General features: G+C 69.8%; 105 protein-coding genes and 3 pseudogenes (1 of these 108 running past the window's edge). 59 read left to right on the top strand and 49 right to left on the bottom strand.

Features of this window, described 5'->3' with window-relative positions:
- A protein-coding gene (locus ACFWYW_RS42850; protein ID WP_379611435.1) for an NADP-dependent oxidoreductase crosses the window boundary here: on the top strand, window positions 1-738 show its 3' portion. Its footprint begins 258 nt before the window's first position; only the last 738 of its 996 coding nucleotides appear in the window; the start codon falls outside the window, past its left edge; the stop codon is at window positions 736-738.
- On the opposite strand, the gene ACFWYW_RS42845 is transcribed toward ACFWYW_RS42850, so the two are convergent.
- A complete protein-coding gene (locus ACFWYW_RS42845) occupies window positions 728-1354 on the bottom strand; it encodes a GNAT family N-acetyltransferase (RefSeq protein ID WP_379611251.1) in 627 nt (208 codons plus the stop codon). The genes ACFWYW_RS42850 and ACFWYW_RS42845 overlap by 11 nt on opposite strands.
- 120 nt (window positions 1355-1474) lie before the next feature.
- On the opposite strand from ACFWYW_RS42845, the gene ACFWYW_RS42840 reads away from it, so the two are divergent.
- On the top strand, window positions 1475-2380 hold the full coding sequence (locus ACFWYW_RS42840; RefSeq protein ID WP_379611250.1) for a glycerophosphodiester phosphodiesterase family protein: 906 nt from the start codon (window positions 1475-1477) through the stop codon (window positions 2378-2380).
- Window positions 2381-2388: 8 nt separating this feature from the next.
- Here the strand turns inward: ACFWYW_RS42840 and ACFWYW_RS42835 are convergent, their stop codons facing one another.
- Window positions 2389-3540, bottom strand: coding sequence for a hypothetical protein (locus ACFWYW_RS42835; RefSeq protein ID WP_379611249.1), 1152 nt, complete (start codon window positions 3538-3540; stop codon window positions 2389-2391).
- 16 nt (window positions 3541-3556) lie between these two features.
- On the bottom strand, window positions 3557-4663 hold the full coding sequence (locus tag ACFWYW_RS42830; protein WP_379611248.1) for a magnesium and cobalt transport protein CorA: 1107 nt from the start codon (window positions 4661-4663) through the stop codon (window positions 3557-3559).
- Between the two features lie 350 nt (window positions 4664-5013).
- On the opposite strand from ACFWYW_RS42830, the gene purD reads away from it, so the two are divergent.
- The 4 genes from purD (at window position 5014) to ACFWYW_RS42810 (ending at window position 9906) form a co-directional block, all read left to right on the top strand.
- A complete protein-coding gene (gene purD, locus ACFWYW_RS42825; RefSeq protein WP_379611247.1) occupies window positions 5014-6234 on the top strand; it encodes a phosphoribosylamine--glycine ligase in 1221 nt (406 codons plus the stop codon).
- Complete coding sequence (locus ACFWYW_RS42820; protein WP_379611246.1) at window positions 6231-7067, top strand: phosphoribosylaminoimidazolesuccinocarboxamide synthase; 837 nt, start codon at window positions 6231-6233, stop codon at window positions 7065-7067. The genes purD and ACFWYW_RS42820 overlap by 4 nt, the downstream gene beginning before the upstream one ends.
- A gap of 79 nt (window positions 7068-7146) precedes the next feature.
- A complete protein-coding gene (murA, locus tag ACFWYW_RS42815; protein ID WP_379611245.1) occupies window positions 7147-8415 on the top strand; it encodes a UDP-N-acetylglucosamine 1-carboxyvinyltransferase in 1269 nt (422 codons plus the stop codon).
- 201 nt (window positions 8416-8616) lie between these two features.
- Window positions 8617-9906: a transcriptional regulator gene (locus ACFWYW_RS42810; RefSeq protein WP_184958865.1), complete on the top strand. Its 1290-nt coding sequence runs from the start codon at window positions 8617-8619 to the stop codon at window positions 9904-9906.
- A 795-nt stretch (window positions 9907-10701) separates the two neighbouring features.
- Here ACFWYW_RS42810 and ACFWYW_RS42805 read toward each other — a convergent pair.
- On the bottom strand, window positions 10702-11160 hold the full coding sequence (locus ACFWYW_RS42805; protein WP_379611243.1) for a rhodanese-like domain-containing protein: 459 nt from the start codon (window positions 11158-11160) through the stop codon (window positions 10702-10704).
- Between the two features lie 138 nt (window positions 11161-11298).
- Here ACFWYW_RS42805 and ACFWYW_RS42800 point away from each other — a divergent pair, with 138 nt between their 5' ends.
- Window positions 11299-12318: an EamA family transporter gene (locus tag ACFWYW_RS42800; RefSeq protein WP_379611242.1), complete on the top strand. Its 1020-nt coding sequence runs from the start codon at window positions 11299-11301 to the stop codon at window positions 12316-12318.
- A 12-nt stretch (window positions 12319-12330) separates the two neighbouring features.
- Here the strand turns inward: ACFWYW_RS42800 and ACFWYW_RS42795 are convergent.
- Window positions 12331-13482 (bottom strand): annotated as a pseudogene (locus ACFWYW_RS42795) (aspartate aminotransferase family protein); the annotation flags it as partial.
- A gap of 114 nt (window positions 13483-13596) precedes the next feature.
- On the opposite strand from ACFWYW_RS42795, the gene ACFWYW_RS42790 reads away from it, so the two are divergent.
- The 7 genes from ACFWYW_RS42790 to ACFWYW_RS42760 all read left to right on the top strand — a co-directional run bounded on the left by ACFWYW_RS42790 (window position 13597) and on the right by ACFWYW_RS42760 (window position 19421).
- Window positions 13597-14439, top strand: a complete 843-nt coding sequence (locus tag ACFWYW_RS42790) for a fumarylacetoacetate hydrolase family protein (protein ID WP_379631455.1) — start codon at window positions 13597-13599, stop codon at window positions 14437-14439.
- Between the two features lie 9 nt (window positions 14440-14448).
- Window positions 14449-15531 carry a helix-turn-helix transcriptional regulator gene (locus tag ACFWYW_RS42785; RefSeq protein WP_379611240.1) on the top strand — a complete coding sequence of 361 codons (1083 nt, stop codon included), beginning with the start codon at window positions 14449-14451 and terminating at the stop codon, window positions 15529-15531.
- A gap of 15 nt (window positions 15532-15546) precedes the next feature.
- Entirely contained in the window at window positions 15547-16470 is a 924-nt protein-coding gene (locus ACFWYW_RS42780) for a BadF/BadG/BcrA/BcrD ATPase family protein (protein WP_379611239.1), read from the top strand.
- Window positions 16467-17759 carry a hypothetical protein gene (locus ACFWYW_RS42775; protein ID WP_379611238.1) on the top strand — a complete coding sequence of 431 codons (1293 nt, stop codon included), beginning with the start codon at window positions 16467-16469 and terminating at the stop codon, window positions 17757-17759. Before ACFWYW_RS42780 ends, ACFWYW_RS42775 begins: the two co-directional genes overlap by 4 nt.
- Window positions 17756-18496, top strand: coding sequence for a sugar isomerase domain-containing protein (locus tag ACFWYW_RS42770; RefSeq protein WP_379611237.1), 741 nt, complete (start codon window positions 17756-17758; stop codon window positions 18494-18496). Before ACFWYW_RS42775 ends, ACFWYW_RS42770 begins: the two co-directional genes overlap by 4 nt.
- Window positions 18497-18786: 290 nt before the next feature.
- Entirely contained in the window at window positions 18787-19116 is a 330-nt protein-coding gene (locus tag ACFWYW_RS42765; protein WP_379611236.1) for a type II toxin-antitoxin system RelE/ParE family toxin, read from the top strand.
- A gap of 5 nt (window positions 19117-19121) precedes the next feature.
- Complete coding sequence (locus tag ACFWYW_RS42760) at window positions 19122-19421, top strand: helix-turn-helix domain-containing protein (protein ID WP_379611235.1); 300 nt, start codon at window positions 19122-19124, stop codon at window positions 19419-19421.
- 384 nt (window positions 19422-19805) lie between these two features.
- On the opposite strand, the gene ACFWYW_RS42755 is transcribed toward ACFWYW_RS42760, so the two are convergent.
- Genes ACFWYW_RS42755 through ACFWYW_RS42730 form a run of 6 tightly spaced genes read right to left on the bottom strand, consistent with a single transcriptional unit; the run spans window position 19806 to window position 26464 of the window.
- Entirely contained in the window at window positions 19806-21113 is a 1308-nt protein-coding gene (locus ACFWYW_RS42755) for a GTP cyclohydrolase IIa (RefSeq protein ID WP_379611234.1), read from the bottom strand.
- Between the two features lie 14 nt (window positions 21114-21127).
- The gene (locus ACFWYW_RS42750; protein WP_379611233.1) at window positions 21128-21934 is read right to left on the bottom strand and encodes an amidohydrolase family protein; all 807 of its coding nucleotides are present in this window, start codon (window positions 21932-21934) and stop codon (window positions 21128-21130) included.
- Window positions 21931-22665 (bottom strand): amidohydrolase family protein, encoded by a 735-nt coding sequence (locus ACFWYW_RS42745; RefSeq protein ID WP_379611231.1) that lies wholly within the window; start codon window positions 22663-22665, stop codon window positions 21931-21933. Before ACFWYW_RS42745 ends, ACFWYW_RS42750 begins: the two co-directional genes overlap by 4 nt.
- Window positions 22649-24214, bottom strand: a complete 1566-nt coding sequence (locus ACFWYW_RS42740; protein ID WP_379611230.1) for a heparinase II/III family protein — start codon at window positions 24212-24214, stop codon at window positions 22649-22651. The genes ACFWYW_RS42745 and ACFWYW_RS42740 overlap by 17 nt, the downstream gene beginning before the upstream one ends.
- A complete protein-coding gene (locus tag ACFWYW_RS42735; RefSeq protein WP_379611229.1) occupies window positions 24211-25203 on the bottom strand; it encodes a Gfo/Idh/MocA family protein in 993 nt (330 codons plus the stop codon). The genes ACFWYW_RS42740 and ACFWYW_RS42735 overlap by 4 nt, the downstream gene beginning before the upstream one ends.
- Window positions 25187-26464, bottom strand: a complete 1278-nt coding sequence (locus ACFWYW_RS42730; protein WP_379611228.1) for an ABC transporter substrate-binding protein — start codon at window positions 26462-26464, stop codon at window positions 25187-25189. Before ACFWYW_RS42730 ends, ACFWYW_RS42735 begins: the two co-directional genes overlap by 17 nt.
- Window positions 26465-26583: 119 nt before the next feature.
- On the opposite strand from ACFWYW_RS42730, the gene ACFWYW_RS42725 reads away from it, so the two are divergent.
- From ACFWYW_RS42725 to ACFWYW_RS42690, 8 genes are all read left to right on the top strand, one after another.
- The gene (locus ACFWYW_RS42725) at window positions 26584-27447 is read left to right on the top strand and encodes a carbohydrate ABC transporter permease (protein ID WP_379611226.1); all 864 of its coding nucleotides are present in this window, start codon (window positions 26584-26586) and stop codon (window positions 27445-27447) included.
- Window positions 27444-28259 carry a carbohydrate ABC transporter permease gene (locus ACFWYW_RS42720; RefSeq protein ID WP_379611225.1) on the top strand — a complete coding sequence of 272 codons (816 nt, stop codon included), beginning with the start codon at window positions 27444-27446 and terminating at the stop codon, window positions 28257-28259. The genes ACFWYW_RS42725 and ACFWYW_RS42720 overlap by 4 nt, the downstream gene beginning before the upstream one ends.
- Window positions 28260-28482: 223 nt before the next feature.
- Window positions 28483-29763 carry a hypothetical protein gene (locus ACFWYW_RS42715; protein ID WP_379611224.1) on the top strand — a complete coding sequence of 427 codons (1281 nt, stop codon included), beginning with the start codon at window positions 28483-28485 and terminating at the stop codon, window positions 29761-29763.
- Entirely contained in the window at window positions 29763-31313 is a 1551-nt protein-coding gene (locus tag ACFWYW_RS42710) for a hypothetical protein (RefSeq protein ID WP_379611223.1), read from the top strand. Before ACFWYW_RS42715 ends, ACFWYW_RS42710 begins: the two co-directional genes overlap by 1 nt.
- The gene (locus tag ACFWYW_RS42705) at window positions 31313-32797 is read left to right on the top strand and encodes a hypothetical protein (RefSeq protein ID WP_379611222.1); all 1485 of its coding nucleotides are present in this window, start codon (window positions 31313-31315) and stop codon (window positions 32795-32797) included. The genes ACFWYW_RS42710 and ACFWYW_RS42705 overlap by 1 nt, the downstream gene beginning before the upstream one ends.
- Window positions 32798-33105: 308 nt before the next feature.
- On the top strand, window positions 33106-33366 hold the full coding sequence (locus ACFWYW_RS42700; protein WP_379611221.1) for a hypothetical protein: 261 nt from the start codon (window positions 33106-33108) through the stop codon (window positions 33364-33366).
- A complete protein-coding gene (locus ACFWYW_RS42695) occupies window positions 33363-33671 on the top strand; it encodes a type II toxin-antitoxin system PemK/MazF family toxin (RefSeq protein ID WP_379611220.1) in 309 nt (102 codons plus the stop codon). The genes ACFWYW_RS42700 and ACFWYW_RS42695 overlap by 4 nt, the downstream gene beginning before the upstream one ends.
- A 330-nt stretch (window positions 33672-34001) precedes the next feature.
- Window positions 34002-34280 (top strand): hypothetical protein, encoded by a 279-nt coding sequence (locus ACFWYW_RS42690; protein WP_379611218.1) that lies wholly within the window; start codon window positions 34002-34004, stop codon window positions 34278-34280.
- 65 nt (window positions 34281-34345) lie between these two features.
- Here the strand turns inward: ACFWYW_RS42690 and ACFWYW_RS42685 are convergent, their stop codons facing one another.
- A complete protein-coding gene (locus ACFWYW_RS42685; RefSeq protein WP_379611217.1) occupies window positions 34346-34948 on the bottom strand; it encodes a TetR/AcrR family transcriptional regulator in 603 nt (200 codons plus the stop codon).
- 91 nt (window positions 34949-35039) lie between these two features.
- Here ACFWYW_RS42685 and ACFWYW_RS42680 point away from each other — a divergent pair, with 91 nt between their 5' ends.
- The 3 genes from ACFWYW_RS42680 to ACFWYW_RS42670 all read left to right on the top strand — a co-directional run bounded on the left by ACFWYW_RS42680 (window position 35040) and on the right by ACFWYW_RS42670 (window position 37526).
- The gene (locus ACFWYW_RS42680; RefSeq protein WP_379611216.1) at window positions 35040-36005 is read left to right on the top strand and encodes a ketopantoate reductase family protein; all 966 of its coding nucleotides are present in this window, start codon (window positions 35040-35042) and stop codon (window positions 36003-36005) included.
- 92 nt (window positions 36006-36097) lie between these two features.
- Window positions 36098-37303 carry a cytochrome P450 gene (locus ACFWYW_RS42675; RefSeq protein ID WP_379611215.1) on the top strand — a complete coding sequence of 402 codons (1206 nt, stop codon included), beginning with the start codon at window positions 36098-36100 and terminating at the stop codon, window positions 37301-37303.
- 28 nt (window positions 37304-37331) lie between these two features.
- Window positions 37332-37526: a ferredoxin gene (locus ACFWYW_RS42670; protein ID WP_379611214.1), complete on the top strand. Its 195-nt coding sequence runs from the start codon at window positions 37332-37334 to the stop codon at window positions 37524-37526.
- 685 nt (window positions 37527-38211) lie between these two features.
- On the opposite strand, the gene hisC is transcribed toward ACFWYW_RS42670, so the two are convergent.
- The gene (gene hisC / locus ACFWYW_RS42665; protein ID WP_379611213.1) at window positions 38212-39267 is read right to left on the bottom strand and encodes a histidinol-phosphate transaminase; all 1056 of its coding nucleotides are present in this window, start codon (window positions 39265-39267) and stop codon (window positions 38212-38214) included.
- A gap of 101 nt (window positions 39268-39368) precedes the next feature.
- On the opposite strand from hisC, the gene ACFWYW_RS42660 reads away from it, so the two are divergent.
- The 3 genes from ACFWYW_RS42660 to ACFWYW_RS42650 are packed head-to-tail and all read left to right on the top strand — an operon-like array spanning window position 39369 to window position 44342.
- Window positions 39369-40055 (top strand): TetR/AcrR family transcriptional regulator, encoded by a 687-nt coding sequence (locus tag ACFWYW_RS42660; protein WP_379611212.1) that lies wholly within the window; start codon window positions 39369-39371, stop codon window positions 40053-40055.
- Between the two features lies 1 nt (window position 40056).
- Window positions 40057-42594: an ABC transporter ATP-binding protein/permease gene (locus tag ACFWYW_RS42655; RefSeq protein ID WP_379611211.1), complete on the top strand. Its 2538-nt coding sequence runs from the start codon at window positions 40057-40059 to the stop codon at window positions 42592-42594.
- Complete coding sequence (locus ACFWYW_RS42650) at window positions 42591-44342, top strand: ABC transporter ATP-binding protein (RefSeq protein ID WP_379611210.1); 1752 nt, start codon at window positions 42591-42593, stop codon at window positions 44340-44342. The genes ACFWYW_RS42655 and ACFWYW_RS42650 overlap by 4 nt, the downstream gene beginning before the upstream one ends.
- Here ACFWYW_RS42650 and ACFWYW_RS42645 read toward each other — a convergent pair.
- Both ACFWYW_RS42645 and ACFWYW_RS42640 read right to left on the bottom strand, forming a co-directional pair.
- Window positions 44329-45048, bottom strand: a complete 720-nt coding sequence (locus tag ACFWYW_RS42645; RefSeq protein ID WP_379611209.1) for a phosphotransferase family protein — start codon at window positions 45046-45048, stop codon at window positions 44329-44331. The two genes, ACFWYW_RS42650 and ACFWYW_RS42645, sit on opposite strands and share 14 nt — an antisense overlap.
- Before the next feature lie 32 nt (window positions 45049-45080).
- Complete coding sequence (locus ACFWYW_RS42640) at window positions 45081-45368, bottom strand: hypothetical protein (RefSeq protein WP_379611208.1); 288 nt, start codon at window positions 45366-45368, stop codon at window positions 45081-45083.
- Between the two features lie 182 nt (window positions 45369-45550).
- Between ACFWYW_RS42640 and ACFWYW_RS42635 the strand changes: the two genes are divergently transcribed.
- Window positions 45551-45883, top strand: coding sequence for a hypothetical protein (locus ACFWYW_RS42635; protein ID WP_379611207.1), 333 nt, complete (start codon window positions 45551-45553; stop codon window positions 45881-45883).
- A 158-nt stretch (window positions 45884-46041) separates the two neighbouring features.
- Here the strand turns inward: ACFWYW_RS42635 and ACFWYW_RS42630 are convergent, their stop codons facing one another.
- Window positions 46042-46488, bottom strand: a complete 447-nt coding sequence (locus tag ACFWYW_RS42630; RefSeq protein ID WP_379611432.1) for an RloB family protein — start codon at window positions 46486-46488, stop codon at window positions 46042-46044.
- A 174-nt stretch (window positions 46489-46662) separates the two neighbouring features.
- The gene (locus ACFWYW_RS42625; RefSeq protein ID WP_379611206.1) at window positions 46663-47940 is read right to left on the bottom strand and encodes an ATP/GTP-binding protein; all 1278 of its coding nucleotides are present in this window, start codon (window positions 47938-47940) and stop codon (window positions 46663-46665) included.
- Between the two features lie 557 nt (window positions 47941-48497).
- On the opposite strand from ACFWYW_RS42625, the gene ACFWYW_RS42620 reads away from it, so the two are divergent.
- Together ACFWYW_RS42620 and ACFWYW_RS42615 are read left to right on the top strand one after the other, a co-directional pair.
- Complete coding sequence (locus ACFWYW_RS42620; RefSeq protein WP_379611205.1) at window positions 48498-48851, top strand: hypothetical protein; 354 nt, start codon at window positions 48498-48500, stop codon at window positions 48849-48851.
- 533 nt (window positions 48852-49384) lie between these two features.
- Window positions 49385-49858: a hypothetical protein gene (locus tag ACFWYW_RS42615; protein ID WP_379611204.1), complete on the top strand. Its 474-nt coding sequence runs from the start codon at window positions 49385-49387 to the stop codon at window positions 49856-49858.
- Between the two features lie 570 nt (window positions 49859-50428).
- Here the strand turns inward: ACFWYW_RS42615 and ACFWYW_RS42610 are convergent.
- The 5 genes from ACFWYW_RS42610 to ACFWYW_RS42590 all read right to left on the bottom strand — a co-directional run bounded on the left by ACFWYW_RS42610 (window position 50429) and on the right by ACFWYW_RS42590 (window position 57091).
- Complete coding sequence (locus ACFWYW_RS42610) at window positions 50429-51085, bottom strand: NUDIX domain-containing protein (protein ID WP_379611203.1); 657 nt, start codon at window positions 51083-51085, stop codon at window positions 50429-50431.
- A gap of 10 nt (window positions 51086-51095) precedes the next feature.
- Entirely contained in the window at window positions 51096-52892 is a 1797-nt protein-coding gene (locus tag ACFWYW_RS42605; RefSeq protein WP_379611202.1) for a DUF4434 domain-containing protein, read from the bottom strand.
- A 49-nt stretch (window positions 52893-52941) separates the two neighbouring features.
- Window positions 52942-54030 (bottom strand): glycosyltransferase, encoded by a 1089-nt coding sequence (locus ACFWYW_RS42600; RefSeq protein WP_379611201.1) that lies wholly within the window; start codon window positions 54028-54030, stop codon window positions 52942-52944.
- Between the two features lie 18 nt (window positions 54031-54048).
- On the bottom strand, window positions 54049-55311 hold the full coding sequence (locus tag ACFWYW_RS42595) for a nucleotide sugar dehydrogenase (RefSeq protein ID WP_379611199.1): 1263 nt from the start codon (window positions 55309-55311) through the stop codon (window positions 54049-54051).
- 115 nt (window positions 55312-55426) lie between these two features.
- Window positions 55427-57091: a glycosyltransferase family 4 protein gene (locus tag ACFWYW_RS42590; RefSeq protein ID WP_379611198.1), complete on the bottom strand. Its 1665-nt coding sequence runs from the start codon at window positions 57089-57091 to the stop codon at window positions 55427-55429.
- 57 nt (window positions 57092-57148) lie between these two features.
- Here ACFWYW_RS42590 and wecB point away from each other — a divergent pair, with 57 nt between their 5' ends.
- A complete protein-coding gene (gene wecB / locus ACFWYW_RS42585) occupies window positions 57149-58279 on the top strand; it encodes a non-hydrolyzing UDP-N-acetylglucosamine 2-epimerase (RefSeq protein WP_379611196.1) in 1131 nt (376 codons plus the stop codon).
- A 74-nt stretch (window positions 58280-58353) separates the two neighbouring features.
- Entirely contained in the window at window positions 58354-60393 is a 2040-nt protein-coding gene (locus ACFWYW_RS42580) for a glycosyltransferase (protein WP_379611195.1), read from the top strand.
- On the opposite strand, the gene ACFWYW_RS42575 is transcribed toward ACFWYW_RS42580, so the two are convergent.
- Genes ACFWYW_RS42575 through ACFWYW_RS42555 form a run of 5 tightly spaced genes read right to left on the bottom strand, consistent with a single transcriptional unit; the run spans window position 60386 to window position 64955 of the window.
- The gene (locus tag ACFWYW_RS42575) at window positions 60386-61009 is read right to left on the bottom strand and encodes a phosphatase PAP2 family protein (RefSeq protein WP_379611194.1); all 624 of its coding nucleotides are present in this window, start codon (window positions 61007-61009) and stop codon (window positions 60386-60388) included. The genes ACFWYW_RS42580 and ACFWYW_RS42575 overlap by 8 nt on opposite strands.
- Entirely contained in the window at window positions 61002-61709 is a 708-nt protein-coding gene (locus ACFWYW_RS42570) for a phosphatase PAP2 family protein (protein ID WP_379611193.1), read from the bottom strand. The genes ACFWYW_RS42575 and ACFWYW_RS42570 overlap by 8 nt, the downstream gene beginning before the upstream one ends.
- The gene (locus ACFWYW_RS42565) at window positions 61709-63265 is read right to left on the bottom strand and encodes a phospholipase D family protein (protein WP_379611192.1); all 1557 of its coding nucleotides are present in this window, start codon (window positions 63263-63265) and stop codon (window positions 61709-61711) included. Before ACFWYW_RS42565 ends, ACFWYW_RS42570 begins: the two co-directional genes overlap by 1 nt.
- Window positions 63262-64059, bottom strand: coding sequence for a DUF1206 domain-containing protein (locus tag ACFWYW_RS42560; RefSeq protein ID WP_379611191.1), 798 nt, complete (start codon window positions 64057-64059; stop codon window positions 63262-63264). The genes ACFWYW_RS42565 and ACFWYW_RS42560 overlap by 4 nt, the downstream gene beginning before the upstream one ends.
- A gap of 50 nt (window positions 64060-64109) precedes the next feature.
- Entirely contained in the window at window positions 64110-64955 is an 846-nt protein-coding gene (locus ACFWYW_RS42555) for a helix-turn-helix transcriptional regulator (protein WP_379611190.1), read from the bottom strand.
- 102 nt (window positions 64956-65057) lie between these two features.
- On the opposite strand from ACFWYW_RS42555, the gene ACFWYW_RS42550 reads away from it, so the two are divergent.
- Entirely contained in the window at window positions 65058-65798 is a 741-nt protein-coding gene (locus ACFWYW_RS42550) for an SDR family oxidoreductase (protein WP_379611189.1), read from the top strand.
- A 68-nt stretch (window positions 65799-65866) separates the two neighbouring features.
- Entirely contained in the window at window positions 65867-66295 is a 429-nt protein-coding gene (locus ACFWYW_RS42545; protein ID WP_379611188.1) for a MarR family winged helix-turn-helix transcriptional regulator, read from the top strand.
- A gap of 13 nt (window positions 66296-66308) precedes the next feature.
- Here the strand turns inward: ACFWYW_RS42545 and ACFWYW_RS42540 are convergent, their stop codons facing one another.
- Complete coding sequence (locus ACFWYW_RS42540; RefSeq protein WP_379611187.1) at window positions 66309-67169, bottom strand: LysR family transcriptional regulator; 861 nt, start codon at window positions 67167-67169, stop codon at window positions 66309-66311.
- Between the two features lie 96 nt (window positions 67170-67265).
- On the opposite strand from ACFWYW_RS42540, the gene ACFWYW_RS42535 reads away from it, so the two are divergent.
- Window positions 67266-68204 (top strand): zinc-binding alcohol dehydrogenase family protein, encoded by a 939-nt coding sequence (locus tag ACFWYW_RS42535; protein ID WP_379611186.1) that lies wholly within the window; start codon window positions 67266-67268, stop codon window positions 68202-68204.
- On the opposite strand, the gene ACFWYW_RS42530 is transcribed toward ACFWYW_RS42535, so the two are convergent.
- The 3 genes from ACFWYW_RS42530 to ACFWYW_RS42520 all read right to left on the bottom strand — a co-directional run bounded on the left by ACFWYW_RS42530 (window position 68194) and on the right by ACFWYW_RS42520 (window position 70618).
- Window positions 68194-68811, bottom strand: coding sequence for a hypothetical protein (locus ACFWYW_RS42530; protein WP_379611185.1), 618 nt, complete (start codon window positions 68809-68811; stop codon window positions 68194-68196). The two genes, ACFWYW_RS42535 and ACFWYW_RS42530, sit on opposite strands and share 11 nt — an antisense overlap.
- A 121-nt stretch (window positions 68812-68932) precedes the next feature.
- Window positions 68933-70408 (bottom strand): SPFH domain-containing protein, encoded by a 1476-nt coding sequence (locus ACFWYW_RS42525; RefSeq protein ID WP_379611184.1) that lies wholly within the window; start codon window positions 70406-70408, stop codon window positions 68933-68935.
- 9 nt (window positions 70409-70417) lie between these two features.
- Window positions 70418-70618, bottom strand: a complete 201-nt coding sequence (locus tag ACFWYW_RS42520; RefSeq protein WP_379611183.1) for a hypothetical protein — start codon at window positions 70616-70618, stop codon at window positions 70418-70420.
- 133 nt (window positions 70619-70751) lie between these two features.
- Between ACFWYW_RS42520 and ACFWYW_RS42515 the strand changes: the two genes are divergently transcribed.
- Both ACFWYW_RS42515 and ACFWYW_RS42510 read left to right on the top strand, forming a co-directional pair.
- Window positions 70752-72719: an NAD(P)-binding protein gene (locus ACFWYW_RS42515; RefSeq protein WP_379611182.1), complete on the top strand. Its 1968-nt coding sequence runs from the start codon at window positions 70752-70754 to the stop codon at window positions 72717-72719.
- Window positions 72716-73546, top strand: coding sequence for a PrsW family intramembrane metalloprotease (locus ACFWYW_RS42510; protein ID WP_379611181.1), 831 nt, complete (start codon window positions 72716-72718; stop codon window positions 73544-73546). The genes ACFWYW_RS42515 and ACFWYW_RS42510 overlap by 4 nt, the downstream gene beginning before the upstream one ends.
- Here ACFWYW_RS42510 and ACFWYW_RS42505 read toward each other — a convergent pair.
- Window positions 73527-74294, bottom strand: coding sequence for an SDR family NAD(P)-dependent oxidoreductase (locus ACFWYW_RS42505; protein ID WP_379611180.1), 768 nt, complete (start codon window positions 74292-74294; stop codon window positions 73527-73529). The genes ACFWYW_RS42510 and ACFWYW_RS42505 overlap by 20 nt on opposite strands.
- Window positions 74295-74447: 153 nt before the next feature.
- Here ACFWYW_RS42505 and ACFWYW_RS42500 point away from each other — a divergent pair, with 153 nt between their 5' ends.
- Genes ACFWYW_RS42500 through ACFWYW_RS42485 form a run of 4 tightly spaced genes read left to right on the top strand, consistent with a single transcriptional unit; the run spans window position 74448 to window position 77863 of the window.
- Window positions 74448-76553 carry a nitrate- and nitrite sensing domain-containing protein gene (locus ACFWYW_RS42500; RefSeq protein WP_379631592.1) on the top strand — a complete coding sequence of 702 codons (2106 nt, stop codon included), beginning with the start codon at window positions 74448-74450 and terminating at the stop codon, window positions 76551-76553.
- Window positions 76550-76957, top strand: a complete 408-nt coding sequence (locus ACFWYW_RS42495) for a roadblock/LC7 domain-containing protein (protein ID WP_379611178.1) — start codon at window positions 76550-76552, stop codon at window positions 76955-76957. The genes ACFWYW_RS42500 and ACFWYW_RS42495 overlap by 4 nt, the downstream gene beginning before the upstream one ends.
- Window positions 76954-77310, top strand: coding sequence for a DUF742 domain-containing protein (locus tag ACFWYW_RS42490; RefSeq protein ID WP_379611177.1), 357 nt, complete (start codon window positions 76954-76956; stop codon window positions 77308-77310). The genes ACFWYW_RS42495 and ACFWYW_RS42490 overlap by 4 nt, the downstream gene beginning before the upstream one ends.
- Window positions 77291-77863: an ATP/GTP-binding protein gene (locus ACFWYW_RS42485; protein WP_379611176.1), complete on the top strand. Its 573-nt coding sequence runs from the start codon at window positions 77291-77293 to the stop codon at window positions 77861-77863. The genes ACFWYW_RS42490 and ACFWYW_RS42485 overlap by 20 nt, the downstream gene beginning before the upstream one ends.
- Here ACFWYW_RS42485 and ACFWYW_RS42480 read toward each other — a convergent pair.
- From ACFWYW_RS42480 to ACFWYW_RS42455, 6 genes are all read right to left on the bottom strand, one after another.
- Window positions 77860-78828 carry a DUF4331 family protein gene (locus ACFWYW_RS42480; protein WP_379611175.1) on the bottom strand — a complete coding sequence of 323 codons (969 nt, stop codon included), beginning with the start codon at window positions 78826-78828 and terminating at the stop codon, window positions 77860-77862. The genes ACFWYW_RS42485 and ACFWYW_RS42480 overlap by 4 nt on opposite strands.
- Before the next feature lie 44 nt (window positions 78829-78872).
- Window positions 78873-79250 carry a DUF742 domain-containing protein gene (locus ACFWYW_RS42475; protein WP_379611174.1) on the bottom strand — a complete coding sequence of 126 codons (378 nt, stop codon included), beginning with the start codon at window positions 79248-79250 and terminating at the stop codon, window positions 78873-78875.
- Window positions 79247-81376, bottom strand: coding sequence for a nitrate- and nitrite sensing domain-containing protein (locus ACFWYW_RS42470; RefSeq protein WP_379611173.1), 2130 nt, complete (start codon window positions 81374-81376; stop codon window positions 79247-79249). Before ACFWYW_RS42470 ends, ACFWYW_RS42475 begins: the two co-directional genes overlap by 4 nt.
- A gap of 63 nt (window positions 81377-81439) precedes the next feature.
- Window positions 81440-82096 carry a DUF998 domain-containing protein gene (locus ACFWYW_RS42465; RefSeq protein ID WP_379611172.1) on the bottom strand — a complete coding sequence of 219 codons (657 nt, stop codon included), beginning with the start codon at window positions 82094-82096 and terminating at the stop codon, window positions 81440-81442.
- 87 nt (window positions 82097-82183) lie between these two features.
- Window positions 82184-82432 (bottom strand): hypothetical protein, encoded by a 249-nt coding sequence (locus ACFWYW_RS42460; protein WP_379611171.1) that lies wholly within the window; start codon window positions 82430-82432, stop codon window positions 82184-82186.
- Between the two features lie 101 nt (window positions 82433-82533).
- Entirely contained in the window at window positions 82534-83043 is a 510-nt protein-coding gene (locus ACFWYW_RS42455; RefSeq protein WP_379611170.1) for a VOC family protein, read from the bottom strand.
- 77 nt (window positions 83044-83120) lie between these two features.
- On the opposite strand from ACFWYW_RS42455, the gene ACFWYW_RS42450 reads away from it, so the two are divergent.
- The 3 genes from ACFWYW_RS42450 (at window position 83121) to ACFWYW_RS42440 (ending at window position 85173) form a co-directional block, all read left to right on the top strand.
- Window positions 83121-83579 carry a MarR family winged helix-turn-helix transcriptional regulator gene (locus tag ACFWYW_RS42450; protein WP_379611169.1) on the top strand — a complete coding sequence of 153 codons (459 nt, stop codon included), beginning with the start codon at window positions 83121-83123 and terminating at the stop codon, window positions 83577-83579.
- Window positions 83580-83621: 42 nt separating this feature from the next.
- Window positions 83622-83810, top strand: a complete 189-nt coding sequence (locus ACFWYW_RS42445; RefSeq protein WP_379611168.1) for a hypothetical protein — start codon at window positions 83622-83624, stop codon at window positions 83808-83810.
- Between the two features lie 136 nt (window positions 83811-83946).
- Complete coding sequence (locus ACFWYW_RS42440; RefSeq protein WP_379611167.1) at window positions 83947-85173, top strand: FxsB family cyclophane-forming radical SAM/SPASM peptide maturase; 1227 nt, start codon at window positions 83947-83949, stop codon at window positions 85171-85173.
- On the opposite strand, the gene fxsT is transcribed toward ACFWYW_RS42440, so the two are convergent.
- Window positions 85170-87674: an FxSxx-COOH system tetratricopeptide repeat protein gene (fxsT, locus tag ACFWYW_RS42435; RefSeq protein WP_379641260.1), complete on the bottom strand. Its 2505-nt coding sequence runs from the start codon at window positions 87672-87674 to the stop codon at window positions 85170-85172. The two genes, ACFWYW_RS42440 and fxsT, sit on opposite strands and share 4 nt — an antisense overlap.
- A 289-nt stretch (window positions 87675-87963) precedes the next feature.
- Here fxsT and ACFWYW_RS42430 point away from each other — a divergent pair, with 289 nt between their 5' ends.
- Window positions 87964-88140 carry a hypothetical protein gene (locus ACFWYW_RS42430; protein WP_184958929.1) on the top strand — a complete coding sequence of 59 codons (177 nt, stop codon included), beginning with the start codon at window positions 87964-87966 and terminating at the stop codon, window positions 88138-88140.
- Between the two features lie 220 nt (window positions 88141-88360).
- Window positions 88361-90346 (top strand): ATP-binding protein, encoded by a 1986-nt coding sequence (locus ACFWYW_RS42425; RefSeq protein ID WP_379611165.1) that lies wholly within the window; start codon window positions 88361-88363, stop codon window positions 90344-90346.
- On the opposite strand, the gene ACFWYW_RS42420 is transcribed toward ACFWYW_RS42425, so the two are convergent.
- The 6 genes from ACFWYW_RS42420 to ACFWYW_RS42395 form a co-directional block, all read right to left on the bottom strand.
- A complete protein-coding gene (locus ACFWYW_RS42420) occupies window positions 90307-92124 on the bottom strand; it encodes an MFS transporter (RefSeq protein ID WP_379611164.1) in 1818 nt (605 codons plus the stop codon). The two genes, ACFWYW_RS42425 and ACFWYW_RS42420, sit on opposite strands and share 40 nt — an antisense overlap.
- A gap of 184 nt (window positions 92125-92308) precedes the next feature.
- Window positions 92309-94378, bottom strand: coding sequence for an NAD-dependent DNA ligase LigA (ligA, locus tag ACFWYW_RS42415; RefSeq protein WP_379611163.1), 2070 nt, complete (start codon window positions 94376-94378; stop codon window positions 92309-92311).
- Window positions 94379-94425: 47 nt separating this feature from the next.
- The gene (locus tag ACFWYW_RS42410) at window positions 94426-96363 is read right to left on the bottom strand and encodes a GTP-binding protein (RefSeq protein WP_379611431.1); all 1938 of its coding nucleotides are present in this window, start codon (window positions 96361-96363) and stop codon (window positions 94426-94428) included.
- A gap of 158 nt (window positions 96364-96521) precedes the next feature.
- Window positions 96522-97352 carry a CDP-alcohol phosphatidyltransferase family protein gene (locus ACFWYW_RS42405; RefSeq protein WP_379611162.1) on the bottom strand — a complete coding sequence of 277 codons (831 nt, stop codon included), beginning with the start codon at window positions 97350-97352 and terminating at the stop codon, window positions 96522-96524.
- Window positions 97336-98412, bottom strand: a complete 1077-nt coding sequence (locus ACFWYW_RS42400) for a CU044_5270 family protein (RefSeq protein ID WP_379611161.1) — start codon at window positions 98410-98412, stop codon at window positions 97336-97338. Before ACFWYW_RS42400 ends, ACFWYW_RS42405 begins: the two co-directional genes overlap by 17 nt.
- Window positions 98405-98977 carry an RNA polymerase sigma factor gene (locus tag ACFWYW_RS42395; protein ID WP_379611160.1) on the bottom strand — a complete coding sequence of 191 codons (573 nt, stop codon included), beginning with the start codon at window positions 98975-98977 and terminating at the stop codon, window positions 98405-98407. Before ACFWYW_RS42395 ends, ACFWYW_RS42400 begins: the two co-directional genes overlap by 8 nt.
- 190 nt (window positions 98978-99167) lie before the next feature.
- Here ACFWYW_RS42395 and ACFWYW_RS42390 point away from each other — a divergent pair, with 190 nt between their 5' ends.
- Window positions 99168-100289 (top strand): serine hydrolase domain-containing protein, encoded by a 1122-nt coding sequence (locus ACFWYW_RS42390; protein WP_379611159.1) that lies wholly within the window; start codon window positions 99168-99170, stop codon window positions 100287-100289.
- Between the two features lie 22 nt (window positions 100290-100311).
- Here ACFWYW_RS42390 and ACFWYW_RS42385 read toward each other — a convergent pair whose 3' ends face one another.
- Window positions 100312-102288 (bottom strand): SUMF1/EgtB/PvdO family nonheme iron enzyme, encoded by a 1977-nt coding sequence (locus ACFWYW_RS42385; protein ID WP_379611158.1) that lies wholly within the window; start codon window positions 102286-102288, stop codon window positions 100312-100314.
- Window positions 102289-102708: 420 nt separating this feature from the next.
- Between ACFWYW_RS42385 and ACFWYW_RS42380 the strand changes: the two genes are divergently transcribed.
- Window positions 102709-103680 carry a hypothetical protein gene (locus ACFWYW_RS42380; RefSeq protein WP_379611157.1) on the top strand — a complete coding sequence of 324 codons (972 nt, stop codon included), beginning with the start codon at window positions 102709-102711 and terminating at the stop codon, window positions 103678-103680.
- Window positions 103681-103828: 148 nt separating this feature from the next.
- On the opposite strand, the gene ACFWYW_RS42375 is transcribed toward ACFWYW_RS42380, so the two are convergent.
- Both ACFWYW_RS42375 and ACFWYW_RS42370 read right to left on the bottom strand, forming a co-directional pair.
- Window positions 103829-104557 (bottom strand): hypothetical protein, encoded by a 729-nt coding sequence (locus ACFWYW_RS42375; protein ID WP_379611156.1) that lies wholly within the window; start codon window positions 104555-104557, stop codon window positions 103829-103831.
- A 124-nt stretch (window positions 104558-104681) separates the two neighbouring features.
- A complete protein-coding gene (locus ACFWYW_RS42370; protein ID WP_379611155.1) occupies window positions 104682-105536 on the bottom strand; it encodes a hypothetical protein in 855 nt (284 codons plus the stop codon).
- Between the two features lie 349 nt (window positions 105537-105885).
- Between ACFWYW_RS42370 and ACFWYW_RS42365 the strand changes: the two genes are divergently transcribed.
- From ACFWYW_RS42365 to ACFWYW_RS42355, 3 genes are all read left to right on the top strand, one after another.
- Window positions 105886-106329, top strand: coding sequence for a CBS domain-containing protein (locus ACFWYW_RS42365; protein WP_379611153.1), 444 nt, complete (start codon window positions 105886-105888; stop codon window positions 106327-106329).
- Window positions 106326-107615 carry an ArsB/NhaD family transporter gene (locus ACFWYW_RS42360; RefSeq protein ID WP_379631661.1) on the top strand — a complete coding sequence of 430 codons (1290 nt, stop codon included), beginning with the start codon at window positions 106326-106328 and terminating at the stop codon, window positions 107613-107615. Before ACFWYW_RS42365 ends, ACFWYW_RS42360 begins: the two co-directional genes overlap by 4 nt.
- Before the next feature lie 127 nt (window positions 107616-107742).
- The gene (locus ACFWYW_RS42355) at window positions 107743-108642 is read left to right on the top strand and encodes an alpha/beta fold hydrolase (RefSeq protein ID WP_379611151.1); all 900 of its coding nucleotides are present in this window, start codon (window positions 107743-107745) and stop codon (window positions 108640-108642) included.
- A 10-nt stretch (window positions 108643-108652) separates the two neighbouring features.
- On the opposite strand, the gene ACFWYW_RS42350 is transcribed toward ACFWYW_RS42355, so the two are convergent.
- Complete coding sequence (locus ACFWYW_RS42350; RefSeq protein ID WP_379611150.1) at window positions 108653-108823, bottom strand: hypothetical protein; 171 nt, start codon at window positions 108821-108823, stop codon at window positions 108653-108655.
- 134 nt (window positions 108824-108957) lie between these two features.
- On the opposite strand from ACFWYW_RS42350, the gene ACFWYW_RS42345 reads away from it, so the two are divergent.
- The 7 genes and pseudogenes from ACFWYW_RS42345 to ACFWYW_RS42315 form a co-directional block, all read left to right on the top strand.
- Entirely contained in the window at window positions 108958-109287 is a 330-nt protein-coding gene (locus tag ACFWYW_RS42345) for a CocE/NonD family hydrolase (RefSeq protein ID WP_379611149.1), read from the top strand.
- 48 nt (window positions 109288-109335) lie between these two features.
- A complete protein-coding gene (locus ACFWYW_RS42340) occupies window positions 109336-110265 on the top strand; it encodes an NAD-dependent epimerase/dehydratase family protein (protein WP_379611148.1) in 930 nt (309 codons plus the stop codon).
- Window positions 110266-110282: 17 nt separating this feature from the next.
- Window positions 110283-111428: an FAD-dependent monooxygenase gene (locus tag ACFWYW_RS42335; RefSeq protein WP_379611145.1), complete on the top strand. Its 1146-nt coding sequence runs from the start codon at window positions 110283-110285 to the stop codon at window positions 111426-111428.
- A gap of 151 nt (window positions 111429-111579) precedes the next feature.
- Window positions 111580-112233 carry a DUF998 domain-containing protein gene (locus tag ACFWYW_RS42330; RefSeq protein WP_379611144.1) on the top strand — a complete coding sequence of 218 codons (654 nt, stop codon included), beginning with the start codon at window positions 111580-111582 and terminating at the stop codon, window positions 112231-112233.
- Window positions 112234-112303: 70 nt separating this feature from the next.
- Window positions 112304-112453 (top strand): annotated as a pseudogene (locus ACFWYW_RS42325) (ATP-binding cassette domain-containing protein); the annotation flags it as partial.
- Window positions 112454-112541: 88 nt separating this feature from the next.
- Window positions 112542-112745: a hypothetical protein gene (locus tag ACFWYW_RS42320; RefSeq protein WP_379611438.1), complete on the top strand. Its 204-nt coding sequence runs from the start codon at window positions 112542-112544 to the stop codon at window positions 112743-112745.
- Window positions 112738-112859, top strand: a pseudogene (locus ACFWYW_RS42315) (ABC transporter ATP-binding protein); the annotation flags it as partial. The gene ACFWYW_RS42320 and the pseudogene ACFWYW_RS42315, both read left to right, overlap by 8 nt.

The following is a 112859-nucleotide window of genomic DNA, read 5'->3' as shown; positions in this document are numbered from 1 at the left end:
GGCGCCACCGTGGTGCACTTCCTGGGCTGGCGCGAATACGCCGTGGTCGACGCCGCGCAGGCGACGGTCGTGGACCCGTACCTGGCCCCCGAGGAGGCCTATCTGGGCGTGCTGGGCACCACGGGCCTGACCGCCTACGTCTCGCTCACCGAGGTCGCCCCGGTACGGCCCGGCGACACCGTCTTCATCTCCTCGGCCGCCGGGGCCGTGGGCAGCGTCGCCGGCCAGCTCGCCCGCAAGCTGGGCGCGGCCAGGGTGATCGGCTCGGCGGGCGGGCCGTTCAAGGCCAAGCGGCTGGTGACCGACTTCGGGTACGACGTCGGGATCGACTACCGGGCCGGCTCGGTGGCCGGGCAACTGGCGCAGGCCGCGCCGGACGGCATCGACGTCTACCTCGACAACGTCGGCGGCGACCACCTCGTGGCCGCGATCGACGCGCTCAAGGTCGGCGGCCGGATCGCGATGGTCGGCGCCATCAGCGGCTACAACGCGACCGAGCCGGTGCCGGGCCCGGCGAACCTGTTCAGCCTGGCGCACAAGAGCGCGACGCTGCGCGGCATGCTGGTCAGCCACTACCTCGACCGCTTCCCCGAGTGGATCGGCAAGGCTGCGGGCTGGCTGGCCGACGGCTCGCTGCGTACCGAGTCGACGGTGGCCGAGGGCATCGAGCGGGCTCCGCAGGCGTTCCTGGACGTGCTGGGCGGCGGGAACGTCGGCAAGATGCTGGTCAGGCTGTGACCACGGCGGCGGTGACCACGGTGTGAAGACGCCAGCCGAGTGTGGAGTAGAGGGCCCTGCCGTCGGCGGTGGCCAGCAGGACGCCCGTCGTGGCGCCCCGCTCGGCCCCCGCGGACGACAGGGCCTTCATCACGACGCTGCCGAGCCCGCGGCGGCGGTGGCCGGCCGCGGTCTCCACCTGGTCGACGACGCCGGTGGCGCCGGTGAGCGCGAGCTGACCGCGGGCGGCGACCTCGCCGTCGCCGGTCAGCAGCCGGGCGGTGACGACCTGGCCGCGCTGGACGACGGCGAGCGTGTAGCCGCCGGGCGCGGCCACCTCGGTACGGCGCAGCCGCGCCGTCATCATGAACTCCGGCACCTGGACCGACCAGGCCGGGGTGAGCGAGGGCGCGACCTGTTCGGCGGGCGCGCACACCTTGAGCCACGTGCCGGGTGCGTCGAGTGTTCCCGCCAGGTGGCGCAGAACCGCTGGTGAGGCTTTCGGGAGGATGTGGCGTACGACGTGTCCCGGCAGGCCGACGTCGACGCGGAGACCCCAGAGCTCCTCGACCGGCTGCTTGGTGGCGCGTGAGACGGCCCAGCCCCGTGCCCAGGCCCGTACGATGTCTACGCTCATGACAGACCAGCTTAGGTTGATATATCCGCTTTTCTGGCTCGGAAGTTCCTGGTGCGAGCAATCTCACCGGCGCGGCGTGGCACCGCCTGACCGGCACGGGCGGAGGGTATGGTCCCCGGTGTGCGCGTCGAGATTCATGGACACAGGGGAGCCAGGGGACTCTGGCCCGAGAACACCCTGCCGGGGCTGAGCCGCACGATGGAGCTCGGGGTCCATGCCCTGGAGCTGGACGTGGCGCTCACCTCCGACCGGCGGCTGGTGCTCACCCACGATCTCACCGTCTCCGCCGTGACCAGCGCCGACACCCGGCCGCTGACGGCCGGCGACCCCGACTTCCCGTACGTGGGCAAGCCCATCAACGGCCTGAACCTGGCCCAGCTGCGCATGCTCGACGTCGGCGTACGGCTGCCGCGCCACCCCGACGACCCCTTCGCCCTGACCCAGGTGGCCGTCCCCGACACCAGGATGCCCACGCTCGGCGCGGTCCTCGGCCTGGTCAACGCCTACGAGGCCGACGGCGTCCGGCTGCACGTCGAGCTGAAGTCGGACCCGACGCGCCCCGAGCTGACCCCCGACCCCGAGTTGTTCACGGACCTGGTCCTGGACGAGCTCGACCGGCACGGCCGCCTGGACAACGCGGCGATCCTGAGCTTCGACTGGCGCATCATCGCCCACGCCGCGAAGAAGGCGCGGGACACCAGGCGCTTCGCGCTGATCGAGCTCGACACGCTCCACTGGCACGGCTGCCTGGGCGACGACCTCCCCGCCGCGGCCTCAGCGGCCGGCGCGACGACGCTCTCGCCCGAGCACGTGATGGTGGACGAGGCGCTGATGGCCCAGTGCGCCGGCGCCGGGCTCGACGTGGCGGTCTGGACCGTCAACGACCCCGCCCTGGCCGCGCGCATGCTCGACCTGGGGGTGGCCGGCGTGGTGACCGACTACCCCGACAGGATGCGTACGTTGTGGGCCGAGCGTGGCCTGGACCTGCCGGAGCCGGTCAGCCCGCTCAAGCCCGTCGCCGTCTGACCGGCTCCTCACCGGCCGATGGCCAGGTAGACCGCACGTACCGCCAGGGCCCGCTCGATCTTGTCGATGATCGGCGCGAAGAACTGCCGGCGATGGTCGCTGTCGCTCATCGAGGTGACGACGAAGTACATGCTGCCGAACCCGGCGAACAGCGTCGCGATACGCAGCAGCGCCACCGGCAGCAGGGGGAACAGGGGCGAGGGGACGGGCCGCGAGCCGATCCACTGCTCGGCCGTCTCCGGAGTGACCATGAGCAGGCCGAGAATGAGAAAGAAGCCGAACAGCACCGCACCCAGCACCGCCGCCTGCACGAGCTGGCGGACGGCGAGCATCAGCAGCACGTTGCGTTCCTGACGGCCGCTGAGCGGCACCGCGCGCAGCGGCCCGTCGTGCGTCAGCTCCTCGAACGGCGCCCCGGCCAGCGGCGTGTTCCGGCAGGCCGACGCCAGCCTGGACGCGCTGAAGTCCTGCTCGACCCGGCCGATCTCCTCCCGCAGCCGTGAGGCCGAGGCGAGCACCGCGACCGAGGCGAACAGGACGACGACCAGGGCGAGGCGCCACCACTCCAGGCGGTTGACGGCCTGCCACAGCTCACCGGTGAAGAACAGGAACAACGTGACGAACAACAGCGCGGGCAGCGCCCGCCCCAGCAGGTGAACGCTGTTGCCCAGGTCGGAGAGGGTACGCCGGACCGCCCTGCCCAGCAGCGCGCCGAAGCCGTACGTCGTGCCCAGCACGGTCGCGGCGAAGGCGGCGGCGAAGAAGAGCACGAACCCGAGCACACCGAGCCAACGCCCGGCCGGCGGGGTGACGTCGCCGTCCACGACCACCTGGAGCAGCGGCACCGCCACGGGCATGAGCGCGTAGACGACCAGGATCACGACGGTGATCCTGGGCGAGAAGCGCGCCGGCCTCCGGGCCGAGACCACCCCGGCCAGGCGTACGGCCGCCGCCACGACGACCACCCAGCCGAGTAGCAGCCACAGCCCCGACCCCATGGTCTTGAGCGGCACCAGCCACAACAACGAGACCAGGGCGACGAACGCCAGCGGCGGCACCATCCTGGGCAGCACGTCACGCCGGAAGGCGTAGCCCTCGATCATCGTGGGAACACCGTGGCGGACGAACCAGCGCTCGGTCTGGACTCGCTGCACTGACACCGGCAACAGGTTAGCTCTACAACCAGCCGTTACGCCGGAAGCCGCGGTAGAGGAACGTGCAGACGGTGACCATGAGCGCCACGATCGCCGGATAGCCCCAGATCTGGTCCGAGCCCGGCAGGAAGTCGAAGTTCATGCCGTAGATCCCGGCGATCATCGTGGGCACGGTCAGTATGGCGACCCATGAGGAGATCTTGCGCATGTCCTCGTTGGCGAGGGTGTTCGAGCGGGCCAGGGCGGCCTGGAGGATCGAGTTGGCGAGCTCGTTGGAGGACTCCACCTGCTCGCACACGCGGGCGAGGTGGTCGCTGACGTCGCGGAAGTACTCGCGCATCTCCGAGGGGATCACCCGCCGCTGGGGCAGCGCCGCCATGGGCGACTGCAGCGGGGTGACCGCCCGCTTCATCTCCAGCATCTCCCGCTTGAGCTGGTAGATCCGGTTGATGTCGCGGGAGCTGACGTCGGCGAAGACCGTGGCCTCGACCTCCTCCAGCTCCAGCTGCATCAGGTCGGCCACCTGCAGGTAGCGGTCCACGACGTAGTCGGAGATGGCGTGCACCACACCGGCCGGGCCGCGGTCCAGGAGGTCGGGGCGGCTCTCCAGCTTGTCGCGTACCTCGGTCAGCGGGCAGTGCTCGCCGTGGCGCACGGTGACCACGAAGTCGGCGCCGAGGAAGACCATGATCTCGCCGGTGGCGATGATCTCGCTGGTCGCGGTCAGCTCGTCGTGGTCGAGGTAGGCGATGGTCTTGAGCACCAGGAACAGCGAGTCGCCGTAGCGCTCGACCTTGGGCCGCTGGTGCGCCTTGACGGCGTCCTCGACGGCCAGGGGGTGCAGGCCGAAGACCTCGGCCAGCCACTCCACCTCGGGAGCCTCCGGCTCGTGCAGGCCCACCCAGACGAACGCCCTGGACCCGGTCTTGTTGTGCTCGCGCACCAGCTCAAGGGACTCGACGATGCCCGGTGCGACGACCTTCTCGCCGCCTATGTAGGCGCCGTACTCGACGATGGAGTCGACCGGTGGCACACAGGCCTCACGCACGGGCTTGGTGAGCTGGCGCGCTACGTGGGGCTTCTTGACGGGGTGGCGGTTGATACGACGGAAAAGGGTGGACGAGCGCATGGCAGTCCCTTTCCGCCCGACCTGGGCCTGCCCACGCGTAGTGAAGAGTCACCTCAATCAAGGAAATGGCGTGGTGGCACGATCAGGCTGCCGGATTGGAGTGGTCGGGGGTATGCACGGCGTACGTGGACGAGCACGTACTGCTGGGATCACCAGGATTCATCCCGGACCACCTCCAATCACAAGAGACGCCGCAAAGCCGCCCTAACTTACCACAGGGGGGTCAACTCAGCTGACGATACTCGCCAACGATCCAGGGGAACCGGCAGAACTCCACAAAACTTCCCCATGCTGCCGCCTAAGTCTGCCCTCGGCGGTCAGGACGGCGCGGGCCTGGGACAATGGGGTTCGTGCGCGTTCTAGTCATCGGCTCCGGCGGGCGTGAGCACGCCCTGTGCCGTTCACTCAGCCTCGATCCCCAGGTCAGCGACCTTCACTGTGCCCCCGGCAACGCGGGCGTCCAGCAGGTCGCCACCACCCATCCCGTCGCCGCGACCGATCCGGCGGCGGTCACCGCGCTGGCGGTCCGCCTCGGCGCCGACCTCGTCGTGATCGGGCCGGAGGCGCCGCTGGTCGCGGGCGTCGGCGACGCCGTCAGGGCGGCCGGCATCCCCGTCTTCGGGCCTTCGGGCGAGGCGGCGATGATCGAGGGGTCGAAGGCGTTCGCCAAGGAGATCATGGCCGCGGCCGGGGTGCCCACCGCCCGCTCGCGCACCTGCGCCACGCCGGAGGAGGCCGCCGCCGCGCTGGCCGAGTTCGGCGCGCCGTACGTGGTCAAGGACGACGGGCTGGCCGCGGGCAAGGGTGTGGTGGTGACCGGCTCGCTGGAGGCGGCTCTGGAGCACGCCGCCTCGTGCGAGCGGGTGGTGATCGAGGAGTTCCTCGACGGGCCGGAGGTCTCGCTGTTCGCACTGTGCGACGGGCGCGACGCGGTGGCGTTGCGGCCGGCCCAGGACTTCAAGCGCGCCTACGACGGCGACGAAGGGCCCAACACCGGCGGCATGGGCGCCTACACGCCGCTGCCCTGGGCGCCCGACGACCTCACCGAGCAGGTCATGCGGGAGGTCGTGCACCCGACGATCGCGGAGCTGGGGCGGCGCGGCCTGCCGTACCGGGGAGTGCTGTTCGTGGGTCTGGCCCTGACGGCCAAGGGGCCGAAGGTCATCGAGTTCAACGCGCGCTTCGGCGACCCGGAGACCCAGGTGATCCTCGACCGGCTGGCCACGCCGCTGGGCGGGCTGCTGCTCGGCTGCGCCACCGGCGCGCTCGGCGCGGCCGGTGAGCTCGCCTGGCGCGAGGGCGCGGCGGTGACCGTGGTCGTCGCGGCCGAGAACTACCCCGCCGATCCGGTCAAGGGCGACGTGATCACCGGGCTGGAGCCGACCGCGGACGCCTACGTGATCCACGCCGGCACCGAGCTCGTCGACGGCCAGGTGGTCTCCGCGGGCGGCCGGGTGCTCAGCGTCGTCGGCACCGGCCCCGACCAGGCGAGCGCCAGAGCCAACGCCTACGACCTGGTCGCGCGGGTGAACCTGCGCGGCTCGTACTACAGGACGGACATCGCCCGATGAAGCACGTGCACTCCGGCAAGGTACGCGACCTCTACGTCACCGACGAAGGCCTGCTGATGATGGTCGCCTCCGATCGCGTCTCCGCCTATGACCACATACTCGAACCCGAGATCCCGGACAAGGGCGCGATCCTGACCCAGCTGTCGCTGTGGTGGTTCGAGCAGCTCAAGGACGTCGTGCCCAACCACCTGGTGACCCACGGCCCGGACGCGCGCAGCGTGGTGTGCAGGCCGCTGGAGATGGTGCCGGTCGAGTGCGTGGCGCGCGGCTACCTGACGGGCTCGGGCCTGCTCGACTATCAGCGCACGGGCGAGGTCTCCGGCGTACGGCTGCCGCCCGGCCTGGAGGACGGCTCCGAGCTCCCCGAACCCATCTTCACCCCCACCACGAAGGCGCCGGTCGGCGAGCACGACGAGCCGATGACCTTCGAGCAGGTCGTGGAGAAGGTCGGCGAGGAGACCGCGCACGAGCTGCGCCGGATCACGCTGGACGTCTACACCCGCGGCGCCGAGATCGCCCGCGAGCGCGGCATCATCGTGGCCGACACCAAGATCGAGCTGGGCCGCGACCACGACGGTGTTCTCACGCTCGCCGACGAGGTCCTGACACCCGATTCCTCGCGATTTTGGCCGGCCTCTGAATGGAAGCCCGGTGGTCCTCAACCGTCCTTTGACAAGCAGTATGTCCGTGATTGGTTGACGTCACCCGATTCAAGCTGGGACAAATCCTCTGGAAACCCTCCCCCCGCATTGCCGGACGAAGTAGTCAATCGCACCAGAGCGCGTTATCTCGAGGCATACGAGCGGCTCACTGGTACGCCATTTAGCGGGTGATTCGGCCGGGGCAGGCGTGGCGAGCGGCTACTGTTGGCCCGTTCAAGCCCGACCCATAACTTCCCGAGGAGCCGCACGGATGGTCCGATACCGCGTGCGCGGTGGCAACGCTTTGCGTGGAACCGCCTTCATCCAGGGCGCGAAGAACGCCGTGCTGCCGATGATCGGTGCGGCTCTTCTCGCCCCCAAGGGCCGTACGGTCCTGCGCAACGTGCCGATCATCGAGGACGTACGCCGGGCCGTGGAGCTCGCGGAGGCCATCGGCGCCTACGTCGAGCTGCACGAGTCCGAGCGGACCCTCGTCATCGACGCCTCCAGCCTGGCCAGCCCGGTGCTCCCCGCCGAGATCGCGCGGCGCTTCCGCGGCTCCGTGCTGTTCACCCCGGCCCTGCTCCACCGGCTGGGCGAGGCCATCGTGGAGGGCGTCGGCGGCTGCAACCTGGGCAGCCGCAACCTCGACTTCCACTACCTCGGCTACAAGCGCCTGGGCGCCATCGTGGACGAGGGCGAGACCGTCATCCACGTCAAGGCCTCCGGCCTGACCGGCGCCACGCTCTACCTCGACACGCCCTCGCACACCGGCACCGAGAACCTCATCATGGCCGCCGCCCTGGCCAAGGGCACCACCGTGATCGAGAACGCGGCGCTGGAGCCCGAGGTGCTCGACGTCATCGACATGCTCACCAAGATGGGCGCGAAGATCAGCGGCGGCGGCACCGGCTTCATCACCGTCGAAGGCGTCGAGGAGCTCCACGCCGTCGAGCACACGGTCATGCCCGACCGGCTCGACGCGGGCGTGTTCGCCATGGCCGCCGCGCTCACCGGCGGCGACGTCAGCCTCGTCGGCACCGGCCTCGACCTGGGCGTCGTGCGCTACAAGCTGGAGCAGATGGGCGTCGAGTTCGCCACGCAGGGCGCCGTGCTGCACGTGCGCTGCGACCGCCAGCCGCTACGGCCGATCAACATCATCACCGACACCTACCCGGGCTTCGCGACCGACCTGCAGTCGCCGATGATGACCGTCGCGTGCCTGGCCGAGGGCGTCAGCTACATCCACGAGCGCATCTTCGACGGCCGTTTCGCGCTGGCCGGCGAGCTCAACAAGATGGGCGCCGACGTCGAGGTCGAGGGCAGCAGAGCCATTGTGCGCGGCGCCACTCCGCTCAACGGCGCACAGGTGACCGCCCATGACTTGCGCTCCGGTATCGCCCTGGTTCTCGCCGGACTGGCCGCGAAGGGCGAGACGGTCATCGAGTCCGGATACCTCATCGACCGCGGCCACGCCCATCTCGCCGAGCGAATGCGGGCCCTGGGAGCGGACATTACGCGAGAGATTTCAGGACGCTGAAAAAGCCTGTGAAATACGCTGTGAGCTGCTAAAACAGCCCACCGGGCGGTCAACCAGAACGGCTTTCCGGAAAAGTCGGGCGTGACATTACGGCCCCCGCGAGCGATCGTTCCAAAAGAGAGCACTGCAACGGACGGCAGGATGGGACGAACATTGGTCGAGAGGGCCGAAGAAACTCCCCGAGTGTCACGCCCGGGCGCCATGACACCGGATCTGACCATTGGCGTGGTCGGCCCGCACGATCTGGTCGAGCGGGTCATGCTGATGGGTCACGCAGCCGCGCCCTTGCCGTGCCGCCTTGTGGCCGCCGCCTATCGAGATGAGCAGGAGGCGCCCGACAAGGTGACACGGCTGGGTCCCGGTGTGGACGCCTGCCTGTTCGCCAGCCCGGTCCCATACGACCTGGCCCGGCGATCAGGTGTGCTGACCATGCCGGCGACCTACGTGCAGCTTGGCGGCAGCGCGTTGGTGGCTGCTTTGGCCAAGGCGGCGCTGGACACTCGGATCGACCCCAAACGGGTCAGCATCGACGTGGTCTCACGGGCCGAGGTCGAAGAGGCCTACACCGACCTCGGCATCGCAGCCACAGATGTGCACAGCCGCGACGAACCCGGAGCCACCGGGACGATCGCGGCCTACCACGAGCGTCTGCTGCGGCAGGGCGCCACCACAGGCGCCCTGACCTGCCTGCCCACAGTGGCCGAACGCCTGCAGACAGCAGGCGTCCCGGTCATCAGGATCAGGCCCACCTCGGGCGCGGTGCGCACAGCGTTGCACACCGCCGCACTCCTCGGCGCGCACCACCGCCTCGAGGAGTCGCAACTGACCGTGGTGCTGGTGGAGGTGCCTACGCTGCGCGAACCCGTGCGGCGCGCGGCACCCCGCTACTGGCGCGACGAGCTACGCCTGTCACTGCACCGGCTGCTGGTCCAGGAAGCGAACCGGATCAACGCCACCGTCTGGCCGATCGACGATCACGCCTACCTGGTGACCGCCACCAGAGGCTCGATCACGGCCGCGACAGACGGATTCAGGGTGCTGCCGTTCGCCTCCAGGATCCGCGAGGAACTGGGGCTGGCGGTAGAGGTGGGCGTCGGGATGGGGCGTACCACGCATGACGCCGAGTCGCACGCCAGGGCAGCCCTGGCGCGCACGCAGGCGGGCAAACAGGCACAGGGATTCGCCGTGGACCGCGAGGGCCGCGCGCTGATCCCGGCGCCCAGGATGCCGCCGCAGGGATCCACCACGCTCAAACCCAAGGGCGTGGAGGTCCTGGCACGGCTGGCGGCCAAGCTGGAGGGCGGGGACACAGTGGTGGACGCGGAGGGGGCCGGGCGCATGCTCGGCGTCACGCCGCGTACCGCCCGGCGGTTGCTGCGCACGTTGGTTGACGAGGGGCTTGCGTGGCCGCTCCCGCCCAACCGCACTCCACAGCCTGGCCGTCCCCGCCAGCTTTACCGGCTGATCGTGGAAAAGCTCGGTCCCCGCTGAACGGTCCGCCGTCCCCCCTTCCCCTTTCGCGGACGGCGGACCCCGACGATCTTCTGGAGGTGTCTTTCTTCCTACTCTGAGGTGTTCGGTGCGGCCTGCCCGTGACGGCCTTTTCCGTCACGGGGCCGCTTGGCGTTCTGTCCGTGACGGGCTCTTTCCGCTACGGCGCCGCCACCGCCCACGCCACCCGCCGACGTCGGCGGGCGCCGATCGGGGGGATCGCTTCTCACGTCGGACGTGGTCCCCACCGCAACGGCCCCCGTCACCAGCGGACCGGCCCTAACCCGATCCCGCCTCCCGGCTCATCGGCCAGGAGGCGGGATCGGCCTTTTCCACCCGGCTCTGCCCCCAAGCCCGGCCCATGCCCCGGGTGAGGAGGAGCCGACGCAAGGGCTTGACGGGAGGCGGAGCCCCTGTCCACGGGCTTGGGAGGCGGCGACGCCCGGCCCACAGGCTTGGCGGGACACGAACCCCGGCGCGTGGGCTTGATGGAGGCGCAGCCCCGCCCATCGGCCTCGCGGGAGGCGCAGCCCCGCCCATGGGCTTGGCCGGAGGCGAAGCCCGGTCCACGCGGGCTTGGGAGACGGCGGAGTCCGGCCCGCGGGGCCTGGCGGGGGTTTCGGGGTGGGGCGGGTTGGGAGGCTTGCCTGGTGGTGGGGTTTTAGGGGTTTGGGGTGAGGGTTTTGGCGACTCGCCGGGGGGATGATCGGGGTTGATTGCGGCCGGGTGGGGTATGTTTTCTTCGCCCCCGATCGACTGATTCGGACGGGGGCACCAAATCCTTCTCCGCCCGTCTCAGCAGGCGCAGGCGATGCCCGAGACCGGTGCGGTCAGCGCGTCCACGGGGTTGCGGACCACCCCATCGGACGTCTCCACCGGGAAGCCCTCGCGGGACCAGTACTCGAACCCGCCGATCATCTCCTTGACCCGGTACCCGAGCTTGGCGAACTCCAGCGCGGCCCGGGTGGCGCCGTTGCAGCCCGGTCCCCAGCAGTAGGTCACGACCGTCACGTCCTCCGGGATCAGGGTGCGGGCGCGGGTGGCGATCTCGGCGGTCGGCAGGTGGAGGGCGCCGGAGATGTGGCCCTGGTCCCAGCTCTCCCCGCTGCGGGAGTCGATCACGACCACGCCCGGGGCCCCCGACTCCAGGTCCGCGGCCACGTCGGAGACGTCGGTCTCGAAGGCCAGGCGGGCGGCGAAGTGGGCGAGGGCGGCGGCGTTCGGGGCGGGGGCGACGCTGGTGACGGCGGACATCTCCGGGGTTCCTTTCTCGGGGCGATGTCCGAAATCCTGCCGGTCCGCGCGCGACCCCACGAGTGGCGTAGATGCCTCTTATCGCTAATATCCCGCCAAGGCCGAAAATGTCGGTCGGCGGCGCTATTGTCATGAGCTATGCAAGCAAACGCCACTGACCGGCGTGCCTCGCTCCTGGTGTGGGGCGCACTCGCGATTGTCTACGTGGTGTGGGGATCCACCTACCTGGGCATCGGCATCGCGGTCGAGTCTCTTCCACCCATGCTGAGCGGCTCCATGCGGTTCATCACCGCGGCGGTGCTGCTGGGCGGGTTCCTGCTGCTGCGCAAGGGCAAGAGCGCGTTCCGGATGACCGGGCGTGAGTTCACCGGCGCCGCGGTCGCGGGCCTGCTACTGCTCACGCTGGGCAACGGCATGCTGGCCGTGGCCGAGCAGTACATCTCGACCGGACTCGCGGCGCTGCTCGTCGCCTCCGTGCCGTTGTGGCTGGTGGTGTTCAGGTTCGTGGTGCGCGACCGGCCCAAGGCCCTGACGCTCGCGGGCGTACTGGTGGGCCTGGGTGGCGTGGCGGCGCTCTCGCTGACCGGCGGCGAGGCGGCCGCGACGGGCGGCATCGTGATCGTGCTGCTGGCGTCCGTGTCGTGGGCCATCGGGTCGTTCCTGTCCAGCCGGATCGCGATGCCGGCCAACGCCTTCGCCACCTCCACCGTGGAGATGCTCGTGGGCGGGATCGGGCTGGCGATCCTCGGTACCGGGCTCGGCGAGCGGCTCGACGTGAGCGCGGTCAGCTCCCGGTCGTGGCTGGCGCTGGTCTACCTGATCCTGGTGGGGTCGCTGATCGGGTTCACGGCGTTCTCGTGGCTGCTGGGCAACGCGCCGATCTCGCTCGTCGCCACCTACGCCTACGTCAACCCGGCCGTGGCCGTCGCGCTCGGCGCGATCGTGCTGGGCGAGGTGATCACGCCCCAGATCATGATCGGCGGCCTCGTCATCCTGGTCGGCGTCGCGCTGGTGATCTCAACCGAGCGGAAGCGACCGCAGCGCGCCGTCAAAGGCCTCGACGGTGAAGGCGAGGTCGGCCTCGGTGTGCGCGGTGGACAGGAACCACAGCCCCCTGGGGACCATGTTGACCCCCCGCTCGAGCAGCGCCGCGTGTAGGAGCGCCATTCTGGCGCGGTCCGTGCGGGCGAAATCCCGATAGTCCCGTACGGCCGGCGCGTCCGTGAAGTACGTCTGGAAGACCGGGCCTGGGCCGTCCACCAGCAGCGGCACGCCAGCCTTCTCCGCGACCTCGCGGATGCCCTCCATCAGCGCCCGCCCCCTCGCGTACAGGGTGCCGTAGACCTCCTCGCGCCGTTCGTCCAGGATGCGCAGGGTCGCCTCGGCGGCGGCGATGCCGACGGGCTGGGAGTTGAACGTGCCGGCGTGCGCGACCTTGCCGCCGGAGATGGAGTCCATGACGAACGCGCGCCCGGCCAGCGCGGAGACCTGCATGCCGCCGGCCATCGCCTTGCCGAAGACCGACAGGTCGGGGGTGACGCCCAGGTACTCCTGCGCGCCGCCGGGCGCCAGGCGGAAGCCGGTGATGATCTCGTCGAAGATGAGCAGGCTGCCGTGCCGGTCGCACAGCTCGCGTACGGCCTCCAGGTAGCCGGGCTCGGGCGCGATGGCGCCGGTGTTGCAGAGCACGGGCTCGCAGACCACGGCGGCGATCTGGCCGGCGTGCGCGTCCATGATCCTGGTCAGGGTCGCCAGGTCGTTCCAGGGGGCGATGACCAGGTCGGCGGCTTCGGGCTGGCCGGCCGTACCGGAGACCGGGACGGGCGCGTCGGCGGGGCCGGCGAGATCCACGGCGGGGTGCACGCTGTAGAGGACCGGGTCCAGCCAGCCGTGATAATGGCCCTCGAACTTGAGGATCTTCCGGCGGCCGGTGTGGCCGCGCGCCAGGCGCCAGGCGGCGTGCGCGGCCTCCGAGCCCACGGTGTTGAAGCGGACGCGCTCGGCCGAGGGGATCATCGCGCACAGGCGCTCGGCCACGCGGACCTCGGCGGCGTGCTGCGCGGAGTAGACGATGCCGCGGGCGACCTGGGCGCCGACGGCCTCGACGACCTCCGGCGGGCAGTGTCCGAGCAGGGCGGGGCCCTGGCCGAGGACGTAGTCGACGTACTCGTTGCCGTCCACGTCCCACAGCCGCGAGCCGGCCGCGCGCTCGACGTAAAGGGGTACTCCCGAGGTACGGCGGGCGTCGCTGGAGACACCTCCGGCGATGTACTGCCGGGCGGTGGCGTAGAGGTCGCGGCTGGCGTCCAGGGTGCGGCTCATGCCGACCATCAAAGGGGATGCTCCCCCAGACCACCAGCAAGAGGGCAAGAAGCGGGTCGTCACCGCAAATTTCGGTTCTTGTGGGCGGCCAATGGGCTTGATGAGGTGAGAACCATGTTCCTTGGACGCATCCGGCGGACCGCCTCCGCCCCCGTCGAGCTGGTCGCCCAGCGCGACGGCGCCCTGATCAGCCTGGCCGACCTCGGCACCGACGACCCCGTCGCGCTCCTGGACTCCTACGGCCTCGACCGCCTCACCGAGGAGGTGGCACGGCGCCGGCCGGTCCTGGACGAGGCCGGAGTGCTGTTCGAGCCGCCCGTGGCCACCTGCACCAAGATCTGCTGCCTGGCGCTCAACTACGCGGCGCACGCCGAGGAGAGCAACATGGAGGTGCCGCCGGAGCCGGTGCTGTTCCTGAAGCCGCCCTCCGCGTTGACCGGGCACAACCAGCCGGTGATCGCGCCCGCCCGCACCCGGCACCTCGAACACGAGGTGGAGCTGGCGGTGGTCATCGGCCGCCGGACCCGCGACCTGCCGGCCGAGCGCTGGAAGGAGGCGGTCGCCGGATACACCGTGATCAACGACATGACCGCGCGCGACCTCCAACTGGCCAACATCTCCAGGAACGTCCCCTGGGACCAGTCGAAGGGGTTCGACACGTTCGCGCCGGCGGGGCCGTACCTCGCGACCGTGGACGAAGTGCCGGACCCGCAGGCGCTGGAACTGACGCTTGAGGTGGACGGCGAGGTCAGGCAGCGGGCCAACACCAAGCAGATGGTCTTCGGCATCCCGCGGCTCATCGCCGACCTGTCGGACGGGATGACGCTCATGCCCGGCGACCTCATCGCCACCGGGACGATCGCCGGCATCGCCCCGCTCAAGGACGGCGACACCATGCGGGCCACGGTCGAGGGCGTCGGCACGCTTGTCAATACGGTCAAATTTCGGTCCGCCTAAAGTAGGGGCATGACCTACGCCGTCGCAGCCCTGGTGGACATCGACGACTTCATCGCCTCCGAGCAGGCCCAGGGCCGGCCATGGGCGCAGGGCCAGCTACGGCGGGCCTCGCGGGCCGTGGCCGAGGCGGCGACCTGCCGTCCGGGCGTCACGTGGCGCCCGGAACCGCCGGAGGAGTGGCTGGTGCTGCTCACCGGCGCCGACCCCGACGCGCTGATGTCCGAGGCGGCGACACTGGCCGAGGAGGTACGAGCGCGGATCGTCCGCGAAACGGCCTGGACCGCCACGGTGAGCATCGGGCCGCCCCGATCGGGTCCGCTGGAGGCCGAGCGCGAGGCCAGGCGGGCCAACGACTACAAGCTCGTGCTCGGCGGCGACCGCGTCATCGAGCTGCCCGGCGCGCACACCCTCCCCGCGGCCCCCGCGCCGCCGGTGCGCATCGAGCAGGAGCTCACCCGCAGGGTCCGGGCCGGCGACCGCGACGGCGCCGCCGGGCTGCTGGCCGGGTGGATCGACCGGTGCGCCCGCGAACCCGGCGTGGACCCGCGCATTCTGCGCAACTGGCTCATCGGCCAGCTCCTGTTCGTGGTGGACGTGGCGGGGCCGGCGCGGCTGGCCGACGGCTCGACCGACTGGGTGGAGGCCAGCGCGCGGCTGCCGATCGAGGACATCGTGACGGTCGGCGACATCCACGAGCGCTCCTACCTGCACATCTGGCTGAAGGAACGGCTCGGCAGGCTGCTGCCCGCCACCCCGAGGCGCGACATCCTCGGCCTGGCCGAGGCCTACCTCGCCGACCACTACACCGATCCCGGGCTGCGGCTGGCCGACGTCGCGGCCGCCGTGTGCGCGAGCCCGTTCTATATCTCGCATCTGTTCGCGGAGGAGCGGCAGACCACGTTTCTGCGGCATCTGACCGGGTTGCGGCTACGGCATGCGCGGCGGTTGCTGACCAGTTCGGGGCTGCCTGTCGAGGTCATCGCCTCGCATACCGGGTATCCGAGCACGAAGGCATTGCGCAGCGCGTTTCGGCGGCATGTGGGGTGTTCGCCCACGGAGTATCGCAGGGCTAGATTTCGGCCTGGACCGTAACTAGGGTGGGGTGTCATGGACTTGGCGATCGACGGCGGGCAGACCGGGCTGCGGGTCGCACTGGCTTCTCGCGGGCGGGTGCGCGAGGTCAGGGAACTGGCCGGGCTCTCGTACGCCGAAGGGTCGCCTGTTGACGCCGTGCTCGCCCGGCTGGAGGTGCCCGAGGGTGTCGACACCGTCTGCCTGGGGCTGACCACGCTGCTGGACTCGCCCGATCGGCTGGCTCGGCGGTTGCTGGAGCGGTCGCGGCGGGTGATCATCACAACGGACGTGGTCACTTCGCACGCGGGCGCCTTTCCGGCCGGGACCGGCGTGGTCCTGGCCGCCGGAACCGGCGCGATCGCCCTCGGCATCCCACCAGCTCGGCCAGAAGGGCCTCAGCGGCCGGGTGGCGGCTCGGCTGTGCAGGTGGATGGGTGGGGGTTTCTGTTCGGGGATGCCGGGAGCGGGTTCTGGATCGGGCGGCGGGGGCTGGATGCCGCTTGCCGGGGCTTTGACGGAAGGGGACCGGCGGGGCCGTTGACGGTGCGGGCGCGGGAGGTCTTCGGTGATCTCGCCACGCTGCCCCACCGCCTCTACCTCGCACCCGACGCGGTGGCGCGGATCGCCCGCTTCGCCCCGCACGTGTTCGAGCTGGCCACCACCGACGCGGCGGCCGGCGAGATCGTAGACGCGGCGGCCACGGAGCTGGCGGGCACCGTGGCCGCCGCCGCACGCCACTTCACCGGCGAGGTACCCGTCGCCTGGACCGGACGCCTGCTCCGCGACGAACGGCTGCGAGCAGGGTTCGAGTCGGAGCTGAGTGCCCGTCTGCCCCTGGCTCGCATCGGCCAGGCGGCGGGTGACAGCCTGACCGGCGCCGCCCTCCTCGCCGCCGCCCCCGGCCTCGGCCCCTACGCGCCCCTGGCCACCGTCACCCACCAGGAGGCGGCCCGGTGAGAGTCGGATACGGCCTCGCCGAACTACCCGTGCCCGACGGCACCCCCATGGGCGGGTACATCGACCGCCCCGGCCCCTCCACCGGCACCCTCGACCCGCTCGGGGTCAGCGCGGTCACCTGGTCCGACGGTGACCGCCGCTTCGCCCTGGCCGTGGCCGACGTGATCTGCATCAACACCGACCTGGCCGAGTACGCCCGCCGGGCCGTGAACCTGGACGAGCACGCGGCTCTCGCGCGGGAAGAACACGCGGGACCTCCGGCCGGGCGGGACGGGGATGTCCCGCCGGTGTGTGAGCTCTGGCTGGCGGCCAGCCATACCCATGCGGGTCCCGAGACCGGGTGTGTGCCCGGGGGCGGGGTCACACCCGGGCCGTGGTTGGAGCGGGTTTCCGGTGCGGTGCGCGCCGCCGTACACAGGGCTGTGGATAGTGAGCGGGCTGCGGACGGGACGGCTCATCGCGGTGAGTTGCACGGCGTCGGCGCCGACCGCAGCCGGCCCGACGCGGCCAGGACGGTGCCGCTGGACGTGATCGCGGTGCGAGGGGACGGCGGGCCGGCCGGGGTGATCGTGGTGCTGCCGGTGCATCCGACCGTGCTGCCCGCGAGCAACCTCCTGGTCAGCGCGGACCTGGCGGGGGCGGTGCGGAGGGCGTTGCGGGCGCGGCTCGGGGACGGTGTGTGGGTGGTGGTGGCGACCGGCGCGGCCGGGAACGTCAGCACCCGCTTCACCCGCCTCGGCCAGGACGCCGCCGAACTGGACCGGCTCGGCGGACTGGTCGCCGACCGTTGCGTCGAGCTGCTGGCTCAGCCGGGCGACCGGGCCTGGGCGGGTACCGACCGGATCGGGACGGCTCGGGCACGACGCGACCTGCGCCGGGCGCAGCGGGACGCCGACCTCGGCTCGCTCGCCGCCGACTACGAGCACGCCACGGCCGCGGGCGACCCGGTGACCGCCCGGCTGGCGCGCAGCAGGCTGGAAGGCGTACGCGCCAGAGCCCTCGGTACCCCGTCAATCACCGACACCATCACCGTGGACGTGAGCGTGGCCAGAGTCGGGGCGCTGGGGCTGGTCGGGCTGCCCGGCGAGCCGTTCCTCGGAGTGGCCGAGAACATCCGGAACGGGCGCGGCCCGATCGCCGTCCTCGGCTACGTCAACGGCTATCCCGGCTACCTGCCCACCGCCGAGGCGTACGGGCGAGCCGACTACGAGGTGCTCGTCAGCGCCGTCGCCCCCGGCAGCGCCGAGACGCTCGCCGACACCGCACGACAGCTATTGGAGGAAGCGTGATCGATCAGGACGCGTACGCGGAGGTCGCCAGGTCGGCCGTCGACCGGCTGGTGACCAAGGAACGGGACACGATCGCCCGCGCCGGCGCCCTGATCTACGAGTCGTTGCGGGCCGGCGGCGTACTCCAGGCGTTCGGCACCGGCCACTCCCGCTCCGTCGCCCTCGAACTCGTCGGCCGGGCCGGCGGCCTGGTCCCCGCCAACCAGCTCGGCATCCGCGACGTGGCCTACTACGGCGACGCCTCCCCCGCCGACATCCTCGACCCGAAGATCGAACGCGAACCCGGCCTCGCCGCCCGCATCTGGGCCCTCGCCCCCATCCAGCCCGAGGACATCTTCGTCATCATCTCCAACTCCGGCGGCAACGCCGCCATCGTCGAAATGGCGCAACTGGCGGTGACCCACGGCCACCAGGTCATCGCGATCACCTCCCGCGCGCACACGTCCCGCCTGCCGTCCGGCCCACGCCTCGCCGACCTCGCCCACGTCACCATCGACAACGGCGCCCCGTACGGCGACGCCGCCCTCCCCCTGCCCGACGGCACCACGATCTGCCCGATCTCCAACCTCACCGGCGTACTCGCGGCCCAGATGCTGGTGGCCGAAGTCGTCGGCCACCACCTGACCGCCGGCGAGACTCCCCCGATCTTCCGCTCAGCCAACACACCGGGCGGCGACGAACACAACGCGGTGTTGCTGCGGAAATACGGGCCCCGCGTCCGCCTCGGCGACGCCTGACTCCTACCGGACGGCCCTGATTGCTGACGCGCGCCGCGCGAGTCCATTCCGGACGAGAGCCGATCAGGACCCTGGGCCAAGAGACGGGCGAACGGTTGGATGCGGACGTTCATCCGTGAGTGCCACATGATGTGCTGGGTCGTCGCAGCCAGTGGCGAACGGGCCTGGGTGCTTGGCCGCGGCGGAGTGGGCCGGGCGGCTGAGGCTGGATAGGTGAACTGGGCTATACGCCATTCGTAGGACGGCCCACTTGCCTGCCGTATAACGTCCGTGTTATGACTTGGGGAGAGGTGGAACTGGAGCCGGAGGTCGACACGTGGTTCGACACTCTCAGCCAGGACGATCAGGAGACGGCTGTCTTCTATGTCGACCTTCTGGCGGAGCGGGGCGTGCTGCTCGGCGAGCCGTACACCAGGCAGTTGCAGGGCAAGCTCCGGGAACTTCGCTTTCATCTCTCTCGCGAGGCCGTGCGCATCACGTACTGGATCGCCTCGGGTAGGAGGATCATCCTGCTCACGGTGTTCAAAAAGCAGCGGATGCGTGAAGCTGGTGAGATCGAGCGGGCGATGCGGGCCATGGGGCGGTGCATCGCTGAGGCGCACACGGCAGATAAGGAGTAATGGCCATGGGGGAGCGCAAGGCGTGGGCCGACAAACGTGCCGAGATTATGAGCCGTCCAGGCGCCGGTGCCGCATATGAGGCCGCTCGCCTCCGGTTCGAGTTGGGGGAGGCGGTACGGCAGCGCCGCGAGGAACTCGGGCTCACGCAGGCTGAGCTGGCTGAGCGGGCCGGCCTTAAGCAGCCGGCGGTCGCCCGTTTCGAGGCGGGAGGCACTATGCCCACCATTCCCATGCTGGAACGTCTCGCCCAAGCACTCGAAGTGCGGCTCAACGTCCAATTTCAGCCGCTCCAGCAGGCTTGCTAACCCCGGCCCACGCCGATAATGAGACCTCGACACCGTCGGCGCTGGCCGGCTGCTCCCGTCACCTTCGCATGGTCAGTCGAGGTACGGCTCGCGCCGCCCGCCGACGACCCAGTCGCACCCTCCCCTGGCTACCGACTACGTGTCCGGACAGGGGTACCAGGGTCGCCTCTCGACAACCTCCGGTGACGCATGGTGACCGCCCGTCGTCTTCAGGGCGATTCGATGTGGCTCCGGTGGAATCTGCGGTGCCTTACCACACGCGCAAGCTCGATCAAGGCGCCCGAGCGGAGCGAGGACCATTGTCCGGGGTGGGGTCCAGCTGGCTGACCACCCAGATGGGCAACGGGTGGGCCAGACGAAGCGCCCGAGCGACAGCGAGGACCTTTAAGGGCGGACCAACCGGTACGGCTGGCGGGGGCGGCCCGCCTGGGAGCCCTTCACCGGTGGCATCGGCCAAGCCAGCCCCTCCTCCGCCAGACTCTGCAGAACCCGGCGAGCCGACCGAGGCGCCACCGCCAGCACGTCGGCCACGATCTCGGCATCCACCACCAGCGCCTCCGGCCCATCGCCCAGCCCCGCCACCAGGCGTTCCAGGAGCTTGGCCCCCTTGGTAGCGGTAACCGGCTCGCTTTCGGCCCGTCTACGCTGCCGTAGTGGCAGGGAAAGGACGGTCCCGTCTCCGCTGACCATGTAGGCCGCCGCCGCCCCGGCATTCCGGGCTTTCTCCACGGCGACCAGCGCGTTGGCGTCGGCGTCCCGCGCGGTGGTGCCGAGCCCGATCCCCACCTCGACCGGCACCCCCGCCTCCGACCGCACCCGGTCCATGAACGGGGCGACCCGGAACCCGTCGGTGGCCTGTGCGAGCGCACCGACCGTGGCGGTGACGACGTAGCTGTTCTCGTCGCGCGGCACCACGGTGGCCCCCATCACCCGGGCGTCGGCCAGAAGCGACTGGTGAAGGGAGAGCTTCAGTTCCTGCTGCCAATAGTTACCGGGCCCCGAATAGCTGGGCCGCGCGGATGCGGCCAGCTCGACCACGGCGATGGCGATCTGCCCCTCCTCCAGCCGGCTCCCCGTACCGAGCAGGGCGGCGGTGTTCAGCGCCAGCCGCAGCGTGTGGGAGGTCGGCAGCATTCGCAGCACCGGCACCCCGGCGGCGGTGAGCGCCTTGGCCACACTCCTTATCGTGGTCAGCGCGGCCGTGGTCACCCCCTGCCGATGAAGCTGCTCGTGAAAGCCGATGAACCCACGGGCGGACTCCGGCTGGTCGTACTCGGAAAGGTGCACTCCCGCGGTGCTGACCCCGATCTCCCCGTAAGCCTCCTCGACATCGGCCGCGGGCAGCGAGTCGATGCTGACCCTGGCCGGATCGATGCCGTCGGCGAGCACTCCACGCAGCAGAGCGGCATAAAGGCTGGCCCCGCTCATGGGTACGAACGTGGCCGGCATGGGCAGTTCGCCGCCCTGCCGGGCGAGGTCGTACTGGAGCGGCCCGGTGAACAGAGCCACGTCGATACTGTCGGCGATCTTGGAGAACTTCTCGTAGGTCTCGTGCTCACCGGCCAGCGGCGCGCCCACCAGCCGCCAGTCGGCGGCGGCGGGCAGGTCGGCGCCGATCATCATGATCTGCTCGACCAGGTCAGGCGGCCCGACGACCCCGATGGCCACCCTCGACCGTGTCTCGGATCGCAACCGATCCATGATCGTTATCTCTCCAGTCCGGATCGCCACTGCAGGAGTCGCGTCATCGTCCCGCCGAGGACCGCCGCACGGTCCTCCTCGGCGAGGCCACTGAAGATTACCCGGCCGAGCGACATGCGAAGATCGATGAACGGGAAGTCGGAGCCGTAGACCACCCGGCCCGCTCCGACCTCCGACACCATTCTGACGATGTCGGGCCCGCTGTTGAAGGAGCCGCAGACCTCCAGGATGAGTCCGGGCTGTCGCTGCGCCGCCTCGATCGCGAGGTCGAAGCCGAGCGGCGTGGCCCCGGCATGCCCGGCCAGGATGGTCGCCCCGGGATGCCGGGCGGCCACCTCCTCCACCTGCCCGAGATCGTTGTACGGCGAGCCGTCATAGCTGTGCGTCAGCACCGGGCACCCGGTCCGCTGCGCGAACTCCCACACCGGCGCGTACCGCCGCCCGGTGAGCGGATAGTCGTGCAGGTCAGGATGGAGCTTGATGCCCCCGAAGCACGGATCGTCCCCCCACCGCGCCAGTTCCCCCACGGGATCCTGCCAGGGGTTGACGGTCAGGTACCCGGTGAACCGGTCGGGCGCGCCCCGGACGATCTCGGCGGTCTGCGCGTTGCCCTCGGCGGCGTCGAGCTGGATGGCGAGGTGGCTGGACAGGACCGCGTGCGCCACCCCGCACCGGTCCATGACCCGCACCATCGCCTCGGGCCCGGCCTCGGGGATGAAGAACAGGCTGTACGGCCCGGCGTGCGCGTGCGCGTCCACGATCCGTACCCCGGTCTGGGGTCGGCGGCTCCACACGGCGGTCTCGATGCTCACGCGGCCCTCGCTTCCTGACGCAGCAGGCCCAGCACGTTGCCGGAGCCGATGGCGACCACGCTCTCGTCGTCCAGCTCCGACCAGAGGAGCCGGGTGAGCGCCTCGGCCGGGTCTCTGGCGGGGGCGCCGGTGCCGAAGACGAGGCGGCGCGGGCCGTACCTCTCGACGAGCCATTCGAGGCCGCAGTGGGAGGAGAGGTTGGCCAGCCCGAGATGGACGTTGGGGGTGCGGGCGAGCACGCCCGCTGCCTGCCTGAGCAGGCGGTATCCGAGGCCGCCGACGACGACGGCGAGACCGGGGCGGGCGGCGGCGACGGCCTCGACGGTGGGCCAGCCGACCTGCGGCGCGTCGAGCAGCAGCGGCAGCCCGGCCTCGGCGACGGCGTCGAGCAGGCGGGCGGTGTCCTTGCCCGCGAGGTCGTAGCCGTGGTCGGCGGGGTAGGCGCGGACGGCGGCGACGCCGTTGTCCAGGGCGGAGGTGACGAAGTTCGCGGTCTCGTCGCAGGTGTCGGGCAGCATCACCCAGCAGGGGCGCAGCCTGGGCTGTCCTTCCGTCAACTTGACGATCTTGAGATTGCCCTGGTGCGGGTCGTGCAGCCACGACCAGCTGTGGCTCACGAGCGCCTCGGCGATGCCGAAACGGTCCATTCTGGCCAGCGCCTGCGTGACCGTGCCCTGGCCGACGTCCCTGCGGGGGTGTCGGCCGAGCATCGCGTCAGCGTCGATCAGCATGAACCGTCCAACCGTCGGGGACCGTGGGGGGCTGGTCGCGGAAGGGGAAGAGGCCGACGGTGAACCGGCCGTCGGCGCGGCGCAGTCCGAGGGTGTGGATCTCGCCGTATTCGGCGGTCCTGGCCTCGGGGTCGGGGATGCGCGCGGGACCGTTCCCGTGCAGGACCTCGTCGGGCTCCTCCAGGGGTACGGCCAGCAGCCCGGGACCCTTCTCCGTCACGAACCCGTCCCCGTGGCGGCGCCAGGGCGACAGGCCGTGGAGCTGCCAGATCGCCTCCGCGTCGATGCGGTCGGAGACCACCCAGTAGCCGGGGTCGGGCACGAAGACGATCCGCCGGTCGTGGCGCTGCTCGTAGCCGCGATGATGTCCCTCGAAGACCTGTTTATCAGGAAAAATCCGGAACAGGTCGCATGAAGCCCTTCGATCCTCCACATACTCCTGCCCCGGCACCAGCAACGTGTTGTGCGCCCTGGTCGCCTGGTACCAGTCGTAGTAGCCCGGATCGTCATAAGACGGCGGCCCGCCGCCCTCCCACGCCAGCGGCACGCCCCATCCCTCGATGACGAAGTCGAGCGCCGCGTGGTGGCTGTGCGGCTCCAGCTCGTGCCCGACATAAGGCCCATAGTTGATCACCGTGTGGAAGCCGCCGCCCCGCAGCACCGCGTACCCGCTGGCCTCAAGGTTGACCGGACCGGACAGCGGCTCGATGTCCACCGGCCAGACCACACCGCTGTCCTGCAGGTGCGGCACCCAGCCGCCCGACGTGGTCAGCGCGGCCAGCCAGTCGTGCATGAGCGGGTAGCGGGGGTGGGCGGCCAGCGACGGCTCGACGGCGGCGGCCCGCTTGAGCGCGTCCAGGCACATGCCGTGGTAGCCGGGCGAGCGCTCGTGGTGGCCGCCGTCGGCGCATACGTCGTGCTCCAAGTGCTCGTGGATGCGGGCCAGCGCCACCTCCGCCCACGACCCGGCCTCCGGCAGGTCGGCGAAGACGCGGGCCAGGTGCAGGAGCTCACAGACGGTCGCGAACTGCCAGTTGCCGTGGCGGAACTCGTCGTGCTCCTCGGCCGACCAGCGCGCGCCGCCGATGACGGTCTTCAGCATCTCCCTCCGGCACCGCTCGCTCAGGGTCGTGCCGAAGACGTGCAGGGCGTGGGTGAGGTACATGCCGCGGGCGCACACGCCGAGCGAGTACCAGATCACGTCGAGGCCTGGCCAGTCGCCCTCCACCCGGTCGCGGTCGGCGTACCACTGCAGGAAAAGGCGCTCCCAGGTGTCGGCGTAGCGCTGCTCGCCGGTCTCGGAGTAGGCGGCGATCAGCGGGGTCATCCAGCGCAGGTAGTGGAAACCGTACAGGCGGGAGCGGCCGTGGCCCTTGTCCAGGAAGTCGACCTCGATGCCGATCAGGTCGTCGGCGGCGTCCGCCGGCATGCCCGCGGGGACGGGCGCCCGCCACCTCCACGTACGGCCCAGCTCCGGCAGATCCTCGTCGGGGATGTGGCGCATCCGGGTCGGGTGCACATGCGGCGGCTTCTCCACATAGGCGGTCATGCGAGCCTCACCGGAAGCCCGGTGCGGGCGGACTCGTGCGCGGCGGCCAGCACGGCGGTCACGTCGCGCGAGCTCTCGACGCTGATCAGCGGCTCGGTCCCGGTGCGCGCGCAGTCGACGAAGTGGTGGATGGCGTCGCGGTAGGCTCCGGCGGGCACGCCGTGCACGACGCGCTGGAGCATGTTGCGCGGGTAGGCGTAGGCCTTGGCGGTGGCCACCTGGATGTTCTCCTTCTGGCGGTCGAGCTGGATGACGCCGTCCTCGCCGACCACGGTGACGTAGCTGTCGACCATGGTCGGGAAGGTGTTCGGGTAGATCCAGGCCGACTCGAAGGTGGCGACGGCGCCCCGGCTGAAGCGGGCCTGGATCTGTATCGCGTCGGGGGTCTCGATGCCCATGCCGCGCAGCTTGCCGTGGCGGGCGGTGGCGAAGACCTCCACCACGCGGTCGTCGTAGAGCCAGCTGAGCAGGTCGATGTCGTGGCTGGACAGGAACCAGGCGCAGCTCGTCTGGTCGGCCCAGCGGATCATCTCGGTGGGCACGTAGATGGTGTCGTCCTTGCGGGCGTACCCCACGACGGGCTCGCCGACCAGCTCCATCTGCTGCTTGGCCTGCGCGTACGCGGGCACCCAGCGGTGGTTGAACAGGCACATCGCGATCACACCCGCCTCGCGGATGGCGGCGACCGCGCGGTCGGCGTCGGCGACCGTGGTGGTGAACGGCTTCTCGACCAGGATGTGCAGCCCGGCCCGCGCGGCGGCGACCATCATGTCGGCGTGCAGGTGGTCGGGCGTGGTGATCGAGACGGCGTCGACCGTCCCGGAGGCGATCAGGTCGCGGTAGTCGGAGTAGACGGCCGCCTCTCCCAGGGGGCTGCGCGAGACCGCGGTGAGCTCGACGTCGGGGTGGGCGGTGAGCACCTCGGCGTGCCCGCGGCCCATGATCCCGGCGCCGATGATCCCTACTCTGAGCTTAGGCAAGTGCGTCATTCCATCGCTTCTCTGCAGTGTCGAGCGCTTCCTTCGCGCTCTTGGTACCCGTGAGGAAGGCCCGCACCTCTTCGGAGAGCAGCTCGCCCAGCTCCGCGTCCTTGTTGGTGCCGATCGGGGTGTACTTCAGCTGGGGCAGCCCCTTCACGATCACGCTTCTGGCCATGGCCATCGGGTCGTCGCCGGAGACGTCGGTGAAGAACGTGTCCTTGGTCGAGGAGACCGTCGAGGGGTAGATCGGCACGATCTTGCAGAAGGCCAGCTGGTTGGCGCCGTTGGTGAAGTACTTGATGAACTCCGCGGCGGCCTTCTTGTTCTTGGACGCCTTGGGGATGGAGAAGGCCTGCTGCGCCAGCAGCAGGTTGCCGCCGGTGCTCATCTGGACCGGCGCGGTGACGAGCAGGTCCTTGTAGACGTCGGGCGCGTTCTTCTGCACGTTGAGCAGCTCGGCGGCGTTCGCGTGCGCCTTGAAGGCGACCTGGCCGTTCTCCAGCGTCTGCGGGAGGTTGCGGATGTCCTTGGAGACGGCGCCGGGCGCGATGCCCTTGGCCGCGTAGCTCTTCTTGAACTTCTCCAGCACCTCGGTGGCCTGCGGCGTGTTGAACACGGCCTTCTTCTTGTCGGGGCTGAGCAGTTCGATGCCGTAGTAGCGCAGCGTGTTGTGGTCGGGGAGGGCGTTGAACCCGTTGACCTTGGTCTTGCCGAAGACCTTGTCGGCCAGCGCGAGCGCCTCGTCGTAGCTGACCGGAGGCTTGCTGGGGTCGAAGCCGACCTTGTCCATCACCGACTTGCGGTACATGGCGACGGGCGAGCCGCCGTTGTACCAGGGCACGGCGTAGAGCTTTCCGCCGGTACGCAGCGGCTCGACGAGGTTCGGCTGGAAGTCGGCGAGGTCGCCCTGGGTGAAGTAGGCGTCGAGCGGTTCGAGCGACGGCGTGAAACGGCCCAGCTCGATCGAGCTGACGTTGACCGCGTCGGGCACCTCGCCGCTGGCCACGGCGGCCAGCAGCTTCGTGGCGCTCTCCTGGCCGGGCACGTCGACCCACTTGACCGTGACCTGGGGGTGCTGCTTCTGGTAGTCGGCGATCAGGCCGTTGATGTAGTCGCTGTAGTTCTTCTTCAGGTTGATCGTCCAGAACTCGACCTCGCCCTCGAAGGGCTGGTCGTTACCGCCTTCCGCGGCTCCGGAGGTGCCGGCGACGCAGCCGGTCGCGAAGAGGGAGAACGCGAGAGCCGCTACTAAGAAGCTTCTGCTTGACATGTGGCCGTCCTTAATCGCTACTTTCGGCACAATGACAGGACGCGCTCTTGCCGTCAATCCCTGGGCTATGTACGCTGCAGAAAATTCTGGCCCGCCGTTATCCATCTTTAGGACTACCAATGCCCGGACAGCGGTGGTACACCCCCTACCTCTTCGCCCTCCCGGCCCTGGCCTTGTTCGGGGTCTTCTTCGTCTGGCCCGCCGTCACCGCGATCCAGCTGTCGTTCATGCGGTACGACGTGGTCTCGCCGCCCGCCTTCGTCGGGATGGACAACTTCGTGCGCCTCCTGGGCGACGAGAAGTTCTGGACCGCGACGCTCAACTCGGTGCTGTTCCTGATCGGGCTGTTCCCGCTGCTGGTCGTGCTGCCGTTGCTGCTGGCCGTACTCGTGAACCAGAAGCTGCCGGGGATCAGGACCTTCCGGATGCTCTACTACCTGCCGGTGGTCACCTCGATGGTCGCGGTGGCCGTGGCCTGGGAGTACGTCTTCAACCAGCAGGGCGTGCTCAACTGGATCCTCACCGGCGCCGGCCTGCTGGACCAGCCGATCCAGTACCTGCTCGACCCGTTCTGGGCGCTGCCCGCGCTCATCGTGGTCGAGGGCTGGAAGAGCATGGGCTTCTACATGATGATCTACCTCGCGGGGCTGCAGACCATCGACACCTCGCTCTACGAGGCGGCCCGCGTCGACGGCGCCACCGCCTGGGACCGGCTGCGGCGCATCACCGTGCCGCTCATGATCCCGTACATCGCCGTCGCGTTCACGATGGAGATGCTCGACGCGATGCAGGCCTTCACCTCGGTGTACGTCATGACCCGGGGCGGACCGCAGGACGCGACGCTGACCCTCGGCTACTACATCTGGTCGGCCGGCTTCGAGCACTACGAGATGGGCTACGCCAGCGCCATCGGCCTCGTGCTCTGGGTGGTCATGATCGCGCTGGCGATACTCAACCACCGCCTCACCAGGGGGAAGTCGTGAGAACACGCAACATCGGGATGTACGTCCTGCTCACGGCGATCGCCCTGGTCTTCGTGGGCCCCTTCCTCATCCTGCTGTCGTCGGGGCTGAAGCCGTCCGACCAGGCGGTCTTCGCCTTCCCGCCCGACATCATCCCCCGGCCGCCGGTCCTGGACTGGGTGAGGGAGGCGTGGACGGCGATCCCGTTCCCCCGCTATCTGCTCAACTCGGTCATCTACGTGGGCGCGATGGTTCCCGCGTACGTGCTGGTCTCGGCGCTGTGCGCGTACCCGCTGGCGCGGCTGCGCTTCCGCGGCCGGAACCTGATCTTCCTGGCGATCCTGTCCACGATGTTCCTGCCGGGCGAGGTCATGCTCATCCCGCGGTTCCTCGTGGTCTCGCAGCTCGGCCTGGCCGACACCTATGCCGGGGTGATCCTGCCCGGCCTGCTGTCGGCGTTCGGGATCTTCCTGCTGCGGCAGACGTTCGCCGGGGTGCCGCGCGAGATCGTGGACGCCGCGCGCACCGACGGCTGTCACGAGCTGCGCATCTTCTGGCACGTGATGCTGCCCGCCGCCCGGCCCACGCTGGCCATCCTCGCCATCTTCGGCTTCATCTCGGTCTGGAACAGCTTCATCTGGCCGCTGGTCGTGCTCAAGGACTCGGCCAAGTACCCGATCGCGCTCGGGATCGCCTATCTGGCCGGGATCACCGGCACCGACGTCAGGACCCTCGCCGCCGGGACGATCATCTCGATCATCCCGGTGGTCGTCGTTTTCATGCTCATGCAACGCCACGTCCTCGAAGGCATGCGAGGCGCAGTGAAAGGCTGACCGCGATGTTGACCCGCAGGCAGTTCGGTTTGGGCGCGATGGCTCTGGGGTTACCCCTCACCGCGCGCCCGGCAGGCTACGACTACACCACCCGGGAGACGTTCGACCTGTTCGACAAGGTCTTCCACGACAGCGGGCTGACCGGGCAGCCCACGCACACCAACGAACTGGGCGCCCTCGGGTGGGGTGGGGCCAGTCGTACGTGTTGTGCGCGTTCATCCGGATGTACGAGGCCTACAAGGACACCCACTACCTCGACCGGCTCATCCACAACGCCGACCTGGTGCTGGCCGGGCGTGACTCGGTGCGCGGCGTGACGGACTACCGGGGGCTGTCGCTGCCGGGCTGGCGCAACACCAGCTACACCGCGGGCGGGGTCATCCTGCTCGACGCCGCCGGCACGCCGGTCCTGGAGGTCCGCAGCGCGCTCACCAACGTCAGCGACGCCGTCGTCACCGTGAAGGCGGGCAGTTCGGCCGAACGCTTCACGATCGTGGTGGACAACCCGAAAAAGAAGCGCGTCTCCACCTTCACCGACCTGACCGTGGACGACACCGTGGACAACGCCGTCGAGCGCGTCCTGGCCGCCTACCCGACCCCCAACATGGTCACCGCCAAACGGCTCGCCCCGGGCGCGCCCGCGCACGGCACGTTCCCGATGGCGGCGGCGCCCGTGCACTTCTCCGTGCACACCGGCATGATCACGTATCCCATGGCCGCCTTCGTCCGTCTGGTCCGTCAGAGCCCCAGGCTCCAACGCATCACGAAATATCGGGACAAGGCGCGTGAGTACCTCCAAGCCGTCCGCGAGGCTGCGGCCATCCACGACCGCGAGTGGCACGACGGCGGCTACTTCATCTGGCCCAAGCACATGCCGGTCCCCTACGACGGCACCGAGCAGCCCCACAACCAGTCGCTCGGCCTCGGCCAGACCTATGCCGAACTCGCCGCCGCCACCGGCGAGCACCGCTACCGCGAGCGCACCCGGGCCATGGCCCGCACGTTCGGCCGCGACCTGCGGACCAACGACAAGGACGCCTACGTCTGGCCCTACTGGCCGGCGTCCGGGGTGATGTACCGCGGCTACACCCAGGCCGACGACGTCTCGGAATGGACGCCGTCGTACGGCAGGCCGCCCGTGGGCGCGCAGCAGATGGAGGACCTCAGCCACGCCGGGATCGACGTCGAGTTCGCCGGCGCCGCCCACCGCGCCGGCCTCGGCTTCCGCGGCCACGACATGGTCCGCCTCGCCCGCACCTACACCCGCAACCTGGCCACCAGCGACAACGGCGTCGCCACCACGTTCCTCTACGTCGACGGTGGCGGCGGCCTCGCCCCGGCCGGGCAGTACCTGCAGGCGCCCCGCTTCATGCCCGTCGCGCAGTGGGACCCCGGCCTGTTCACGCACGCCCGCAAGGTCTACGACGACCACGCCGTGGAGTCCCAGGCGGGTTCCACGCTCCTGAGCGTCGCCTATCTCAACTGGTTCGCCCGGAGGTCCTGATGCGTCTGTCCCGCCGCCAGTTCACGCTCGGCGCCCTCGCTCTCTCCGGCACGGCCGTTCTCCCTGGTTTTCCCGGTACGGCACGCGCCGCCTCCGCCCACGACTACACCGCCCGCGAGACCTTCGACCTGTTCGACCGGACCTTCCACGAGAGCGGCAGCGCCGGCCAGCCGTCCGGCACCAACGAGCACGGCGGCCTGGCCTGGGGCCAGTCGTACGTGCTGGCGGGCTTCGTCCGCATGTATGAGGCCTACCAGGACACCCACTACCTCGACCGGCTCATCCACAACATCGACCTGGTGCTGGCCGGGCGCGACTCGGTCCGCGGCGTCACCGACCACCGGGGCCGCTCGCTGCCCGGCTGGCGGGCCATGGCGCCCTACACGGTCGGCCTGGTGACGCTGAAGGACGCGGGCGGGCAGCCGCTGATCGAGATCCGCACCGCCCTGACCTACGCCGACAACGCGGTGGCGACCGTGCGGGCGGGCAGCTCCGCCGACCGGTTCACGCTGGAGGCGCGCAACAACCGGACGAACCTGGTGGCGACCTTCACCGACCTGTCGCTGGATCCGGCGGCGGCCGACTACGCGGTCCGGCGGATTCTCGACGCCTATCCGACGCCTACGCTGGTGACGGCGCGGGAGCTGCGGGCCGCGCCCGCGGGGAACGCGGTGCCCGCGCTCGGGGCCACGGCGTTCGTGTCGCAGCCGGTGATCTTCACGGTGCACACCGGGATGATCACTTATCCGATGGCATCGTTCGCCAAGATCGTGCTGCGGAGTCCGCGGCTGCGGGCCGTACCGAAATATCGGCACAAGGCGGTGGAGTACCTGAAGGCGGCGCGGGACGCGGCGGCCGTCCACGACGACGAGTGGCGGCAGACCGAGGACGGCCGGGGGTATTTCGTGTGGAACAAGGGCACGCCGCTCGCCTACGACGGCACCGAGCAGCCCACGAACCAGAGTCTCGCGCTCGGCCAGACCTACGCCGAACTCGCCGCCGCCACCGGCGACCCCTTCTACGCCGACCGGGCGCGGCGCATGGCCAGGACCTTCCTGCGCGAGGTCGAGGCCGACGCCGACGACGCCTACGTGTGGTCGTACTGGCCGTCGTTCGGGCGGACCTACAACGGGTTCGGCAAGGCCGACGGCGTCTCGGAGTTCACGCCTTCGGGCGGACCCGCGCGGCAGATCGAGGACCTCAGCCATGGGGCGATCGACGTCGAGTTCGCCGCCGCGGTCTTCCGCAACCGGCTGTTCTACAAGGGCGCGGACATGGCGCGCTTCGCGCGTACCTACAGCAAGAACCTCGTGGCGCCGCCCGGCGCGGACGGCATCGCCACCGCCTGCCAGCGCGTCGACGGCACCGGCAGCACGACCTCCGCCGGGCAGTATCTGCAGGCGCCGCGGTGGATGGCGGTGGCGCAGTGGGACGAGGCGGTGTTCACGCACTCGCGGGCCATCTATGACGGCCGCGCCGTACAGCCGCAGCTCGGTTCTTATCTGGGCTGTGTGGCCTACCTCAACTGGCACGCCCGAAGGGGGTCGTAGTGTTACTCAACCTGGTCGTGGCGGGGACGCTCGCGCTGAGCGGCGCGCACTCCGTGGAAAGCCCCTGGCTCACCAAGTACAGGGCGCTTGAGGCGCAGATCGGCGCCTCCGTCTACAACGACCGCAGCAGCGCGACCCTGGCCTGGGGCGAGAGCTACATCATGCGCAGCTACCTCGACGTCTACCGGGTCACCCAGGACACCGCCTGGCTGGACAAGCTGGTCACCCACGCCGACACGGTGATCGCCAACGCCGACGACGTGGACGGTGACGGGTTCCTCGGGTGGAGCACCGAGCGGTACTCGCCGGTCGAGATGGCCAACACGGGGTTCGAAAGCGGTGACGGTGCGCTTCCCACTTCGTGGACTCGCTTTCAGGACACCGGCAGCCATGTCTATCGCACGACCGACGCGGTCGCGGGCACCCAGTCGGTGCGGGTGGTCTCCGACCAGACCAAGTGGAAGAAGCTCTACCAGAACGTCAACAGCGCCTACGAGGGCGGATCCACCTACGTTCTGCGCGGATGGGGCAAGAAGGCCGGGTCGGTGACCGGGCGGATCGTGCTGCGCAACGGGTCGACGACGATCTGCGCGCTCGACTACACCTCGACGAGCTGGACGTTCAAGCAGGTCGAGTGCAAGCTGCCCACCGGCGGGCCGCAGCTTCGGGTGTGGCTGGAGCACGCCTCCTACACGGTGGCCGGATCGGCGTCCTTCGACGACGTGAAGCTGAGCGGCCGCTTCCCGTACATGGTGCACGATGCCATGATCGGCAGCCCCATGGCCGAGTTCTCCAGGCTCGTCGCCCAGACCCCCGCCTTATCCGGATATAACGCGAAAGCGGCGGCGTATCGTGGCTTTCTGGAGACCGAGATCGTGCCCCGCTGGGAACAGAGCGCCTACCTCGGCAACACGTGGAACGGCACCACCTGGCGCCAGCCCCCGAACGTCGACACCCTCTCCCACACCGGCACCGGCAACGACCTGCCCTTCAACATGGCCCTCGGCTTCGCCAACCTGCTGACCGTCCTGCACAGCCTCAACGGCGACCCCGCCTACCTCCAGAAAGCCAACTCCACCGTCCAGTGGGCCAAGTCGAACCTGGTCAGCTCCGGCGGCGCGTACATCTGGAACTACGGCACCTACACCACCATGAAAGAGGACCTCTCCCACGCGAACGTGGACCTGTCGGCGTTCCTGGAGTCGTACCGGCGCGGGCAGGTGATGACCACCGCCGACATGATCGCCCTCAAGAACACCCTCAAACTCAAAATGTGGAACGGCTCCACCACGGCGCCGGTCTTCAGCCTGCGGGTGGACGGCACCGGAGCGGCCAATGGGACCGACTACTTCCTGCACTCGTGGATCGAACTCACGGAGTGGGACACGCAGGTGAAGGCGCTGGTGGCAGCCAAGTACACCAACTTCACCCCCACCAACTCCTCCCACCTGATCACGTTGTCCCGCCTGCTCGCCCACGGCTAAGGGCGAGGACCTCCCTGCGGTCGGGCGCTTTACCGACGGCCCACCCCTTACCCACCTAAGTGGTTGGGCCGTTGGAGCCCGCCCCGGTCAACGGACCTCGCTCCGCTCGGGCGCCTTGATGATGCGCGCCTGCGGCGCGGCTCGCGCGTACGGAGGCAGCGCGCTCATGTCCGCCAAGTCACCCGCGACGAGTTGCCCTCCCTCCGGCGGCTGGAAGATACCCTCGATCAGGAGCGGCGCGAACCCTACATGGGCGGGGATCGGAAATCTTCCTACCCATGGTAATACTGCACGGGTATACTCCGAGTATGGCCATGGAGAAGACCTCAGTCAGCATGGACGCGTGGATCCTCAACGCCGTTCGCAAGCACGCAGAGGAACGCGGGCTCAGCGTCTCGGCCGTCCTGGCGCGCGGCGCGCTGCGCGAGATCGCCGCCGACCACACGCCGACAGCCCGAGCTGCGGTGTACGGCGCCGGCGCTTTCGCAGCCCAGGAAGCTGACGAGCGGATCACGACCGAGGATGTCACGCGCGCCGCCGACGAGCACCGCTCGGGCGAGGCGGCGTGAGCCATCGCTTCGGCGAGCTGTGGACCGTCCAGCTCGGCGACCGGAACGAGGTTCGCCTCATCGTCTCCGGCGACTTCTACCACACGCTGTACGGCGACAACGTGCTCACCGCGCATGTCGAGGCCGCTGACATGGCACGCGCCCTAACCGCGTTCGTGGTGGACGTCGGCGAGGGCCGCGCCGCCATGGTGGATCGCATCAGCACGGTGGCCGCAGTCCGGCTCAAGTCGAAGGTGGGCGACCTGCCGGACGAGCAGGTTGCCGCCGTGCGCGGCATGATCGCGACCATCTTCGGCACCGCCTGATAGCCCAACCCGCCGTAGGGCGCTGAGCGTGGCGACCTTCTTGACGTTCTTGTAGCCGATGCCGCCCAGCTTGCCGTTGAGCTCGCCGCAACTGGAGAAGCCGGCGGCTTCTTCGGTGGTGTCGGGCGGCTCGCTGGCGTGCGCCGCGATTAGGGCCAAGGCTAGAGCGCCTGGGCGAAGCGAGGACTCACAGGGGCAACGACCCGGCTGGAACCACGCGCTGAGCGAGGCGGGGCACCTCAGGCGTTCGATGGTTCTCACGCCCTAGTCGTATGCCGTGGCCTGGCGCACGGCCGTACGGTGGATGCTCACCCCGGTATGGAGGTCACGGTGTCCACCACGCAACACGACGGCGAGGCGTTGCTCCCACGTCCACCGCTGACGACGGCTGCGTTGCGGGCGGCGGTGGCGCAGATCGCACCGGCCTACCTTGCCCAGTTCGTCGAGCACCTCGACCAGGCGACCGAGCAGGCAGCGCGGCAGAGCACCGTGGCACCCCTGCACGCCTTCCTACGCCAGTGGGGCGAGTTCGTGGCGATCCACCGCTACCCCATCAAGGCCGCACGCCTGCGCGAATTGGAACAACAGGTCGCCGCCGCCGACGAGTGACGCCTAGGTGTACTGACCACAGAGGCCAGGCACAGGGGAAGGGCTTCCGGGTTCGGTGTGGTGCCTCAACTCGATGGTGTACGGGTGGCCGCCTGAGCTGAGTGCGGGCTGCGGAGCCCGTCCAGCACGAGGGTGATGAGACTGTCGGCCTCGGCCCGCCAGCCGGGGCGGTCGTGGGCCGCGCCGATGCCGTGTAGCGCCATCATCACGGCACCGGCGTCCACGTCGTCACGGACGGCGCCGTCCCGTACGGCGGCGGCCACCAGGTCGGTGACGGCCTGCTCCAGCGACCGGCTGCCCTCGGCGAGGGCGCCCGAGCGATCGGCCATGAGCGTGGCCAATGTCCGGGCCAGGCCCTCGTGGGCGTCTATGTGGTCGACCATGCCGCGTAGGAAGGTCGCCAAAGCCTCCGCCGCGGGCAGCGTGGCCTGTAGCTCGCGGGCGCGGTCGCACAGCGCGGCGACTTCCCCGTGGTAGACCGCCTCGGCCAGCGCCTCCCGGGTGGGGAAGTGGCGGTACAGCGTGCCGGTGCCCACCCCGGCCAGCTGGGCGAAGTCATCGAAGCGCAGGTCGAAGAAGTCCCCGGCGTCGAAGACCTCTCGTGCCTTGGCGATCAGGACATCGCGGTTGCGTTGGGCGTCGGCCCGCAGCGGCTTGTCGGCGGTCATGCGCTACCTCGCGTTGACAAATGGAGATGATCTCCATATCTTGAAAAAGTGGAGATTGCCTCCAAATCGATCGTACCCCACGAGGTGCAGTGTGAAGATCCTGATGTTCGGCCGAGGCGTGATCGCCACCATCTACGGCTGGGTTCTGCAACAGGCGGGACATGACGTCGAGTTCTACGTACGGCCCGGCCGCGCGGCGACGTACGGGGACGCGGTGGACCTCGACCTGTTCGATATGCGGCGCCGGGTGTGGGGGCAGCGTGTCGCCGAGAAGTGGCCGGTGCGCTACCGCGAGGCGCTGGAGCCGGACCACGACTTCGACCTGATCGTGCTCAGCGTGCCGCACCACCGCCTCGCGGAGGCGACGGACTTCCTGGCCCCGCGTGTCGGCCAGGCCACGGTGCTGATCTTCGGCAACCTCTGGACCGAGCCGCTCGCCGCCATCGGCGCACTCCCCACCGGCCAGATCGCCTGGGGCTTTCCCCAGGCCGGTGGCGGTTTCGGCGCGGACGGCGTACTCCACGGGGCACTGCTGCCGTCGGTCATCTTCGGCACGCTCGACCGGCCCCCGGCCAACCGGGAACGGGCCGTGCGCCAGGCGTTTCGCGAGGCCGGGCTCCGGATCAAGGAGCGGCCCGACTTCCGCGGCTGGCTGTGGGTCCATTTCGCGTCGGATGCCGGCATGTTCGCGCAGGGCCTGCGGCTGGGTTCGCTGTCCAAGCTGGCCGGGGCAAGGGGCGACCTGCGCGAGGCGCTGCTGGCCGGCCGCGAACTGCTGCCGCTCCTCCAGGCGCGCGGCCTCGACCTGCGACGGCACCGGGGCGCTGTGCTGCCGTTCCGGGCGCCCACCTGGCTGACGGCACCCGTGCTCGCCTGGCTGACCGCTCATGTCGCGCCCGCGCGCGTGAGCCTCACGGCGCACTCCGACCCCGACGCCGAGGAGCCGCGCGAGGTCTGCCGGGACACCCTGGCCGAAGCACGACGGCTGGGCATCTCGGTACCGCGACTGGAAGCGGCGGAACCGAACTTCGCCCGCGAGGGGACGGGTCGAGGCTGAATGTGCCGATCATCCCAGAGCCAACCCGGTCACACCCGGCCTTCGCTGTCCAGCCTCTATCGCCTGTCCGTGACGTCGTGGAAGGAAATGTCATGACCACCACCGAGAAGCATGAGTTCCCCATGGCCCGTACGTGCCCGTTCGCGCCGCCGCCGGCGTATGAGGAGATCCGCGAACAAGAACCGGTCTCGCGGGTTCGTCTGCCCGACGGCGGGTGGGCGTGGGTGGTCAGCCGCCACGAAGACATGCGAACCGTGTTGAACGACCGGAGGTTCAGCGCCGACCGGCAGCATCCGGACTTCCCAGCGCTGGTCGAGGGCGAGGCGGCGTCCCGGCGGCCGGACGAGGAGCGCTTCCTGATCGCGATGGACCCGCCCGAGCACGGGCCGGCGCGCAAGGCCGTACTCGGCGAGTTCACGGTACGCCGGTTGGAGGCGCTGCGGCCGCGGATCCAGGAGATCGTCGACGGGCGGATCGACGCGCTGCTGGCCGGGCCGCGGCCCGGTGACCTGGTGGACTCGCTGTCGCTGCCGGTTCCGTCACTGGTGATCTGCGAGATGCTCGGTGTGCCCTACGCCGACCATGAGTTCTTCCAGAAGCACACGGTGGCGGTGATCAAGCAGTCGACGCCGCCCGAGGAGCGGTGGGCGGCCATGAGCGCCATCCAGGGCTACATGGCCGACCTCGTCGCGGAGAAGGAGAAGAACCCACCGGACGACCTGCTCGGGCGCCAGATCGTCAAGCTGCGCGCGGACGGCACCTACCGGCGGACGGCACTGGCCGGCATGGGCTTGCTGCTGCTCGTGGCCGGCCACGAGACGACGGCGAACATGATCTCACTGTCGACCGTGGCGTTCCTGCGCAACCCGGAGCAGCTCGCGATGATCAAGGCCGACCCAGGCAAAACGCTCAACGCGGTCGAGGAGATGCTGCGGTACTTCACGATCATCGACGTGGCGACGGCCCGGCTGTGCGTCGAGGACATCGAGGTCGGCGGGCAGCTGATCCGCGCCGGAGAAGGAGTGCTGGCGCTCGGCCATTCGGCCAACCGGGACCCGCGAGCGTTCGAGAACCCGGACGAGCTCGACATCGAGCGCGGCGCGCGCCACCACGTCGCGTTCGGGTTCGGGCCGCACCAGTGCCTGGGCCAGAACTTGGCCCGGATGGAGCTACAGATCGTGTTCGACACGCTGTTCCGCCGCGTGCCCACGCTGGAGCTGGCAGTGGATGTCGACGAACTGCCGTTCAAGGACGATGCGAACATCTATGGCCTGTACGAGCTCCCGGTGACCTGGTAGCACATCCCCACCTCAGGAGGAGAAGGCCATGAAAATCATCGCGGACACCGGAAGGTGCGTCGGCGCCAGCCAGTGCGTGCTCACCGAGCCCGCGCTGTTCGACCAGAGCGAGGACGACGCCACCATCATCGTGCTGAACGAGACACCGGACGGCGAGCTGGTCGAGAAGGCCCGCGAAGCGGTGCACGTGTGCCCCAGCCAGGCCCTCTCCCTGGAGGAGTGAGTCAATCCGTGGATGGCCTCACAGCCTGAAAGGATCACGCTGAACGGCGCGGCACCAGGTCGTCACTGACGTGTGACATGTGCGCCGGTCCGACTCGGATCATGCTGACGTCGTGGCCGGGGCGTTGATGGAGCTTGTCTTCCAGCTCGGCCTCGGCAGGCTTGTGCCAACGCCAGGTCCCTGATCACACGAAATCGATGTTGAAGACGATGAACACACACAGGAGTACCGCCAGGCCCAGGACAGCGAAAATCGCCAGCATGATGGCGGTGACCATCACTCTGTCCTTCCACGGCTTCGATGTCACTGCCGCATGATTCCATGGGACGAGTTCGTCTGGATGACGACATCGCGTGTAGCGTCCCTCATCGGCCCGCACTCACGAACCCGATGAGCCTTTCCGGTCACAGCACTTGGGAGCACGGTCGGCTTGCATTGGCCCGCGGGTCTACCAGGATGGCGATGGCGTCCTGGTAACCCACACCGCGCAAGCCGTGCGCCGAAGGCGCACGCAATGTCAGGCAGCCCGAGCGAAGCGAGGACCGACAGGGGCCGGGGCCACGGCCCGGCTGGAAACACGCGCGGAGCGAAGCGGAGCACCTCGCGTTCCGGGCGGGCTCCAACCGGCCAACCACTTAGCTGGGCAACGGGTGGGCCGGAAGACGCGCGGAGCGCCTTGCCCTTGTCAGCGGAACGCCGCTGCCGCCTTGAGGAAGGTGTCGTTGGCCTCCGGGTCTCCGATGGACACCCGTGCCCCCTCCCCCGCGAACGGCCGGACGGCCACGCCCTCCATCCCGCAGGCCGAAGCGAACTCCAACGTCCGCTCCCCCAACCGCAGCCACACGAAGTTCGCCTCGGTGGGCGGCACCTCCCATCCCTGCGAGATGAGCGTCTCCCGTACCCGCGTACGTTCCTTGACCACCGCGTCCACCCTGGCCAGCAGTTCGTCTTCCGCCTCCAGCGAGGCGAGGGCGGCGATCTGGGCGAGGCTGTTGACGGCGAAGGGGATGGTGACCTTGCGTACGGCCGCGGCCACCGGCTCGTGCCCGATCAGGTAGCCGACGCGCAGCCCGGCCAGGCCGTACGCCTTGGAGAAGGTGCGCAGCACGCAGACGTTGGGCCGCTCGCGGTAGATGTCGAGCCCGTCGGGGACGTCCTCGTCGCGCACGTACTCGCGGTAGGCCTCGTCCAGCACCACGAGCACGTTCGAGGGCACCCGGTCCAGGAACGCCGTGAGCCGGGCCCGCCCGATGGGGACGCCGGTCGGGTTGTTCGGGGTGCAGACGAAGATCATCCGGGTCCGGTCGGTGATAGCGTCGGCCATCGCGTCCAGGTCGTGTTCCTCGTTCACCAGCGGCACCCGTACCGAGACCGCCCCGGCGAGGTCGGCCAGCAGCGGGTAGGCCTCGAACGAACGCCAGGCGTAGATCACCTCGGCCCCAGGTTCGCTCACGGTCTCGAACAGTTGCTGCGCCACCGTCACCGAGCCCGGCCCCAGGGCCACGTGCTCGGCGGGAACCCCGAAGCGCCCGGCGAGCGCCTCGGTCAGCCGTGCCGACGCCGGGTCGGGGTAGCGGTTGATCTGCCGCGCGCCTTCCGCGATCGCCTCGACGACCGAAGGCAGCGGGTCATAGGGGGATTCGTTCGAGGACAGCTTGTGGGACCGGCCGTCGGCGCTGACGACGGCCTTGCCCGCCTTGTACGCGGGCATGGTGTCCAAAATGGCGCGGAAACGAGGCATGGCCACACTGTAATCCCCGGTCCGCGCCTCTTGCGCTACGCCTGCCCGTCTCCTAAGTTATGGGCCATAACTAAGGTTAGCCTTACCTATAGGAGTGAGCGGTGCGGACTGGTGGGCGGACAGCCACGTTCAGCCACGAGGACGTGGTCGCCGCGGGCGTACGCATCGGGCTGCCCGAGCTGACGGTCCAGGCGGTCGCGGAGGCGCTCGGCGTCACGCCCACCGCCGTCTACCGGCACGTGCCGAGCCGGGCGGCGCTGGAGACCCTGGTCGGCGAGGCCATCCTGAACGAGCTCACGCTCCACGACGACCCGGACCGCCCCACCACCGCGCACCTCGTGGCGTTCGGCCGACAGTTGCGGCAGTTCACGCTCGCCCACCCGGGCACCGCCCAGTACCTGCAACGGCTGTTCCCACGCGGCCCGTCCGGCGTCCGGCTGCTCGAAACGCAGATCAGAGCCCTGGCCGGGCGCGGGTACGCCCCCGCCGCCGCCACCATCCTCAGCTCCGCCGTGGCCACGGTCACCATCGGGATCGCCGCGGCCGAACAGGCCCAGGACGCCCAAGCCCGGCTCGACCCTCCTGGCACCGAGGAGAGCACCCGCGAGGCCCTGGCCGCGATGGCCGGTTCGCCACTGGTGCGGGCGGCCACCCTGGGCATCCCCGCCCATACCGCCGACGACTACTTCGAGCTGGTCCTGACCTCGCTCGCCGAAGGGCTGGTGGCCAAGCTCCCACCCGGGCGCGACGTGGCCGACCTCGCCGCCGCACTACGAGAGGAACACTGAGATGGCCCGCGGCTACGGCGGGGTGGTGATGAAGGCGTTCGGCGCCGACGAGCACACGCTCACCGTCGTGTCGTACACCGACATCACCCCGCACTTCCGGCGCATCACCTTCCACGCCCCGACGCTGTTCGACGGCCCGCCGATCGAGCCGGCGAGCTGGGTACGCATGTGGGCCCCCGACCCGGACCGCCAAGGCCGCGAGCACCAGCGCGGCTACACCCTGGTCGCCCCCGACACCGACACGTGCGAGGTCAGCCTGGAGTTCGTCCTGCACGAGCCGGCCGGCCCCGCCTGTATCTGGGCACGCCAGGTGAAGATCGGCGACACGGTCCAGGTGAGCCGGTGGTCCTCCGGCCAGTTCACCGCGCCCACGCCGGAGCCCGACGGCTACCTCCTGGTCGGCGACGCGGCAGCGCTGCCCGGGATCAACGCGATCCTGGCGGCGGTGCCCGAGACGACCCCGGTCGAGGTCATCCTGGAGCGCTTCCACGACGACGACCTGGACATCCCGCTCACCGCCCACCCCCGCGCCCGGGTCACGTGGGTGCAAGCGACCGGCGACGACTCCGTGCTCGCCCGCGCCGTGGAGGATCGCGACTGGTCCGACTGGTACGCGTGGGTGACCACCGAGTCCGCCGCCACCAAGCGGGTACGCGAACGGCTGAAGGAGCTCGGCTTCCCGAAGGCCGAGGTGAAGTCGCGGGCGTACTGGATCAAAGGCAAGGCCATGGGCGTGGACCGCCCCACCGAAAGCGAGGAGCGGCCGCGGACGCCGCCCGCCCCCAAGCAGACCGGGCAGTGGCGCTCGCGGGCCGGCGCCCGGCTGCTGGCGCCGCTGAAGTCGCGGCTCATCCTGGCCGGTGCCTTCCAGGCCGTCGTCTCGCTGCTGCAGCTCGCGCCGTACCTCATCCTGGCCGAGCTGTGCCGCCGCCTGCTGGCCGGCGGCGCCGTGGCCGCGGGCGTGACGGAGCTCGGGCTGCTCGCGCTGGTACTGCTCGGCGTGGGCACGACGCTGGCCGGGGTGCTGGTGCTGGCCATGCACGCGCTCGACGCCGGGTTCGGCCACCACGTCAGGGCGAGCGTGGTGCGCAAGCTCGCACGGGTGCCGCTCGGCTGGTTCACCGACCGCACCTCCGGCAAGATCAAGCAGGCCGTGCAGGACGACGCGGCCAGCGTGCACTACCTGGTCACGCACGCGGTGCTCGACATCGTGGCGGCGGTGGTCACGCCGCTGGCCGTGCTGGGCTACCTGTTCTCCGTCTCGGCTGGACTGGCCGCGATCCTGCTGGTGCCGCTGGCCTTCTACGGCGTCCTGACCGGGCGCATGGTGGCCGCCTCCGGCGCGGCGCTGCCGAGGTTCTCGGTCTGGGAGACGCGGGTCGCCTCGGAGGCGGTCGCGTACGTGGACGGGCTGGCCGTCGTGCGCGCCTACGACGCCGGGCCCGCCGGCGGCTTCCGCGCCACGCTGGAGGAGCGTGCCCGCTTCCTCGACGCGTGGCAACGCCCGCTCGGCGGCCGCAAGACCGTGGTCGACCTGGTCACCCGGCCGCTGACCTCGCTGCTGCTGATCATCGTGACCGGCGGCCTGATGGTGGCCGGCGGGGTGCTGAGCGCCGCTGATCTGCTGCCGTTCCTGCTGCTGGGGGTCACGTTCGGGGCGCAGCTCCTCGCCGCGGGGTACGGGCTCGGCTCGGTCCGCGAGGGCTTCGACGCCGCCCAGCGGATCGGACTGCTCCTCGACGAGCCCGAACTCCCGGAACCCGACGCGCCCCGGCCACTCCCGGCCGGCGAAGGACGCCCGGTGCGCTTCTCCAGCGTCTCGTTCGGCTACACCCCGGAGCACGAGGTCCTGTCCGGCATCGACCTCGAACTGCGGCCGGGCACCGTCACCGCCCTCGTCGGCCCGAGCGGCGCCGGGAAGTCCACGCTCGCCGCGCTACTGGCCCGCTTCCACGACGTCACCGCCGGCCGTATCACCATCGACGGCGTGGACCTCCGCGAACTCCCCCTCACCGACCTGTACCGGACGGTCGGCTTCGTCTTCCAGGACGTCGCGCTGATCCGCGGCAGCGTCCACGACAACATCGCGCTCGCCCGCCCCGACGCCACCCGCGAGGAGGTGGAGCGGGTGGCCCGCGCCGCCCAGATCCACGAGCGGATCGCCCGGCTGCCCGGCGGGTACGACACCGTGCTCGGCGACGAGGCCCGGCTGTCCGGCGGCGAGGCGCAGCGCCTCACGATCGCGCGGGCGCTGCTGGCCGACCCGGGCGTGCTCGTGCTCGACGAGGCCACCGCCTACGCCGACCCGGAATCGGAGCACCAGGTTCAGGAGGCGCTGAGTCACCTGGTGGCCGGCCGTACCGTGCTGGTGATCGCGCACCGCCTGCACACCGTGGCCGGCGCCGACACCATCGTCGTGCTGGACGGCGGGCGGATCGTCCAGCAGGGCGCCCACGCGCGCCTCGTCACAGAACCCGGCCTCTACCGCGAGCTGTGGCAGGCCACCTCCATCATCGAGCAGCCGAAGGCCTCCGCATGATCCTCCAGACCCTCCGCCTGGCCGGCGACCGCGGCGCCGCCGTGCGCTACGCCTGCCTGCTCACGCTGAGCACCCTCCTGCGGGCCGGCGCCATGCTGAGCCTGGTGCCGCTGCTGTCCGCCCTCTTCTCCGCGAACCCCGCCGGCGCGCTCCCGTGGATCGCCGTCCTGGCCGCGCTCGTCGCCGCCGGATGGGCCAGTGACTACGCCGTCACCGGGGCCGGTTTCGCCATCGGCTTCGGCCTGCTCGGCAACCTGGAAACGCAGATCGTGGACCGGCTCCAGCGCATCCCGCTGGGCTGGTTCACCGGCGAGCGGCGCACCGGCGCGCAGCGCGCCCTCACCTCCTCGGGCCGCGAACTCTGCCAGGGCATCACGCACCTGCTCACCCCGACCGTCAACGCCCTCGCCCTGCCGGCGCTGATCGGGGCCGGACTGCTGTTCGTCGCGTGGCCGCTGGGCCTGGTCGCGCTGGCCGCCGTCCCGCTGCTGCTGGGAGCGCTGTGGCTGAGCGGGCGCTGGCTGCGCGCCGCCGACTCCTCCTATGACGCCGCCTCCGGTGAGCTCGCTCAGCGCATCATCGAGCTGGCGCAGTCACAACCGGCATTGCGTACGGCCGGCCGTACCGGCGTGGAAGGCACCGCGATCGGACGGGCACTCACCCGCCAGCGCAAGGCCGCACTACGGCTGATCGGACTGGGCATCCCCGGCCAGCTCGTCTTCGGATTCGCCACGCAGGCGGCGCTCCTGGGGCTGGCCGCCACCGCCGTCACCCTGGGCGTCTCCGGCGAGCTGAACGCGGCCGAGGTGGTCGCGGTGATCATCGTCATCGTCCGGTTCATCGAACCGTTCACGACGCTGGCCGATCTGTCCCCCGCGTTGCAGAACATGCGCGGCACCCTCACCCGCGTCCACGCCATCCTCGACGCCCCCGCCCTGGACCCGCTCCAGGGCGACGCCGAGATCCTGCCCCGCCACGACGCCGCCGCGCTGGAACTGCGCGACGTCCACTTCGGCTACGAGCCGGGCCACGACACGATCGCCGGAGTCTCCTTCGCCGTCGAACGCGGCACCACCACCGCGGTGGTCGGCCCCTCCGGCGCCGGCAAGAGCACCCTGCTGGCGCTGATCGCCCGCTTCCACGACGTGGGCGCCGGCGCCGTCCACGTCCGCGGCCACGACGTCCGCCACTACGACCCCGCCGTCCTGATGGGCCAGCTCGGCATCGTCTTCCAGGACGTGTACCTGTTCGACGCGAGCCTGTACGACAACGTCCGCCTCGGCAACCCCGCCGCCACCGAGGACGAGATCCGCGCCGCCGCCACCGCCGCCCAGCTCGACGAGGTCATCGCCCGCCTCCCGAACGGCTGGGAAACCCGCGTCGGCGAACGCGGCACCTCCCTGTCCGGCGGCGAACGCCAGCGCGTCAGCATCGCCCGCGCCCTCCTCAAGAACGCGCCCCTGCTCCTGCTCGACGAGGCCACCGCCGCACTGGACACCAACAACGAACGCGCCATCATCGGCGCCCTGGAATCCACCGGCCGGGACCGGGCGACGCTCATCATCGCCCACCGCCTCAGCACAATCGCCCGCGCCGACCAGATCGTGTTCCTGGAGGCCGGCCGCGTGGTGGAGTCGGGAACCCTGCCCGAACTCCTCGCCCTGGACGGCCGCTTCGCCGGCTACTGGCGGCAACGCGAGCAGGCGGCCGGCTGGACCCTCGTCCCCGCCCCCGCTAGAGCAGGCTGAGCATCCGCCGCGCCGGTGCTTCCGCGCGCGTGCGCAGCAACCAGAACAAGGCGAGCAGCCGACGACACTCGATGAGCCTGGCGGCCTCCCCGGCCGTCAGCTCCAACCGATCCAGCACGCCATCCATCCCGCCGACGCCGCCACGCCAGACCGAGACGTGCTCCAGCACCTCGGCCAGTTCGAAGGCGCGGTCACCACGACCCGCGTACTCGAAATCGACCAGGCGGATCCGGCTTCCGTCCCACAGGTAGTTCGCAAGATTCCCGTCACCGGTACCGAACACCGGGGTGCCCGGCCGCGCCAGCCGTTCCGCCAAGTCCGGCCGCCGCACCCACGCGTCCGCTCGCCGAAGCGCGTCCGCGACCACCCCCACTTCCTCCCCCGCCGCCAACCACCCCCGCACCCGCTCAAGCAGAGCGACCGCATCACCAGCCCGAACAGGCACTTTCTCCAGTACGGCCGGCGGCACCGCCCGCTGCACCCTGTCCACAGCCTCGGCCAAAGCGTCTGCCAGGACGCCCTCGACAACTTCGTCCACAGCCGACCCGGCGACCCGGGACATCACCACACTCGGCGGTTCGCCGTCCAGATCGGCACTCACCGGCACGGGCGCCAGCCCGGGCGCGTACCGATCGAGCAACCCCAGCGCCCGCCACTCCCGCTCCGGCTGCCCATGCTCGACGGACCGGTAGCGCTTGACGACCACGCCAGGTCCCATCTCGATGGCGTGCGTACTCCTCACGCCAGCTTGGCCCGCACGATCTCCCCCAGCGGAACGTCCGCCACCTTCCGCCACTCCTTGGGCCGCCGCCGCCCGACACGCAACTCGACCTGCTCCTCCACGACCTCGTCCACGGCGCCGATGGCGGCCTCCAGGATCTGGTGGGCCCGGTGCCTGTTGGCCCGGTGGGGGGTGCGCTTGTTGCGGCGGATGTTCTTGCGAGAACTCTTGTCATTCTCGCCGTACGCGTTGCGGCGGTCCTTGGCGTAGCTCAGAAGCTTCTTCTCCTGCGGCGTCCTCTGCACGATCACGACGATACCCCAGCCACGTCATCCGTTTTAGTTCGCAGAGAGCTTTTGGCAGGTCAAGGGGCGCTCCCATGCGGAGCCCGACAGTCAAGCAGTGGCCACTTCTTATTCGATAGTCGTGTTCCGCGGGCGTTGCCAGGGTACTCCATCGTCGGACGAGCAACGAAAGGAATTCCATCATGACCTCGGTTAACCTGACACATCTCTCGTGCCTTCGCACGGAGGACAGCGAAGAAGACGAAGTCTACATCAAGGTAAACGGCTCGCGCGTATGGCCGAACTCCGATGCGGTCCCCATTTCACCGGGGCACACGGTTACGATCTCAAAGAGCTTCCATTTGGATCAGGACACCATGACCATTGAACTGTTCGACGAAGACACCGAGCCCATCGATCCCGACGACAGCCTCGGAACGCACACGGTCAGAGCATCCGAGCAAGGCCATGGACAGCTGGAGGCGAAATTCAACGGCTCTGGCTCGCAGTACTCGCTCTTCTATACAGTCACATAAACGCGACACACGTGATCGTCGGATCGCTGCGGTACTCGCCGTCGAGCGTGGACCTGAAAATGATCTCCGGACGGCGCAAGTCCCCCCACCTGCTCATCGAGAAACTCGGCAATCGGACACAGCCCCGCTGTTACCCGCGGATGTCGGCAGATGACACCTCAATCCTTGCCCTCCAGACTCCACAGGAACTTGTACATCCCAGAAGATGGATTGTTGTGCGAGAAGACTGTTCCGTTCAGATCATGCCGGACGTCAAGCCTCTCGGCATGACGCGCAGCCTTCTTCCGCATGGGCATGTACGCCTCGGCGTCGATGCTCTTACCGGGCCTCCCATCCAACCTGCGCGATGACCGTTCCGCCGACTCGGTGTCCATGAAGGCGCCGCAAGCTTGATGGTGCAGCATTAACCAGATCTCGAAGCACGGATTGGATATCGCGAGGTTGATGTCGTTGGACTTCGCCAGATTGACGGCCTGCGCGAGGTTCGGATGATTCAGGGGCCATTCAACATCAAAGAGGCACCAGCATTCATCCACTTCCGGATCTTTCTTGTACCCCACTGCCTTGCGGACCAGCGTCAGCGGAACGCCATGATCGAGATGGATGTGGATGCTCAGCGCGGGTGTTCTCGGCTATGTGTGCAAGCCTTTTCAGGCCGTTGATATAGTCGGGCTCCGAATTCCGGCCTTCGCAGAAGACCACGATGGTGCGAAGCTCAGGGCGCTTTTCCGCTTGCCGCCGCAGTGGCCTGCCGCCCTTTGGCCGCCCTTTCGCGCCCATCAGCCGATCAGCCCAAGCGCGCGGAGCAGCGCGGACTGATCCACTTGGGGAAGCGCGCCAAACCTTCCGTGCAGATAGGCGTTCTCGAGGTTCTGCGACTTCCGTACTCGCTCGCCCGCGAAGTCGGCCAGCGCGCCGAGACGAGTTGAACCGTCCGGGCGTTTTTCCGTCAGCCAAACCTCGTCTCTGTTGAGAGAGTTCAACAGGCTGGCATCGTGAGACGTGAAGACGAGCTGGGCGCCGCGCGGATTGGTCACCGGGCTGTGGAAGATGCGGAGCAGCTCGGCAGACAAAGTCGGATGCAGGCTCGCATCAAGTTCGTCGAAGAGAACGGCAGTGCCCGTCCTGAGCGCCGTCAGAACCGGGCCGATGAGTGCGAACCAGGTCCTGGTGCCTTCTGATTCGGCATGCCATTCGAACGGCATGGTTTCATTCAGTGTTCTGTGGAGCAGACGAAACCGGCGTCGAGCGCGTCCCTTGGGCTCGGAATAGCTCTCGTCCTGGTCCTCGATGATCACGTCCTCGATACCTAGATCGGCGAGCCGCAGCAGCGACAGCGCTTGTTCGCGACCTCCGATGATCCCGGCATCAAGCTCGCTCTCCCCGAACAGCGAGAGCTGATCGCCGGGCTGTTCGAACCATCGAAGCGTCGAGAGCGGAGCCTCACCGTACGGCAGGCCACGCATTCGGTGCCTGGCCGTTTGCCCAAGCACGTGCATTCTCATGAAGCTCGCGGCGAAGTCCGTGACGAGCGGCTCGTCGAACCTCCGCGCGACCGAGAGCGCCAGGGTGCGCTGCGTCATCAGTTCCCGCGTACCGGACAGGCCCCCGAGTCCTCGCTGGAGCTTCAGCTCCATTTCCTCCCGCTCGAAGATTCTCCGGCGCTTCTTCTCCGGGTAGTGGAAGAGCCCTTCGTATACGACCCGCTCGCGATCCAGTTCAAGCAAGTACTCGAATCGCACACCCTTGATCGCGATCTCGACGCTGAAGCTGCTCGGGGTGACCGGGCCTTCTCCGAAGGCGAACGGCTCGATCGGGATCTCGTCTTCCCAGATGCGTAGAGAGTGCCGCACGGCATCGCGCAACCACACGAGCGCGTCGATCACGTTCGACTTGCCTGAGGCATTCGGCCCGTAGATCGCCGCTATCGGCAGAAGGCTCTCCCCGAGCAGCGAGACCGGACGCGCTTCTTCGCGATCACGATCGATCGCAACCATAGAGAGCTCGATGGGTTCACTGATCGAACGGTAGTTGGCAGCCGCGAACCTGATCAACACATTCACACCTTACCTTGCGTCATTGGCGTTGACACAGGGTCAGTATCGTAAAGATCGCACGAAAACAAGGCTCTGTCGGCAGGCAGACCGCAATCACTATGGCTCACCGCTTGATCCTTGCAAGACTTGAAGGGCGAGGTCCAGCCACCGCGCCTTGCACCGTTTCCTCCCGCCGGCCTGACTTCGTAGACGGGAAGTAGATCCACATGCCGGCCAGCGAGGGGACCAGCCCTCATCGCGCGGAAGCGATGTCAGCTGCCGCCTCGCCCGTCGCGATTGGCTCCATACAACCCGTTCGTCGACCACATGCTCCGCGTCGATCTGAACGCACCAGCAAAGCAGCGCCACCACACCCAGCCCGCTCTACCTAAGATCGCACCTTCTGTCCTCAGAGGTACGATCGCGCCATGGGGTTAGATCACTGGGTCGGATGGTCAGTGTTCCTGCTGAGCCTCGTGAGCGTGGTGCTCATGGTGATGCTACGACGCCGCCGCCGATCGGCCCTTTCTCCAGGACGGGGACCGGATCAGTGGCCCTGGCAGCGGTTGGGACTTCCGATGCCGCTGCCGGAAGAGACTCGCGCTCGTGCGGCCGTCCTCCTCAACGAGGGTAAGAGCGCAGATGCGGCTCGAACCATCCATGAAGACACAGGGCTCGGGCTTGAGGAGGCGGAATGCCACGTCGCCAACATGCTCGCCGCCGCACACATCCGCGCGAACGACACCCTATGGCCTGACGATCAGCTTGCCGACCGTGTAGGTGAGCTGATCGCGGCAGGACGATCGGAGCAGGCAATTCTTCTCATCCGTGGCGAGACGGGAATGAGCCACGCGGACTCCGAAAGCTTGATGAATGAGCTGAAAGCCCGGTATATCGGCCAGGAAGCGGGGGGTCGCGATCCTGCGATGTAGACGTTGCGGTGGTGAACTTCGGAACCGCGCGAGCTCTTTGGACCGCTTGCCGGGATGATCCTGGCCGCTCAACAGCGGAGATCACATCCACCGGGCCAAGCCATCCCCTTCTACCTACCTGGGAAGACAGGATGGACCTGTCACAATGCCGAACTTCCACGACCCGGCTTCATGGGCTGGACCTCAACGAGTCATCCGCGTCGAACGCACGACGATCGCCGACTGGCAGATCCCCGAGAGCCGCTGGCTCTGGTAACCGCCCAGGCATTCGGACAGTTCTGATATCCGATGGTGCCGTTCCAGCGGCTGCGCCGCCCCGTCCGGGGCGGCGACCGGCCCGCTTCCAGGAAGAGAGCCCCTGACCACGTTCAGGTGACGCCAAACTGCACGGGTTCGGCCTCTTTCGAGGCACCATGAGAGGTGATCGGTCAGTGCCCCTCTGAGATCATGGGCGCGCTCTCTCTTTGCGGGCACCGCCCCTGCCGCAGTGTCAGCACAAGTACCGGACTCATGTTGTTGACCTGGAGGATGGCATGGTGCTGACCGAGGCTGCCCCGGAGGCGTTACCGAAACGTCGAAGCAGGTGGCCGTTGTTCGTGTGCCTTGCGCTCCTGGCCTTCGTCGTCGCCTCCGTCCTGATGTTCAAGATCCCCGAGGGGCGGAACGACGAGAGGCTGATCCGGCTGCAGGAGCGGGTGAGCAGGCTTTCGCTTCCACCTCAAACCGAGCCTGATCAGCGTGCCAAGGCGAGCATGGTGGGTCTTTTGTCGGGCAACAGCAATCATTGCGATTATCTGGTCCACCTGGCCCTGGTCACGAAGCTGCCAGACGCCGAGATCGCACGCTACTTCCAGTCCGTCACAGTCGAAGGCGTCGAAGGTCGCGAGATTTCCGGCACCGTGTATGTCAACCCGAGCGGATCATGGCGGGGAGATGGATACAAGGGCGTCATCGTGGAGTTCTTCGACGGAGGCCACGAGGCCGGGTTCGATCTGCGCTGCCACTGAGCTGCAACGTCTCATGCTCATATTTCGGGTACGCGGGGCGAGTCGACGTGATCAGCGAGATAGATCATGAGCCCTTCGGGGTGCATCCCGAATGCCGCGGCGACAAGCTCGGCATTCATGGCATTGACCAGTTCAATCAGCCGGGCGGCGAGACTACGGCCGGGTCCAGGACGTGGTTGACATAGGCGACGGAGGCTGGGCTCCTGCCCGCTTTGGTGACCAACAGATTCGGGTTGCTGGTGCGCTCGGTTTCGCGGTGAGCCGCACATCCCTGTACGACAGCCCAAGTGACTGGGTCCAGGGGGCACCGAGCGGGGGCGTTGTCCGAGATGGAGGGTGCGATGTCGTCCAGGCGGCAGCTCGTGTCCCGCCCGGCCAAACCTGGGCTTGCCCCTTGAGGAAGCGCCTGAGCGAAGCGAAGTCCACCAGGGGTCGGGCCTCGGCCCGACTGGAGAAGCGCGGGAGCGAAGCGACCACCTTTGTGGCGGGGCGGGTGTCAGCCGGTCAACACCCCAGTTGGGCAACGGGTGGGCCGGGAAGGGCGTCTGAGCGGCAGCGAAGTCCTTGCCCTTAAGAGCGGAGCATAGGCGGGTGGAGGAGTTCGGCTGGGCCGCGTTTGTAGAGTTTGGCTGGGCGGCCGCCGTCCCGGGTGGTGGTGGATCCGGTTTCCACCAGGAAGCCTTCCGCCTTGGTGACCTTCCTGTGGAAGTTGCGGGGGTCCAGCAGTCTGCCCCACACGATCTCGTACACCCGCCGCAAATCCGCCACCGTGAACTCCGGTGGACAGAAGGCCGCGCCCAGCGACGTGTACTCCAGCTTCGCCCGTGCCCGTTCGATGGCGTCCAGCATGATGCGTCTGTGGTCGAAGGCCATCACGGTCAACTCTGCCGCCGGGATCCACGCCATGTGCGCCTTCTCCGACGCGGGCAGATCTGGCGCCAAACCCAGATAGGCCACGCTCAGCACCCGCTGCCTCGGGTCCCGGTCCGGGTAGCCGTACGTCTGCAGCTGTTCCAGGTGCACTGGCGCGCCCGGCAGGCCCGCGCGTTCGGCCAGGATCCTGCGGGCCGCGTCCGGCAGGTCCTCATCCAGCTGGATGAAGCCGCCGGACAACGACCATCGCCGGAGAAAGGGCGGGTTGTCCCGGCGCCAGACCAGCGCGCTCAGTGCCTGGCAGCGCACCGTGAGCACGACCAGGTCCACGCTCACCGGGACGCTCGGCACCATGCTCCGCACGTTACACGCTGATCCGGACCCGGAGCGGTTCCGTCGCCGCCTGTCCGGAGGGGAGCTTCACCCCGATGCGGATCCATTCCCCGGGCGGCACCTGCGACCAGTCGAAGGGTACCCATGCGGTCTGCAGGCCCTCGGCGAGGCTGGGGTCCTGGGGGACCTTGTCCAGCCAGCCGACGCCGGCGATGTCGAGGTCCTTGGTGCCGCCGCTCCATTCGACGGTGACGCTGCCGCCTTCGAGGTTGTAGCCGCGTACCTCCATCCCGTCCTGGATGTCGCGGTTGCGGCGGATGGCGTCCACGACGATGGGGCGGGCGTAGTCCTTGATGATCTCCTTCTCCAGGGAAGGATCGCCGCAGGTCATGAAGTCGCTCCACATGTAGGAGACGACCTTCTGGACGTAGCGGCCGGCCATGGTCACGGCCTGGTCGAGGCGTTTCTTGTCGGTCTTGCCGCGGGTGCCCTGCGGGGTGCAGGGCTGGTCGCCGGAGGGTTCGAAGGCTTCGACGTTGGCCCAGAGGTCCACCTTGAAGCCCTCCGCGAGCATCTGCTCGCGGGCGATGGACATCTCGCGGTAGTAGTCGCGGCTGGAGCCGTGGTAGGTGTCGCCGTACGTGCTCTCGCCCACGAGCGGCCGCAGGCGGGGGTCGACCTCGTCGCCGCGCTGGTCGGGCCAGAAGAGGCCGACCTTGCCGGTGCCCCGGCTGTCCTGCGGGGCGATGATGCCGACGCCAGTCCTGGCCAGTGCCTTGAACGCCTCGGCCACCTGCAGCGGTGTCTGGCCGAACCCGACCCGCTTCCTGGCGTCCATGTAGGGGCTGATCAGGATGGGCTTGTCGGGAAGCTCCTGTTCGACGATCTCGTGCTGGTCGGCGTACACCTGGAGTGTGGGGTTGCCGGCCAGCGTGGCGCCCATCTGCACTTCGAAGGGCTGGTAGACGCCGCCGAGCGCGTCGCGGCCCTCGAAGCGGGCGCCGTAGTCCTGCAGGATGCGGCGGGTGAGCGTGGTCAGGGCGCCGATGTGTGCGGGGTTGGCCCTGGTCGGGGTCTTCTGGTCGCGGGGGGCCAGCGGCAGCGCGGGGAAGACGCGCACGCCGAACTGGTCGCCCAGCGTGAGGAGCTGGGTGAGGCTGTCCATCTTCGACGCGGCGATGAGGATGAGGTCGTACTTGCCGGCTTCCTCGAAGTTGCAGCTCGCGTCGTCGGAGCCGTCCATGGGCGCGATGAGGCGGAAGTAGACGCGCTTGCCGACCTCGATGGTCCGTTCCACGTCGGTGCAGCGGAAAATGCTCGTGCTGTACGACTCGTCGGTCCGGTAGACGAAGGTCCTGGCGATCCGGTTGCCCGGGTTGAACTTCTTGAGGTCGTCGTCCGCCGCCTGCCGGCAGGTCCTGCCGTTCTCGACGCAGCCGGCGTAGAGGTCGTCGACCTGGTTGTTGTCGCGGCGCAGAATGCGGCCCTGGTCGTCGATCGGCCGGTACTGCATGCCGTACCCGATCCTGATGACGGTGTCGCCGCCGACCCGGTGGATCTCCTGGAACTGGTGGCGCCAGGTGCACGGGTTCGACTTCGGCATGATCCAGTAGCCGGTGACGGCGTAGGTGTACTTCTCGTCGGTGTCGAAGGTGCCGCACGGGTCGCTGAACTCGGAGACCTGTGGCGTCGGCTGTTCCTTGGTGGGGCTCGCGACCGGCTTGCCGCTGGTCTTGATCGGTTTCTCCGAGGAGGAGGGCAGCACGATGACCACAGCCGCTACCGCGGCGAGGACCGCTACGCCCAGGAGGACGAGGAGCCAGCGCACGTTCAGGAACCTACCGCCCTCGTGATGTGCCGGAAATAAACAGCCAGAGCTACTTCTTCACCCCGGCCCACGCCTCGAGCTGGGCCACGAACCGCTTGGCGGAGTTCGGCCAGTGGTGGTTGGCGCGGGCCGCCGCGTAGCCGCGGGCGCCCTGGCCCTGCCGTTCGCGCACGTCGTCGCGGAGCGTCAGCACCGCCTGGGCCACGGCCTTGGGGTCCTGCCACGGCACGACGACGCCGCTGTCGTATCGCTCCACCAGCTCCACCGCGCGCGGCGACGGGGTGGTGATCACGGGGATGCCGTGCGCCATGTACTCCACGATCTTCGTGGGCATGGAGTGGCGGTAATTGGGCTCGTCGTGGAGCAGCGAGAGCCCGGCCAGTGCCCCGTCGAGCCGCTTGAGCGCCTCGTCGTTGGGCATGAAGTCGCGCCATTCGAGCACGCCTTCCGCCACGGCCTCGTTGAGCATGGGACGGCTCTGCGGGTCGGCGTAGCCGATCAGCTCGACCGCCACCTTGTACGGCTGAAGGATGCGGGCCACCTCGACCGCCTCGCGTACGCCGCGTGCCCACGACAGCCAGCCGAGGTAGACGACCCGGTCGTCGCCGGGGGCGGTGACGGTGTCGGGCACCCACGTCTCGTTGGGCACGATCAGGTGGGCGTGCTTGAACCGGCCCGCGTACGCGGTCTCGGCCAGCAGCAGGTGAAGGTGACGCTCCGCCGTACCCTCGAGGAGTCTGGCGAAGAAGCGGACCGGCGGGCGCAGGAACGACGGCAGCCAGTGCTTGAGCGAGAGCGTCGCCGGCGTGTCCTCGTGCACGTCCCAGACCACGGGCGGGCGTTTGCGCACGCCCCAGACCGCGAACAGCAGTTCGGGGTCGTGGATCAGCACCAGGTCGACCTTGGCCCGCATCCGCTTGAACAGCTTGCGGGCGGCGAGCACGGCAGAGATCCGCTTGCGCTCGGCGGCGCGCGGCAGGTCGACGCTGTTCACCCAGGAGCGGGGAACGACTCCGCGCGCCGTGTACGGCGCGGCGTACGTGACCTCATGACCGGCATCGACGAGCGCACGGATCTGCCGGTGCAGGATCCTGGCGTCCTCGGGGTGATGCACCACCGTCATGACGAGCACGTGCACTGCGCGCAGCCTCCGTCGCTACAGCCGCTCGACGCGTTCACCCTCGGTGAGCACACCGCGGGTGTCCAGCACGAGCCGGGCCTTCTCCTCGATCATCCCGAGGTCGAAAGCGGCGTGCTTCTGCAGCAGCAGGGTCACGTCCGCTTCCACTACGGCCTGGGCCAGATCCTCCTCACGCGGCACCGGAGTGCCGTCCACGAGCCATTCCTTGACGTGCGGGTCGACGTAGGAGAGGTCGGCGCCCAGTTCCAGCAGGGCTCTCGCCACCGGCAGGGCCGGCGTCTCCCGCTCGTCGGCGATGTCTTCCTTGTAGGTCACGCCAAGCATGACGACCTTGGCGCCGTTCACGGCCTTCTTATGCCGATTCAGCAGGCGTTGCGCGCGGGCCACCACGTAGGACGGCATCCGCTCGTTGATCTCCTGGGCCAGCTCGACGAACCGGAAGGGGTAGCCGAGCTTGCGTACCGTGTACGAAAGGTAGGACGGGTCGACGGGGATGCAGTGCCCGCCGACGCCCGGTCCGGGCAGGAACTTCTGGAACCCGAACGGCTTGGTGGCCGCGGCCTCGATGGCTTCCCAGAGGTTGATGCCGAGTTCGTCGCAGAAGATCGCCATCTCGTTGACGAGGGCGATGTTGACGTGCCGGTAGGTGTTCTCGAGCAGCTTGGCCATCTCGGCCTCGCGGGTGCCGCTGACGGGCACGACCTGCTCGATGAACTGCGCGTAGAACGCGGCGGCGCGGTCGCGGCACGGCGTGGTGTAGCCGCCGACGACCTTGGGGGTGTTCCGCAGGCCGAACTTGGGGTTGCCCGGGTCGATGCGCTCGGGCGAGAAGGCCAGGTGGAAGTCCTGACCGGCGATGAGACCCGAGGTTTCGAGCAGCGGGCGGGCGACGTTGTCGGTGGTGCCCGGGTAGGTCGTGGACTCGAGCACGACGAGCGTGCCCTTGGTGAGGTTGCGCGCGACCGTGCCGGTGGCGCCTTCGACCGCGGACAGGTCCGGGCGGTGGTCCTCGTCCAGCGGGGTGGGCACGCAGATGACGATGGTGTTGCTCTTGGCCAGCACGGACTCGTCGAGCGTGGCGCTGAAGCCGTTGTCCAGCATGTGCTCGAGATCGGCGTCCGTCAGGTCATCGATGTAGGACTGACCGGCGTTGAGCGCGTCGACCTTGCGGGGGTCGACGTCGACGCCGACGACCCGCAGTCCAGCCGCCACGGCCTCCTTGGCCAGTGGCATGCCGACGTATCCCAGGCCGATGACAGCCAAGTCGATTTCTGTCACAGCTGTACCTTGGCGAGCCGGAAACAACACTTCATGGTCGCAAAGGTTATCTCAAGTCCACTCAGCTCACGCCTAATGCGAGCGAACCCGTCACAACCGGCAGGCAAATCCCGGGTCATCGTTCGTCTAGGGATCGGTAGAGCGTTCGATAAGTCTCGGCAACGCGGCTCCAGGTCCGCTTGGCGGCCACTTCAGCCCGTCCGGCCTCACCCATCTCAGCACGTCTGGCGGGGTCCTCGCGGAGCGCGGCCAGCGCCTTCGCGAGCTCTTCCGGGTCTCCGGGCGGCACGAGCAGACCGGCGCCGTCCGAGCCGACAAGCTCCGACAGAGCGGGCAAATCACTGAGTACGACGGGCTTCCCGAGCGCCATCGCCTCGACGGGTTTCAATGGCGTAACGAGTCGGCAAACCCGCAGGTCCTCCCGCGGGCAGACGAAGATGTCGATCGCCGCCTGAGCTTTCAGCGCTTCTTCAGGATCGACCCGGCCGGGCAGGATCGCGCTGTCCAGGCGCAGCTCCTTGACCAGCTCGAGGAGGTTCTCCCGCTCGCTGCCGTCGCCGACGATCAGCGCGCGCACCGGAGTGCCCTGGTCGCGCAGGTACGCCGCCGCCCGCAGCAGAGTGGCGAAGCCCTCATAACCGACGATGCTGGAGACCGAGCCGACCACGATCTCGCCGTCGGCGATCCCCATGTCCCGGCGGAACGCGCCGCCGTCGTAGGAGACGCTCAGCAGCGAGTCGTCCACGGCGTTGGGCGCCAGGTAGATGTTCTCGCGCGGCACCCCGCGCTCGACGATCTCGGTGGCCATCGTCTCGGCGAGGGTGACGACCGCGTCGGCCTCGCGCATGAGGAACGCCTCGCGCTCGCGCTGCAGCACCGCGCGCTGGCTGCCGGTACGCACGTCGGGGTCACGCGAGACCCAGGTCTCCTCCAGGAACCCGCGTACCTCGTAGACGAAGGGCGTGCCCGTCCGCTGACGTACGGCGTGGGCCACCGAGCCGTTGCGATGGTCGGTCGCCGCGTGCAGAACCTGGGGCCGCAACTTTTCGGCCAGCCGGGTCACCTCGTCGGCGCCCCGGATGATCCGCCCGGTGGTCTCGAACGGCATCTCGCCCCGCCCGTCCGGCAGAAGCCGGTAGTAGGGGATGCCGTCGACCTCCTCGAACGGCGTCGCGTCCGCGTGTCCCTGCAGCATCGGCCAGCCCCAGCTGGTCACGACGTGCGGGTCGAGCCCGGCGGCCTTCTGCGCGGTGACGATGCGGTGGGTCCGCACGGTGTATCCGGCCTGCGTGTACGGCAGGGCGTTGGTGACGCAGTGCAGCACCCGCCCGTCGACCCGCTCCCCGATCGCCACGGCCGGCTTCGGCGGGATCGGATCGGGGCTGATCGCGGCCAGCTCGCCCCGGTAGTAGGCGGCCCTGCGCTTGACGAAGGGGTATTTGACGTGGGGATCGAGCACCTGGGCCGCTTCGGTGATCCGGCCGGCGTCCCAGTGCGCCTTTGCCTCGTTCCACGGGGCCTGGACCGCGCGCATGCTGATCTTCCGCACCGCCCAGCGCACCTTGCGCGCGGCGGGCCAGGCGACCTTGCCCACGATGGGACGCAGCACCGGCGGAAGCGCGTCCGCCGCGGCCTGGGCCACCCGCACCGGATCCGACTTCACCTTCGTCACGACGACGCGGGAGACGATGATCGGGTGCTGGACGAAGCCTTTGAGTAGTCCGCCGACGCCCGCTCGGGCCGACTTGGCGGAAACCTTGCGTCTGGCGTCGGATACCACGCGGTGACCGTACCATAGGCAACGTTTTTCCCTGTTTCGCAATGAAAGGCGAGGTCAATGCGGGAGAACCCCCTGGTCCTTCACGTTCTGGGCGCCCGGCCCAACTTCGTGAAGGCCGCCCCGGTGGTCCGAGCACTCGGCGAACTCGGTGTGCGTCAGGGCATCATCCACACAGGTCAGCACTACGACGAGTTGATGTCTGACGTCTTCTTCCGCGACCTCGCGCTGCCCGACCCGCTCGCGAACCTGGCCGTCGGCTCCGGCACCCACGCCAAGCAGACCGCGGCGCTCCTGATCGGCCTCGAAGAGGTCTTCACCGAGCACGATCCCGACCTGGTCGTGGTCTACGGCGACGTCAACTCCACGCTGGCCGCGATCCTGGTGGCGGCCAAGCTCGGTATCAAGACCGCGCACGTCGAGGCGGGCCTGCGCTCGTTCGACCGCGGCATGCCGGAGGAGGTCAACAGGATCGTCACCGACTCGCTGTCGGACCTGCTGTTCACGACCTCGCCGGACGCGCTGCAGTTCCTCGCGCGCGAGGGCGTCGCGCCGGAGAAGGTGCACTTCGTCGGCAACCCGATGATCGACAGCCTCTTCTCCGCGCTGCCCAGGCTGGACCCCGCGCCGATCGTGGCGCGGCTCGGCCTGCCCGAGCGCTACGCCGTGGCCACGCTGCACCGCCCGGCCAACGTCGACAGCCCGGCCGCCGCCAAGGAACTGGTCGACTCCGTGTTGTCCGTGGCCGAGCGCATCCCGCTCGTCGTGCCGATCCACCCGCGCGGGCGTACCCGGCTGGCCGAGGCCGGCCTCGTGGACGGCCCGGCGGTCAAGGTCGTGGACCCGCTCGGCTACGTCGAGTTCCTGTCGCTGGTACGCGGGGCCGCGCTGGTCGTGACCGACTCGGGCGGCGTGCAGGAGGAGACGACCATGCTCGGCGTCCCGTGCCTGACCGTGCGGCCCAACACCGAGCGCCCGGTCACCATCACCCACGGCACCAACCGCCTGGTCACCCCGGCCTCGCTGCCGGCCGCGGCGGACAAGGCGCTGGCCGACGGCGCGGCGACGCCCTCGGGCGAGCTGCCGCCCCTGTGGGACGGCGCCGCCGGCCCGCGGATCGCCCGGGTCGTGGCCGCGTGGCTCAAGGGGGACAACCTGTCTCCGGCCGCGCAGGGCACTCGGGGCGAATAACCCCACAAACCCGGACAAGGGGTACGGCGCAGCCGTACCATCGACTGACCCCCGCGAAGCGATAGGCGAGCACCATGGCCGAAACCCCAGAAGAGCCGACCTACCAGCGGCTCGGTCCCGTCAACTGGCTCCCGGAGGAGCGCAAGCTCGTCGAGCGCTACGAGGCCGACATCAGGGAGCTGCGGCGACGGCTGGAGATCGCCGAGGCCAAGGCCGCCTACGCCGGATGGAAGCTGGAGGCCACGCAGGCCAAGCGGACGTTCAAGCTGGGTGAGGCCCTCGGCGCCAAGAGCCCGGGGCAGATCATCAAGGCCGTCCGCTCGCACGACAAGGCGCCCAAGGCGCCCGAGCAGGCGGTGACCGAGATCATCGAGCAGGCGGGCAAGCGCCCGCCGCTGGTCGACGTGCCCGCGATCAAGTGGCCGGCGGGGCCGGTGAACCGCCCCGACCTGCGCGTGGCCGTGATCCTGGACGACTTCTCCCGGATGGCCTTCCGCTACGAGTGGGACCAGATCGAGTTCGGGCTCAAGGACTGGCCGGAGATCTTCGCCGAGAAGCGGCCCGACCTGCTGTTCTGCGAGTCGGCCTGGCACGGCAACCAGGGCCGCTGGCGCTACCAGATGACCGGCACCAACGCGCCCAAGGACCCGCTGCGCGATCTGGTGGCCTGGTGCAGGCAGGAGGGCATCCCCACGGTCTTCTGGAACAAGGAGGACCCGCCGAACTTCGACTTCTTCATCGACACGGCCAAGCTGTTCGACTACGTGTTCACCTGCGACGGTGACATGCTGCCGAAATATCGGGAAACATTGGGACACGACCGGGTGGACGTGCTGCAGTTCGCCGCCCAGCCCCGCGTGCACAACCCGATCCAGCAGAAGCAGGGCCGCCTGCACGACGTGGTCTTCGCCGGCATGTACTTCCGCGACAAGCACCCCGAGCGCCGCGAGCAGATGGAGACCGTCCTCGACCCGGTACGCGAGCTGGGCCTGCACATCTTCGCCCGCAACGGCGAGGTCGACGAGAAGTACGCCTGGCCGGAGAAGTACCGCCCGCACATCGTCGGCGAACTCCCCTACGACCAGATGCTGGCCGCGTACCGCATGTACAAGGTCTTCCTCAACGTCAACTCCGTGCTCGACTCCCCGACCATGTGCGCGCGCCGCGTCTTCGAGCTGTCGGCCTGCTCCACGCCCGTCGTCACCGGCTGGTCGCGCGCGATCGAGGAGACGTTCGGCGAGCTGATCCCGATCGCCCGCGAGCCGATCGAGTCCTACAACCAGGTGCTCCACCTCGTCAACAGCCCCGAGCTGCGCGCCCGCATGGGCCACCTGGCCATGCGCGAGGTGTTCGACAAGCACCTGTTCTCCCATCGCGTCGACCAGATCCTGCGGCTGCTGGGCCGCCCGGTCAGCGCCGGTGAGCGCTCGATCTCGGTCGTGCTGCCCACCAACCGCGCCTCTCAGATCGAGCACGCGATCTCCTCGGTGGCCAAGCAGATCCACCGCCCGCTGCAGCTCGTGATGGTGCTGCACGGCCTCGACATCGACCCGGTCGTCGTGGCCGACAAGGCGCGCATGGCGGGCATCAGCGACGTGACCGTGCTGCCGGCCGCAGCGGAACTGTCGCTCGGCGCGTGCATGAACCTCGGCATCGCGGCCGCCGAGGGCGAGCTGATCGCCAAGATGGACGACGACAACCTGTACGGCGAGCACTACCTGTCCGACCTGGCCCGCGCCTTCGACTACACCGACGCCCAGCTCGTCGGCAAGGGCGCGCACTACAGCTACTTCGAGGGCTCCAACACCACGATGCTCCGCCTGCCCGGCCTGGAGCACCGCTACTCCTTCCTGGTCCAGGGCGGCACGTTCCTCGGCAAGGCCGAGATGTTCCGCGCCTACCCCTTCGCCGACATCACCCGCGGCGAGGACACCCACCTGGTCCGCCGCCTGAAGGAGGACGGCGTCAAGATCTACTCGGCCGACCGCTTCAACTTCGTCTACTGGCGCAGCGCGGACGCCAGCATGCACACCTGGCAGGCCGACCACATCAAGCTGACCCGCAACGCCCAGTTCTCCTTCGTCGGTCACCCAGGCCCGCACGTGCTCATCTGAGCACCTGGCGGATCATCACGGCCAGGCAGAACACCCCGAGCACCAGCCCCCACACCACGTCGGTGACGTAGTGCATGCCCCGGTAGAGCCGGGAGGCCGCCACGATCAGCGGCAGCCCGGCGCCCATCGCCCACACCAGCCCGGTCAGCACCCGGTGCCCGTGCAGACGGATCGCCAGCAGGACGGCCAGGCCGCCGTAGAAGCAGACGGCGGCGCTGACGTGCCCGGACGGCCAGCTGCTCGTCGGCGGCGCGGCGTCCAGGTGCGCCACCGGCGGACGGCTCCTGGCCACGAGCGCGCTGGTCGCCAGGAACACCAGCGACTGCGACCAGACCGCCGCGACCAGGAACACCGACTCCCGCCAGCGCCCCAGCGCCAGCCGGAACACAATCGCCGCCAGCGCGGTGAGCACCACGATGACCGGGGTGTCGGACAGGCTGCTGCCGATGTGGGTGGCCTGATCCAGGAGCGGCACGCGCTCGGCGGCGATGTCCGCCATGACGCCCGGCTCGGCCCAGTCGGAACGCTCGACCAGCTCCCCCAGCGCGAACGTCGCCGCCGTCATCAGCGACAGCCACACGACGGCCGGCCATAACCGGGCGATCACGTCACGCACGTCGCGCCACCTCCGGTTCCACGCCTTCGACCATCGGCTCGGCCGGCTCCCTTCCCATGTCGCGGCGCCACCCCTCGAACGCCGCCGTCGTGGCGGCGACCACCAGCAGGCCGAGCAGCACCCCGCCCACCGCGTCGCTGACCCAGTGCACGCCGAGCGCCACGCGCGTGGCGGCCACCGACACCGCGAGGAACGCCGCGATCCCCCACGCCAGCGCCTTGCCCGCCCCGCGCAGCCGGGGCAGGAGCAGCAGCACGAGCACTCCGGCGCCGAGCGTGGCGGTCAGCGCGTGCCCGGAGGGGAACGCCTCGCCGGGCGCGATCGAGACCGGGTCAGGCAGCTCCGGCCTGATCCGGCCGATGACGATCTTCAGCAGCAGGCCGAGCACCCCGCCCGCGGTGATCGTGACCATCGCCCAGACCGCCGGCCGGCAGGCGCCCCGCCAGGCCAGCCACGCCGCGACCGCGATCACCGCCAGCCGCCACGGCCAAGGGCCGAACACGTCCGTCCAGGTCAGCATCCACCGGGTCAGCTCCGGGTTGGCCGTGGCGACGGCGTGCAGGCCGTACGCGGTGGCGCGGTCGAGCTGCCACAGCGGCGGGAAGGCCGCCTCGACCAGCAGCGCGAGCACGGCGAAGAGCGCACCCGCGCAGAGGGCGACGACGACGGCGAGCGTGAGCCTGAGACCGAAACGAGGCATCAGAAGTCCTGGGTACGGCGCAGCCGCGGCGGCCGGCCGTCCGGGTCGACGACGAGACGGTAGAGGGGCATCGCCAGCGCCTTGCTCACCCGCCCCAACTCGGGACGGCCATGGCGGCGCAGGCGGCCGGGCGGGCGGGGGCCGCGCCGGTCGTTGTCGTGCCAGGCGTCCAGCCGCGCCGCGGACTCGGCGAACGCGTCGAAGGCCGCCTTCGGATCGCACAGGTCGAGGACGTCGTCCTCGTCGCGGTCCAGATGCTCGGCGGCCAGCGTGAGGCGCAGGTCGCGGGCGAAGCGCCGCGCGCCGGCGGGCGGGCGCGGGTCGGGCTCCTCGTCGACCACCGCGCAGCTCAGCTCGGAGTCGAACGTCCAGGAGCGCAGGTTGACGTTGTCGGAGCCGATCGTGGCCCACACGTCGTCCACCACGCAGACCTTCGCGTGCACGTAGACGGGCGTGCCCTCGTGGTTCTCCAGGTCGTAGATGGCGATGCGGCCGTCCCCCGCGCGCGTCAGCCGGTCCAGCGCCTCCGCGCGGCCGATCAGGCTGGCCGGGCCGGCCAGCCAGCCGTCCTGGTCGGGATGGCGCGGCACCACGATGATCATGTGAAGGCCGGGTTCGCGCTCCAGCGCCTCGGCGAACGGCTCGATGACCTCCGTGGACCACAGGTACTGGTCCTCCAGGTAGACCAGCGAGCGGGCGCGGGCCAGGACCTTGAGGTAGGCCCGCGCCACGCTGCGCTCGCCCTCCGGCGCGAACGGCAGGGCCTTGCGCAGATGCGGGTAGGTCCGCAGCAGTTGCACCGCGTGCGTGCCCGCCGGCTCGGGCGGCGGGCCCGGCTCTGGCAGCGGGGGCGCGTCGTCCATGCTGCTCAGGCGGTCGCGCAGGCGCCTGAGCGGGTGGCGGGTCTCCGGCGCCGGGTCCTCCCAGCGCTCGCAGAAGACCTTCTCCACCTCGGCCACCGCCGGGCCGCTGATCGCCGCCTGGGCGTCGTGCCAGGGCGGGCGGGCGCCGTACGCGCCGGGCATCGGGGCGGCCTGCGGGTCACCGCGGTGGGTGGCGTCGTCGCGGCGGCTGTGACACAGGTCGATGCCGCCGACGTAGGCCACGTCCCGCCGCGGGTCGCGGTCGTGGCGCAGGATGACGAACTTCTGGTGGTGGGAGCCGCCGTGCCGTACGCGGGTGTCGAGCAGGCACTGGCCGCCGGCGGCCTCGACGCGCTCGCCCAGGTGGCGGTTCTCCTCGGCGCTGAAGCGCAGGAAGTCCAGGTGCGAGCGCCAGATGAGGCCTCTGACCAGCGCGCCCCTCTCCGCCGCCGCGGCCATCGCGCTCGCGATGGCCGGGCCGTCCTTGGCCAGGCGCTCGTCCGGGTCGCCGCGCCAGTCGGCGAACAGCAGCAGGTCGTCGCGGCCCAGGGCGGCCAGGCGGTCCCGGAGTTCGGCGAAGTAGGTGGCGCCGTGGATGAGGGGGCGGACGAGGTTGCCCCGGGTCCAGGCTTCGAGCTTGGTCTCGGGGTTCCCGCGTTCGTCCTCGGTGAGGAACCAGTCGTCGAGTCTCATGTCCGGCGCCAGCGCGACTCCCCGAAGCAGTAGCCGGCGAACAGCAGCAGCCCGAGCGCGACCACCACGAGCAGCCACGGGCCCGCCGGGGTCTTGGCGAAGGCCCTGAGCGTGCCGTCGATGCCGCTGACCTTGTCGGGGTCGAAGGTGAGCGCCGCCTGGACGACGAAGATCCCGGCCAGGCCGGCGATCAGTCCGCGGGCGACGTATCCGGCGAAGCCCAGGCGGTCCATCACCATGCGGGCGCGCGGCGGCATCCGGCCTATGTCGAGCTCCTCGCGGAACTTCTTCTTGACACCCTGGTACACCCAGTACGCGCCCAGCGCGACCAGCACGAGCCCGATGACGGTGACGATGACCGCCCCGGCGGGCAGCGCGAGCAGGTCGCCGGTGACGTCCTGCGACTTCTTGTCCTCCGACTTCGCGCTCCCGGACATCAGCACGGTCAGCAGCGTGAAGACGATGAACACATACACCGCCACCCGGCCTGCCGACTCGGCGCGGTCCAGGGCCTTCCCGCTGCCGAAGAACACCTCCGACAACTGCCAGAGCGCCAGCGCGGCGAATCCGACGACCATGATCCATAGGACTACGGCGCCGAAGGGCAGGCCGGCCAGCATGCCGATGGCGCCGTTCTTGTCGGCCTCACGCTCGCCGTCGCCCAGGGCGATCTGGACGGCGAGCACGCCGATCAGGCCATAGAGCACGCCGCGGCAGGCGAGCCCGATGCGGGCCAGCCGTACCATGGCGGGGCTGTCGGCCGCTTGGCGGGCCGCGGACTCTGCCTGGCTCACCGTTCCTCCTGAGGGTCGTTGAGACCCCCAAGTGCCCGGAAAAATCCCGCTTAGACCTCTTTTACGGCTTCCGCCGCGTGCCAGCTCGCCAGAAACCGCAGCGCCTCCTCGGTACGCGAGCCCGGCTCGGCCAGGTAGGTGACCAGAACCTGGTCGCCCTGCTCGCCCGGCCGCAGGCTGTCGTAGTCGAGTACCAGTTCGCCCGCGAGCGGGTGGTCCAGGATGTTGCGCCCGGCAGACCGCTCCTGTACCTCGTGCTCGGCCCACAGGCGGCGGAAGTCCGCGCTCTTGACCGACAGCTCGCCCACCAGCGCGGCCAGTTCCCGGTCGCCGGGATGGCGGCCCGCGTCCAGCCGCAGGAACGCCACCGTCTCGCGGGCCTTGTGCTCCCAGTCGCGGAACAGGGTCCTGGTGTGCTCGTCGAGGAAGACCAGGCGGGCGCAGTTCAACGGGCCGTCCGGCGGAGTGGGCCTGTTCCAGAACAGCAGGGAGGCCAGCCGGTTACAGGCCAGCATGTCGGTCCTGCGGCCCATGACGAAGGCGGGGATGTCGGGCATCGAGTCGAGCACCCGCCTGAGCGTGGGACGGACCCGCTCCACCGGCGCCTTCACCGCCTTGCCGCTCGCCGGGCGGGCGAGGTCGTGCAGGTGGGCGCGTTCGGTGTCGTCCAGGCCGAGCACGCGGGCCACGGCGTTCAGCACCTCGGCGGAGACGTTGCCCGCCCGCCCCTGCTCCAGCCGGACGTAGTACGGCACGCTGACCCCGGCGAGCAACGCGACCTCTTCCCTGCGCAGCCCGGCCACCCGGCGGCGCTCGCCGTACGTGGGCAGGCCGGCGTCGGAGGGCCGCACCCTGGCGCGGCGCGATCGCAGGAACTCCCCGAGGTCATTGGCCATGACCCCATTGTCGGACATTTCGCCGAACGGCGCCTGACCCTGCGAGTACCACCCTCGGCACTGTCCTGGTTACCCCATCCGCGTCCTCCCAGGATGAGAGCCATGGACAACCGCATCGCCGTCATCACCGGCGCCTCCTCCGGCATCGGCGCCGCCGTAGCCGTCAAACTCGCCGAGCGGGGCGCCAGGGTCGCGCTCGTGGCCCGCAGGAAGGAGCGCGTCGAAGCGCTCCGCGACCGGATCGGCGACCGGGCCATCGCCGTGGCCGCCGACGTGAGCGACCCCGCCGAGGTCGAGACGGCCAGGAGCCGTGTCGCCGCGGAGCTGGGCCGGGCCGACCTCGTCGTCAACGCCGCGGGAATCCTCGTCCCCGGCCTGCTCGACACGCCGGGACCCGGTACGCCCGCGGACTGGCGGCGCCAGCTCGACGTGAACGTCGCCGGGCTGCTCCACGTCTTCCGCGCGTTCCTGCCCGACCTCCAGGCCGCCGCCGCGGCGGGCGGACCCGCCGACCTGGTGAACATCTCCTCGATCGCGGCCGCCAGGATCGAGCCGGGCGCGGCGGTCTACGCGGCCACAAAGGCCGCGGTCAGCCACCTGTCACGAAATTTCCGGAACGAGCTGGCGCCCCGGAACATCCGCGTCACCAACCTCGAACCCGGCGTCGTCGTCACCGAACTGCTGTCCGCCTCCGAGCTGGGAACGGCCTGGCTGGAGGACATGAAGACGAGGATCGACCCGCTGGCCGCCGCCGACCTGGCGGAGGTCGTGGCCTTCGCGGTCAGCCGCCCGATCCACGTGAGCCTCCCGGAGATCACCGTGGTGCCGACCCGCCAGGTGTAGATCTTCTATGTACATGCATATTCTGTATGTGCATGTACAATGAGGTTCCGCTGGGAGGGAGGCGCCTGATGGCGACGGACGACGACGACATGTGGGTGGGCGTGATCCGCCTGCACGCCAGGGTCGAGCACGAGGTGGCCGCCGCCCTGCAGAAGCACGGCCTCGGCCTGTCGGAGTACCGGGCGCTGTGCCACCTGTCGACCGCCGACGGCGGCTCCCTGCGCATGCAGGAACTGTCCGAACTCCTGGGCCTCAACCAGAGCTCGGTAACGCGCCTGGTGGGCCGCCTGGAGAACAGCGGCCTGAGCCGCCGCGACTTCTGCGACCAGGACCGCCGGGGCGTCTACACCCTCATCACCGACGAGGGCCGCGCCAGGAAGGACGGCGCCGCCCCCACCTACGAGGAAACCCTCACCGCCGCCCTGGAAAGAGCCGCCAAGGAGGGCCTGGCCGACACCGTCACCGCACTGCGCGCCTCCATGCGCCGCACCACCTGAACCGTCGGCGGCATCAGGGCCTGATCGTGCGCAGTTCGGTGAGCAGATCCCTGATCACCGAAGATCCGGCCAGCTCGCGGGTGGTCACGTACCCCACCTGACGCAGCGGCGCCCCCTCCCCGAGCTCCTCCGTGGCCACCTTGGGCGGCGCCCCCGCGGCCGACAACCGGGGCACGATGGCCGTCCCCAGCCCGTGCCCGACCATCGACATCGCCACCCCGTCGTCCTCGACCGTGATGTCGCCCGACGGTATCCACGCCTGCGCCGCCAGCCACCGCTTGGTCTCGCCCGAGCAGTTCTCGTGCCAGTCGATCATCGGCAGCGCGCGCGGGTCCGGGTGTCCCGACGGATAGGCCAGCACGTACGGCTCCGCGTACAGCTCCTTGCTGACCAGCCCGTCCACGTACACCGGCAGCGACACCACCCCCACGTCCGCGCGCCCGTCGGCGACCTCTCCCGCGATCCCCCGCCCGAGGTCGGGCACGATCCGCACGTCCACGGTCACCCGAGGATGCCGCCGCCCGAACCGCACCAGCACCCCGGGCAGCAGATGGAAGGCCGCGCTTCTGAAGGCGGCCAGCCGGATGGTCCCGGTGGCCTCTCCGCGGGCGGCGGTGTGGGTGTCGGTCCGCATGACCTCCATGAGCCGCAGGATGCGCCGCGCGTGGCCGACCGCCGCCGACCCCGCCGCGGTGGCCGTGGCCCCGCCGCGCCCGCGCCGGAACAGCACCGCGCCCATCTTCCGCTCGGCCGCGCGCAGGGCGTGGGAGACCGCCGACTGGGTGAGGCCGAGCCGTACCCCTGCCCTGGACACGCTGCCCTCGCCGTCCACGGCGACGAGCACGCGGAGCTCGGCCGCGCTCAGATCGTTCACGGCGGCGACAACATATGAAGGACGTTCATACATTCCGCCACTCCCACGAACACCACCTGCTGGCTACGCGGGCACCCCTCTCCTAACGTCGGGGCCATGAGAGCGATGCGTGCGGAACGGCGTGGTGGACCCGAGGTGCTGACCCTGACGGAGGTCCCCGACCCGGTGCCGGGCCCCGGCCAGACCTTGGTGGACGTCGAGGCGGCGGGCGTGAACTTCTCCGACCTGGGCCGGCTGGACGGCAGCTACCAGCCGCCCGAGCTGCCGTTCGTACCGGGCGGCGAGGTGGTGGGCCGCACGCCGGACGGCCGCCGGGTGCTCGCCTTCGCCGGCAGCGCGTTCGCGACGAAGGCGCTGGTGACGGAGGCGGTGGAGATCCCCGACGACATGGCGGCGGGCGCCGCGCTGGCCCTGCTGGTGCAAGGGCTGACCGCCTGGCACCTCCTGCGTACGGCCGCGCGGCTGGTACCCGGCGAGAGCGTCGTGGTGAACGCGGCGGCAGGCGGTGTGGGCCACCTGACGGTCCAGCTCGCCAAGGAGTTCGGCGCCGGCCGGGTGATCGGCACGGCGTCCACGAAGGAGAAGCGCGAGCTGGTCATGGGCTTCGGCGCGGACGCGGCCATCGACGGCGAGGCGGACGGCTACGCCGACCGGGTGCTCGCGGCCAACGACGGCGGCCCGGTGGACGTGGTCCTGGACGCGGTGGGCGGCCCGGTCTTCGACGCGGCGATCGGCGCGCTGGCCCCGTTCGGCCGCCTGATCGCGTACGGGATGTCGAGCGGCCTGGACCCGTCGCCGATCGATCCCGGCGAGCTGGCCCAGCGCAACGTCTCGGTGGGCGGCTACTGGCTCGGCGCCCAGCTCCGCCTGCCCGGGAGCACCGCCACGCGACCGCTGCCCGAGCTGATCGCCCTGACCGCCGCCGGCCGCCTGAAGCCGCTGACCGGCGGGGAGTACGAGCTGGAGCGGGCCGGGCAGGCGCTGGCCGACCTGGCGGCCCGCCGTACCGTGGGGAAGGTGGTTCTCAGGCCGTGATCCTGGCCAGCTTTTCGTCGGCCAGGCGGGCGAGCTCGTTCAGGCCCTCCTTCTTCACCTTGGTGCCGATGACCAGCAGGCTGGTGACCACGCCCTTCCTGGCGATCACCATCGCGGCGATCTGGGCGGCCTTGCCGTCGCTGACCGCGGTGGTGACGAAGGCGTGCGAGCGCTCGCCGCGGGCGGGCATCTTGAGCGCGACGGTCCGGTAGGTGACCTTGGCGCCGGCGACCTCGGCCCGGTACTTCGCGCACCGCGCCGGCACCGGTCCCGGGAAAGAGTCGGTGGCCACGATGGCCTGGGTGATGGAGCCGTCCTTGGAGGAGTAGGCGACGACGGCCGCGGGCGCGCCGCCGAGCTCGGCCGGGTCGAGCTGGCCGACCCCGGCGCAGTCCGGCTCGGACACCTTGGCCTCCTTGAGCGCGGCCATGCCCTGCTTGGTGGCCTTGAGCGAGCCGTACGCGCCGGTCTCGGGGCCGTAGGCGACGCTCATGCCGTTCGGCGCGGACAGCAGCCCCGCGCCGAGCCTGGCCGCGTCGACGGGCTTCTTCGCGGAAGGGGAAGGGCTGGCGGCCTGCCCGCTGGAGCAGCCCAGGCCGACCGCCATGATGAGAAAGATTCCGGAAAAAGCCTTATGCATGAATTCCCCAATTCGCATCAGCGGCATTTTTCATCACGCTAGACGAATCGGAGCACACGTTTTCCGGCCTTGACGGAACGCCCCGCCTTTACGGTTTCACGGGCTTTTGTGGTTTTTCTTCGGTTCCATTGGGCGTCGCTCCGTTGAGAATGGCGCGGGCCAGCCCCAGCCCGGTGCCGCCCAGCGTGAGCGCCTTGGCCAGCAGCTCCTCGACGCCCTGCGCGCCGTTGAGCACCACCATGTGGTCCACGTTGCCGAACGCCTGGGCGCCCGCCTGTACCACCTCCGGCCAGCGCTCGGCCAGCTGCTGGGCGATGACGGCCTCCTGGTTGTCGGCGAGCGCCTCGGCGCGCGCCCTGATGGCCGCCGCCTCCGCCAGGCCCTTGGCCTGCTCGGCCTCCGCCTCGGCCAGGCCCAGCGCCCTGGCCGCCTCGGCCTGGGCCAGACCGCGCGCCTTGGCCGCCGCGGCCTCCGCCTCTCCGGCGACCCTGGTGGCCGAGCCCGCGGCCTCACCGCGCAGCCGTACCGACTCCGCGTCCGCCGCGGCCGCCTGCTTGACCTGGGAGGCCTGGGCCACGGCGCGCAGCTCGGTCTCCCTGGCCTCGGCCTCGGCCTGGGCGATGCGGGCGTCGCGTTCCGCCTGGGAGAGCGTGACCGTCTCGTACGCCTTGGCGTCGGCGGGCTTGCGTACCTGCGACTGCAGGCGCTGCTCCGACAGCTGGGCCTCCAGCTCGGCGGCCCTGGTCTCCTGGACGACCACCTCCTGACGGGCGCTGGCCTCCGACAGCGGTCCCGCCTGGCGGGAGGTCGCCTGGGCGCGGTCGATCTCGGCCTGGTAGGAGGCCTGCTTGATCTGGGCGTCGCGCCAGGCCGCCGCCTTGTTGGCCGCGGCGACCTGCTCGGCCTCGGTGGCCTCCTGGTCGCGCTGCGCCTCGGCGATGCGGGCGCTGGCGGCGATCTTGGCGGCGTGCGGCTTGCCGAGGTTGGCGATGTAGCCGGTCTCGTCGTCGATCTCCTGGATCTGCAGCGAGTCGACGATCAGGCCCAGCTTGCTCATCTCGTCGGCGGCCGAGGCCCTGGTCTCGCTGGTCAGGCGCTCGCGGTTGAGGATGAGGTCCTCGACGGTGAGGCCGCCGATGATCGAGCGCAGGTGGCCGGTGAACAGCTCGTGGATCGCGCCCGTCATGAAGTCCTGCTGGTCGAGGAAGCGCCGGGCGGCGTTGGCGATGGAGGTGAGGTCGTCGCCGACCTTGTAGATGACCACGCCCCTGATGTGCACGGGGATGCCCTGCTGGGTGACGCAGGAGACCTGGAGATTGGCGGATCTGGTGTCGAGGCGCAGGCGCCTGGCGGTCTGGAAGCCGGGCAGCACCGCCGTACCCTTGCCTGTGATGATCTTGAAGCCTAACGAGTCGAGAGCGTCGCCGCGGCGACGGGCGCCGAGGCCCGAGATGATCAGCGCCTCGTTCGGCTCCGCGACCCGCCAGACGGCCTTGAACAGCAGGATGATGACAACGACCGCGACGAGGATCCCCCCGCCGGCGATGAAGAACTCAGGGGACATCAGGTCTCCTTAGACCAATGCGCGAGCCACGTAGACCGTGCGCGGCGGGAAGTACTCCACCACCACCACGATCGTCCCGACCGGGAATTCCTCGTCGGCCACGCTCGGATGGGCGTAGAAGGCCTCCACGCCGCCCCTAACCTGGACCATCACCTCGCCGACCAGACCCGGGCCGATCCTCCCCGTGACCCGTCCCTGCTTGCCGACCATCGGTCTCCCCCCGTCGGTGATATTCCGGACGGTACTCCAATCAGGCATTCGCGGTAATAGGCGCCGCAAAATGTTCCTCCAGGGGCTGCGCGCCTTAGAGCGGTATTTACCGCCCGTAGCGATGATCGCGCCCATGAGTGACATCAACCCCCGCAGGGCCCACGAGCTCGGGATGGGACGGCCTATATCGCGCCGGGACTTCTTCGACGGCGTGGCGATGGCCGCGGGGGTGGCGGCGCTCGGCGCCGCGGCGGGGTGCGGGCCGGGTTCCGGTGAGCCGGGCGTCATCGGCACCCCCGAGCTCCAGGTTCCGGCGGACGTGAAGTTCCCGCCCACGCTCACCGGCCTGCAGGGCAACACCGCGCAGGCGCTCAGCGTTCCGCACGCCCTGCGCGACGACCGCTTCTGGGAGTACGCCGGCACGCCCGAGTTCACCGGCGAGAACTACGACCTCGTCGTGGTCGGCGGCGGCATCAGCGGGGTCAGCGCCGCCTTCGAGTGGCTGCGGGCCAACCCCAGCGCGCGCATCCTCATCCTGGACAACCACGACGAGATCGGCGGCCACGCGCGCCGCAACGAGTTCACCCCGCAGGCCCGCAAGGGCCCGCTCATCGGCTACGGCGGCTCGCAGTCGATCGAGGCCCCCTCGGTCTGGACGCCCGAGGGCAAGAAGCTCCTGCAGCAGCTCGGCGTCAAGGTCGAGAAGTTCGAGAAGTACTTCGACCAGAAGCTCTACACCAACCTCAAGATGTACGACAGCGTCATGTGCGACCGGGAGACCTTCCCGGTGGAGCGGCTGGTCAAGTACACGCCGGGGATCAAGGCCGAGGAGTGGATCGCCCAGCTCCCGGTGGCCGCGCAGGCGAAGAAGGACCTGCTGCGCCTGTACAAGAACCCGCCCGACTGGTTCCCGGGCATGCCGCAGGCCGAAAAGGAGCGCAGGCTCGCCGACCTGACGTACTCGCGGTTCCTGCTGGAGGTGTGCAAGGTCCACCCGGACGCGGAGCTGTTCCTGCGCACGCAGTCCAGCGACGAATGGGCCTACAGCACCCAGGCGTTCGGGGCGATCGACGCCTGGGGCAGCGCGGAGGAGTGGGACTTCCCCGGCTTCCAGGGCCTGAAGCTCGACGCCGGCAAGCCCTCCAAGTTCAACTCCCCCAGCATGATCAAGGAATGGGACGCCGACGACGCGTACATCTACCACTTCCCCGAGGGCAACCAGGCCCTGGTCAGGATGATGGTCGGCCGGATGATCCCCGGCTTCGCCAGCGCGACCGGCATGGACGACATCACCACCGCCTCCTTCGACTACGGCAAGCTCGACCTGCCCTCGAACCGGGTGCGCTTCCGGCTGTCCAGCCCCGTGGTGACGGCGTACAACGACGGCGACCCCGACACCGCGACCACCGCCACCGTGGGCTACTTCGACGGCCACCAGATCAAGACCGTGCGCGCCGGCGCCGTCGTCATGGCCTGCTGGAACATGGTCATCCCCTACCTGGTCCCGTCGCTGCCGCCCGCGCAGAAGCAGGCCATGCACCAGGCGGTCAAGATGCCGCTGCTCTACGCGATGGTGCAGTTGCGCGACTGGGAGGCCTGGCGGAAGGTCGGCATCAACCACACCCGCTGGACCGGCGCCTACTGGTGCGTCTCCGAGCTCGACTACCCGGTCAGCATGCCCGGCTACGAGTGCCCGAAGGACCCCTCCCAGCCGATCAACGTGCACATGATCGCCACGCCGTGCGTGTCGGCGATGGGCCCGAGCGAGGGCGCGATCGCCGGCCGCCACAACCTGCTCAAGACGGACTTCTCCTTCTTCGAGTACACGATCCGCGACCAGCTCGCCAGACTCCTCGGCCCCGGCGGCTTCGACCCCGGCAAGGACATCGAGGCGATCACCGTCAACCGCTGGGGCCACGGCTACGCCCCCGAGTACTGCCGCCCCTGGAACGCCTTCTACCCCGAGGGCCCCTTCCCCGCCGAGACCGCGCGCAGGCAGCACGGCAGGATCGCGATCGCCAACTCCGACTCGATCCCGGCCGCCTACGCCGACGCCGCCGTCACCGCCGCCTACCGAGCCGTCGCGGAGCTGTCCACATGAGACCCTGGCTGAAGATCTTCCTCATCGGGCTGGCGCTGTGGGCCGCGTCGGTCCTGGTCACGATCTGGACGGAGAACTCCAACCTCGTCCCCACCGTGGTGCTGCTCGGCAGCTTCCTGGTGCCGGTGACGTTCGTGGTCTGGGCGTACACGCGCGAACGCTCGTCGGAGGTGACCGTCGAGCTGCTGTTCAAGGCGTTCGTGATCGGCGGTGTCCTCGGCGTGCTCGGCGCCTCGATCCTGGAGAGCTACCTCCAGCCGTCGCTGGTCATGTACGCCGGCGTCGGCCTCATCGAGGAGGGCGTCAAGCTGGCGGCCCTGATGCTGCTGACCCGCGGCCTGCGCCGGCACGACGTCTGGGACGGCGTCGTACTCGGCGCCACGGTCGGCTTCGGCTTCGCCGCCTTCGAGAGCGCCGGATACGCCTTCAACGCGATGTTCACCAGCGAGGGGCTCTCGGTGGTCGAGATGGTGGAGACCGAGATCCTTCGGGGCGTGCTCGCGCCCGTCGGCCACGGCCTCTGGACCGCGATCGTCGGCGGCGTACTGTTCTCGGCGGGCGGCAGGCTGGCCGGCAAGGTGATCCTGACGTACCTGGGCGTCTCCCTTCTGCACGCGCTCTGGGACTCGATGAGCGGACTGGCGATCGCGATCACGCTGCTGCTGACCGGGCAGCCGTGGCAGTTCCAGCTGATCCGCATCGGGAAGGTGCCCGGCGTCACCGACGGGCAGATCCACCTCTACACGGTGCTGAACTGGGGCGGGCTGATCCTCATCTCGGCCCTCGCGTTGCTCTGGCTGCGCTCGATCAGCAACCGAGCGCGCTGAGGCTGGCCGTCCAGAGCCGCTCGGCCAGGTCGTGGTCGGCCCTGCCGCGGGCCGGCTTCTCCTTGACGTAGTAGCGGCCCGGCTCGCCCGCGGACGAGGCCAGGTGTACGAGCGTGCGCGCGCCCGTCTCCGGCGGCTTGGCCATGCCGGGGACCGCCAGGTAGAAGCGCATCAGCAGCGTGTCGCCGGCGAAGCCGGTGCGGATGACGCCCGGATGGAAGCAGGTCGCGTGCACCCCGCGGGCGGCCAGCGCCTGCGTGAAGAGCATGTTGGCCTGCTTGGTGTCGCCGTACTGCATCCACGCGTTCCACCGGCGCCGCTCCCTGCTGAGGTCGCCGGGGTCCAGGCGGCCGGTGTTCGCCGCCATGGAGGTCGTCGTGACCACCTTGTCAACCCGCCCGGTCAGAGAATGGGTCAGCAGGAACGGCGCGAGATGGTTGACCTGAACCATCAGCTCGTGGCCGTCTTCTGTCACTTGACGCCGCTTGCTGAGCACTCCGGCGTTGTTGGCCAGCACGTCGATGCGCTCGTAGCGCTCGCGGAGCATCCCGGCCAGCCGCCGCACGTCGTCGAGCGAGGCGAAGTCGCAGGTCAGGACCTCGGCCTTGGGGCCGGTCAACCCGTCGGCCACGGCCTTGAGCCGGGCCGCGTCGCGGCCCACGAGCACGACCTCGTGCCCGAGGGCCGACAGCCGCCCGGCCGCGGCGGCTCCGATCCCGGCACTGGCCCCAGTTATCACGGTAATCATCACGTTCCTCCCACTGCGCCGGAACCTTATTAGGTGCTAGTCTCCTGTGCGATCTTCCGGAGGTGTATTTACACAAAGTGTGGATATACGCCTCGACCCCGAGGTTGGAACATGGGCTCCCGAAACCGGTCAATTCGGTTCAAGATCTTCTTATTGCTGCTGCTCCCCCTGCTGTCTTTGAGCGCGCTCTGGGGGTTCGTCCTCAACCTCACCGTCGGTGACGGACAGAACCTTCTTCGGGCCAACACCCTGTACCAGACGATCGGCGTGACCTCCACCGATCTAGGGCTCCAGCTTCAAGCGGAACGTACGCGTTCCGTCGCCGCGGCCACCACGCGCAGGCTCACCGAGGACCTGGGCGAGCAGCGGGCCCGGACCGACACCTCCGTCACCCGGTTCCAGAAGGCCGCCGTGGAAGCCGGCGACGCCGTCACCGAGGAGATGCGGCCCACCCTCGACGCCCTCAACGCCGAACTCGCCCGGCTGGGCTCCATCCGCAGCGACATCGACACCGGCAACAGCTCCCGGCTGAGCGGCATGAACGAGTACAACCGGGTGCTGGACGCGCTCTTCCGCCTCTACGACCACCTCGTCACCGTGCCCGACCTCGCCCTGTTCCAGCAGGCCTCCTCGCTGCAGTCCATGGGCAACGCCCGCGAGCTCATCGCCAGGGAACAGGCACTCGTCGGCGGCGCCGTGATCAGCGGCGACCTCAGTCCCGCCGAGGTCACCGCCGTGACCGAGTACGTGGCCTCCCGCAAGTTCATGCACGCGCGCGGGCTGGCCGGGCTCGACGTGTCGCTGCGGCAGCCGTACGAGGAGGTGTTCGGCGGGGAGGCGTTCCTGAACTTCAGCGCCGCCGAGCTGAGCGTGGTCAAGACCGGCCGGCCCCCGGCCGACGCCGACGAGTGGAACACCGCGGTCACCAAGCTCGCCGACCAGCTCGACAAGATCGGCGCCTCCGCCACCGGCGTCATCGCCGAGCGCGCCACCGACGGCGCCACCGCGATCATCGTGCGCATCGCGCTCGCCGGCGGCGTCGGGCTCGTCGCCGTCATCGCCTCCATCCTCATCTCCGTGCGCTTCGGCCGCCGCCTCGCCGCCGAGCTCGCCGGCCTGCGCACCGCCGCCCTGGACCTGGCAGAGGTACGGCTGCCGCGCCTGGTCCAAAGGCTGCGCGACGGCGACGAGATCGACGTCAAGAAGGAGGCCAAGCCGCTCAAGGTCAGCGGCTCGGCCGAGATCACCGACGTGGCCAGCGCGTTCGGCTCGGTGCAGCGCACCGCCGTGGAGGCCGCCGTCGGCCAGGCGACCGTCCGCCAGGGCGTCAGCCAGGTCTTCCTCAACCTCGCCCGGCGCAAGCAGGGCCTGCTGCACCGCCAGCTCTCCCTGCTGGACGCCATGCAGCGCCGTACGCACGACCCCGACCGGCTGGATGAGCTGTTCCGCCTCGACCACCTCACCACCCGCATGCGCCGGCACGCAGAAGGCCTGATCATCCTGTCGGGCGCCGCCCCCGGCCGCGCCTGGCGCAAGCCGGTGCCGGTGCTCGACATCGTGCGCGCCGCCATCGCCGAGGTCGAGGACTACGCGCGGATCAACGTCGAGACCATGCCCGGCGCCGCCCTCGACGGCGGCGCCGCGGCCGACCTCACCCACCTCGTGGCCGAGCTGGTCGAGAACGCCAGCATCTACTCCTCGCCGGAGACCGCCGTGCAGGTGCGCGGCGACCTGGTCAGCAACGGCTACGTGCTGGAGGTCGAGGACCGCGGGCTCGGCCTGAGCCCCCAGGAGTACGCCGAGATCAACGCCCGGCTGGCCGACCCGCCCGAGTTCGACCTGGCCGACAGCGACCGGCTCGGACTGTTCGTCGTGGCGAGGCTGGCCCAGCGCCACGGGCTGCAGGTGACGCTGCGCGCCTCCCCCTTCAGCGGCACCACCGCGATCGTGCTCATCCCGAAGCGGCTCGTCACCGAGCGGGAAGCGCTGCCTCCCGCGCCGGAGGAGGAGCCGATCGAGCTGCCGAGCCGTTCGAGCAAGAGGCCCAAACCGCTCGCCGTGGTGGGCCAGCCGAACGACGGCCTGCCCAGGCGGGTACGGCAGGCCAACCTGCCCGCCCAGCTCAGCAAGCCGCCGGATCCACCGCCGCCGCCCACAACTGAACGCTCTCCCGACGAGGTACGCGACCTATTCTCCGCGTTCCAGCGGGGAACCCAGCGCGCCCGAGAAGAAGCAGACAACGAGGGGGACGACTCATGAGCACGCCCATCACGAACACCGGGGAGCTCAACTGGCTCCTCGACGACCTGGCGACCAGGGTCGCAGCCGTCAGGCAGGCCGTGATCCTGTCGACCGACGGCCTCGCGGTCGGCTACTCCAAGGGCCTGACCCGCGAGGACGCCGAGCATCTGGCCGCCGTGGCGTCGGGTTTCCACAGCCTGGCCCGCGGCACCGGCCGCCACTTCGACGGTGGCGACGTGCGCCAGACCATCGTGGAGATGGAGCAGGCGTTCCTGTTCGTCACCGCCGCCGGCCAGGGCACCTGCCTGGCCGTGATGGCCGAGGCGAACGTGGACGTCGGTCACATCGCCTACGAGATGGCGATGCTGGTCAAACGGGTCGGGCAGCACATCACGACCAACCCCCGATCGGGCCTGTCATGACGATGTGGATGGACGACGAGGCCGGGCCGCTGGTCCGTCCTTACGCTCTGACCCGGGGCAGGACGCGGTCCGCCACGGGTGAGACGCTCGACCTGATCGCCATGGTGAGCGCCGTGGGCGATCCGCCGGGCGGTCTCGGCCCCGAACAACTCGCCATCCTGCGGGCAGCGCGCTCGCCGATCTCGGTCGCCGACGTCGCCGTCGAGCTCGACCTGCCGGTCGGCGTCGTCCGCGTGCTGCTGAGCGACCTGCACGACCACGGACTCATCTCGGTGACCGCTCCCAACGCGGCGGGGCCGCGGCCCAGTGAGCGACTTCTCAAGGAAGTGATCAATGGACTCCGAGCTCTCTGACGACCCCGTAGCGCTCAAGATCCTCATCGCGGGCGGCTTCGGCGTCGGCAAGACCACCCTGGTCGGCTCGATCAGCGAGATCAAGCCGCTGCGGACCGAGGAGGTGCTGTCCGACATCGGCATCGGGGTGGACGACCTCGACGGGGTCGAGACCAAGACGACCACGACCGTGGCCATGGACTTCGGGCGCATCACGATCAGGGAGGGACTGGTCGTCTACCTGTTCGGCACGCCCGGCCAGGAGCGGTTCTGGTTCATGTGGGACGAGCTCTCCCACGGCGCCCTGGGCGCGGTCGTCATCGCCGACACCCGGCGGCTGACCGACTGCTTCCCCTCGGTGGACTACTTCGAGCAGCGCGGCACGCCGTTCGTGGTCGCCGTCAACTGCTTCGACGGCGCCTCCAGGCACAGCGTCGAGGACGTGCGCGTGGCGCTGGACCTGGACGAGGACGTGCCGGTGCTGCTCTGTGACGTGCGGCGGCGGGCGTCCGCCAAGGAGGTCATGGTCTCCCTGGTGGAGCACTCCCTGCGCACGCTGACCGCCGCCGGCTAGGCGTGCGGCGGTCCGGTGTACGGGAAGCCGGGCAGCAGGTCGGTGTGCGGCCCGATCCCGTCACCCTGGATCTTGCCGTTGCTGACCAGCTGCAGGCGGATGTCGGTGACGTCGTCGTCGAGCCGCCTGCCGTTCGGGTAGCGGGCGGGCTTGGAGCGGTCGAAGCGCAGCACGTCGGGCAGGACCGCCTCCAGGGCCTTGGCGGCCTCTTCTGAGGTGTAGCCGCCGGTGTGCTCCAGCACCTTGACCCACGTGTCCCGATATTTCCGGACGTCGTCCACGGGCTCGCCGGCGTTGTACGCGTCCTTGGCGTCCTCGGCGTTGAAATAGGCCGTGAGCGACGGATGGGCGCCCCGGTCCACCGAGACCCACCGCCCGTCCCGTTCGACGACCACGCGGCCCCACAGGCCGATCAGCGGCTCGTCTCCGAGCACCCGGTCGGGCATCTCCATCGCGATGCTGATCACGTTGTTGCCGGCCATGGTGTCGTTGCCGGTCCACGTGAAGTCGTTGCCGATGCCTTCGAGGTCAGCGAAGAACGGGTCGCTGCGCAGGCCCACGGAGAGCGTGAGCCAGCCCTCCCTGACGATGATCGGGTCGGGGCCGAAGCTCACGTCCGCGTCGCGGACGACCACCTCGCCGCTCGCGTGGTGCTCCCCGGCCCGCTCGCCGGTGGCGTGGTAGAGGGTGACCTTCTGGCCGCCCTCGGCGTCCGGCTCGGAGAAGACGAAGCTGAACGCCACGTCGGGCCGGTTGTCCCCGTCGGTGTCCACGTTGATCCGGTAGACGGCGCCCGGGTACGGGTGGGGACCGGCCGACGGGTCGAAGCCGAAGGAGTTCACATCCATGATCAACACGGTGTGCTCCCGCCGGTCCGGCGACTGGAACGCGAACAGGTCGGTGAGGTCGAGACGGGCGTCCCCCACGGGCGGGCGCAGGTTGGGGCCGCTCAGATGATGTGACATGCCCCGCTCGTTCCCGGGCCCGCCTCTGGGTTATCCCAGGATTGCTACAAGGCCTTGAGGCCGCTGATGACCTCTCTGAGCAGGTTCTCCGTCGGAGAGCCCACCTTGCCGAGCGGCGGGCGTACCTGGGCCAGCCCGTAGTCGATCAGATCGCCCAGCAGCACCCGCACGACGCCGACCGGCAGGCCCAGCTCGGCCGCGACCTCGGCCACCGGCGCGCCCCGCCGCTGGGAGATCTGCCCCAGGAGCCTGCGGTGCTGCGTGCTCAGCTCCGCCTGCGCGGGCGCGGGCAGCCCGGTCGCGGCCACCGTCGCCAGCAGGTCGAGAGCCGCCGAAGAGGAACGCGTGCGGCCGCGGGCCACCGCGTACGGCCGCACCACCGGCCCGGCCTCCTCATCCACCCACTCGTCCTCGCGACTCACGATTCAGATCCCCCATCCTTCTCGCTGTCCTGGCGTCCGCGCTGCCAGCCTGACTGCAGCGAGGAGAGCAGCGCCCTCGTCTCCTCGGGCGAGCGTTCCTCTGTCTGTTCCTGCTTTACCCGTTGCGGAAGGTTTGCCTGCCTCGTACGGCGGGGCAGTTCCGCGTTTTTCGTCGTGGTCCGCGTACGGCGCGGCAACCCGGTCTCGGTCGTACGCACCACCGAGACGGAGACCGACTCCAGCTCCGGCGGCGCGTCGGCCACCGTGGGCAGCGGCTCGATCAGCACCGACGGCAGGAGCACGATCGCCGTCGTGCCGCCGTAGGGAGAGGGCTTGAGCGTCACCACCGCGCCGTGCCGGGCCGCGAGCATGCCCACGACCGCGAAGCCGAGCCGCTCGGTCTGCGACGGGTCGAACTCCTGCGGCCTGGCCAGCCGCTCGTTCACCGCCGACCTGGCCTCCTCGGACATGCCCAGGCCGCGGTCCTCGATCTCGACGGCGAAGCCCCTGCCGACCAGCTCGCCGCGGACCGAGACCTCGTTGCCCGGGGAGGAGAAGGCGGCGCCGTTCTCCATCAGCTCGGCGAACAGGTGCATGAGGTCGGCGACCGCGGCTCCGGCGACGCCGCACTCGGGCATCGGGTAGACGCGGACCCGGGTGTACTCCTCGACCTGGGCCGCGGCTCCGCTCAGGACGTCCTCGACCGGGATCGTGGAGCGCCACCTGCGGCCGGCCGTACCGCCGGACAGGAGCACGAGGCCCTCGGCGTGGCGGCGCATGCGGGTGGTCAGGTGGTCGAGGCGGAACAGGCGCTCCAGGGCCTCCGGGTCCTCGGTCTGGCTCTGCATCTCATCCAGCAGCTTGAGCTGGCGCTGGACGAGCGACTGGCTGCGGCGGGCCAGGTTGCGCAGCGCCTCGGCGATGCCCTGGCGGAGCCTGGCCTGCTCGACGGCGGCGTCGATCGCGGTGCTCTGCACGCTGTCGAAGGCGGCGGCCAGGTCGACCACCTCGCTGGTGGACCCCGCCTGCACCGCGACGGGCGGCGCCTCGGCGACCAGGTCGACGTTCTCGCCCTTGCGCAGGCGGCCGACGAGCTCGGGCAGCCTCAGCTCGGCGAGTTCCAGCGCGCCACGGCGCAGCGTGGCCAGTTCGCGGGTGATCCGGCGGCCGACCCTGACGGAGACGATGATCGAGAAGATGACGGCCACCAGGCCGAGCGCGCCCGCGGCGACGGCCCGCAGGATGATGGCGTAGCCGGCCGGCTCCATGCGGGCCAGCAGCGCGTCGCCGTTCTTCCAGACGGCTTCGTCGTAGCCCTTGAGCACCGGTTCGGCGACGCCGCGCCAGAGCTCGACGTCGCTCTTGCCGCCCGCGAGGTAGCCGGTGATCATGCGGTCCAGGACCGTCGTGTCGACCTTCTGGAACGGCACCCGCAACCCGGGTTCGAGGTCGGCCATGGCCCTGGGGTACTGGTAGGCCCTGGCGCCGTCGAGGCGGGCCAGCAGCCGGCGGTCGGCCTCCGACGGCGCGCCCCCGGCGGCGACGATCAGCGCGTGCTCGCGGTTGAGCAGCTCGCGCACCTGGTCGGCGCCGATGAGGCCGCGGGCCTGCTGGTAGAGCTGCAGGTCGGTGCCCAGGGCGAACGCGGCGTACAGCCGGTGGACGGAGTCGGAGATCTCGCCGTAGGCGGCGATCAGCTCGGCCGGGGTCGCGGAGCCGGCGTCGACCAGCCGCCGGGCGTCGGCGAGGTCGCCGACTGCCGTGAGGGTCTCCTTGAGCTGGCGGGCCATGTCGGGGCTCAGGGCGGCGACGGTGTCGGCGGAAGAGGCCTGGTCGGTGAAGGTCTTACGAGCCTTGTCGGTCCTGGCCCTGCTCGCGGCCAGCGCCGCGGGGTCGCTCTGGTTTCCGGCCACCTTTTCTGCCGAGGCGAGCCGTTCCTGCTGGAGAGCGCCGACCAGACTGTCGGCGTGGTCGATCGCGCCGCGCCACAAGGTGTCGATCTTCAGCAGGTTGAGTGCGTCCCCGGAGGTGGTCCCGGCGGCGAATCCCCAGAGCCCCACGAGGGAGACCAAGGGGATCACGAGCAGCGCCGAGATCTTGAATCGGATGGATCTGCCCGATGCCATGACACCCGCTCCCGGTTAGAAGATCGCGGGAGAGGATAGCACCGAAGTAGTAGGTGATTATGATCAATTCGTGAGAAACTTGTGATATGTCAGGATTTGGACACGCTTTCCCCAGGCCAACCTGACCAACCACGCGGCCAGAACCCCGAGCACCGCGACCTCGGCGCCCAGCAGCACGCGCTCCACGAGCCCGATCAGCACCCGGTCGCCGGGCATCGCCGCGTAGGCGATCGCCAGCACGCCCAGCCCGCCCGCCAGGGCCAGCCACTCCATGGTCCGCGCGATCGGCTTCCACCGGGCGTCGGCCGTGAACCTCGGCACGAGCAGCGCGGCCGCCGCCGGCAGGCTGACGAACGCCGCGACCGATACGTAGCGGTGGATCAGCGCCGTCGTGGTCATGTCCATCCCGATGGGCGTGGTCGGCACCGCCGCGGCGACGATCAGCGCCCCCGACCACACCCCCAGCAGCCACTGTGGCAGCCCCTTGATCGGCGCCCCCGCCGCCCGGAGCCCCGCCAGCAGCACGAACGACCCCAGCCCCAGAATCGCCATCCCCAGCTCCGTGACGCCCCCGCGGTCGGCCACGGCGTACTCGCTGACGGTCACGTTCATCGGGTCCAGATACGGGTCGGGCACGATCTGGCCCACGACGACGGCGATCACCGAGAAGGTGATCGCCAAGAACGCGATGTGGGGATAGAACCTCTTTACTGCGGCCATAACCCAAGCCTGCCCGGCGCGGGCCGGGGCGGGCATCGGGCCATACCCCTGACCTGACCCTGATCCCGTCTCAGGGGTTCCCGGGGGTCAGCGCTCGCGGTCCTCGGGGCCGCCTTCGATGAGGTGGTCCATCACGCGCTCGATGGCCTCTCCCACCGGGCGCAGGACGCCGGCCGCCGCGTTGACCAGCGGCGCCACGATCTCGGTCAGTTCGTCGAACAGGTCGGGCTCTTTGGTCTCCGGAGGCGCCCAGCGCATCGAGTCGGCGCTCATCGCCTCCCAGTCGTCGACCACCCCGTCGATGACGTCGACGATGTGCTCAGGGTCGCTCCGCATGACCTTCTCCCGGGCGGGTCAGTCTCCTATGGCAACGGTAACCCGGAAATCGGAAAGTCCGCGGAAAGTGTCCGTAGTGTCCTGGGAACCTGGCCGCGGCTCTAGGCGGGGATGGAGACCCCCACGCCGCCGCGGGTCTGCCCGCCGTACCGCTCGATGTCCTTGGCGAGGTCGAGCGGGCGGATGCCGGAGCGGGCGGCGATCACCTCGTCGGTGATGAGCGCGGCGGGCAGCAGCCAGGAGACCTCGAACTCCAGCCCGTCGGGGTCCTTGGCGTAGAGCGCCTTGGTGGTGGAATGGTCGGAGGCGCCCGCGAGCGCGCCGAGCTCGCTCAGCTTGGCCGCGATGCGCCGCAGCTCGTCGAGCGTGTCGACCTCCCAGGCCAGGTGGTAGAGCCCGACGGAGGTACGCCCCGCGGTCGTGGGACCGGCCTGCGCGCCCATCTGGAACAGCCCGAGATCGTGGTCGTTGGTCGAGCCCGGAGCCTGCATGAAGGCGGCGCCCGGCATCTCCATGACGATCTCGAAGCCGAGCGCGTCGCGGTAGAAGGCGACGCTGCGCTCGACGTCGCGGACGTAGAGCACCGCGTGGTTGAGCCGCTGGACCGGCATGACGATCCCTCCTCGGAAATTTGAACTCTCAAGCAACATACCCCGACTTATTTGAGAGTTCAAGTAAACTGACCGGCATGACCCGATGGCTCGACGACGAAGAGCAGCGCATCTGGCGCAACTTCCTGGCCACGACCCAGCTCGTCAACGAGCGCCTGGACCGCCAGCTCCAGCGCGACGCCGGAATGCCGCACACCTATTACATGATCTTGGTGGCCCTGTCGGAGGCGGAGGGCCGCTCCATGCGCATGACCGACCTCGCCCACCGGGCCCAGTCCTCGCAGAGCCGCCTGTCCCACGCCGTGGCCCGCCTGGAGGAGCGCGGCTGGGTCCGCCGCGCCCCCTGCGCCGACGACCGCCGCGGCAACATCGCCGTCCTCACCGACGAGGGCTTCGCCGCCCTGGCCGCCGCCGCCCCCGGCCACGTCGAAGAGGTACGGCGGAGCCTGTTCGACGCCCTCACCCCCGCCCAGCTACGCGCCCTCGACGAGATCTGTACGGCGGTGCGGAGCAAAACTGTCGGCGGCTCGTCGTAGCGTGACCCCGGGGAAAATCTGTCGACGATGAGACGGGGTCGCATGCACAACACGGACGCAGCGCTGTTCCAGGCCGTTCACGGCATCGCGGGCAGCCTGGCGGGCCAGCCGGTGCCGGTGGTGATGGAGGCGCTGCTGCGGCAGTTGCCCAAGGCGCCGGGCCTGGAGGTCTCGGAGATCCGCAGGATCGCCGAGGAGATCAGCGTGGGACGTGATCCCTCGGGCCTGTGAGACCCGCGGGGCATGCGGCCGACCGGATCACCGGTCGGCCTTTGCTCGTTCGTGAACGGGAGTTTGCCACCCCCTGAAACGGGGCATACCGGGGCCAATCTCTGCGCTCTAATCTCATCCGTGGGAGCTGATCAGCGTGGGAGAAGGCGCGGGGGACATCATGCCCGGCGAGCGCGAGTGGCCTGGGCCGCTCGACGTCCAGGGTCTCCTCGAATCCGGATGGCGTCCCACGCCGTTCCGGCAGTTCATCGTCAAGCTCCACAGCCGCTGCAACCTGGCCTGCGACTACTGCTACATCTACGAGATGGCCGACCAGGGCTGGCGCAGCCAGCCGAGGCGCATGTCCAAGGCCACCATCGACCGGGTGGCCGCCCGCATCGCCGAGCACGCCGCCGGTCACGGCCTGAGCGGGGTCGAGGTCATCCTGCACGGCGGGGAGCCGCTGCTGGCCGGCGTCGAGCACACCCGCTACGCGGTCACCGCGCTGCGCGCCGCCCTCGGTGAGACCGATCTGGTCCTCCGGGTGCAGACCAACGGCGTCCTGATCGACGAGTCGTTCCTGGAGCTGTTCGCCGAGCACGAGGTCTACGTCGGCGTCAGCCTCGACGGCGACGCCGAGGGCCACGACCTCCACCGCCGCCGCGCCTCGGGCCGCGGCACCTACGACGAGGTCCGCACCGGCCTCGAACGCCTCGCCACCCCCGCCTACCGCCACCTGTTCAGCGGCCTGCTGTGCACGCTCGAACTGGCCAACGACCCGGTCAAGACCTACGAGGCGCTGATCGAGTTCCGGCCGCCGATGGTGGACTTCCTGCTGCCGCACGGCAACTGGGAGACCCCGCCGCCCGGCTGGTCGGGCACCACCACGCCCTATGGCGACTACCTGTCCGCCGTCTTCGACCGCTGGTACTCCGCGCCTGAGCGGGAGACGCAGATCCGGCTGTTCACCGAGATCATCCGGCTGCTGTGCGGCAGGACCTCGCGCAGCGAGGCCATCGGGCTCTCACCGGTGGCCGTGGTCGTGGTGGAGACCAGCGGCGCCGTCGAGCAGGTGGACACGCTCAAGTCCGCCTACGACAGGGCCGCGGGCACGCTCCTCCACGTGCTCAAGGACTCCTTCGACGCGGTCCTGACCCTTCCGGCGATCGCGGCGCGGCAGATCGGCATGCGCGCCATGTCCGGCGCCTGCCTGTCCTGCGACCTCGTCCGGGTGTGCGGCGGCGGCCTCTACCCGCACCGGTACCGGCCCGGCAGCGGATTCCGCAATCCGTCGGTCTACTGCCAGGACCTGTACCGGCTGATCTCCCACATCCGGCAGGTGATGGTCGAGGACGTGTCGCTGCTGTCGCAGCCCCGCGCCTAGATCGGCGGCGGGTCGAAGTCGCAGTCGAGATGCCGGCCCTCCATCGCCACGACCGCGTCGCGGTGGTCGAGGCCCAGCGTGTCCCGGTAGCGGTCCATGGTGTCGGCCGACAGCGCCTCTGCCTTCTCCGTCTGGCCCGACTGCGCGAGGTCCACGACCAGGTTCGCGGCGGCGGCCAGCGTCGTGGGATGGTTCTCGCCCAGCAGGCGGCGCAGCCGTTCGAGGGCGTCGGCGCCCAGCTTGCAGGCCTCCTTGAGCTCGCCGAGCAAGGCCAGGTCGCTGGCGAGGTTGACGGCCACCGTGAGCGTGAAGTGGTGGTCGCGCCCGACCCGCTGGTCCAGGCCCTCCATGGCGTGCTCGTTGAGCCGGCGGGCCTCCAGCGGCTCGCCGCGCACCCGGTACATCAGCGCCACGTTGCTGGCGCAGCCGTAGTTGTAGGGGTGCTCGGGGCCGTACAGCCTGGGGTAGCGCTGCATCGTGTCGTTGGCCAGGTCGAACGACTCCTGGATGAAGCTGTTCACGCGCAGCGCGTTGGACAGGCAGGTCGCCGCGGCCAGGGTGCCGGGGTGGTCGAGGCCGTACAGGCGCACGTACCGCGCGTGGACGTCCTGGGCCAGTTCCAGCGCCCGCTCGTGCTCGCCGTAGCGGTGCAGGGCGATCGACAGGTCCTTCTGCGTCAGCAGGACGCGCGGGTGGTCGGCGTCCAGCAGTTCGCGGCCGAAGGCCAGGGCGTCCTCGCCGAGGTCGCAGGCCTCGCTGTAGAAGCCGCACAGCCGGACCGACCGGCCGAGACCGGCCCACAGGTTGAGCTGCGTGATCCGGTTGACCGCGTTGCCGCCGGAGCGCAGGGCCTCCTCCAGCAGGGTCCGCGAGCCCAGGTAGTCGCTGGTCAGGCCGTAGTCGAGCGCCAGGTTGTTGACCGCGCGCAGCGTGCTCACGTGGTCGGGCCCGAACACCTTGCGGTGCAGGCGCACCGACTCGGTGTCGTGGTCGCGCGCCTCCACGAAGAGCCCCTGGGCACGCAGGTCCGCGCCGATGCCGTTGAGCAGCACCAGGCTGTCGGGGTGCTCCACGCCCACGCTCGCCTGGATCTTCGCCAGCGTCGCGGTGTTGAGCCGGTGGCCCTCGGTGTACTGGCCCATGCTGCGCAGCAGGTCGCCCTGCACCCGCCGGGCCCGCAGCACGTAGAGGTCGTCGGGGCCGAACTCGTCGGTCCACTTCTGCAGGAACGTGTCGAGGTGGTCGCGCAGCCCCTGGTGGTTTCCCGAGGCGTTCAGGTAGGTGAAGACGTTGAGCGCGAAGCCCCGCACGTCGTCGCGGACGCTGTCGGCCAGCCTCGCCGGTTCGAGATGGGCCAGCAGCGCGTCGTACGTCGTCCAGTCCGTCGGGTTGTCCGGTGACTCCGGCGCCGCGCCCACGAGCAGGGAGTGCACCTCCGAGCGGATCTCCTCCTGCGTCTCCGGCTCCAGCTCCTCGCGCAGCAGCGCCTGGATCAGCCGGTGGACCTGGAGCGTGGTGGGCCTGGACGGCTCCGACTCGATGCGCACCAGCGCGTACTTGCCCAGGCGCCGGATGGCGGTGCCCAGCCGGATCGGGTCGGCCAGCAGGTCGGCGATGACCGGGCGGACCGGACCGTCGACCGAGACGAAGATCGAGCGCGGGATCGGCTCGGGACCGAAGAAGGCGCAGCAGCGCAGCAGCTCCATCGCCTCGGGCAGGTTGTCCTTGAGCTCGTTCACCGACAGGCTCCACGCCGCCGTCATCGGCAGCGGGTACTCGCTCGGCTTGCCCTCGCCCAGCAGGATCGCGGTGCGCTCGGTCAGCATGCGCAGGTAGTCGTCGGCCGACATGCCGGTCTCGGTCTGCAGGGCCGCCGCCTGCTCCAGCGCCAGCGGCAGGTCCCCGAGCGCGCCGGCCAGCCGGTCGGCGTCCTTCTCCGTGATCGAGCGGCGCATGCGCTTGATGAAGAACTCCACGCTCTCCGGACGTGGGAAGACGTCCACGGCCACCGTCTCGTACAGGCTGGCCCAGCGGTGGTTGCGCGAGGTGATCAGGACGTTGCCGGCGCCCTGGGGGAGGATGTCGTTGATGTCCTCAGGCTCGTCGGCGTTGTCGAAGATCAACAGCCATCGGTCGTACGGCTTGCCGCTGCGCAACGTGTCGAGCACGGAGTTGGCGGCCTCCTCGATGCCCGTCGTGGTCGGGTCGGGCAGGCCCAGCTTCGGCGCGAGCTGTGCCAGCGTGGACCGGACCAGGCCGGGCTGGTCGGAGGGGATCCACCAGACGACGTCGTACTCGCCGCGGAAGCGGTAGGCGTACTCGATGGCGATCTGGGTCTTGCCGACACCGCCGAAGCCCTGGAGGGCGTGCGGGACCACGGCCGTGGTCTTCTTCGTGATGCTGGAGCGCAAGCTGCCCATGAGCTCGTCGCGCCCGGTGAAGTTCGTGTTGCGCGGGGGGACTTTCCAAACCTCAGGAAAGCCGCCGGTCGCCCCCCGCATGATGGGACGTTCCGAATCGGTCACGCGCTCCGCCCTCCCGTCCGCAGAGAATGGACAAGCAAGGAAACGATAGCCGCAACACCGGTGGGCGGACAGGCTCAGTGGCGGCCCTATCCGCACATTCGGCGTCGCAAAAAAGGCCTTGCGTTTGTGAAGGGTATACCGCGACCCGCGAATGTGATACATGCCAGTTGAGAACATTCACCGGAACGGCCGCGCCGGGCAGGAAGGAGTGTGATCCGGGCGGCGACACAGCAGGCCGTATGCAGGCGTCGATAGGGGAATGTCCGTGCGACCACAGCTTGCCGAGCACCGCAGCGATTTCGTCGATCTTTCCCTGCTCTCCCATCCCGACCTGGACCGACTCGGGGACACGGTCCTCGCGCAGGCCCTACGTGAGCTGCTCGAACCTGACCTCGAAGAAGGGGAGGGCTTCGCGCGCTTCGACAACAGCACCGCTCTCTAGCGGATCTCGAAGCACCAAAGTCGTCGGACGTGCATGCCTAATTGGCGATTTCGGCCACCCAAATCGAGCTCTTTCGAAATCGAGGAATTGCCGTATTATTGCGGAGCCCCTTGACGGGCGCGCCGCGACGGCGAGCGGGTTTCGGTCTCGCCACAATCGGCAGTATCGTCGCCAGGCGACAGCGGCGCGATCTCAAGGCGGTTGATCCGTACCGTCCTCCATGAGCGAGGTCTGGCTAATGACAGCTTTCTCAGCGGTTCCCGCGGCTCCACGCGGACCATTCATTGGAGCGCGGCCTTTCGAAGCCCACGATGAGATGCTGTTATTCGGACGAGCCGAAGAGGTCCGAAAACTAACCCGGACATGGCAGCAGCGCCGGCTGACGATCCTCCATTCCGACGCCGGCGCGGGCAAGACCTCGCTGCTGCGCGCGGGCGTTGTGCCGGCCCTGAAGGCGGGCAACGCCCACGTGCTCCCCATCGGGCTGACCGCGCCCACGCGCGTGTGGCCCGTCGCCGCCCTGCCCGACCACAACAGGTACGTGCTCGCCCTGCTGTCGTCCTGGCACGCGGCCAACGCGCACACCCACGTCCCGGGCCTGTCCATCGACGACTTCCTGCAACGCCGCGAGGAGGTCGACCGGCAGGGCCGCCCCGCGCCGACGCTGGCCGCCATCGACCAGGTCGAGCTGTTCCTGCGCCCGGCCGGCGACAACGAGCACGAACGCTGCGCCTTCCTCAACGAACTCCTCTCCACCGCCGCCAAGCGGCCCCGCCTGCGGCTGCTGCTGTCGGTGCGCACCGACTACCTCGACGAGCTGCTGCGCGTGGTGAAGGGCTTCGAGGACCTGCAGTACGAGGAGTTCGCGCTCGGCCCCTTCTCCCCGGAGGCCGCCGCCGAGGTCGTCCGCCGCTCGATCGAGAGCTCCGGCTACCGCCCCGCCCCGTCCCGCACCCGCGAGCTGCTCGACGAGCTCCGCACGATCAGGGACGCCATGGGCCGGCCGCACCGCCCCGTGTCCACCATCGACCCGATGCTGCTCCAGGTCACCGGCACCCGCCTGTGGAGCCGTCCGCCCGGCCAGGACCACCCCATCGCGCGGATGGAGGACGAGGTCGACGCCGCCCTGACCGAGTACTGCTCGGCCACGCTCGCCTCGATCGCCGCCGACTTCGAGCTGCTGCCCGCCGCCTTCCACGCCTGGCTGCACCAGACGGTCGTGTCCGGCGTAGCCCGCAAGCTCGGCTCGTCGGAGCGGATCACCGCCGCCGTGGTGCGCTCCCTGGAGGACCGCCACCTCATCAGAGCCCCGCAGAAGTACGGCCTGCGCATGTACATCCTGCGCCACCCGAGGCTCATGGCCCCCCTCAGGCGGCTGGACCCCGGCCTGTGGCCCCGCCCCGCCCCCGGCACCGCGGACCGGCTGCGCGCCGCCATGGAGGCCGCCTTCGACGGCGAGCCGGAACGCGCCAGGAGCCTCGCCCGCAAGGCCGCCGACGCCTGCTCCCCCGACGAGCTGCGGGCCGGCGCGGCCATCGAGTCGCTGCTCGGCAGCATCGCCTACGAGCAGCACCGGCTCAACGAGGCCGCCGGCCACTACCTGCGCGCCTGTGAGCTCTACGAGGCGCTGCGCGACAACACCGCGGTGGGCTGGCTGCTGGCCGCGGCCGGCCGGGTCGCGCTCGACCAGGGCAGGCAGCGCCAGGCCACCGTCATGTTGCGCGCCGCCGTCGAGCGGGTCCCCCATGACGTCACCCTGCAGACCAGCCTCGGGCAGAACTTCTGGATGGCCGGAGAGCCGCAGGCGGCGCTGGCCGTACTCAACAATGTGATCAACCGCGAGGGCAACGTGCCCGAGGCCAGGCGCACCCGCGGTGAGATGCTGGCCGACCTGGGCGACGCGGAGTCGGCGCTGCGCGACATCGGGCAGGCGAGCAGCCGCTGGCCGCAGCCCTCCGCCCGCGCGGCCAGGGCGCTGGCGCTGGCGACGTTGTCACGTACGGAGGAGGCCGACCGGGAGCTGGCCGGCGCGGTCGCCGACGCCGGTGACAGCGGCCCGGTCTATCTGCGCGCGGCCAGGGTCCGCATGATCTCCGGCGACTCCTCTGACGCGGCCAGGTACGCCGAGCTCGCGATCCTGGCGATCCATCCTCCGCTGCCGCCGCATCAGCACGGTACGGCCAAGCGCCTTTCGGAGGAGCCCTGAACCAGCTCGTCATGGTCGCCGTCATCTCCGCGTGCGCCGCCGTGTTCGGCGCGCTGACCGGATCGCTCACCGCGGTCCTCACCGAGCGGACCCGCTCGCGGCACACCCGGATCGCCGCGGCCGAGCAGCGGGCCGACGACCGGCGCGACGCTCGCGATCGCGAGCTCAGGGAGACCTTCGCCACCGCGGCCGAGGCCGTGATGAACCTGGCCCTGAACGTCGAGTACGCGCAGCAGCTCCGCCGAGGCGGCACGACGCGCTTCGACCCCGCCGATCTCGCCAAACAGGTCTGGCAGGTCAGGCATGACACCGTCGCCGCCAAGACCGCGATGGCCAGGCTGCGGCCGCTGTGCCCGCGGGCGTGCCACGCGCGGATCGAGGCGCTCGGGGAGTCGCTCAGCTGGGCCGCGGCGCACGGCGAGCTCGAAAGCCCCAAAGGGATCGCGCAGCCGGTCCGCTCCCGCCTGGAGAACGAGCTCTACGCCCTCAGCGACGCGATCTTTCCATCGCCCGGCCCGCAGCCGGACCCGGACGAGCAGCCCCCAGGCGAGCGAGCCGTATGACACGGTCAGCGCCATCAGCAGGATGACGCCGGCGACCATGACGACCGCCGTCTTGGTGCCGAGCCCCGCGATCACGTACCCGGCGGCCAGCGCCCCGAGCGGCACCGCCCCGCCGGAGAAGAACCGGCTGACACTGACCACCCGCGCGTGCAGGTGGACCGGCACCTCCTTGGCGTAGTGGACCGACAGCGCCACGTTGAGGCAGGCCCCGGTGAACCCGATCCCGCCCCAGGCCAGCGGCAACAGCACGGCGACGAAGAGCACCGAGCCATGGTCACTGACCGCCAGCGCCGCGCACAGGAACAACCACGCCCACACACAGATGACGATCACCCTGCGCGGCTGCCGCCCGCTCAGAAGCCGCGGCGCGACCAGCGACCCGAGCACCCCGCCGAACCCGGAGGCGGCGATCAGCACCCCCGTCAGCCAGTACGGCAGCGCCTGCGCATGAGCCAGCAGCACCAGAGAAAGTCCGACAATCTGGAAGAAAAAATTAGCAAGAGCGCAAACAATCACCACAAGGAACAGGAACGCATCACCGCGCAGAAAGCTGACGCCTTCCCTCAAATCACTCGTCATGGCGGATCGATGCGTCACCGGTGGCTTGAATGCCTTCTTGTCCATTTTCAGGAGGAAGAAAGCAGAAAGGGCGGAGGACACCGCATCGAGGAGAAACGGCAGTCCGTGCATCAGATCGAACAGCAGCCCGCCGAACGGCCGCCCCAGCAGCCCCGCCCCGTGGATGCGCGCCTCGTTGCGCGACACCGCCTTCGGCAGGCTCTCCTCCGGCACGAGCCGCGGCACCACCGCCAGCTCCGCCGTGGAGTAGAACACCGCGCAGACACCCTGCGCCCCGGCGACCAGCGGCAGCAGCAGGGTCACATCACCTTGGCCGAACACCCCCACGACCAGCACCGACGCCAGCGCCATCTGCAGGAACGCGCTGATCACCATGATCGCCCGGCGGTTGGACCGGTCGACGATCACCCCGGCGGGAAGGTAGAGCAGCAGGCGCGGCAGCGTGCCGGCGGCCGTGACCCAGCCGGCGAAGACCGGCGATCCGGTCTGCGCGAGCGCGAGCAGCGGAGCGGCCAGGGTGGCGTTGACGGTGCCGAACTGGGAGAAGGCCGAGCCGGTCCAGAGCAGCCGGAAATCCCGTTTCCAGGCGGAGTCACGAGCGGTGCCGGACTGTACGCCTCTGGTGCTGTCGGCCACCTCAATCCCCGCTCCAGGTGCAAAACGCCACATTTGCCGTAAAAGTGCCCCTGGAGCGTGATTACGCAGCGGCCCAAAGACGTAGCGCCCCGATAGACGGGCGTCAATCTACTGTATTCCCGGAGCCCTTGGGAACTGGTCTCTCCCCCTGGCAAACCCCTTTCATCAGATTGGGAACTGCTCCCTACCCCGGGTAAACCCCTTCCACCAGAGCGGCAAACTCCTCCGGCGACATGACCCGCACGCCCAGCGATTCGGCCTTGGTCCGCTTCGACCCGGCCTTCTCCCCCGCCACCAGCAACGACGTCTTGGCCGAGACGCTCGACGACGACTTGCCGCCCGCGCGTTCGATCAGCTCGTTCATCTGGTTGCGCGACAGCGACTCCAGGACCCCGGACATCGCCCCGGTCACCACCACCGTCATTCCGGACAGCGGCCCCTGCCCGCCCTCTTCCGGGGCGGCGTCGGGTGGGGTGGCGCCGGGCTCGGTCATGTTGACGCCCGCCTGGACCAGCTTGTCGATCAGCGGCGCGAGCTCCAGGAGCTCGGCCACCACCACCGGCGCCTTCTCCGGGCCGATGCCCTCGACCTGCTGGATCGCCTCGGCGTCGGCGGCGCGGATGGCCTCCATCGTGGCGAAGTGCCGGGCGATGCGCCGGCTCATCGAACGGCCCGTCCCCCGTACGCCCAGCGCGCAGAACACGCGGCTCAGCGGCCTGCTCTTGGCCTGCTCGATGGCGGCCAGGAGGTTGTCGGTGCTGGTCTCGCCCATCCGCTCCAGGCCGAGCACCTGCTCGCGGGTCAGGAAGAACAGGTCGGCGAAGTCGGTGATGAAGCCGGCGTCGAGCAGCTGCTGGGTGCGCTGCTCGGCCAGGGTCTCGATGTCGAGCTGGTCGCGGCCGGCGGCGTACTGGATGGAGGCGATCGCGCGGCAGGCGCGGCCCCGCACGCACCGCCAGCGCTCCTGCGAGGCGTCGATCGCGTCGCCGCACGACGGGCAGACCTCCGGGATGGCGATCGGCTGTTCCTCGCCGGTGCGCAGGTGCACGACGGGGGCCTCGACGCGCGGGATCACGTCGCCGGCCTTGTAGACGACGACCGAGTCGCCGAGCATCAGGCCGCGGCGGGCGATGTCGGCCGGGTTGTGGAGGGTGGCGTAGGTGACGATGGAGCCGTCGAGCTCGACCGGCTCCAGCACGGCGCGGGGGGCGATGATGCCGGTGCGCCCGGTGTTCCACTCCACGGCGATCAGCTTGGTGATCTTCTCGGTGGCGGGCAGCTTGTAGGCGATGGCCCAGCGCGGGGCGCGCGAGCTGAAGCCCGCCGCCGCCTGGTCGTCGGCCAGGTCGCATTTGATCACGATGCCGTCGATGCCGAAGGGCAGGTCGGCGCGGGCCGCGGCGATCTGCTCGACGCGCTCCTGGACCCGCTCCAGGCTGTGGGCGACGACGCCGGCGACCGGGGTGGCGGCCGTGGTCTGGACGCCCTGGGCGGCCACCCACTCCATGACCTGGCTGTGGGGCAGCTCGCGCAGGCGGACGGCCAGCTCGGAGACGTCGTCGGGGGCAGGCAGCGCGCCGTAGCCGAAGAACGTCAGCTCGCAGGTGTAGGGGCGGTCCTGGGCGCGCAGGGTGCCGGCGGCGGCGCTGCGCGGGTTGGCGAACGTGGTGCCGTCGTGGGCCTGGCGCTTGGCGCAGGCGTCGTCGAACTGCGCGGCGGTCATCATGACCTCGCCGCGCAGCTCGACCGTGACCGGCTCGGCCAGCCGCTCGGGCAGCCCGACGATGGTGCCGGCGGCGTGGCTGACGTCCTCGCCCGCCGTGCCGTCGCCGCGGGTGATGAGCTGGACCAGCCGGCCCCTGCGGTAGCGGGCGGCGATCGCCAGGCCGTCGAGCTTGGGCTCCACGCTCCACTCCGCGACCGGCCTGCCGATCCTGCGCTCGACCGAGGCGGCCCACTCGGCCAGTTGCTCGGCGCCGAAGACGTTGTCGAGGCTGAGCATGGGCACGCTGTGCGGCACGTCGCCGACCACGGCGCCGCCCGCCACCTTGCCCGTTGGTGAGTCGGCCAGCACCTCGTCGGGATGCTCCTCCTCGTAGGCCACGATGCCGCGCAGCAGCCGGTCGTAGGAGTCGTCGTCGAGCGTGGAGGTGCCGTCGGCGTAGTAGGCCGCGGCGGCGTCGAGGGCCAGCTGCACCGCCTCCGCGTAGGCGGCGTGGTCGGCGATGAGGGTGAGGGGAGGCGCGTCGCTCATGGGTTCATCATGCCGGTCGTCACTGACATTTCCACGCCCTGAGCTGCTCAGACCCTCCGTTCCACGTGGAGCAGGTACTCCTTGCGGTTGAGCGGGTTGTGGTCGGTCCGCTCGCGCTCGGGCGGCGCGCCGGAGACCTCGTGGTGGCGCTCGAAGGAGCTCTCCAGCACGCCCTCGCCGCGGGTGAGCGCGGGCAGTTGCTGCTGCAGCTCGTGCACCCTGGCCGCGGGGATCTCTCCCTCGATCACGCCCTCGCTCTGCGTCCTGGGTATGGCCCGCAACCGCGCCAGCAACGGCAGCACCGGCCCCAGCGCGTCGGCCGGGATCTCCAGCCGGAAGCGGTGCAGCGGCTCGCACACCCGCGTACCCGCCCGCCTGAGCGCGCTCATCAGCACCAGCGGCGTCAGCCCCCTGAAGTCGGCCCCGGTGCTCGACATGCTCTTGTCGAAGCTCTGGTGCGCGTGACTCTGGCGCGGGTAGTAGCCGGAGTGCGTCATCGTGACCGTGCAGTCCACGACCTGCCACCCGCGCAGCCCCTGCCGGAGCGTCTCGTGGACGGTGTCCTCGACCGCCTTGAAGAACGCGTACGGCATGTCGCCCAGCGAGACCCCGAGCCGGAACTCCACCCCGCTGCCGACCGGCGCCGGATCCACGCGCAGCCCGACCGTGGCCAGGAACGGGTTGGGAGCCTTGTCGATGAACTCGACCGCCGAACCGGTGCCGGAGGGGCGTTCGACGCAGATCGTGGTGGTCTCGCGGAAGGTGACCGCGAGGCCGAACTCGTCGGCCAGCGTGGCCTCGATGACCTCCTTCTGCACCTCGCCGTAGAGGGACAGGAAGATCTCCTGCCGCAGGTCGTCCTGGCGCAGATTGATCAGCGGGTCCTGCTCGGCGAGCTGGGCGAGCGCGGCGCGCAGGGCGCCCTTCTCCGACGGGCGCGCGGGGATGACGACCGTCTCCAGGGAGGGCGGGGCGAAGTGGTGGGCGTCCGAGCCGGGCGGCGCCTCGCCGATCCGGTCGCCGATCCTGATGTCGTCCAGGCCCCAGAGCTTGGCGATCTGGCCCGCGCGCGCCTCCTGCCCGGGGATCGCCGCGCCGTTCCCGAAGGCGGCGATGGCGGTCACCTTGCCCTCCTGAGCGGTGCGGAAGGGCAGCTTGTCGCGCACGCGCACGGCGCCGGTGAACAGCCGGGCGTAGGCGATCTTCTCTCCCGCCGGACCGCGTTCGATCTTGAAGACGGTGCCGGAGAGCGGTGCGTCCGCCCCGCCCTCGGCGGCCGGGAGGAGTTCGCGGATGCCGTCGCTCAGCTCCGCGACTCCGGCGCCGGTGATGGCCGAGCCGAAGAAGACCGGGTGGACGAGGGCGGCGGCGGTCTGGGCCGCCAGCTCGGCGCGCAGGCGGTCCTCCTCGACGGCGTCGGCCACGTACGCGGCCAGCATCGCCTCGTCGTTGTCGGCCAGCACGTCGGCTCCGCCGTACACGCGATGGAAGGAGGCGGCGGGAGTGCCGAGGTCGTGCGCGGTCCCCAGCGGGATGGCGGCGGGGGTGAGCCGTTCGGTGATCTGGCGCAGGACGGCGTCGGTCCGGGCGCCGCGGCGGTCGATCTTGTTGACGAACAGGATCGTCGGGATGCGCAGGCGCTTGAGCGTGCGCATGAGCACGCGGGTCTGGGCCTGCACGCCCTCCACGCCGGAGATCACCAGCACGGCGCCGTCGAGGACGCTCAGAACCCGCTCCACCTCGGCGATGAAGTCGGGGTGGCCGGGGGTGTCGATCAGGTTGACGGTGACGTCGCCGATCGCGAAGGAGACGACCGCGGACTTGATCGTGATGCCGCGGCGGCGTTCGAGCGCGAGCGAGTCGGTCTGGGTGCTGCCGTCGTCGACGCTGCCGATCTCGTCGATGACCCCAGCGGCGTAGAGGAGCCGCTCGGTCAGGCTGGTCTTACCGGCGTCTACATGCGCCAAAATCCCCAAGTTGAGCATCTTCACGAAGCGTCATGTCCCTAAAAGAGGTGAGATTTACCTTTTGTGGAAACATGTACGCTTCGCGCATCTTGGGGCTCCTTCTTCTCATCGACGGAGCTGGGCGGCCGGCCGTCCGTCCCGAGTAGAGCAGACGGCCACCCCCGCTCTCAACGCAATTAACCCCCCGCCCTCATGCCGGTCAGCGCCCTGGTCAGGTCACGCGAGGACAGCCAGAGCTTGTACATGATCGCCACCTCGAAGACCAGCAGCAGCCCCGCCGCGGCCAGCGTGACCGGCACGACCAGCCCCAGCAGCGGCCCCACGATGAACACCGCCATCTGGAACTCGATGCCGCTCATCAGGTGCGTACGCACCCGGTGGTCGCGCAGCCAGTCGCGCGCCACCATGTACCAGGAGAAGCGGCTGCGGAAGCCGCGCTGCAGGTCGATCAGCTCCTCCGGCTCCACATGGTGCTCCTCGTCGTGCTCTTGGTCCGGGCCGCCGATCGCCTCGTCGAGCTGGCGGCGCATCGCGCGGCGGACCTTCGCCACCTGGAAGGCGTCGACGTAGCGCAGCATGTCGAGGAAGACCACCGCGATGCCGAGGATCAGGTAGAGGTCCTGCCCGGTCAGCCGGTACTGCCCCCACATGAGCGCCACGGCGCAGGCCAGCACCCGGATCCGGTCGAAGACGTAGTCGAGCCAGCCGCCGAAGACCGTCCCGGTCCCCTTGAGCCGCGCGATCTTGCCGTCCACGCAGTCCAGGACGAAGCTCAGGTGGTACAGGACCGCCCCGGCCGCCAGCCAGTTCCAGTCGCCCATGACGAAGCAGGCCGCCGACCCCAGCCCGAGCGCGAACGCCGCCCACGTGACCTGGTTCGGGGTGATCGAGGTGCGGTTGGCCGCGGCCACCACCAGCCGCCCCGCCAGCGGATCGACCAGGAACACCGTCCACCACGCGTCGCGCGGCTTGTACGTGCGCTCCCTGACCTCATTCAGCGTGAACACGATCGCTCTCCCAGGCCGGTTCCTCGTCCGTCCAGCCGATCTGCTGGTAGGCGGTGAAGGAGCTGACCTCCACGCTCTGGCCGTCGGCCAGCCGCCCCACGCCCTTGGTCTCGTTGGCCAGGGGGAAGCCGCTGTCCGGATCGACCACGAAGCGGGCGTCGCTGACCTGCCCCTCCGGCCGGTTGACCTGGTAGCGAAGCGCCTGTCCCGTACGGCCCAGCGGATCGGTCACCTCTCCCTCCGCCGTCATCCCGGGCAGCGAGGCCATCACCTGGTACGCGGAGGCGCGTACCTCAGGCGAGACCGGCAGCCCGGACAGGATCTCCATGCAGCTCTTGCGCAGCCGGGAATCCCGCTCCCGCGGGCTGACCGCGCCGATCTTCGCCTCCAGGTACGAGCGCAGCGGCGCCGCGCCCGCCGGGATCCTGCCGACCTCGTCCCAGTCGACCGGCTCCTTCGGCGCTCCGCCCACCCGCGCCCCCGGCGCCGACTGCACGGTCTCGCCCGCGCCGATGAAGCCCATGCCGGTGACGTCGTCCGGGTAGCGCCAGCTGACCGGCCCGCCCGCCGCCTGCCAGGCCAGCTTGTCCTTCTCCGAGGCCGGCCGGGCGCCCAGGTACTGGTTGAACGACCCGCTCCGCCCGCCCGCCGCCCGGGTCAGCCAGGTCTCGCTGGCCGAGTCGCGGCGCAGCACGTACCGGCGATCGGGGCTGACGATCAGCTTGCCGGTGACCGTGCGCGCCCGCCAGTAGTCGCCGGCCGAGGGCGTCCTGGCCATGGCCGTGGCCGCGGCGAGCAGGATCTGCCTGGCGGTCGGCGCGGTGGAGGCCGCGGTCGGGTCGGGGGTCAGCAGGACCAGGTCGTCCGAGGGCATGATGACCGCCACCCCCAGCGCCGTGGCCAGCGCGGCGGCGACCATGCCGGTACGCATCGGCGTGACCCATCTCCTGGGCCGGCGCGACAACGCGTCGCTCAGGCGCGCGCGGCCTTTGTCGGTCGTCTCCCGGGTGGGGCCCGGAGCGGAGAGCAGATCGCGCACCGCGGTCAGATCATCATCCATCGGTCCCTCCGATCATGGGATTGGTTCCGCCCAGGGCCGCGCGTAACTTCTTGCGGGCCCGGTTGAGGCGGGATCCGACGGTCCCGAAAGGAATGTCGAGCACCTGGGCGACCTCCTCGTAGCTGAGATCGGCCAGCGCGATGAGGAGCAGCACGTCGCGGTCCCCGTGGGACAGGCGTTCCAGCGCCGACGCGAGCCGCCCCTGTGCGTTCGCGGCGGCGACCCGTGTGGTCACGCTGTCCTCGGGGCCGTCGTCGGCCAACGCGTCCACCGGAGCGCGCTGGAAGGCGGCCAGCCGGCGGGTCTCACTTCTGCGGTGCTGGGCGAGGAGCTTGGTGGCGATCCCGTACAGCCACGGCCGTACGGCTCCGCGGGCTGCGTCGTAGGTCCGCCTCTTCCGGAAGGCGACGAGAAACGTCTCGGCGGCCAGGTCGTCGGCGATGTGCGGGCCGAGCCGGCCGGCGAGATAGCGGTAGATCTCGTCGAAGTACCGGTCGTAGAGCACCGCGAACACGTCCGGGCGGCGCCACGACTGCTCGATGAGTGCCGCGTCATCGACTGTCACAGGCACGTCCGGGGGAGCGGCCATTCGCATGGTGTCCCTTCTTTGGGTTACACCCGGTATTCCGCCGAAGCCCGGATTCGCCTTCACACTTTTTCGGGATATCTCCCACCAAGTTGCGTACAAGGTACCCAGTAACCTAGCCTGACCCCTAACCGCGTACAACGTACCCAGTACTGGAAGGGGCATCAGAATGGCGCACGAAGAGGTCCAGCGGATCCTGGACCAGGCTGTTGCCGAGGACGGCATCCCCGGCATCGTCGCCGAGGTCCACGACGCCGGTGAGACGTGGTTCGGCACCGCGGGAGTGGCCGACCTCGCCACCGGTCGGCGGCGGCAGCCCGGCGAGCACCTCCACATCGGCAGTTCCGGCAAGGCCTTCACCGCCGCCACCGTGCTGACCCTCGCGGCCGAAGGCAGGCTGAGCCTCGACGACCCGGTGAACACCTGGCTGCCCGGCGTCCTGGAGGCCGGCGGCTACGACGGCGGCAAGATCACCATCCGGCATCTCCTCAACCACACCGGCGGCCTGTTCCTCACCGGCCTCTCACCCGAACTGCAGCACAGCATGATCACCCAGCCGACCCGCGTCTGGACCACCTCCGAACTGGTGAAGCTCGCGGTGTCCCAGCCGCCGGCCGGCCGGCCGGGCGAGCAGTTCGTCTACGCCAACGGCGGCTACTACCTGGCCGGCGCCATCATCGAGAAGGTCACCGGCAACACCTACGCCGCCGAAGTCGAACGCGCCGTCATCCGGCCGCTCGACCTGACCCGCACCCACGTACGGCCCGCCGACGCCACCGGCTATCCCGACCCGCACCCCACGGCCTACCTCACCGGCGCACTCAAGGACGGCGTCGACCCGGCGACCCTCACCGCCGAGAACTGGGCGTCAATGATCGACCACGACAAACCGCCCATCGACGTCACCGCGCTCAACACCTCATGGGGCTGGGCGGCCGGCGGCATCGTCTCCACCACAGAAGACCTGACCCGCTTCCTCCACGCGATCGCGACCGGCGGCCTGCTGCCACCGGCTCAGCACCGCGAGATGTGGACCATGGTCACCAACGACGGCGGCGTCGTCTGGCTGCCGCACGCCCGCTACGGCCTCGGCGTGATCGAGTTCGACAGCGCGGGCATGGACGGCCTGACCGTGCGCGGCGTCAGCGGCACCCTCCCGGGATCCTTCACCCTCGCGCTGAGCACCGACGACGGCCGGCGGAGCGTCGCCGTCCACACCAACATCGAGCCGGACACCATGGACCTCCCCATCAAGATCATCAACGCGGTGTACGGCGTCGCCCTCGCCTGACCGTCGTTCGCGGGCTAGCGGACTATCGGGGCGGCAGGTCGACGGCGAGGCGGAAGCCGACCGAGGGGGAACGGGTGAGCCCGGCGCCGAGCAGGAGCAGCTTGGCCGACACGCCCGCCGGTTGCGGGCCGCCGTCGAAGTACCAGTCGGAGCCTTCCGGGACGTAGGCGCTGCCGCCCTTGAGGATGCAGAACCGGGTACGCCCGTCGGTGTGCTCGCTCTCGGTGAGGTTCCACACGAGTGGCTCGCGGCGCTCCAGCAACCCCGCCTCCCCGGCGACCTGCCACTCGTCCTCGGTGGGAAGACGCGCTCCCGCCCAGGCGGCGTACGCGCGCGCGTCCTCCAGATCCACGTGGGTGGCGGGCGCGTCCGCGACGTCTCCGGCCAAGAACCGTTCGGGGCGGACCGGCCGGTAGCCGCTGGAGCGTACGAACTCCGCGTACTCCCCGGCGCTCACCTCCCTGACCCCGATGGCGAACCGCCCGAGCCGGACCGCCCGGCGCAGCGTGCCGGTGTGGTGCAGCCTGGGAGGCAGCGGCTTCCACTCATCGACGTAGGGCGCCTCGCCGTACAGGCCGGTCTCCCGCACGCGGTGGCGGACGGTCAGCTCGTACCCGCCCCCGCCCGCCTCCACCATCCCCGCCGGTACGGCTTCGCGAGGCGCGTACGGCTTCGCCATCCGCACAGCGGCCCTGGCCGGAAAGACATCATCCTCCGGCTCCCCGGCGTCCGGCGCCGACGGCACCTCGACACCCGGCGACACCTCGACACCCCGCGGCACCTCGACGCCCGGCGGCACCGGCATCACGGCCGCGACGCCGCCCGCCGGCAGCGGGCCGCCGATGTGGACGCCGCCGTCCGGGGCGGGGCTGACGGTCAGCGGCGTGCCCGTGGTCAGGTCGATCCAGCGGTGGCCGGGCCGATCGTCCGTGCTCAGCCAGGGCCCGTCGCAGGCCGCGCCGCGGTTGACGACCGTCCACAGCGGCACCCCCTCGTGGACCCAGCGGGAGCCGTACACCGTGGTGCCGGGGACGTGGTCGGCCAGCGGCGTCCAGTCCGGCGAGCCGAACCAGGCGGCGTGAGTCCGATGCACCCGGCGCATGCCGCGCAGCACCGCGCGGTCGCGGGCGTTCCAGCCGACCCAGACGCCGAAGACGTTCTCCCAGACGAGGATGCCGGCGCCGTTCAGCCAGGCGGAGTGCAGTTCGTCCAGATGGTCACGGTGCCAGCGCCGCGTGTGATGCGGCAGGTGCCCGCGCTCGAACCACTTGGCGCGCAGCACTCCGGGCACCGGCGAGTCGGCGAACCACTGGGCCCACGACATCTGGTGGTCGTGCACCCGGGCCAGCGGGATCCGCGACTCGCCCTCCATGACCAGTCCGGGCCGGATGGCGTCGAGCGCGGCGCGCAACGCCGGCCGGCCTTCCTTGGAGCTGTCGAGGAAGATGCCGTCGGCGCCGAGCCGCTCGGTGAGGTCCGCGATGTCGGCAGAGGTCTCGCCGGCCCAGGGGTAGTAGCTGAGATAGACCCGTACGCCGCGCCGCTGGAAGTCCGCGACGACTTCCCGCAGCTCGGGAATGTCGCGATAGAAGGCGAACTGGTCTCTGTCGTCGATCCCGATCACCGGGTAGGCGTGCCAGAGCAGCACGCCGTCGTACCCGCCGAAGTCCCGCTCGGCGGCATCGAGGAAGGCGTCCACGGTGAAGGTGCCGCGCGCGTGGTCGTACAGCGTCTCGTCCCACAGCCAGGCCACGCACACGCTGAAACGATCACGGTCGGACACCCGGTAGCGCTCGTCCGAGTAGCCGATCCGCTCCCGCGCCTGCTCCCGCCACTGCCCGATCCGCTCGCGCCACACCTCCCACAGCGCCGGATCGCCGGGTGCGGCGAAGATCTTCGCCTCGTCCAGCACCGACAGGTCGCTTCCCGCCGCCAGCGGTACCTCGGTCGGCAGGTCGATCGGCCTGGGCAGATACGGGTTGAACCCGGGGGATTTCATGAAGGCTCCCAAACGCCGTAAACGTTTACGGAACACCCTCGCACGGCCTGCCGCCCGAAACCAGCCCTTACGTCGTTGGGATCGCCCTCAATGAGACACGTTCGTGATTTATCCAACGAACACTCGTTTTGAGCGGATAAGTGGTTCGGTAAATCTCTTCCCCGGAACGGCACAGCGTCATCCCCCAAGGAGGACCAAGTGATCCGTGCGACGGTACGAATCCTGCGCGCCGCTGTCCGAGCTGCCGGAGTGTCAGGCATGCTTGCCAAACTCGCCGGTATCCGCATGCGGCCCCGCTACACCCCACTGACCTCACACCCAGGGATATCCGTCCTCGTCAGCCGCGGGAAACGAGGACGCCTGAGCCTGATTCCCTCAATGGGGGAATATCCCGTCTACGACGATGTCATATATCACTTCATGACAAAGGACGAGAGAGGGAATGAGCCATTTCGTAAGGCTCTCAACCGGCTGGCGCCAGGACGCTCCGTACTGGATCTCGGCACCGGGCGTGACCTTCTCTGGGCTCGCCACGCCCTCCAGAGCGGCGCCAGGCGGGTGGTCGCGATCGAAGGCCAGGAAGACACAGCGCTGAAGGTCCGGAGGAAACTCACCAAGCTGGGCGTCGGCGACCGCATCGAACTCGTGGAAGGCTGGTCGACCGACATCGACCTCCAGGACCGGGTGGACGTCTGTGTCGCTGAGGTCATCGGGTGCATCGGCGGCTCGGAAGGGGCGGCCGCCGTGATCAGCGACGCCCGCCACCGGCACCTGAACGACTCCGGCATGATCATCCCCGCGCGCTGCGTCACCCTGACCGGTGCGATATGCATGCGCGACCTGATGCCCGCACCGGCCCTCGACCCCATCACCATGCACTACCTGGAGCGGACCCTGGACGTCATCGGCCACCCCTGCGACATGCGGATGGCCCTGCGCGGAGTCCGCCCAGACGACCTGCTCACCGGATCGGCCCCCGTCGAGACACTCGACTTCAGCACCGAACTCGACCCGACCGCGGAGGAGACGGCCGAGGTGATCGTGAAACGCCCGGGGCGCGTCGACGGGCTCCTGCTGTGGATCCGCCTGTGGGGACACGCCGACGACGAGCCCATCGACTCCCTGGCACAGGACCTGGGCTGGAACCCCGTCTACCTGCCCGCCTTCGCCCAACCCATCCCCGTCGAACAGGGCGACCGGCTGAACGTACGCTTCACCCGCACCCTCAGCGACGACCACGTCCACCCGGACTACTTCGCGACCGTCCGCCTGACGACCAGGCACGGGACCCACGAGGCGGAAGCGGAGTCCAGGCACCACCCCCGCCAGTTCCGCGCCAACCCGTTCTACGCGACGCTCTTCTCCGATTCCAGGCGCCGATCAGCTCACTGACGCCCTCAGACGTGGCCGAATTCCCACCTGAGCTTCGGCCTGGACACGCGCCCGATCCCTGACACGCACCCGGCGGTACCACCACGAGCGGTACCGCTCGGCCGCGGGTGGGCCGGGGCACAACGCCGGCGTCTCAAGCCGGCCTCACCTACATCTGGCGGCCGGGACGGGTGTCGAGGGGATCCAGGTTCTGCTTTTCGGGATAGCCAGGGGCCTTGTCGAAGCGGACGGTGCTGCCCTCACGGTTGAACCAGCCCTTGAACCGCCAGTTGATGAAGCCGCCGTCGCCGGGGTTCACGAGCGTCTCGGCGGTGTCGAAGATGTAGACGGAGTAGACATGGGCAGGAGCGACCTTCTTGCGGGTCTCGGGGTTGGTGGCGCCGAGCCCCCAGTGGCACAGCATCAGCTTGGCCGCCGGTTCGTTCTGGACGAGGCTGCCGCCCCAGTCGTGCTTCTTGAAGTAGGAGCTGCCGTTGCCCAGGCTGGGTGCGATGGTTTTGCCGTCGTAGCTGAGGCCCTGGTAGAGGACGGCGATGTTCCACCGGCCGCTGGAGGCCTTGTCCGCGGCGGTGAGGGCTTCCTCGGTGAACTTCTCGCGCCGGCCGTCCATCCTGGTCTCATCGACGATCATGGAGATGAGACCGCCGATCGCCTCTCCGGCGGTCATCGCTCCGTTGGAGCCGCCCCCGCCCTTGCCGTGCTTGCCGTTGGGGTTCCACTGGTTGGCAGCGGGGTTGACCGGCATGAACGGCGAACGCGCACGGCCCTCCTGGCACGGGTACTTGTCGTAGTCGGCGGCGGCCGAAGCCGGCGGCGCCGCCACGAGCACCGAGCCCGCCACCACGACGGCGGCTGCGAGTTTGCTGGTGATGGTCATGGATCATCTCCCTCGATCGGACACTGACCGGCAGACCGTAACGACGGGGGATGGACAACCTGTGACCGATAGATAAATCCGACCACGACGTCGAATCAGCCAGGACGTCCCGCTCGTGTAACCATCACCTCTTCGGTGACTCCCCGCACGCGTTCGGGACGGGCGGTGACAGTTGGAGTGAGGACAACGCCGAGAAGAGGTCGTCGAAGGTGTGGAAGGAGTCGATGGCGCTTTCGTAGGCGTGGATACGTCGCCGATATTCGGCGATGATCGCTTCCCACTCGTGTCGGTGGTCGCCGCCGGCGGCGACGAGGATCGAGTCGTAGGTTCCCAGATCGCAGCCGATGGTGATGTCGACGAAAACGTCTCCCGGGGCGAGCAGGATCCCCATTTCAGGTGGCCGCTGTCCGCGTAGTGAATCGATAAGCCGGGTCTTGCGGTCGAGGTCGGTGAGGCCGAAGAGGTTCACGCTGCCGTAGGCGTCGGCCAGCGTGACGGTGGTCAAGGCTGTCAGCTCACGCAAATCCCGGACGGGGAACAGACCGGCCTCCCGCTGATGCGCGCGCTGCCAATCGCTGGGAGCCGGTCGAATGGGCAGCATATTGCGGGGGACAACGAACCCACGGTCGCGGGCGGGCCAGTCCGTCCGTTCGGAGTCGATTCCGTACTCCCAGCCGATGAGGTCGTAGTCCTGCCGCCCCTCATAATGGATCACCTCGTCGCGCGCCCAGGTCGGGACGGCGAAACGATGCCGTCCTGCCGTGAACGCCCAGGCCAGCCCGAGGTAGACCGCCACTTCTTCCTGGTTGTTGTTGTTCACGCCATAGCGGAAGAAGGGGTTGTGTCGCTCGTCGCTGGGATATTCGAGCTCGTAGAGACCAGGCCAGTGGCGTTCGATGACACCCTGCCCGAATTCGGCGATCAGCCGGGCAGAAGTAATGCCGTTGGCGTACTCGAAATCGAAGTCCAGGCGGCTCATGGTCACCAGCCTAGGTTTGACGGGCACCCGTCGTTATGGGTTGTGTTCTTCCGGGCGGAAGCCGTACCCAGCAGACGAAAGCCCGCCGCGGACGCCTCCACCAGCTCGCTCGCTCCCGGGGTGTAGCCGTGCAGATCGCAGAAGAACATCCCACCCGCAAACCAGCCCCGGGCCATCGCCTGATGGGCGGCAACCAGAGCCAGCGGGTCGGGTTCGGTAACGCGGGCCCGCTGAGCGACCAGGGCATGGCGCTCTGGCCGATCTTGACGGTCGTTGATAGGTTTCCAACAGGTGTGCCGGGAAGTCTGGTCGGCAATTTCTTCCGTCTATCCCCGGAAAGGCGCCCGCCGTGCGCGCTCGCGACCTGCTCGCCGACTTCCCCACGGTCACCCTGGACACCGCGGTGATCGACGCCGCCCGGCTGCTGGCCGACCAAGATCTGCCCGGCCTGATCGTCGTGGATGACTCCGGCCTGCCGGCCAGCATCCTGCCCGGCACCCAGGTGCTGCGCCTGGCGGTCCCCGGCTACTGCCAAGACGATCCAGCTTTGGCGCGGGTGGTGGACGAAGCGCACGCCGACGCTCTGCTCACCTCCATGACCGGCCGGACCGTACGCGAGGCGCTCCCCACCCGGGCCCGCGAGCTGCCGGTCACCGACTCGCAGGCCACCGCGCTGGAGCTGGCCGCGCTGATGGCCCGCACGCACAGCCCGCTGGTCGCGATCGTGGACGGGGACCGGCTGCTGGGCGCGGTCACCCTGCAGGCGCTCATGGACGGGCTGCTGGCCCAGTGACCGCACTGGCCTGGCTGTCGGTGGCGGTCTTTCTCGGCGCCTACGCGCTGATCGCCACCGAACGCATCCACCGGGTCGCCGCCGCGCTCGGCGGCGCCGGCCTGATGCTGCTCATCCACGCCAGCGACGCCGGTGCGGCGTTCTTCTCCGAGCAGAGCGGCATCGACTGGAACGTCATCTTCCTGCTGCTGGGCATGATGGTGATCGTCGGCGTGCTCAAGCAGACCGGCGTGTTCGAGTATCTGGCGATCTGGGCGGCCAAACGGGCGCGCGGCCGGCCGTACCGGCTGATGGTGCTGCTGGTGGTCATCACCGCCTCGGCCTCGGCGCTGCTGGACAACGTCACCACGGTGCTGCTGATCGCGCCGGTCACCTTCCTGGTGTGCCAGCGGCTGGCGCTGCCGGTGGTGCCGTACCTGATCGCCGAGGCGATGGCCTCCAACATCGGCGGCGCCGCCACCCTGGTCGGCGATCCGCCGAACATCATCATCGCCAGTCGCGGCGGATTGTCGTTCAACGACTTCCTCCTCCACATGGCGCCGATGGTCATCGTGCTGATGGTGGTGTTCGTCGCCCTGTGCCGGATCTTGTTCCGCCAGGTGTTCGTCTACGACCCGAAACGCGCCGCCGAGATCATGCGGCTGAACGAGCGGGAGGCGATCGCCGACCGCGCTCTGCTGTGGCAGAGCCTCGCCGTGCTGGGCCTGGTGATGGCGGCGTTCGTGCTGCATCCGGTGCTGCACTACGAGCCGTCGGTGGTGGCGATCTTGGGCGCCGGTCTGCTGGTGGCGGCCACCAAGGTGACCACGGAGCAGGCCATCGCCGAGGTGGAGTGGCCCACCCTGGTGTTCTTCATGGGCCTGTTCGTCATGGTCGGCGCGCTGGTCGAGACCGGTGTGATCGGCCAGGTCTCCCGCCTGGCCGTCGATGCCACCGCCGGCCAGCTCGGGCTGGCAACGATGGTGTTGCTGTGGGCCTCAGCCGGCCTGTCGGCGATCGTGGACAACATCCCCTATGTGGCGACCATGAGCCCGATCGTGGCCGAGCTCGTCCAAGCCTCGGGCGGCAACGACGGCGCTCAGGTGCTGTGGTGGGCGCTGGCCTTCGGCGCCGATCTGGGCGGCAACGCCACGGCCGTCGGCGCCGCCGCCAACGTCGTCGTCATCGGCATCGCCGCCCGCAACGGCACCCCGATCAGCTTCTGGACCTTCACCCGATACGGCCTGATCGTCGCCGTGGTCACCGTGGCCCTGGTCACCCCCTACCTGTGGCTGCGGTATCTATGAGCGACCTGGTAGCTCGACTCGGGCTGATCGTCCTGCTGCTCGTGTGCGCCATGGTCTACCGCGGGCGTGATCGACGGTAGACCCCCGCCGGCCCAGCTCATGATCGGCTTTCCATCAAGGAGGTGCCATGGTGACCGCTTCTCGCGCAGGCTTTCCCGAGCGCGCCACCACCCTCGCGCGCACGCCGGCCGGGCCGGTGGAATACCGGCTGGAGGGCCCGCTGGAAGGCCGGGGCAGCCAGACGGTCCTGGTGTTGCACGGCGGTCACCTGCGGGCGGGGCTGGCGCTGGGTGAGGAGGTGTTCACCGACGCCGGGTTCACGGTGCTGGCGCCCTCGCGCCCCGGCTACGGCCGTACGCCGCTGAGCACGGGCACGACGCCGGTCGGGTTCGCCGGCGCCATCGCCGAGCTGTGCCGGAGTCTGGGCATCGAGCGACTGGCCGCGGTCGTGGGCATCTCGGCCGGCGGGCGGACCGCCCTGATGCTCGCCGCCCTGCACCCGCACCTGGTCGAGCGGGTCATCCTGCAAAGCGCGGTCGCCTTCCTGCCCTGGCCCGACCGGCTGATACGGCTGGGCGGCCGGGTGGTGTTCCACGCCAGAGTGGAGGCCGGCACCTGGGCGGTCATGCGCTCACTGATCCGCCTGGCCCCGTCCCTGGCGCTGCGCCTGCTGCTGCGTGAGCTGTCAGCGCTGCCCGCGCGCCAGGTCCTGGCGGGCCTGTCCCCTGCGGAGCGCGCCACGCTGGCGGGGTTGTTCACCAGGATGCGCTCGGGCAGCGGTTTCGTCGCCGACATGCTCCCCGTGCCCGACTGCGCCGCACAGGTCCACCAGCCCGTGCTGGTGATCGCCACCCGCCACGACCGGTCGGTGGCTTTCGCCCATGCCGAGTCCTTGGCGTCGGTCCTGCCGAACGCCGAACTGGTCGAAAGCCGGGCCGACAGCCACATGATCTGGTTCGGCCCCGACTATCCCCGCATCGCCACCAAGATCGGTGAATTCCTCACCCCAGGCGGAACGCTTGCCTGAACCTCAGGCATCAGCGGCGCTGCCGATGCCGGCGGTCCAGCAGGGCGGGGAGTTCGCCGAGCAGGAAGTTGTAGAAGGCGTGCATCTGGCCCAGCCGCCGATGGGCGCGATCGCCCTCCTCGGTGGCGGCGGCCTGGAGCTCGGTCTCGTGCGCCTGCATGAACGGCAGAGCATCGAACACGCCGACCGTTCAGTAATTTCCGAAAATTCGGTATAGTTCGCTCATCGGCCTCCCGCGAGAGGTTCGATGGTGTGCCGGGAAGCCTGGTCGGCGATGTGCCCTCTCATCAGAGCCGACAGGAAGCAGATCCGGCCATGACCCTGCTCAGCCGTTTGTACGGCGTGCGCCCCGCCCCTGTGCGCCGCGACGTGGAGATCCCGGCCGCCGACGGTGTGCGGCTGCTGGCCACGCACTACTACCCGGCCGGTCAGCGCCGGCCGCCGCTGGTACTGCTGCGCAGCCCGTACGGGAGAGGCAACGTCCTGGACCGGCTGCCGGCGCTGCTGGCCGAGCGCGGCTACCAGGTGCATCCGGCTGCAGGTCTCCAGCGGCGCCCACCCATGCTTCGGCCGCAACCCCAGCACCGGCGAACCGCTCGCGACCGGGACGAACCTGCGCTCTTCGGAGCACGAGATCTTCCATGACCACAACAACCCGTCAGCTCTCTGGCTGCCGCTTACTTCAGGAGCGTCGTGAAACTCATCGTCCTCGGCGGTACCCATCACGTCGGCCGCGCCATCGTCGAGGCCGCGCTGGAGCGCGGCGACGAGGTGAGCACGCTCAACCGCGGACTCAGCCGGGATCCCGCTCAGGGCGTGCGGGCGCTGATCGCCGACCGTACCGACCTCGAGTCGGTACGGCGAGCCCTGGGCGACGGGGAATGGGACGCAGTGATCGACACCTGGGCGTGGGCGCCGCGCGTGGTCCGCGACAGCGCCCGGCTGCTGGCCGGGCGGGCTGGACACTACGGCTACGTCTCCAGCCGCGGCGCGCACCGCTGGCCCTGGCCGCCGGGCGCCGACGAGAGCGCCCCGCTGGTCGATGCCGACCCGGAAAGTGACGACAGCCTCGACTACGCCGCCGCCAAACGCGGTGGTGAGCTGGCCGTGCTGGAGTCCTTCGGCGAGCGGGCGCTGCTGGCGCGCGCCGGCATGATCCTCGCCCCGGCCCCGGCCGAGGCGCCGCTGCAGTACCTCGACGTCCGGGATCTCGCCGACTGGATGCTCCGGTCGGCCGATCGCGGCCTGAGCGGAGCCTTCACCGTGACCGGCCCGCCCGGCGCGATCACCCTCGGCGAGCTGCTCACCACAGCGTTGGAGGTCACCGGCTTCGACACCGACTTGGTGTGGACCGAGCCGGACCTGCTCATGCGCCACGGCCTGCCGCTCGGCATGGAGCTCGGCCTGCGCCTGCCCGACGGTACTGCGCCGAGCGGCATGCACGACGCCGACGTCAGCGCCGCCCTGGCCGAAGGCCTCACCACCCGCCCGCTACGCGAAACCCTCGCCGACACCTGGGCCTGGCTGCAGGCCGAAGGCGACCCGGCACCCCGCGCGGACGCGCCCTCCCCCGACACGTGGCTGGACGCCGCCGCCGAACAGCGGCTGCTCGACCAGCTCTAAAGGAGCACCACCTCATCATGCGCGCCATCATCATCGGAGCCGGCATCGCCGGCCTGGCCACCGCCCTGCGCCTGCACCAGATCGGCTGGGACACCCTCATCGTCGAACGCGCCCCGCAGCGCCGCGGCGGCGGCTACGCCGTCACCTTCGGCGGCATCGGCTACGACGCCGCCGAACACATGGGCATCCTGCCCGACCTGCTCAAGAAAGGCTTCATCACCGACGAACTCGTCTACCACAAGCCGAACGGCCAGCGCCGCTTCTCCCTCGACCGCGCCACCATCGCCGCAACCACCGGGCCGCGCTCGATCACCATCCTGCGCGGCGATCTCGAAGCCGTCCTGTACGAGAAGGTCGAGGGCCACACCGAGATCCGCTTCGGCACCACCCTCACCGCCATCGACCAGGACAGCCGCGACGTCCGCGTGAGCTTGACCGACGGCAGCATCGAGGAGGCCGACCTGCTGATCGGCGCCGACGGCCTGCACTCGGCCACCCGCGCCCTGGCCTTCGGCCCGGAGAAGGACTTCCTGCTCGACCTGGAGCACAAGGTCGCCGTCTTCATGCTCGACGAACGCCCTGCCAGCATCGCCACCGGGGCCGCCGGCACCCTGTCGTCCGGCGGGCGCACCGCCGCGGTCATCAGTATCCCCGACGGCCGCAACGTCGCCTTCTTCGGCTACCGCTCCGACCACGCCAGGCCAGGTGAGGACGTCGCCACCGAACTGCAGCGCGTCTACGGCGACCTCGGCTGGGTCATCCCCGAAGCCCTGGCCGGACTTCAGCGGGCCGACTCGGTCTACTTCGACACCATCAGCCAGGTCGTCGCACCGTCCTGGAGCAAAGGCCGCGTGGTCCTGCTCGGCGACGCCGCCTGGTGCGTCACCCTTTTCGCCGGGTACGGCTCCGCGCTGGCCGTCGGCGGCGCCGACCGCCTCGGCATCGAACTCGAGGCCCACCCCGGCGACATCCTCGCCGCCCTCGCCGCCTGGGAGGCCGCCATCCGGCCCGAGGCCGAGCGCAAGCAGAAGCTCGGCCGCCGCGTCAAAGGCGTCTACGCCCCCGCCAACCCCCTGGTGTTGTGGCTGAGCCAGCTACCGCTGCGGCTGGCCTCCCTGCCGCCGGTGCGCCGGTACATGATCCGCCGCTTCATCAAGGGCTGAGCGACATGTAGCACCTGGCCGGGCAGGCGGCCAGGTGCTACATTCCAGGCGACTGTAGGAGCGCACCCCGGCAAGGGGTTGCGACCGTCGGTGAGCCGGGAAGCCTGGTCGGCCCACGATCTTCCGATCGTGGAGCTAGGAGGCTCCCCCCATGCGCCCGACCACCACCCTGCTCGCCTGCGGCATCGCCTCCGGCGTCCTCGTCCCGGCCCTGCTGCTGCTCGACGGCGCCACCCGGCCCGGCTACAGCCTCTGGCACCACGGCGCCAGCCAGCTCGGCACCGGAGAGCGCGGCTGGCTGCAAACCGTCAACTTCGTGATCGGCGGGCTCCTGCTGCTCGCCTTCGCCGCCGGATTGCGTCGTGCCCTGCCCGGCGGCCGGGCCGCTGTCTGGGCGCCGCTCCTTCTGGTGGCCGCCAGTCTGGCGATGGTCGTTGCCGGGATCGTGCCCACCGATCCCGCCCTCGGCTATCCGCCCGGCCAGCCCGCGGCGGTCACCACCGCGGGCCGCCTCCACGGGCTGGCCGGACTGGTGCTGTTCGCCGCGCTGGCCGCCGCGCCGTTCGTGCTGGCGCGAAGCCCGGACATGGGTAGCCGGGGATGGGCGCTCTACTCGCGCTGGTCGGGGGCACTGGTCATCGCCTTCGCCATCGCCGCCGGGATCGCCTTCCGCCTGGACGCCTCCGGCTTGCTCCGGCCCGCACCCGCCGGGCTGCTCGAACACGCCGCCTTGCTGGTCGGCTTCGCCTGGATCATCGCCGTCGGCGTCCGCTTGCGCCGCGCGAACACCGCAACGGAGGCATGAGCGTCCTGCAGGACGGGCTGCTGGCCTGGGCGCTGTTCATGCTCATCGCCCAGCGGCGAAGAAGCGCCTGATGGACAGTGCGGAGGCCCCGGTCCTTGAAGCGTCCGACCTGACCAGACGCTACAGCGACGTCCTTCTGAGCCTGCAAGCGGGCCAGATCTACGCCCTGCTCGGACTCAACGGCGCCGGCAGGACCACGCTGATCCGCATGATCACCCCAACCGCCGGATCGGCGCCGGTGCACGACGCGGCCGTCTCTGGACTCCGGAGGTACTCGGCCCGCCAACCGCGCCGCCGTGATGGCGGCGATGCACCTCAGCACGATCGTGCTCCACCAGCACCTGACCCGGCGATTCGGCATCGACGCGCTACACCGGGCCAACCTCGCCAGGCTCGGCATGGCCATGATCGACGTCTACGCGCACCTGGGCCAGTGGATCACCTCCGGACAGGGCGGCCAGGTCCGCCAGGCCATCGCCGACCACCACGCCAAGGAGCACCCTGATGACTGATGCGATCCAGATCCGGTCACTGATCAAGAACTACGGCCGCACCCGCGCGCTGGACAGCCTGGACATGAGCGTGCGCGAAGGCGAAGTGCACGGCTTCCTCGGCCCCAACGGCGC

The organism is Nonomuraea sp. NPDC059023 (genome assembly GCF_042740095.1).
Classification (GTDB): domain Bacteria; phylum Actinomycetota; class Actinomycetes; order Streptosporangiales; family Streptosporangiaceae; genus Nonomuraea.
This window is presented reverse-complemented; position numbering and strand designations above follow the sequence as displayed.

Bases quoted from the DNA above. Each gene is read 5' to 3' on its own strand.
- ACFWYW_RS42555 (WP_379611190.1), bottom strand. From the start codon at position 64,955: ATGGCCAATGACCTCGGGGAGTTCCTGCGATCGCGCCGCGCCAGGGTG.
- ACFWYW_RS42525 (WP_379611184.1), bottom strand. From the start codon at position 70,408: ATGTCCCCTGAGTTCTTCATCGCCGGCGGGGGGATCCTCGTCGCGGTC.
- ACFWYW_RS42670 (WP_379611214.1), top strand. From the start codon at position 37,332: ATGAAAATCATCGCGGACACCGGAAGGTGCGTCGGCGCCAGCCAGTGC.
- ACFWYW_RS42335 (WP_379611145.1), top strand. From the start codon at position 110,283: ATGCGCGCCATCATCATCGGAGCCGGCATCGCCGGCCTGGCCACCGCC.
- hisC (WP_379611213.1), bottom strand. From the start codon at position 39,267: ATGCCTCGTTTCCGCGCCATTTTGGACACCATGCCCGCGTACAAGGCG.
- ACFWYW_RS42520 (WP_379611183.1), bottom strand. From the start codon at position 70,618: ATGGTCGGCAAGCAGGGACGGGTCACGGGGAGGATCGGCCCGGGTCTG.
- ACFWYW_RS42650 (WP_379611210.1), top strand. From the start codon at position 42,591: ATGATCCTCCAGACCCTCCGCCTGGCCGGCGACCGCGGCGCCGCCGTG.
- ACFWYW_RS42495 (WP_379611178.1), top strand. From the start codon at position 76,550: ATGAGCACGCCCATCACGAACACCGGGGAGCTCAACTGGCTCCTCGAC.
- ACFWYW_RS42725 (WP_379611226.1), top strand. From the start codon at position 26,584: ATGCCCGGACAGCGGTGGTACACCCCCTACCTCTTCGCCCTCCCGGCC.
- ACFWYW_RS42320 (WP_379611438.1), top strand. From the start codon at position 112,542: ATGCACCTCAGCACGATCGTGCTCCACCAGCACCTGACCCGGCGATTC.
- ACFWYW_RS42615 (WP_379611204.1), top strand. From the start codon at position 49,385: ATGGTGCTGACCGAGGCTGCCCCGGAGGCGTTACCGAAACGTCGAAGC.
- ACFWYW_RS42780 (WP_379611239.1), top strand. From the start codon at position 15,547: ATGGACTTGGCGATCGACGGCGGGCAGACCGGGCTGCGGGTCGCACTG.
- ACFWYW_RS42715 (WP_379611224.1), top strand. From the start codon at position 28,483: ATGTACGAGGCCTACAAGGACACCCACTACCTCGACCGGCTCATCCAC.
- ACFWYW_RS42800 (WP_379611242.1), top strand. From the start codon at position 11,299: ATGCAAGCAAACGCCACTGACCGGCGTGCCTCGCTCCTGGTGTGGGGC.
- ACFWYW_RS42730 (WP_379611228.1), bottom strand. From the start codon at position 26,464: ATGTCAAGCAGAAGCTTCTTAGTAGCGGCTCTCGCGTTCTCCCTCTTC.
- ACFWYW_RS42460 (WP_379611171.1), bottom strand. From the start codon at position 82,432: ATGCGGAGCGACCCTGAGCACATCGTCGACGTCATCGACGGGGTGGTC.
- ACFWYW_RS42790 (WP_379631455.1), top strand. From the start codon at position 13,597: ATGTTCCTTGGACGCATCCGGCGGACCGCCTCCGCCCCCGTCGAGCTG.
- ACFWYW_RS42830 (WP_379611248.1), bottom strand. From the start codon at position 4,663: ATGCGCTCGTCCACCCTTTTCCGTCGTATCAACCGCCACCCCGTCAAG.
- ACFWYW_RS42515 (WP_379611182.1), top strand. From the start codon at position 70,752: ATGAGTGACATCAACCCCCGCAGGGCCCACGAGCTCGGGATGGGACGG.
- ACFWYW_RS42685 (WP_379611217.1), bottom strand. From the start codon at position 34,948: ATGACCGCCGACAAGCCGCTGCGGGCCGACGCCCAACGCAACCGCGAT.
- ACFWYW_RS42370 (WP_379611155.1), bottom strand. From the start codon at position 105,536: ATGAGCCGCCTGGACTTCGATTTCGAGTACGCCAACGGCATTACTTCT.
- ACFWYW_RS42710 (WP_379611223.1), top strand. From the start codon at position 29,763: ATGCGTCTGTCCCGCCGCCAGTTCACGCTCGGCGCCCTCGCTCTCTCC.
- ACFWYW_RS42810 (WP_184958865.1), top strand. From the start codon at position 8,617: ATGACACCGGATCTGACCATTGGCGTGGTCGGCCCGCACGATCTGGTC.
- ACFWYW_RS42535 (WP_379611186.1), top strand. From the start codon at position 67,266: ATGAGAGCGATGCGTGCGGAACGGCGTGGTGGACCCGAGGTGCTGACC.
- ACFWYW_RS42675 (WP_379611215.1), top strand. From the start codon at position 36,098: ATGACCACCACCGAGAAGCATGAGTTCCCCATGGCCCGTACGTGCCCG.
- ACFWYW_RS42355 (WP_379611151.1), top strand. From the start codon at position 107,743: ATGGTGACCGCTTCTCGCGCAGGCTTTCCCGAGCGCGCCACCACCCTC.
- ACFWYW_RS42375 (WP_379611156.1), bottom strand. From the start codon at position 104,557: ATGACCATCACCAGCAAACTCGCAGCCGCCGTCGTGGTGGCGGGCTCG.
- ACFWYW_RS42565 (WP_379611192.1), bottom strand. From the start codon at position 63,265: ATGAGACTCGACGACTGGTTCCTCACCGAGGACGAACGCGGGAACCCC.
- ACFWYW_RS42450 (WP_379611169.1), top strand. From the start codon at position 83,121: ATGACCCGATGGCTCGACGACGAAGAGCAGCGCATCTGGCGCAACTTC.
- ACFWYW_RS42700 (WP_379611221.1), top strand. From the start codon at position 33,106: ATGGCCATGGAGAAGACCTCAGTCAGCATGGACGCGTGGATCCTCAAC.
- ACFWYW_RS42445 (WP_379611168.1), top strand. From the start codon at position 83,622: ATGCACAACACGGACGCAGCGCTGTTCCAGGCCGTTCACGGCATCGCG.
- ligA (WP_379611163.1), bottom strand. From the start codon at position 94,378: ATGAGCGACGCGCCTCCCCTCACCCTCATCGCCGACCACGCCGCCTAC.
- ACFWYW_RS42635 (WP_379611207.1), top strand. From the start codon at position 45,551: ATGACCTCGGTTAACCTGACACATCTCTCGTGCCTTCGCACGGAGGAC.
- ACFWYW_RS42845 (WP_379611251.1), bottom strand. From the start codon at position 1,354: ATGAGCGTAGACATCGTACGGGCCTGGGCACGGGGCTGGGCCGTCTCA.
- ACFWYW_RS42610 (WP_379611203.1), bottom strand. From the start codon at position 51,085: ATGGTGCCGAGCGTCCCGGTGAGCGTGGACCTGGTCGTGCTCACGGTG.
- ACFWYW_RS42550 (WP_379611189.1), top strand. From the start codon at position 65,058: ATGGACAACCGCATCGCCGTCATCACCGGCGCCTCCTCCGGCATCGGC.
- ACFWYW_RS42410 (WP_379611431.1), bottom strand. From the start codon at position 96,363: ATGCTCAACTTGGGGATTTTGGCGCATGTAGACGCCGGTAAGACCAGC.
- ACFWYW_RS42655 (WP_379611211.1), top strand. From the start codon at position 40,057: ATGGCCCGCGGCTACGGCGGGGTGGTGATGAAGGCGTTCGGCGCCGAC.
- ACFWYW_RS42385 (WP_379611158.1), bottom strand. From the start codon at position 102,288: ATGAAATCCCCCGGGTTCAACCCGTATCTGCCCAGGCCGATCGACCTG.
- ACFWYW_RS42505 (WP_379611180.1), bottom strand. From the start codon at position 74,294: ATGATTACCGTGATAACTGGGGCCAGTGCCGGGATCGGAGCCGCCGCG.
- ACFWYW_RS42760 (WP_379611235.1), top strand. From the start codon at position 19,122: ATGGGGGAGCGCAAGGCGTGGGCCGACAAACGTGCCGAGATTATGAGC.
- murA (WP_379611245.1), top strand. From the start codon at position 7,147: ATGGTCCGATACCGCGTGCGCGGTGGCAACGCTTTGCGTGGAACCGCC.
- wecB (WP_379611196.1), top strand. From the start codon at position 57,149: ATGCGGGAGAACCCCCTGGTCCTTCACGTTCTGGGCGCCCGGCCCAAC.
- ACFWYW_RS42390 (WP_379611159.1), top strand. From the start codon at position 99,168: ATGGCGCACGAAGAGGTCCAGCGGATCCTGGACCAGGCTGTTGCCGAG.
- ACFWYW_RS42480 (WP_379611175.1), bottom strand. From the start codon at position 78,828: ATGTCACATCATCTGAGCGGCCCCAACCTGCGCCCGCCCGTGGGGGAC.
- fxsT (WP_379641260.1), bottom strand. From the start codon at position 87,674: ATGCGGGGGGCGACCGGCGGCTTTCCTGAGGTTTGGAAAGTCCCCCCG.
- ACFWYW_RS42580 (WP_379611195.1), top strand. From the start codon at position 58,354: ATGGCCGAAACCCCAGAAGAGCCGACCTACCAGCGGCTCGGTCCCGTC.
- ACFWYW_RS42735 (WP_379611229.1), bottom strand. From the start codon at position 25,203: ATGACGCACTTGCCTAAGCTCAGAGTAGGGATCATCGGCGCCGGGATC.
- ACFWYW_RS42620 (WP_379611205.1), top strand. From the start codon at position 48,498: ATGCCGCTGCCGGAAGAGACTCGCGCTCGTGCGGCCGTCCTCCTCAAC.
- ACFWYW_RS42330 (WP_379611144.1), top strand. From the start codon at position 111,580: ATGCGCCCGACCACCACCCTGCTCGCCTGCGGCATCGCCTCCGGCGTC.
- ACFWYW_RS42545 (WP_379611188.1), top strand. From the start codon at position 65,867: ATGGCGACGGACGACGACGACATGTGGGTGGGCGTGATCCGCCTGCAC.
- ACFWYW_RS42470 (WP_379611173.1), bottom strand. From the start codon at position 81,376: ATGGCATCGGGCAGATCCATCCGATTCAAGATCTCGGCGCTGCTCGTG.
- ACFWYW_RS42530 (WP_379611185.1), bottom strand. From the start codon at position 68,811: ATGGCGGTCGGCCTGGGCTGCTCCAGCGGGCAGGCCGCCAGCCCTTCC.
- ACFWYW_RS42820 (WP_379611246.1), top strand. From the start codon at position 6,231: ATGAAGCACGTGCACTCCGGCAAGGTACGCGACCTCTACGTCACCGAC.
- ACFWYW_RS42465 (WP_379611172.1), bottom strand. From the start codon at position 82,096: ATGGCCGCAGTAAAGAGGTTCTATCCCCACATCGCGTTCTTGGCGATC.
- ACFWYW_RS42455 (WP_379611170.1), bottom strand. From the start codon at position 83,043: ATGCCGGTCCAGCGGCTCAACCACGCGGTGCTCTACGTCCGCGACGTC.
- ACFWYW_RS42570 (WP_379611193.1), bottom strand. From the start codon at position 61,709: ATGCCTCGTTTCGGTCTCAGGCTCACGCTCGCCGTCGTCGTCGCCCTC.
- ACFWYW_RS42345 (WP_379611149.1), top strand. From the start codon at position 108,958: ATGACCCTGCTCAGCCGTTTGTACGGCGTGCGCCCCGCCCCTGTGCGC.
- ACFWYW_RS42745 (WP_379611231.1), bottom strand. From the start codon at position 22,665: ATGCTGATCGACGCTGACGCGATGCTCGGCCGACACCCCCGCAGGGAC.
- ACFWYW_RS42400 (WP_379611161.1), bottom strand. From the start codon at position 98,412: ATGGATGATGATCTGACCGCGGTGCGCGATCTGCTCTCCGCTCCGGGC.
- ACFWYW_RS42485 (WP_379611176.1), top strand. From the start codon at position 77,291: ATGGACTCCGAGCTCTCTGACGACCCCGTAGCGCTCAAGATCCTCATC.
- ACFWYW_RS42785 (WP_379611240.1), top strand. From the start codon at position 14,449: ATGACCTACGCCGTCGCAGCCCTGGTGGACATCGACGACTTCATCGCC.
- ACFWYW_RS42805 (WP_379611243.1), bottom strand. From the start codon at position 11,160: ATGTCCGCCGTCACCAGCGTCGCCCCCGCCCCGAACGCCGCCGCCCTC.
- ACFWYW_RS42490 (WP_379611177.1), top strand. From the start codon at position 76,954: ATGACGATGTGGATGGACGACGAGGCCGGGCCGCTGGTCCGTCCTTAC.
- ACFWYW_RS42740 (WP_379611230.1), bottom strand. From the start codon at position 24,214: ATGACCGCCTATGTGGAGAAGCCGCCGCATGTGCACCCGACCCGGATG.
- ACFWYW_RS42510 (WP_379611181.1), top strand. From the start codon at position 72,716: ATGAGACCCTGGCTGAAGATCTTCCTCATCGGGCTGGCGCTGTGGGCC.
- ACFWYW_RS42380 (WP_379611157.1), top strand. From the start codon at position 102,709: ATGACAAAGGACGAGAGAGGGAATGAGCCATTTCGTAAGGCTCTCAAC.
- ACFWYW_RS42425 (WP_379611165.1), top strand. From the start codon at position 88,361: ATGAGCGAGGTCTGGCTAATGACAGCTTTCTCAGCGGTTCCCGCGGCT.